The following is a 114,153-nucleotide window of genomic DNA, read 5'->3' as shown; positions in this document are numbered from 1 at the left end:
CGACGGTCCGGGGCCAGCTCAGGCGCTCGTCGGGGGCCACGAAACCGCCGGCCCGCACGTTCCGGCCGTCCCCGTGGAGAGTCCAGCCGATACCTCGTATGCTCATGGGTCTGCCTTCCGAAGGCGATCGCGGGGGTCCCGGGAAATCCTACCGGCAGCGCGCGGGCTTCGATGCTACGTTGCAGAGCAGCCAGAGAAAGGGCAGACGATGACATTCAGCATCACGGGACGGACCGTCCTGGTCACCGGCGCGGGCCGCGGCATGGGCAGGCTCTACGTGGAGCGCGCCGTCCAGGAGGGGGCCGCCGCCGTCGTCCTGTGGGACGTGGACGGGGACGCCCTGGAGGAGGTGGTCACCTCCCTGACCTCGACGGCGACCGCGCTCCACAGCTACGTGGTGGACGTCGCGTCCGTCGAGTCGATCCAGGCAGCGGCGCAGTCGGTCCTGAACGACGTCGGCGTGCCCGACATGCTCGTCAACAACGCGGGGATCGTCCGTGGCAAGTACTTCTGGGAGCACGATCACACCACCGACATCGACGCCACCCTGGACATCAATCTCGCGGGTCCCATGCACATCACGCGGGCCTTCCTCCCGGCCATGATCGAACGCGGCACCCCGGGCAGCATCCTCAACATCGCGTCGGCCTCGGGAACCCTGGCCGTCCCGCGGATGAGCGTGTACGCGGCCACCAAGTGGGCCATGATCGGATGGAGCGACTCGCTGCGCCTGGAGCTCCTCGAGGCCGGCCACCCCATCGCCGTCACCACCCTGATCCCCAGCTACATCAAGACCGGGATGTTCGAGGGCGCACGCGGCCCGCTCATGACGCCGCTGATGGAACCCGGGTACGTGGTGGACAAGGCCTGGCGCGGAGCCCTCGAGGGCAGGGCCCGCATACAGCTGCCCTGGACCGTCCAGCTCGCCGGCACCCTGCGCAATCTCCTGCCGCAGCCGGTGTGGGACGTCGTCGCAGGACGCGTCTTCCGGGTCTACAGCTCCATGGAGAAGTTCACCGGGCGCCCGGTGAGCACCAGCACCGACCAGAAGGCAGACCGATGAACGCCGCAACACTCCTCGCCGACCACCGCCGGTTCTTCGACACCGGCGCCACTCGTCCCGTCGAGTGGCGCCGGGGGCAGCTCGAGGCCTTCCTGCGCCTGCTCTCCGAACGGGAGGACGAGCTGACCGGCGCCCTCGAGGAGGATCTCGGCAAGAGCCGCACGGAGGGCTTCCTCTCCGAGGTGGCCGTGGTGCGGGCCGAACTGGACTTCGCCCTCAAGCACCTGGACGCCTGGATGGAACCCGAGAAGGTCTCCGTGCCGGGCGGGTTGCGCCCGGCCCGGGCCTGGACCCAGGCGAGGCCGCTCGGCGTCGTCCTGATCATCGGGCCCTGGAACTACCCCATGCAGCTGGTCCTGGCGCCGCTCGTCGGCGCCCTCGCCGCGGGCAACGCCGCGGTGATCAAGCCCAGCGAACTGGCTCCGGCCACGTCGGCGGCGCTCGCGCGCCTGGTACCGCTGTACCTGGACCGTTCGGCGGTGTCCGTCGTCGAGGGCGGGGTCGAGGTGAGCACCGACCTGCTGGCGCAGGCCTGGGACCACATCTTCTACACGGGGGGCGAGCGTGTGGGGAAGATCGTGATGAAGGCCGCGGCCGAGCACCTGACGCCCGTCACCCTCGAACTCGGCGGCAAGTCTCCCGCCGTCGTCCTGGACGGCGATCTGCGCACCATGGCCCGGCGCCTCGCGCACGGCAAGTTCATGAATGCCGCGCAGACCTGCGTGGCTCCCGACTACGTCCTGACGACGCCGGACCGGGCACCCGCGCTCGCCGAGGCGCTGGCCGAGGCGGTGCGGGAGTTCTACGGCAGCGATCCCCGGGAGTCGGGCGACTACGGGCGGATCATCACGGACGACCACTTCGACCGGCTCGTGAAGCTGCTGCCCGACGGCACGGTCGTCTCCGGCGGCAGGCACGAGCGCGCCGAGCGGTACCTCGAGCCGACCATCCTGCGCGAGGTGGACCCGGGGTCGGCGCTCATGCAGGAGGAGATCTTCGGGCCGCTCCTGCCCATCCTCGAGGTGGCGGATCTCGACGCGGCGATCGAGTTCATCGCCGCGCGCCCGCACCCTCTGGCGGCGTACTTGTTCAGTGACAGCGGGGAGCACCTGGACGAGTTCACGGAGCGGGTCCAGGCCGGCGGACTGGCCCACAACGTGAGCACCATCCAGCTTGCGGTCCCGGGACTGCCGTTCGGCGGCGTCGGCACGAGCGGGATGGGCAGCTACCACGGGCACGATTCGTTCCGGACATTCAGCCACCGGCAGTCCGTGTTCTCCAAGCCCACCCGGATGGATACGCTCCGCCTCGCGTACCCGCCCTTCGGTCCGATCAAGCGGAAGCTGCTGCGCAAGCTCCTCTGAGGATTGGGCAGGCTCGACGACGTTGCGCCTCAGCCGATGACGCCGTCCACCAGGGCCTTCGCCTCGGCCTGGACCTGGGCCAGGTGCTCCTCGCCCTTGAAGGACTCCGCGTAGATCTTGTAGACGTCCTCGGTGCCCGAGGGGCGCGCGGCGAACCAGGCGTTCTCCGTGGTGACCTTCAGCCCGCCCACGGGGGCGCCGTTGCCCGGTGCCTCCGTGAGGCGGGCCGTGATCTCCTCCCCGGCGAGCGTGGTGGCGGAGACGTCCGACGGCGAGAGCTTGCCGAGGGCAGCCTTCTGCTCACGCGTGGCGGCGGCGTCGATCCGCGCGTACACGGGCGCCCCGAACCGGTCGGTCAGACCGGCGTAGTGCTGCGACGGCGTCCTGCCCGTCACGGCCGTGATCTCCGACGCCAGCAGGGCCAGGAGGATGCCGTCCTTGTCCGTGGACCAGGCCGTCCCGTCGAGCCGCAGGAACGAGGCACCGGCGGACTCCTCGCCACCGAAGGCGAGCTCGCCTCTGAGCAGACCGGGGACGAACCACTTGAAGCCCACGGGGACCTCCTGCAGCACGCGGCCGAGATCGGCGGCGACGCGGTCGATGATCGACGACGACACGAGGGTCTTGCCGATCACCGCGTCCTGCCGCCAGTCGGGGCGGTTCGCGTAGAGATACTGGATGGCGACGGCCAGATAGTGGTTAGGGTTCATCAGGCCGGCGTCGGGGGTGACGATCCCGTGGCGGTCGGCGTCGGCGTCGTTGCCCGTGGAGATGTCGAACCGGTCCGCCTGCCCGATCAGGGACGCCATGGCGTAGGGCGACGAGCAGTCCATGCGGATCTTCTCGTCCCAGTCCAGGGTCATGAAGGCCCACTGCGGGTCCACCGTGGGATTGACCACCGTGAGATCGAGATCGTGGCGCTCGCCGATGGCCCCCCAGTAGTCCACGGAGGCGCCGCCCATGGGGTCGGCTCCGATGCGGACGCCCGCGGAGCGGATCGCGTCGAGATTCAGCACGGAGGGGAGATCCTCGACGTAGTGCTGCAGGAAGTCGTAGCTGCCGATCCCCTCTGCCGTGCGTGCCTGCGCCAGCGGCATGCGCTTCACCTCGCGCAGCCCGCCCTGCAGCAGCGTGTTGGCACGGTTCGCGATCCACGTGGTGGCGTCGGAGTCGGCCGGCCCGCCGTGCGGGGGGTTGTACTTGAAACCGCCGTCACCGGGCGGATTGTGCGAGGGAGTGATGACGATGCCGTCGGACTGATCCGTGCGCGTCGCGTTGTAGCCGAGGATGGCGTGGCTGACCGCGGGGGTGGGGGTGTAGGCGCCCCGCGCGTCGATCAGTACCGTGACCCCGTGGGCTGCGAGGACCTCGAGCGCCGTGTTCTGCGCCGGTTCGGACAGGGCGTGCGTGTCCTTGCCCATGAAGAGCGGCCCGGTGATGCCCTGGCCCGTTCGGTACTCCACGATCGCCTGCGTGATCGCCAGGATGTGCCCTTCGTTGAAGGAGGACTTCAGCGACGACCCGCGGTGACCGGAGGTCCCGAACGCCACGCGCTGGGCGGGGTCCGTCAGGTCGGGTTCGACGTCGAAGTACGCGTCGAGCAAGCTGGTGATGTCGACGAGATCGCTGGGAAGGGCTACGGTGCCCGCTCGGTTGGCCATCGCCCCAGCATGTCAAAGAACAGGCCCGATTACACCCGTTGCCCGGCTGCGTCTTCCCCCGAGCGCCTCGACCGGTCCGGCTTGCCGGGGCAGTGATCGTCAGTAAGCTGAGAATCAGCCCCCGACCAGGGAGCGGACGCTGCACGGAAGGCACCGAGATGAGCGAGAACCAGAGCGAGACCCCCGACAACGATCCCGGCGAGCAGGGCGCGGAGCAGGCCGGCGCGCCCGACGAGCAGACCGAGGGAGGCTACGGCGGACCGGACCCCGAGGAAGAGGTGGCTCCCGGCTTCGAGGCGGACAACGAGGGCTCCGGAGCCTGATCCACCGTTCCACTGTTCGGCCGCCGGGCAGGTGATCCCCGCCGCAGTACCCGCCGCGCCGGGGCCGGGGAGGGGGAGCCGTCCCCCACCCCGGCCCCGGCGTCTCCCGGCAGGAGCGCTGCCGGTCGGATCGCCCCGCCTAGACCGCGATCTCGCGCTTGAGGATCTTGCCCGTGGGTCCCTTGGGCAGGGCGTCGACGATCACGACGCGGCGCGGGTACTTGTAGGCGGCCACCCGATCCTTGGCGAACGCGACGATCTCGTTCGAGAGGGCCTCGGCCGCGGCGTCGTCGGCGGGGGCATGCTCGGCCTTGAGGCCGATGACAGCCACGATCTCCTCGCCGTGCAGCTCGTCCGGCACACCGATGACGGCGGCCTCGGCCACGGCTTGGTGCTCGTAGAGCACTTCCTCCACCTCCCGCGGGTAGACGTTGTACCCGCCGCGGAGGATCACTTCCTTCTTGCGGTCGACGATGAAGATCAGGCCGTCCTCGTCGAAGCGGGCCAGATCGCCCGTGCGGAACCAGCCGTCGGGGATCGCGGTCCTCGTGGCCTCCTCGTTCTCCCAGTAGCCCTTCATCACGCAGTGGCCGCGCACGGAGAGCTCGCCGACGTCGCCCTGGGGTACGTCGTTGCCCTCGCCGTCGAGCATGCGGACCTCGACACCCTCCACGGGGGTGCCGATCGAGCCGGGCTTGCGCAGCTCCCCCACGCGGTTGAAGCTCACGATCGGGGAGGTCTCGGACAGGCCGTAGCCCTCGAGCAGATCGGCCTTGAACACCCGCTCGAACTCGTGCAGTACCTCCACCGGCAGCGCGGAACCGCCCGAGACGGCCACCCGGACGGAGGAGAGATCGGTGGAGGAGACGCTGGGGGTGCGCAGCATCGCCACGTACATGGTGGGCACGCCCTCGAAGATGGTCACCCGATCCCGCGCGATGATCTCCAGCGCCTTGGCCGGCTCGAACCGCGGCAGGAGGGTCACGGTGGCGCCGGTGAGGACGGAGGCGTTGAGGGCGCACGTCTGACCGAAGATGTGGAAGAACGGCAGGCCCCCGAAGAGCACCTCCCCTTCCTTGATCCCCATCAGGTCACGGGAGATCTCGGCGTTGCGCGAGAGATTGGTGTGGGAGAGGGTGGCGCCCTTCGGTCGACCGGTGGTCCCGGAGGTGAACAGGACCACGGCGGTGTCGTCGCCGTCGAGGTCGACGACCTCCGGTGTCGGCTCGGCCGCCGAGACGCGCTGCATGAAGGCTCCGCTGTCCACGGTCACCACGTCCACCCCGGCGTCGGTCTCCTCCGCGGAGACCTCGGCGCCGGCGGTCGCCTCGGCGCTGACGCCCTCCCAGGCGAAGACGAGCTTCGCGCCCGAGTTGCTCAGGTGGTAGGCCACCTCGCGGCCCTTCAGCAGGGGATTCAGCGGCACGACCACGGCCCCGGTGCGCAGCACGCCGTAGTAGACGAAGGCCATCTGCGGGATGTTCGGCATCATCAGCGCCACGCGATCGCCCCGCTGGATGCCGAACTGGCCGAGGATCGTCGCGACTTTCTGGCTGAGCTGCTCCAGCGCGCCGAAGGTGACCTCGACGTCGTCGAGCTTGATGGCCACGGCGGAGGGGCTCCTCGTCGCGGTGGACACCAGGTTGTTGGCGAGGTTCGTCACTCGATCTCCTTCGATCATGCGTAGCGCGGCAGCGGCCGGTCACGATGTTACCGGTGGGTAGAAGTCTGGGTGATCGTGGGCGGTCACGCAACAGGGCGCACTGGCCTGCCCGGCTCAGTGGATGGGGAGCCGGTGCGGCCGTTACCTCGGTGGAGGGGGAGTCGGGGCGCAGGGCGTCGGTCCGGTCTCGGTGGGCGGCACGACGGCGGTGCCGTGTCGGAGGGCGGGGACGTCGCCCCTGTATGTGTGCGGCGGCGCAGTGTCGGCGCAATGTCGGTGCAATGTCGGTACTGATCCGGGGTCTTCGAGGCCGTTCGAGGCGTGTCGCGCCCGAACACGCCGTCCGAGGGCCTGTTTCAGCCGCGAAGTCCCCGGACCCGAACGCCTGGGACAGCAAAGACCCCGGACTCGGACGCCCGGGACAGCGGAAACCCGCAAGGCTCGGTTCAAGCCGGCCCGCCCGGTCCGATCGAGGCAAATCAGCGGACGCCGCTCATCGCCCTGCGGATCACGGGTGCGCTCGCGAGGAGGGCCCCTCCGAGCACGATGGCGGTGATCCCGCTGAACGCGAAGTAGGGGACCTCCGTCTCCGCCGAGTAGGAGCCGGCCAGCAGACCGGAGACGGTGGTGCCGAGCGAGATGGAGAGGAAGAACAGCGCCAGCATCTGGGTGCGGAACGCCTCGGGTGCCAGCTTGGTGGTGACGGACAGGCCGATCGGGGAGATGAAGAGCTCGGCCCACGTGAACAGCAGCAGGATGGCGGCGAGGGCTATCAGCGGTGTGCTGTTCGGCCCGCCCCCCGCGAACGGGATGAAGGCGAGGAACGCCAGGCCCATGACCATCAGGCCCAGGGAGAACTTCACCGGCGACGACGGCTGGCGCTCGCCCAGGCGCGTCCACACGCCTGCGAAGACCCCGGCGAAGACGATGATGAAGATGGGGTTGATGGACTGCACCATGCCGGGGGGCATCTCCCAGCCGAGGATGGTCCGGTCGAGGCGGCTCTCCGAGTACAGCGCCACCACGGTGAACTGCTGCTGGAACAGCGACCAGAATGCGGCGCTGGCCAGGAAGAGCGGCATGAAGGAGTACACCCGGCGTCGTTCCTCGGCGCTGACCTTGCGGCTCGAGAGGATCACCGCGAAGTAGGCGATCGTCGCCGCGATCGCCGTGTACGCCATGATCTCGGCGAGATTGCCGGCGTTCAGGAGCCCGGTGGACAGGACCACGCCCAGGAGCACGAGGACCCCGACGGCGATGCCGATCCACCGGGCGTAGGCCGCGCGGGGCAGGGGATCCTCCACCTCGTGCGCGGCGGCCGGCAGTTTCCGTCGGGCCAGGGAGTACTGGATGAGCCCGGCGGCCATGCCGACCGCGGCGAGCCCGAACCCCACGTGGAAACCGAAGTTGTCCCACGCCAGATTGGTCAGGAGCGGTCCCACCAGGGCGCCGATGTTGATGCCCATGTAGAAGATGGAGAAGCCCGCGTCGCGGCGGGTGTCGCCGGGCGCGTAGAGCGTGCCCACGAGGGACGACGCGTTGGCCTTCAGCCCGCCCGAACCCACGCCGACGAGGACGAGGCCGACCGACAGGCCCACCACCCCGGGCAGCAGGGCGAGCGCGATGTGGCCGCACATGATGATGATCGCCGAGAAGAAGAGCACCCGCTCGGATCCCAGGATGCGGTCCGCCACCCAGGCGCCGAGGATGGTGGACAGGTAGACCCCGCCGCCGTAGGCCCCGACCAGACCGGCGGCGGTGCCCTCGCCGAAGCCGAGCCCGCCCTCGGCGAGAGAGTAGGTCATGTAGTACAGCAGCAGGGCCTGCATGCCGTAGAAGGAGAAGCGCTCCCAGAGTTCCACGCTGAACAGGTTCGCCAGCATCCGCGGATGGCCGAAGAAGGTCTTGCCGTCGGGAGCGGTGGTCCGCTGGGAGGTGCTCACCCGTTCCATGGTGCCGCCCGTCATCGGGTGAAGCAAGCGTGCCGGCTACCCGCGTACCGCCTCGAGCTGGGCGGTCACGGCGAGCAGCTCCGCCTCCTCGCCCGGGCGGCCGATGAGCTGCACGCTCATCGAGAGGCCGTCGGGGAGGGTCACGGCGGGTACCGTGACAGCGGGGAGCCCGCAGACGTTGACCATCGAGGTGTACGGCGAGTACTGGCACTGGCGCACGTAGTCCGTGTCGCCGTCGGCGTCCGTGTACCAGCCGACGGGGCGCGGCGTCATGGCGAGCGCGGGAGTCAGGATCATGTCGTACGCCGAGTACTGGCGGATGGTCTCGTGCTCGAAGGCGCGCAGGACGTCGATCGCTCCGGCCAGCTCGGCCGCGCTCCGGCCGAGGGCCCGACGGCGGAGGACCCGCGTGAGGTCCGTCAGGCGGTGCTCCCGGTCGGAGGGGATCGGCAGGTTGGCCAGCCCCGCCGTCCAGACGAGCTGGAACGCCTCGTGGTAGCGGGGGTCGTAGCTCAGATCGGTGTCGACGACGTCGTGGCCTGCGTTCTGCAGCAGCTGGATCCCGGAGCGCAGGGCGTCGACCGCGGCGCTGTCCAGGTCGATGTCCATCGCCGCGGAGAACGGGGACGCGGTGCTGACGCCGATCCGGAAGCGTCCCTCGGCGCGCAGGGCGGCATCGGTGAAGGAGCCCGGATGGCGCGAGGCCGCGCTCGTGGGCCGGTAGTTCGGCTCACGCACCAGGGCGTCGAGGAGCAGGCCCGCGTCCACGGCGGAGTGGGCAAGGGGCCCGGCGACCACGAACTGCCCCAGATCGGCCTGTCCCGACCCCGACGGCACGCGGCCGCGATTCGGTTTGAGCCCCACCAGTCCGGTCGCCGCGGCGGGGATGCGGATGGACCCGCCGCCGTCGGTCCCGGGTGCGAACGGGAGCATCCCGGCGGCCACGGCGGCGGCGCTGCCTCCCGAGGAGCCGCCGGGGCTCCGGCGCCGGTCCAGCGGGTTGCGGGCCGGCGGCGCCAGGTGGTTCTCGCTGTAGGAGCTCAGCCCGAACTCGGGGACCTGCGTCTTGCCGAGGCTGATGGCTCCCGCGCGGCGCAGCACAGCGGCGAGCGGGGCGTCCTTCGGCGCGATGGTCGGATCGAGCGCCGCGGTCCCGAGGGTGGTCCGCACGCCGGCGACGTCGGTGAGATCCTTGTGCGCCAGGGGCATGCCGTGCAGCGGACCGAGCCCCACACCCGACGCGCGCAGCCGATCCGCGTGGTCGGCCGCGCGCAGGGCGTCGTCGTGCGTGACGGTGACGAACGAGCCCAGCGCCGGGTTCAGCGCGTCGATCCGGCGCAGGAAGTGCTCCGTCACCTCGCGGGCGCTGAGCGCCCCGCGGGCCAGGGCGTCCTGGAGGGACAGTGCGGAGAGTTCGTGCGGATCGCTCATGGGGCTCCAGTGGGAGGCGGGCAGTCACGGGACCCGCCGTGCCACGGGCCCTGCGGGAGACAAGGACCACTATAGGAGCCTGCGGGTACGGGAGGCTCCGGGCGCGTCGGGGCACCACGGCGCGTCTGGCGGTGCCCCGGCGGACCGTGAAAAGGTGGGTCCATGAGTGAACTCCAGAATGTACCGGTGACCGCCGTTCCGAAGGATGCCCGCATCCTCGACGTCCGCGAGGACTACGAGTGGGAGGCCGGGCACATCGACGGCGCCCTCCACATCCCGCTGGACGAGCTGCCCACGCGGGTGGACGAGCTGGACCCGGACGAGGACCTCCACGTGATCTGCCGTTCGGGCGGGCGCTCGCAGCGCGCCGCGGAATGGCTCGACGGCAACGGTTACACGGCCATCAATGTCACGGGCGGCATGGGTGCGTGGCTCGAGGAGGGCAAGCCCATGGTGTCCGAGGGGGACAGCGAGCCGACCGTCCTGTGACGGGTAGCACCTCCTACGCCTACCTGGGCCCCGAGGGCACCTTCACCGAGGCGGCCCTGCTCCAGGTGCCGGGGGCCGAGGGCGCGCGCCGCGTCTCGGCGTCGACCGTGGGTGCCGCGCTCGACGCCGTCCGGTCCGGAGCCGTCGATGCCGCCATGGTGCCCATCGAGAACTCGGTGGAGGGCGGCGTGAGCGCCACCCTCGACGCCATCGCCGTCGGTGATCCGCTGCGGATCGTCCGCGAGGAACTCGTTCCCATCACCTTCGTCCTCGTGGCCCGGGCGGGGACCGCCCTGGCGGATGTCCGCCGCATCGCGACGCACGGCCATGCCTGGGCGCAGTGCCGGGCCTGGGCCGACGAGCACGTACGCGACGCGGAATACATCCCGTCGACGTCGACCGCCGCCGCGGCCCAGGGCCTCGCCGACGGGGAGGACTCCTTCGACGCCGCCATCTGCTCGCCGCTGCTGGCCGACCGGCTGGGTCTGACCGTCCTGGCGGAGGACATCGGGGACGTCTCCGACGCCGTCACCCGCTTCGTCCTCGTGGGCGGACCGGATGCCCTGACGCCGCGCACGGGTGCCGACAAGACCACCGTCGTGATCCCCCTGCCGGTGGACCACCCGGGTGCCCTCATGCAGATCCTCGATCAGTTCGCGGCCCGCGGGGTGAATCTCAGCCGGATCGAATCCCGGCCCACCGGGCAGTTCCTGGGCGACTACTTCTTCAGCGTGGACGCCGACGGCCACATCGAGGACGCACGGGTGGCCGATGCCCTCAAGGGGCTGCACCGCATCAGTCCGGGCCTGCGCTTCCTCGGGTCCTACGCCCGCGCGGACCGTCGCCCCTCCCCGATCGGGCGCCACACCTCCGACGCCGCGTTCGATGCCGCCGGAGCCTGGCTCGGCGGGATCCTCCGGGGTGCCGGAACCGGCCGGTCGGAGGGCGCGCAGGCGCAGTAGGCTTACAGTCCCCACCCCGACCCGGAAGGCCGGTTCCCCGATGGCTCGATTGCGCCGGAGCAACACGCGTAGGCCCGGGATCACCCGACGCCGCCACGGCAAGGGCTTCAGCTATCGCGCTCCGGACGGAAGTCTCCTCCAGGACAAGGAGGAGATCGCGCGCATCAAGGAGCTGGTGATCCCTCCGGCGTGGCAGGAGGTCTGGATCGCCCCCTACCCGAACGGGCACGTCCAGGCGATCGGCAAGGACGAGGCGGGCCGGCGGCAGTACCTGTACCACCCGTCGTGGCGGGAGCAGAAGGACCGCGAGAAGTTCGACCGCGCCCTCGATTTCGGGGCCAAACTGACCAGCGCCCGCCGCGTCATCACGCAGCATCTGCGCAGCGACGGCGTGGGCCGGGAGCGGGCCTTCGCCGCGGCCCTGAGGATCGTCGACTCCGGTGCCCTGAGGATCGGTTCGGCGCAGTACGCGGAGGCCAACGGCTCCTTCGGGGTGACCACACTGCTCGTGGAGCACTGCACCGTCGAGGCGGACGTGGTCTCCTTCGACTTCCCGGGCAAGAGCGGCCAGCACTGGGACACGCGCCTGGAGGACGAGGATCTCGCGACGGCGCTGCGCCCCATGCTCGAGCGCGAGGGCGCCGACACCGTGCTCGCCTGGCAGTCGGAGGACGGGTCCTGGCACCACGTGGACGGCTCACAGCTCAACGAGTTCCTGCGCCAGGTCACGGGCGGACCGTTCACGGCGAAGGACTTCCGGACCTGGCAGGCCACGGTCGTCGCCGCCATGGCCCTGGCCAAGGAGGATCTCAAGGCCACCAGCCGCACCGCGCGCCAGAAGGCCGTGACCGGCACCATGCGGGCCGTCGCCGATCATCTCGGGAACACGCCCACCGTGGCCCGGAGCTCCTATGTGGACCCGCGCCTCGTGGACCGGTTCATGAGCGGGGAGGTCATCCCGATCGGCACGTACTCGGCGTCGGAGAAGGCGGTGCAGGAACTGCTGCGCGACTGACCGGTGGTCCGGTGCCCGCCTTTGTCGCCGCCCCGATCGTCAGTACGCTTGGCATGGGCGCTCACGCAGCGCATCCTCCGATGAAAGGCAGCATGATGACCGAGAACAGCCACGACGGACACATCGTGAACCCCGACGCGGGCCGCGCCTCGACGTCGGACCCCAACCGGCCCGGCGACGCCGGCGACCAGGGCAACGACCTGCGCTTCGCGGAGGAGCAGCAGCTCATCAGCGAGCAGGCCGACCCGGTCGACGACGAGGGCGACTACACCAGCGCCGAACCCCAGGGTCACTCCGGCGGGTACACCTCCGCCCAGGATCCCGCCGAGGAGGGCGAGTACACCGACAAGGACGCGCCGCTCGTCGACGAGCCCGAGGGCCAGGGCGAGTACACGGACAGCGACCGCTAGGACCGCAGCAGTCCCCGCCGGTCCTGCCGCGACACGCGTCGCGCCTGCACGGCGGTGGATCCCGATGGTCCGGGCGCCGGCGGCGGCACCCGGACCATCAGTGCGTCCGGGTCCACCCGGGCCGTCAGGGAGGTGGCGGGCCCGGACGGATCGCCGTCGAGCTGGGTGGCGATCGGCTCCGCCGACCACACCGTGATCTCCCGCACGCGGTAGTAGCTGATCACGGGGATGCCGCCGCGGTGCCGCAGGAGGATCTTCGCGGCCATCCAGGTCCAGCCGAGCAGGCTCCGGGGGCTGAGGACCACCACGTCCAGGTAACCGTCGTCGATCACGGCGTCGGGCACGAAGTCCACGCCCGCCGGGAGCTTGCCGCAGTTGGCCACGAGCAGGCTCCGCACCTTGCGGGTCTGCGGGGGCCGGCCGTCGAGGCTGATCGAGATACGCCGCCGGCGGCCCGGCAGGTGCCGCACACCGGCCTCGCTGTAGGCGAGCCACCCGAACTTCTCCTTGAGGTCCTGCTTCGCATCGGTGACCACGCTCGCATCGAAACCCGCCCCGCCCATGACGAGGAACAGGTGCTCGGAGCTGGACTGCATGCGGTCGTTGCGGATCGTGATCAGACCGAGGTCGATGCGCCGTTCGTAGCCGTGGAGGGCCAGCTCCAGACACCCGGCGATGTCGTTGTACGGCAGTCCGAGATTCCGCACCAGCAGATTGCCCGTACCCAGGGGCAGGAGACCGAGCGCGGCCGGGCTGTGCGCCAGGGCCCGGGCCACGGCCCGCACCGTTCCGTCGCCGCCCGCCGCGAGGACGACGTCGGCTCCCGCGGCCAGGGCCTGCTCGGCCTGGCCGGTGCCGGGATCCCCGATCGTGGTCTCGAGGATCAGCGGGGGCTCCCAGCCCGCCGCGGCGCAGGCGTCCGTCACGAGCCGGCGTGTGGTCTCGGCGTGCAGCTTGGACGGATTGACGATCAGGGCCACGCGGGTGGGGCCCGCCGGGACGGGCATCGGCCGGTTCACGGACGCCGTGGCTGCGCGCGTCTGCCGGAGGCGCCGCACGGACCAGTACGACCGGAGGGATGCTGCGGCCGCGGAGGCGGCGGCCGTTCCGGCAAGCAGTTTACGGCCCATGGTCCTCCACCCTAGCGGCAGTACCGCCCGGGCCGCCGGTCCCGGGGCGTTCGGTAGGCTTGACGATGTGATCGACGTCAACGACCTTCGCCAGCATCCCGAGCAGTACCGAGCCTCGCAGCGCGCCCGCCGGGCGGACGAGTCGATCGTCGACGCCGTGCTGGCCGCGGACACCCGCCGCCGCGAGGCCGTGACGTCCTCCGAGAACCTCCGGGCCGAGCAGAACGCCTTCGGCAAGCGCGTGGCCCGGGCGTCCGGCGAGGAGAAGCAGGCCCTCCTCGCCGAGGTCAGGGACCTGGCCGCCGCCGTGAAGACGGCGGCCGCGGACGCCGAGGAGGCCTCGGCGGAGCAGGACGCCCTGCTGCGTGCGCTGCCGAACCTGATCCAGGACGGCGCCCCCGAGGGGCTGGAGAAGGACTTCGTGGTGGTGAAGACCGTCGGTACCCCGCGTGATTTCGCCGCCGAGGGGTTCGAGCCGCGCGATCACCTGGAGCTCGGCGAGCTCATCGGTGCCATCGACATGGAACGCGGGGCGAAGGTCTCCGGCTCGCGCTTCTACTTCCTGAAGGGTGTGGGCGCGCGGCTCGAGCTGGCCCTGCTCCGCATGGCGCTCGACCAGGCGATCGAGGCCGGCTTCACGCCGATGATCCCCCCCACGCTCGTGCGCCCCGAGATCATGCAGGGCACCGGTTTCGACGTGGCGCACGACGCCGAGATCTACCGTCTCGCCGAGGACGACCTGTATCTCGTGGGAACCTCGGAGGTGGCGCTGGCCGGGTACCACTCCGACGAGATCATCGATCTCACCGCGGGCCCCGTCCGGTACGCGGGCTGGTCCTCCTGCTATCGCCGGGAGGCCGGATCCCACGGCAAGGACACCCGCGGGATCATCCGGGTGCACCAGTTCAACAAGGTGGAGATGTTCACCTACACCACGGTGGAGGACGCTGCGGCGGAGCACGAGCGCATGCTCGCCTGGGAGGAGGAGATGCTCGCCAAGGTGGAGCTCCCCTACCGCGTGATCGACACGGCCGCCGGCGACCTCGGGATGTCCGCGGCCCGGAAGTTCGACTGCGAGGCGTGGGTCCCCACCCAGGGCGACTACCGCGAGCTCACGTCCACCTCGAACTGCACCACGTTCCAGGCCCGGCGCCTGAACATCCGGGAACGCCAGGACGGCGAGGGCAGGAAGGGCAAGCGGGCCGTGGCCACGCTCAACGGGACGCTCGCGACGACGCGCTGGATCGTGGCGATACTGGAGCACCACCAGAACCCCGACGGCTCGATCACGGTGCCCGCCGCACTGCGCCCGTACCTGAACGGACTGGAAATCCTCCCGGTCCTCTGAGCCGCCCGCCCCGGGCGTCGGTGGTGTCTGGTTCACTGGAGTATGACCACTTTGACCAGTGCTGGCAACGACGACCAGCGGGAGACCACCCGTAGGCACCTCGTCGCCCTGGATGTCGACGGCACGCTCGTGGACCACGCCGGATCGATGACGGACGAGGTGCGCGCCGCGGCCCGCGCCGTCGTCGAGGCGGGGCACGACGTCATCATCGCCACCGGACGCTCCCTCGGAGCCACCCTCCCGGTGATCCGCCTGCTCGGCATCACACGGGGATTCGCCGTGTGCTCCAACGGCGGCGTCACGCTGCGGCTCGACGCCGGACTCCCCGGCGGGTTCGAGGTCCTCGAGCGCATCACCTTCGACCCGAAGCCCGCGCTGACGGCCCTGCGCGAGAGGCTGCCCACCGCCAAGTACGCCCTCGAGGACGACCGCGGCAGATTCCTCGCCACCGAGAGTTTCCAGGACGACAGCTTCGGCGCGGAGACCCGGAGCGTCGGCTTCGACGAGATGATCACGAGCCGGGCAGTGCGCGTGGTGGTCTTCAGCACCGATTCCTCGGCCGAGGACTTCGGTGACGCCGTCGCCTCGATCGGGCTGCACGGCGTCACCTACTCCGTGGGCTGGACGGCGTGGCTGGACATCGCGGCCTCCGGTGTCACGAAGGCCAGTGCCCTCGAGGTGCTCCGCCAGCGCCTCGGCACGCACCCCGACAACACCGTCGCCGTGGGCGACGGGCGCAACGACGTCGAGATGCTCCAGTGGGCGGGCCGCGGTGTCGCCATGGGCCAGGCCCCCGAGGAGGTGCGCGCGATCGCGTCCGAGGTGACCGGCACCGTGTACGACGACGGCGCCGCCAAGGTGCTGCGCTCCCTGGTCTGATGGTCGTCGCGGCATACGATCCGGAGCGGACTGCAGAGCACACTCCGGCACCGGTGACTGCGCCGGTCCCTGCACCGGTCCCTGTGACCGGGGCGCCCGGGCCGAGGCGCGTCGTCGTCGCCCCCGACAAGTTCAGGGGATCGCTGTCCGCGCCCGAGGTGGCCCATCACCTGGCGAACGGACTGCGGAGGCGGATCCCGGACCTCGACGTGGTCGAGGTCCCGGTGGCCGACGGCGGCGAGGGCACCCTGGAGGCGGCGTTCGCCGCCGGATACGAGCAGCACCGGTTCGAGGTCCCCGGGCCGACGGGGGATCCGGTGCGGGCGGCGCTCGGGATCCGGGGGACGCGGGCCGTCGTCGAACTGGCCGCCGCTTCCGGCCTCGCCCTCCTCCCCGGTGGCACGCCCCGCCCGCTCGATGCGACCAGCGAGGGCACCGGAGCGCTGATCCGCCACGCGCTCGACGCCGGGTGCACGCGGATCGTGCTGGGCGTCGGTGGCAGCGCCTGCACGGACGGCGGTGCGGGGCTGCTGCGGGGACTGGGGGCCCGCCTGCTCGACGCCGACGGCGGGGAGCTCGCCCCGGGAGGAGCAGCCCTGCGCGCTCTGACCCGGATCGACCTGACCGGCCTCGACGCCCGGCTGGGCACCGCGACGGTCGTCCTCGCCAGCGACGTGGACAACGCGCTCCTCGGCCTGGGCGGAGCCGCGGCGGTCTTCGGGCCGCAGAAGGGCGCGACGCCGGAGGACGTCCTGGCCCTGGACGCGGGCCTCACGCAGTTCGTCGCCGTCCTCGGGGCCGCGCTCGGGCCGCGTGCAGCCGACCTCTCCCGCGCCCCGGGCGCCGGTGCCGCCGGGGGGACCGGGTACGCGGCGCTGGCGGTGCTCGGCGCCGTCCGCCGCCCCGGGGTGGACGTGGTCCTGGAGTTCGTCGGTCTCGCAGGCAGGCTCGACGGCGCCGAGCTCGTCATCACGGGTGAGGGGAGCCTCGACGCGCAGAGCCTGTCCGGCAAGACGCCCGTCGGCGTGGCCCGGCTCGCCGCCGCCCACGGCTGCCCCGTCGTGGCGGTGTGCGGCAGGAACGAGCTCACGCCCGCCGAGCAGCGCGGGGCCGGGTTCTCCCGCGTGCTCGCCCTCACGGAGCTCGAACCCGATCTGCGGCGGTGCATGACCGACGCCGCCGTTCTGCTGGAGGAGGCCGGGGAGCTGTTCCTGTAGGCGCGTCGCCGAACAATTTCGTTCGTCAAGCTCGTAGTCGGTGCCGGCCTCGTGTCGCTCTTACGGAATCCTTGTCTCGACCTAGGATCGAGGCATGCCACTCAATAGGGTCGAGATCGACGGGGTACCCGTTTTCTGGGTCGAGGGTCCCCCTCCCCTGAGTGCCGAACTCGTATTTCGTGTTGGAGTTCGAGACGAGTCCCTAATGACCTCGGGCATCACCCATCTCGCCGAACATGTCGTGATGAGCGGTGTACCGTCACCCCGGCACGATCACAATGCGACGGTTGAGCTGAGTTTCATGTCGTTCGAAGCCACCGGCCGCCCCGAGCAGGTGGTCGCGTTCCTCAACGACGTCTGTGCACACATTTGCGTTCCCGATTTCGGCTCCTTGGAAGTCGAGAGAAAGGTTCTAGCTGCGGAAGCCTCATCTGTTGTAGGACCAGCAGTTGCAGAGCACCTCCTACGCAGGTACGGCCTCTCCTCGTTAGGGCTTGCAGGGGTCGATCAGCCGGCACTCACCAGCATCAGTCAGGACGCCGTTGAAGAAGTCATCAGGAACTTTCTCACGAGTGGTAATGCGGCGCTGGCGTTGACGGGCCCTCCTCCTCCGGGCCTGTCCCTCGTTCTTCCTCCCGGTGAAGCCCGGCACCCTTCTGTTGCCGTTCCGACCAGAGGCCTTCCGATGCCGCTCTGGTTCGAGCTGGGCGGGCCTCCCCTCGCGTTGTCGTTCGAGTACGAGTCCGGGTCGGAATCGGCGAGAACGAGCGCCTCCGCGATGGCGCAGATCGTCTGTCAGCGAGCCCTGGCTGATCTGAGGAAGCAGCGTGGGTTGATCTACGACATCGAGTTCGACCTTTTCGAGGGTGGCGGACATCAGAGCATCGTGTGCTTCACCGCCGATCCACGGAGGGAGAATGCCGACCTGGTGTGCAGCGAGCTTCGGCAGATACTGCAAGAGCTGGCGTCGAATGGGCCTGACGAGTTGGAGTTGCAGCAGCTGACGGACGACATCGCAGGCTTCGTAGCGGATCCTCGCTCAGCAGTTGTCGCCGCCACGGATGCCGCCCGACGTCACCTGGTGGGGGAGCAGATCATCAGTCCGGAACAGATGGTCACCGAGACCGCGGCAGTGACGTCGCAGACGGTGAAGGATGTGCTGTCCCTTCGATTCGACCCTCAGCTCGTAGGTATGCCCGAGGGAACAGGTACGTCGGATCCCACCCTGAACAGTTTCGGCACCGGCGCCCACGAACCGGTATCCGGACGTGCCTTCAAGCGCAGCCTCCGTGGGTCCTTCCAAGGAGTCCCGTCGAAGGCTCGCCTCGTGATCGGCGATGATGGCGTAAGCCTGGTGGACCGTGTGGTGACCACGATCCGGTGGGAAGACGTTCGCGGACTCGAATACACGTCCTACGGAATCGCACTTCACGGGGTCGATGCCGCGTCTGTGGAACTTCAACGATCCTGGTTCGCAAAGGGGCATGAGGCGTTTGCCCTCATCGAAAGCCGCGTCGATCCTTCCCTCACCTATCGGGCGAATGTCGGCTGACCGGGCGCTGCCTCACCCCGATAGGTGAATCCGTCGGAGGGCCTGAGCGAGCAAGGCCCTTCTTCACGGTGTAGTGGAACGATGAGATAGACGTTCTCGTTGGGTTGACGGCTATGTCGTATTTCACCGTCTGCTCAGGAACCCCGTCCCCTGCCACCGCCCGTTCTCCTCAGTGCAGCTGGCGGCCGACCTGCCGGCGTAGATGTCATCGCCGCTTCATCTCTTTATGATCCGGCTACCCCAGGCACGTACTCTTCCCAGGGCGGTACCGTCCGAGCACCAGATACCCGAAAGGCGCCATGACAGTCGAGCTCGACTCCATCAAAGCGGAAGTCCTCCGCCGGAACCCCGGTGAGGCAGAATTCCACCAGGCCGTCGACGAGGTCTTCGCGTCGCTCGGCCCCGTCCTGAAGAAGCACGCGAAGTTCGAGGCCGCGGCGGTCCTGGAGCGGCTCTGCGAGCCGGAGCGGCAGATCATCTTCCGCGTGCCGTGGGTGGACGACTCCGGACAGGTGCGCATCAACAGGGGCTTCCGCGTCGAGTTCAACTCCGCGCTCGGCCCCTTCAAGGGCGGCCTGCGGTTCCACCCGTCCGTCAACCTGGGGATCGTCAAGTTCCTCGGCTTCGAGCAGATCTTCAAGAATGCGCTGACCGGCATGCCGATCGGTGGCGGCAAGGGCGGCTCGGACTTCGATCCCCGCGGGCGCAGCGAGGGCGAGGTGATGCGCTTCTGCCAGTCCTTCATGACGGAGCTGTACCGGCACCTGGGCGAGTACACGGACGTCCCGGCCGGTGACATGGGCGTCGGCACGCGCGAGATCGGCTATCTCTTCGGCCAGTACAAGCGCATCACCAACCGGTACGAGTCCGGCGTCCTCACCGGCAAGGGGATGGGCTGGGGAGGCTCCCTGGTCCGCCCCGAGGCCACCGGCTTCGGCACCGTCCTCTTCGCGAACGAGATGCTCGCCACGCGGAACCAGAGCCTCGACGGGCAGCGCGTCCTGGTCTCGGGCTCCGGCAACGTGGCCATGTACGCGATCGAGAAGGCACAGGCACTCGGTGCCACGGTGCTCACCTGCTCGGACTCGTCCGGCTACGTGGTGGACGAGCGCGGGATCGACGTCGAGCTGCTGAAGCAGATCAAGGAGACCGAGCGCGGCAGGGTCAGCGAGTACGCCGAGCGGAGCGGCGCCGTCTTCGTGGACAGCGGCTCCGTCTGGGACGTGCCCGCCACGGTGGCGCTGCCGTGCGCCACGCAGAACGAACTGGACGAAGCGGCGGCCAAGCGGCTGGTCGAGTCCGGGGTGGTGGCCGTCGCCGAGGGCGCCAACATGCCCACGACGCGCGCCGCGGTGTCCCTCTTCCACGAGGCGGGGATCCTCTTCGGCCCGGGCAAGGCGGCCAACGCGGGGGGCGTGGCCACCTCCGCGCTGGAGATGCAGCAGAACGCCAGCCGCGACGCGTGGACCTTCGACCACACGGAGAGGCGCCTCGAGGAGATCATGGTGGGCATCCACGAGCGCTGTGCGGCGACGGCCGACGAGTACGGGGCACCGGGGAACTACGTGACCGGCGCGAACATCGCCGGCTTCCTGAAGGTGGCCGACGCCATGCTCGCACTGGGCGTCATCTAGGCGTCGTCCGGCCGTCGTCCGGCCGTCGTCCGGCCGTCGTCCGGCGGTCCTGGAGGCGCGGACCCGCACGGGTCGCGCCACCACCGCCGTCCGCCGGAGCGCTGCCGGGGCGCTGCCGGGCCCCGTGTGGTTCTCAGGGGACCGGGTCCGCGAGCGCGGCCGGCTTGTGGGCGAGGTCCAGCAGGCGGGCCGCGGCCGGGCGCGTGGCCCACTCCTCCGTCCAGTGGGAGCGGACGACGGCGCGGCTCACGGCCTGGGCGGTGACGCCGAGTTCCTCGGCCACGTACTTCTGCTGGCCCCGGGCCCCCGGGGTCAGCAGATCCAGGACGGCCCACTCCGCGTCCGTGCGGGTGTGGACGATCCGCCCGAGGAGGCGCAGCACGGCCTCGGCCTCCGCCGCGATCTCCGCGTCGGGGCCCTCGACGGCGAGCGGGATCCGCTCCCCGGTCCTCCGCGCGCGGTCCACGGCCCTCCGGGCGAGGACCAGACCGTACCCCTGTGCGTGCACGATCCGCTCGGGTACCGGCGGGGTGAGCCCCCCGACGCCGATCCCCACGTACCACCGGCGGGACCGCAGGGCCCGCAGCGCCGCGTCCACCGCCGTCGTCGCGGTGTCCACCACCCCCTGCACCTCGTCACCGACGGACCGCTGGAAAGGGACCAGCGTGGGGAGGTACCGCAGGGTCCCCAGGAGCTCGTCGACGAGATCTCCCACCTCGCGGGAGTCGCGCTGGTTGATGGTCAGGACGAAGTGCATGGCCTCAGGACGTCCGGGTGCAGGAGCGGCCCGCTCTCCGGGTCAGCGGCCCTCGGGGGAGTCGGTGGCGTTCTCCGCCTCGACGTCGATGTCGCGGCCCTGCGGCTGGTCCTCCGCGCTGCCTTCCCCGAGCGCCCGGAAGCGCTCGAGCGAGGCCTCGACCTCCGCCTCGGCCTCCGCGCGGCCGGCCCAGTCGGCGGCCTCCACCCACTTGCCGGGCTCGAGGTCCTTGTACCGCTCGAAGAAGTGCTTGATCTCGTCGAGCAGGAAGACGGGGACGTCGGAGAGCTCCTGGATGTGCTCGAACCGGGGATCGACCGGCACGCAGAGGATCTTCGCGTCCCCGCCGCCGTCGTCGGTCATGTTGAAGACACCGACGGGCCGGGACTCCACGAGGACCCCCGGGATCAGGTCGAAGTCCTGCAGCATCACGAGCGCGTCCAGCGGATCGCCGTCCTCCCCGAGCGTGTTCTCGAAGTAGCCGTAGTGCGTGGGGTACTGCATGGAGGTGAACAGGACACGGTCGAGGCGCAGTCGGTGTGTCTCGTGGTCGATCTCGTACTTCACGCGCGAACCCTTGGGGATCTCGATGGTGACGTCGAGCTTCATGGCAACTCCTGGGAATGGGTCGGTGCTGGGCCGCGGCCGCGCCCTGCCGGTCTACTGTTTACTCGTCGGTTCCCAACATATCGGTCGCCCGCCCCTACCAGGGCATCCGACCGTCGAGCCGGCCCTGATCGACCCTGCGACGTGGAAGGACACGATGACGCGCCTGCTCCGCCTGCTGACGGGTCTCCTGGCGGTCCTGGTGCTGGTGGTGGGAGTCCGGGTGACCCTCGAGCCGACGTCGCGCGGGCCGGTGGCACCGTCCGCCGTGACTCCGACGCAGCAGCTCCTGCCGTCCGCGGTCCCGCCGCCGGAGGTCCTGGCGCCGCTGTCCCCGTCAGCCCCCGCTCCCGACCCGGCGGTGCTCGGCCCCCGGCTCGACGCCGCCCTCCGGTTCCAGGGCCCGGGGACGTTCGCGGGGACCGTGGTCGATGCGAGCGACGGCACCGTGCTCTTCTCCCGGGACGCAGCCCGCCTGCAGGCGCCCGCCTCGAACATCAAACTGTTCACGGCCGTCGCGGCCATGACCTACGCCGAGCCCGGGGAGCGCCTCACGACGTCGGTCCTCGCCTCCACCGACCGGCCCGGTGCGCTCTACCTGCACGGTGGCGGCGACGTCCTCCTCGGTGCCGGGCCCTCCGATCCCGACGCGGTGGTGGGGCAGGCCGGGCTGGGCACCCTCGCGGCCGGGACGGCGGAGGCCCTCGACCCCGGGGCCGGGCCCTACACGGTGTATCTCGACGACAGCCTGTTCACCGGCCCCGCGCTGAACCCCACCTGGGCCCGGGGAGACATCGACGCGGGGCAGATCGCGCCGGTGCATGCCCTCGCCGTCAACTCCGCCTGGCCGGGGGAGGGGCGGACCAGCGGACCGCGCTCGCAGGACGCGGCCCTCGACGCGGCCCGCACGTTCGCCGCCGCACTCTCCGCAGCGGCGGCCGAGCGCGGCGTCACCGTCGGCCCAGGCGTGGAACGGGCGAGTGCGCCCGGTGGCGCCCGGGTCGTCGCCGCGGTGGAGTCGGCACCCCTGGAGGACCAGGTGCGGCGCATGCTGGAGGTCTCCGACAACTACCTGGCCGAGGCCCTGGCGCGCGGCGCCGCGCTGAGGAGCGGCAGGCCGGCGTCGTCCGACGGCGCCACCCGGACCCTCGCCGCCGCCGCCGAGCGCCTCGGTGTACCCGGCGAGGGACTGGTCCTCGGGGACGCGGCGGGACTGTCGGTCCGCAACGCCGTCTCCCCCGTCCAGCTGGCCGTCCTGCTCCGCGCCACGACCACCTCGGGCGTCCCGGGTCTCGTGGCGGTGGCCCGCTCGCTGCCCGTCGCAGGGGCCACGGGGACCCTGTCGGGGCGGTTCGAGGACGGCGGATCAGCCGCGGGTGCCGGAGTGGTGCGGGCCAAGACCGGCACGCTCAACGCCGTCACGGCGCTCTCGGGGCACGTGGTGACGGTGGACGGCCGGCTGCTCGTGTTCTCCTTCCTCGCGACGGGGCTCGACGGCAACACGGCCCGGGCGCGGGCCGCCGCGGACGGCGCCGCGGCCACCCTGGCCTCGTGCGGCTGCCGGTGACCGTCCCCGCCGGCCGGAGGCTGCCGATGGATCCGGCGTGTCCGCGGGATGTGATCGAATAGGCGCATGTCCCGGAACGAGTCAGCGCCACCCCGCCCGCAGCTGGTCAACTGGGAGATCGCTGCCTCCACGGCGGCGTCCCTGACACCGGCCGGACCGACCATGAAGCCGGCCGAGATAGCGCGCGCCGTGGAGAACATCCGCCGCCTGGCCGACGACTCCGTGGCCCACGTCCACGCCATCTCGCGGCTCGACGCCGCGCGGGACCTCCGTGACTCCGAGCTCCTGGTGATCGACCGCGCCTCGTGGTCCAGGGCCAACGCCCAGAGCTTCCGGACGCTCCTCGAGCCCGCCCTGGACCAGCTCGCGGCCGCGCGGCCCGAGGTGATGCGCTCGGCGTCGCTGGCCCTGGGCGGGACCCTCACCGGCGTGCAGCTCGGCACCATCCTCGCCTTCCTCTCCAGCAAGGTGCTGGGACAGTACGACCCGTTCGTCCCCTCCCGGCACGGACAGGGCGGCAGGCTCATGCTCGTCGCCCCCAACATGATCGCCGTGGAGCGCGAACTGAACGTGGACCCCTCCGACTTCCGGCTCTGGGTGTGCCTCCACGAACAGACCCACCGCGTGCAGTTCGCCGCCGCGCCCTGGCTGCGGGACCACATGACCAGCCACATCGGCGAGCTGACCTCCGGTCTGATGGACAAGGCCGACTCCCTGTCCGAGCGCCTCGGAGCAGCGGTCAGGAATCTCGCATCGACGGCGCCGCGCTCCCCGGACGCAGCGGTGGAGACCCGGGAGCAGCCCCGTGACGGCGGCGTGCTGTCGATGCTCCAGGGCCCCGAGGACAAGGCCCGGCTCTCCCACCTGACCGCCGTCATGAGCCTGCTCGAGGGTCACGCGAACGTGGTGATGGACGGCGTGGACGGGAGCATCGTCCCCTCCGTCAAGACCATCCGCCGGCGGTTCAACGCCCGCGGCACCTCCCGCGGGCCCCTCGAGAAGCTCATCCGGCAGCTCATGGGCCTGGACGCCAAGATGCGCCAGTACAGCGACGGCTCGAAGTTCGTCCGCCGTGTGGTGGGCCAGACCGGCATGGACGGCTTCAACGCGGTCTGGGAATCGGCCGCACACCTGCCCACCGAGCAGGAGATCCACGCACCCGACGAGTGGATCGACAGGATGAGCCTGCGCCGCCATGGCTAGACGCCCCCGGCTGCTGCCCGCGGTGGGCACCGCGCGCAATCTGCTCGGTGCGAGCCTCGAGGGGATCCTCGCGGAGCCGGGCGCGGACGATCCCGCAGGGTTGCCGCTCGTCCTCGTGGCCTGCAGCGGCGGAACCGATTCGCTGGCTCTCGCGGCGGTCGCCGCTCACCTTGTCCACACCGGCCGCGCCCGGGTCGGGGCCGTCGTCGTCGACCACGGGCTGCAGCCCGACAGCCACGCGATCGCCGACCGTGCCGCCGGCGCGGCGCGGGGCCTGGGCCTCGTTCCCGTCCACGTGCACCGCGTCGCGGTCCACAGCGAGGGCATGGGGCCGGAGGCCGCCGCCCGCAGCGCGCGGTACGCGGCGCTCGACGACGCCGCGGCCACGCTGGGGGCCTCTGCGGTCCTGCTCGGCCACACGCTCGACGACCAGGCGGAGCAGGTGCTGCTGGGCCTGGCCAGGGGCTCGGGCACGCGGTCCCTCGCCGGCATGCCGGCTCGCCGCGGTCCCTACCTCCGCCCCTTCCTCGAGCTGCGCCGCGCGGACACCGAGGCCATCTGCGGCTTCTACGGCCTCGAGCCATGGCACGACCCGACCAATCTCGATCCGGCGTTCGCCCGGTCACGGGTCCGCGCCGAGGTGCTGCCGTTCCTCGAGGACCGGCTCGGCCCGGGCATCGCGCAGGCGCTGGCACGTTCGGCGCGGATCCTCGGACAGGACGCCGATCACCTCTCCGATCTCAGCCGGCGGGCGTACTCGGGGATGCGGACGGAGGGCGACGACGGCGAGGTGCTGCTCCCGGAGGAGGATCTGCGCGCCCTCCCGGCGGCACTGCGGCAGCGGGTGCTGGCCCTGGCTGCCCTCGAGCTCGGCGCCTTCCAGCCGAGCGCCGAACGGCTCCGCGCGGCGGAGTCGCTGCTGGAGCGCAAGGGGTCCGCCGGGCCCGTGCAGCTCGGGGGCGGGGTGAGCGTCCACCGCCAGGTCCGGGGGCGCTCGGTTCTCCGGGGGGAACCAAGCTATGGCAATCTTGTCCTTGGCAGCAACGGTGCCGGCGTGAAGAAGTCGCGCCGTCCAACCCAGGAGTAATCGGTGGATTCCAACGACGTCCGGTCAGATCTCAAGCACGTCCTCTACACCAGGGAAGAGATCCAGCAGCGGATCACCGAACTCGCGGCGCAGATCGACGCCGACTACCAGGGCCGGGACATCCTCCTGGTGGGTGTGCTCAAGGGCGCGGTGATGGTCATGGCCGATCTGGCCCGCGCACTGCACTCCCACGTCACCATGGACTGGATGGCGGTCTCGTCCTACGGATCCGGGACGCAGTCCTCCGGCGTCGTCAGGATCCTCAAGGACCTGGAGACGGACCTCATGGGCAAGCACGTCCTGATCGCCGAGGACATCATCGACTCCGGGCTCACGCTCTCCTGGCTGAAGGCCAATCTGCTCTCGCGCGGACCGGCCTCGGTGGAGATCTGCACCCTGCTGCGCAAGCCCGACGCCGCGAAGGTGGAGATCGACGTCAAGTACGTCGGGTACGAGATCCCCAGTGAGTTCGTGGTGGGCTACGGCCTCGATTTCGCCGAGAAGTACCGCAATCTCGACTTCATCGGCACGCTGGCCCCGCACATCTACGAGTAGGCCCCCGCCGCCCGTCGGCAGTACGCCCAGAGGGAACTATTGGCGCCGGTCATGCGTGGTGCAGCACGGACGGTGTATATCTTGGGAAGCCTGCCGGGCGGCTCCGGCAGCGCGCCCGCACATTTTTACTTGCACCAGCAGGAGGGACAGGGCTTGCTGCCCTGAGACGAATGAAATTCAAGAACATCTTCAAGGGGCCGATCTTCTGGATCGTCCTCGCGGTCGTGGCTCTGCTGCTGGTCCTGCCGACACTCTTCGGATCGGGTAGCTCCCGCGTGGACACGAACGTGGGGCTCCGACTCCTCGAGGACGGCCAAGTGGCGCAGGCCAAGATCTACGACGGCGAGCAGCGCGTGGACCTGACCCTGCGCGAGGACTACGAGGACATGGGCAAGAGCGTCCAGTTCTTCTACAGCACCGCCCGCGCCGAGAGCGTCGTCGACGCCATCAACACCTCGGGCGCGGACGGCTTCACCGACCAGCCCGCGGAGAGCAACTGGTTCCTGAGCCTGGCCGGCCTGATCTTCCCCATCCTGATCCTCGGTGTCATCTTCTGGTTCCTGCTCAGCCGCATGCAGGGCGGCGGCTCGAAGGTCATGCAGTTCGGCAAGTCGAAGGCGAAGCTGATCTCCAAGGACATGCCGCAGGTGACCTTCAGCGACGTCGCCGGATCGGACGAGGCGGTCGAGGAACTCCTCGAGATCAAGGACTTCCTCCAGGAGCCCGCCAAGTTCCAGGCCCTCGGCGCCAAGATCCCCAAGGGCGTGCTCCTGTACGGCCCGCCCGGCACGGGCAAGACGCTCCTCGCCCGTGCGGTGGCCGGCGAGGCCGGAGTGCCCTTCTACTCCATCTCCGGCTCCGACTTCGTGGAGATGTTCGTCGGCGTGGGCGCCTCCCGCGTCAGGGATCTCTTCGAGCAGGCCAAGAACAACTCACCGGCCATCATCTTCGTGGACGAGATCGACGCCGTCGGACGCCACCGCGGCGCGGGGGTGGGCGGCGGCAACGACGAGCGCGAGCAGACGCTGAACCAGCTCCTGGTGGAGATGGACGGCTTCGACGCCACCACCAACGTGATCCTCATCGCGGCGACCAACCGCCCCGACGTGCTGGACCCCGCGCTGCTGCGGCCCGGCCGGTTCGACCGCCAGATCGGCGTCGAGGCCCCCGACATGAAGGGCCGCGCCCAGATCCTCTCGGTGCACGCCAAGGGCAAGCCGATGGCGGCCGGGGTGGACCTGAAGGCCGTGGCCAAGAAGACGCCGGGCTTCACCGGAGCCGATCTCGCCAATGTCCTCAACGAGGCCGCCCTGCTCACGGCGCGCTCCAACGCGCAGCTGGTCGACGACCGCGCCCTCGACGAGGCGATCGACCGCGTGATCGCCGGGCCGCAGAAGCGCTCCCGCGTGATGAAGGAACTCGAGCGCAAGATCACCGCCTACCACGAGGGCGGTCACGCCCTGGTGGCGGCGGCGCTGCGCAACACGGACCCGGTGACCAAGGTGACCATCCTGCCGCGCGGTCGCGCCCTCGGGTACACCATGGTCATGCCCAGCGACGACAAGTACTCCGTGAGCCGGAACGAACTGCTCGACCAGCTCGCCTACGCCATGGGCGGGCGCGTGGCGGAGGAGATCGTGTTCCACGACCCCTCGACGGGAGCCTCGAACGACATCGAGAAGGCCACGGGCACCGCGCGCAAGATGGTCACGCAGTACGGCATGAGCGAGCGCATCGGCGCGGTGAAGCTGGGGCAGGGGGCGGGCGAGCCCTTCCTCGGCCGCGACATGGGCAGCGACCGCGACTACTCCGACCAGATAGCCCTCGTGGTCGACGAGGAGGTGCGCCGCCTGATCGACAACGCGCACGACGAGGCGTACCAGATCCTCACGGAGAACCGCGACGTCCTGGACCGCCTCGCCCTCGAGCTGCTGGAGCGCGAGACCCTCAACCAGGCCGAGATCGCCGAGGTCTTCTCGGACGTGCGCAAGCGGAGCCTGCGCGAGGTGTGGCTGTCCAAGGGAACGCGCCCCGTCCACTCCCTCCCGCCGGTCACCTCCCGCAAGGAGCGGGCCGAGGCGCTCGAGAGCGGTCAGCCCGCACCGGGTACAGTGGCGCCACAGGACCAGCTCGCCGCCGCCAACATCCCCGGCGACTTCGACGTGCACGACTCGGACCTGCCGTCGACCGGATCGGACAACAGCGCCGAGCGCCCGGACGGCTAGCGATCGACCCCAGGGTGGGTGCCCGGCAGCGGTCCACGAAGGAAGGACACCCATGACAGCGTTCGACGACGACATGATGGATGCGCAGTTGCAGGCCGTCGCCCAGCCCGTGGACCAGGAGCGTATCCGCCGGGCGGTGAGGGAGATCCTCGTGGCCATCGGGGAGGACCCCGACCGGGACGGGCTGCTCGAGACCCCTGCCCGCGTGGCGAAGGCCTACGCCGAGATCTTCGCCGGGCTCCACCAGGACGCCGGCGACATCCTGGCGACCTCGTTCGACCTGGACCACCAGGAGCTCGTCCTGGTCAAGGACATCCCGTTCTACTCGACCTGCGAGCACCACCTCGTGCCCTTCCACGGCACGGCCCACCTCGGCTACATCCCGTCGGAGGAGGGCCGTGTCACGGGGCTGAGCAAGCTCGCGCGGCTCGTCGAGGTGTTCGCCCGGCGCCCGCAGGTCCAGGAACGGCTCACCACGCAGATCGTCGATGCGATGATGGAACACCTCACGCCCAAGGGAGCGATCGTCGTCGTGGAGTGCGAACACCTGTGCATGTCCATGCGCGGCGTCCGCAAGCCCGGCGCGAAGACCGTCACCTCCGCCGTCCGGGGCCAGATCCGCGACACGGCGACCCGCGCCGAGGCGATGAGCCTCATCCTCGGAAGATAGGACACCTGAGCACATGGATTCTCTCGCCGCAGCACCCGGCACCGGGCCGGCGACCTCGCCGCTGCCGGTCATCCGGGCCGTCCGCGCCGCCAGGACGGTCGCCGACCTGCCCACGGACCGCGCCCTGGTCCTCGGGATCCTCAACGTCACGCCGGACTCCTTCAGCGACGGCGGCAGCTACGCCACCACCGACGACGCCGTCGCCCACGGTCTGCGCCTGTTCTACGGTGGGGCCGACATCATCGACGTCGGCGGCGAGTCGACCCGCCCCCAGGCCCGCGAGGTACCGGTCGAGGAGGAGCTGGCGCGCGTGCTGCCCGTGGTCCGTGCCCTCGCGAAGGCCGGCGCGCTGGTCAGCATCGACACCCGGCACGCGGAGACGGCACGGCAGGCCCTCGACGCCGGCGCCGGGATCGTCAACGACGTCTCCGGCACGGAGTACGACCCGGACATGCCGGCCCTCGTGGCCGAGCGCGGGGTGCCGTACGTCCTGACGCACCGCAGGGGTACTGCAGCGACCATGGACGGCCTGGCCGAGTACGGGGACGTGGTGGCGGAGGTCGCCGCGGAGCTCACCGGATTGCGCGACCGCTTCGTCGCGGCCGGCGTCGACCCCGACCGGATCATCCTGGATCCGGGGATCGGCTTCGCCAAGACCGACGAGCACAACTGGGCCATCCTCAGGAATCTCGACGTCTTCCTGGGTCTGGGGCACCGCCTCCTCGTCGGCGCCTCCCGCAAACGCTTCCTCGGCACCCTCCTGACGAGCGCCGGGAAGACGGCGGCCCCGGCGGAGCGCGACCACGCCTCCCTGGCCGTCGCGACCCTCGCCGCAAGCGCCGGGGCATGGGGTGTGCGGGTGCACGACCCCGCCGCCACACTCGACGCCGTGAAGGTCGCGGCCGCCGTGGGCCCCCGGTGAGCGGCCGGGCCGTCACCGGTACGCCCGGCTCGCCGTCGGGCCGGCTCGACTCGGTGACCCTGCGGGGCATCACGGCCACGGGTCATCACGGCGTGTTCGACCACGAGCGCCGCGACGGCCAGCCGTTCGTGGTCGACCTCGTGCTCCACCTCGACCTGCAGCCCGCCGGCACCGGCGACGACCTCGCCCGGACCGCCCACTACGGCGAGGTGGCCGACCACGTCCACGCCATCATCGGCGGGGAGCCCTTCGAGCTGATCGAGGCCCTCGCGGAGACCATCGCCGCCGCCGTCCTCGGCACCTACCCCGTCGCCGCCGTCGACGTCACCGTGCACAAGCCCCAGGCGCCCATCACGGTGCCGTTCGACGACGTGGCCGTGACCCTGCGCAGGAGCCGGGCATGAGCGGGACCGTACGCTCCGTCCTGGCCCTCGGCAGCAATCTCGGGGCCAGCAGGGACACCCTGGTCGGCGCCGTCGCGGACCTCGCGGACCACGACGACGTGCGCCTCCACGCGCTCTCGCCCGTCGTGCGGACCCGGTCGGTGGGCGGACCCGAGCAGCCCGACTACCTGAACATGGTGCTCGAGGTGGAGACCTCCCTCGCCCCGCTCGAGCTGCTGGCGCACTGCCAGGGCGTCGAGGAGAAGTACCAGCGCACGCGGTCCGTCCGCTGGGGGCCGCGGACCCTCGACGTCGACATCATCACCTACGGGTCCCTGACCTCGGACGACCCGACGCTCACGCTTCCCCACCCGCGGGCCGCCTCCCGGGCCTTCGTCCTGCAGCCCTGGGCGTGGATGGACCCCGCTGCACGCCTCGACGGGCGCCTGGTCGGCGAGCTCGCCGCCGAGGCCCCCGATCTCCCGGGCCTCGCGCCCTTCGAGGAGGACTAGGACGCGGTGAGTCCCCTTCGCTTCCGCTGGCTGGCCCTCGTGGGCCTGGTGTCCGGGCTGCTGGGCTGGCTGGCCAACTGGCTGACCACCCGCAACGGCTACGGCACGCCCACCCTGCCCCTGACCTCCCTCGTCACCACCGCCGTGATCATCGGCATCACCCTGGTGTTCGGCCGCCGCGTGCTGCGGTGGACGAACGGCCGCCGGGACCGCCCGCTCGATCCGATCCTGGCCACGCGCACGCTCGTCCTGGCGCAGGCCTGCGCGTATGCCGGGGCGGTGAGTCTGGGCTGGCACGCGGGCATCTTCGTGGACCAGGTGGCCCTCCTGGCCGTGCGCTCCGGCACGGCGCCGCTCTGGGGCTCGGTTGCGCTGATGGTGGGCGGCATGGTCATGATTGTGGTGGGACTGGTCGTCGAGAACTTCTGCAGGCTCCCGCCCGACGACGACGCCACAGGAACCCCGGAGCGTGAGGAGGGGGAGTATGCGTAGCGAACCGATCGACCCCTCCGGGCTCGAGTGGTCCAGGGTGTCCCCCAGATACCTGCGGGTCAGGATCCTCGGCTGGCTGCTGGGATCGCTCGTCTGGCTGGTCATCGCGAGCGTCCCCCTGGTCCTGCGCCTGACCGGCGTCTGGGACTCCTTCCCGCCCGGGTGGGTCGTCTGGGCGCTGCCCGCCCTCGTCCTCGTGGGCGCCGTCTGGCGGGGACTGCTGCTCCCGCGCCAGGTCGCGGCGATCGGCTACGCCGAGCGCGACGACGATCTCCTGGTCCGCCAGGGCGTCTTCTTCCAGCGCACCATGGTGGTGCCGTACGGCCGCATGCAGTACGTGGACATCGCCGTCGGGCCCCTCCAGCGGGCCTTCGGGATCTGCACGCTCAAGCTGCACACCGCGTCCCCGGCCACGAACGCCCTGATCCCGGGCCTCCCCACCGAGGAGGGCACGAGGCTGCGTGAGCAGCTGTCGGCGCGGGGAGAATCCCGGCTGGCCGGGCTGTGACGACAGCCCCAGGGACCGGCGGCGAGCATCCGGGCGTCGCGCCGCACGCAGCGGTCGGGGAGAAGGACGCGGACGCCGGCGTCCCCTGGCAGCGCGTGCACTTCATCTCGCCGCTCGTGCGCGGGTGGATCGCCCTCGTGGCCATCCTCTACTTCGTCGGCCGCGACTGGTTCGAGGGTCTCTTCGACGCCGGGTCGGGGGCGCGCGGGCCGCTGCCCGAGGGCGTCGGGCTCCTGCTCGCCGGCGGCGTGCTCCTCGGCGTCGTCCTGCTCATCGCCGCGGGCTTCTTCGTCGCCTGGTACTTCACCCGCTACCAGGTCACCGCCGAGCACGTACGGGTGCACTCCGGTGTCATCTTCCGCCAGCAGCGGCAGGCGAGGCTCGACAGGGTCCAGGCCATCGACATCGTCCAGCCGCTCCTGGCCCGGATCTTCGGGCTCGCGGAGCTGAAGTTCGAGGTGGCGGACGCCGGGGAGTCGGCAGTACGGCTCGCGTTCCTCAAGCTCGACGACGCCAGGAGGCTGCGCGCCACCATCCTGGCCAGGGCGGCGGGCGTGGAGACCGACCCGGAGCACCCGGAGGACATCGTCGAGGCACCCGAGCGCGAGGTCGTGGCACTCAGTCCCGGCCGCGTCATCGGGGCGGCCGTCCTCTCCGGCGCCACGGTGGTGCTCCTCGTGGCCGCGGTCGCCGTGTTCGTGCTCGGCGTCGTCCTGGGGACCGCGATCGTGGCCACGTCCTTCATCCCCATCCTCATCGGGGTGGGCGGCGCCTACTGGTCGGCCCTGGGCACGGGCTACAACTTCCGCGCCGCGACCTCGCCGGACGGCATCAGGATGCGCTACGGCCTGCTCGACACGCGCGCGCAGACCGTACCGCCTGGGCGGGTGCAGGCGCTGTCGATCGTGCAGTCGCCGCTGTGGCGGCTCAAGGGCTGGTACCGCGTGAGCGTCAATGTGGCCGGCTACGGTGCTGCGGCGTCGGGAGAGGACCAGGCCCGAGCCACGCTGCTGCCCGTCGGCACGCGCGAGGAGGTGCTGCAGATCCTCGCCCTGGTGCTGCCCGATCCCGGGACGGAGCGCCCGGTCGAGCTGTTCTCCGCCGGGATGACGGGCCGGGACGACGGCGAGGGTTTCGTCACCACTCCGCGCAGGGCACGCTGGCTGGCACCCCTGGCCTGGCGGCGCAACGGCTTCGCGGTGACCTCCACGGCCCTCCTGATGCGCTCCGGGGTGCTGTGGCGCCAGCTCGTCGTCGTGCCGCACGAGCGCACCCAGTCCCTGTCGATCGAGCAGGGGCCGCTGGACCGGCGCTTCCGGGTCTCCACCCTGCAGTTCCAGACCACACCGGGGCCGGTCAGCCCACGGGTGCACCAGACGGACTCCGACGTCGCCTGGGACCTGTTCCACGGCCAGGCGGCCCGCGCCGCGGAGGCACGACGCCGCGGCGCACCCGAGCAGTGGATGAAACCGATCCTCGTGCGGGAGCCGGCAGCGCCCGGAACTGCTCCGGTGCCGGCCGGACCCACGGACGTCACCCCGACCACGGACGTCACCCCGACCACGGACGCCCTGCCGACCAGGGACGTCACCCCGACCACGGACGTCACCCCGACCACGGGTGAGCAGCCGGTGCCGCCGGGTACGCGCGAGGTCATGCCCGAGGTGCCGAGCTACGTCCCCGCCCCGCCCGCCGGAGGACCCGCCGATGACCCCCGGTGACGCGTCCCGGCGTCCCGGGCGGCTCGGCGTGGGCGTCATCGGGGCGGGCAGGGTCGGCGCTGTCCTGGGGGCCGCCCTCAGGGCCGCGGGCCATGCCGTCATCGGTGTCTCCGCCGTCTCCGCGGCGAGTCTCGAGCGCGCCGAGAACCTCCTGCCCGGGGTACCGGTGCTCGAGCCCCCGGAGATCATCGAACGCGCCGAACTGGTGCTCCTGGCCGTCCCCGACGACGCCCTGCCAGGACTGGTGGAGGGGCTGGCGCGGCTGGGATCCTGGCAGGCGGGGCAGCTCGTGGTGCACACCTCCGGGCGCTACGGCATCGGGGTGCTCGGCCCGGCCCGTGCCGCCGGCGCCATCCCGCTGGCCATCCACCCCGTGATGACCTTCACCGGGATGAGCCTGGATCTCGGTCGTCTCCCCGACAGCATGTTCGGCGTCACCGCGCCGTCGGCCGTGCTGCCGATCGCCCAGGCGCTGGTGGTCGAGATGGGGGCCGAGCCGGTGGTGATCGAGGAGGGGTCCAGGCCGCTGTACCACGCGGCCCTGGCCCACGCCTCCAACCACCTCGTCACCATCGCGGCCCAGTCCGCGCAACTGCTCGCCGATCTCGGCGTCGAGCATCCGGACCGCATGCTGGGGCCGCTCATGAAGGCCTCCCTCGAGAACGCGCTCGCCTCGGGCGAGGGCGCCCTGACCGGTCCGGTGGCGCGGGGCGACGCCGGTACGGTCGTGGCCCACCGTGAGGCCCTCGGCGGGCACGACGCCCCCGATACGCGGCAGGCGTACCTCGGCATGGCGCGGGCCACCGCCGAACGGGCCCTCGGGCGCGGTGTCCTCTCCCCGGCGCAGGGCGAGGCCATCCTGGCGGCACTCGCCGACCCACCCGGTACCGGCGGGCCCGGACAGGCCACGGACACGCGTCCCGGACCGCCGTCCTGAGCCCCCAGCTCCCCACCGTTCCTGCGGCCGCGCCACCGGGGCGTCGTCCGTGCCCGTCGAATGCTCCGAAGGACCCTCCCGTGACCGAGACCGGCACCACCCAGTCCACCCCGCTCCTCGCCTCCACCGCCGGCGAGCTCCGCGAGGCCACCTCCGCCCTCCTGGAGGACGTGGGAGGGCGGGGCAGGAGGGCCTCCCTCGGCCTGGTCCCCACGATGGGCGGCCTGCACGCCGGCCACGCGGCCCTGGCCGACACGGCCCGCCGGGCCGACGACGTCGTGGTCGCCTCGATCTTCGTGAACCCGCTGCAGTTCGGCGACCGCGCGGACCTGGAGCGCTACCCCCGCACGCTCGACGCCGATCTGCGCCTGCTCGGGGAGAGCGGGGTGGACGTGGTCTTCGCCCCGGCCCTGGAGGAGATGTATCCCGGAGGTGAACCCCTGGTCCGCGTGAATGCCGGGGCGATGGGGGAGGTGCTCGAGGGGGCTGCCCGGCCGGGCCATTTCGACGGCATGCTCACCGTGGTGGCCAAGCTCCTCAATCTCGCGCGGCCCGCCACCGCGGACTACCGGGCCTACTTCGGGCAGAAGGACGCCCAGCAGCTGGCCCTGATCCGGCGCATGGTGCTCGACCTGAACATCCCCGCGGACATCGAGGGTGTCCCGATCGTGCGTGACACCGATGGCCTGGCCCTGTCCAGCCGCAACCGGTTCCTCTCCGCGGCCGACCGCACGGCCGCCCTCGTGCTGCCCCGGGTGCTGCACGAGCTGCGCGAGCGGAGCCTGGACGGGCTCCCGCTAGACCTCGCGGCCGGGCGGAGCCGCATCGACGCCGTGGACGGCGTGGAGCTGGACTACCTCGACGTCGTCGATCCGCTCTCCTTCGACGCCGTCGGGCACGGAGCCGGTGGCACCGCGCCGGCGCTCGCCGTCGTCGCGGCACGGGTGGGCGCGGTCCGGCTCATCGACAACATCGCGCTGTCCGGACCGGCATGACGACCCCGCACGGGGCGGCGGGCCCGGACGGGGTCGTAAACTTGTCTTCCGTGACCAGTGACGAGACCCTGCCCGTGGACGACCTCAACGAACAGATGCGCTTCCGGCGGCAGAAGCGCGAGGCCCTGCTCCACTCCGGGACGGAGCCCTACCCGGTGAAGCCGGCCCGGACGCACTCCCTCGCCGAGGTGCGCGAGCAGTTCGCCCCCCTGGAGCCGGGGGAATCGAGCGGGCAGCAGGCGGCCGTCGTCGGGCGGGTGGTCTTCATCCGCAATTCGGGCAAGCTGTGTTTCGCGACGCTCCAGGAGGGGGACGGCACGAGGCTGCAGGTGATGCTCAGCCTCGCCGAGGTGGGCGGCGACAGCCTCGCGGACTGGAAGTCCCTCGTCGATCTCGGGGACCACGTCTCGGTCCACGGCGAGGTGATCAGCTCCCGGCGAGGCGAGCTCTCCGTCATGGCCCACACCTGGGCCATGGCGTCGAAGGCCCTGCGCCCCCTGCCCACCCTCCACGCCGGCGTCAACGAGGAGACCCGCGTGCGCCAGCGCTACGTGGACCTCATGGTGCGCGAGGAGGCCCGGCAGATGGTGCGCACGCGTGCGGCGATCACGCGGACACTGCGCGAGACGCTCCACCGGCGCGACTACATCGAGGTGGAGACCCCGGTGCTCCAGCTCGTCCACGGCGGCGCGACCGCCCGGCCCTTCGAGACGCACCTCAATGCGTTCGACCAGAAGATGACACTGCGCATCGCCCTCGAGCTGTACCTCAAACGCGCGGTCGTGGGCGGGGTGGACCGCGTCTACGAGATCGGCCGGATCTTCCGCAACGAGGGTGTCGATTCCACGCACAGCCCGGAGTTCACCATGCTCGAGAGCTACGAGGCGTACGCGGACCAGTTCGTCATGGCGGAGCGGATGCAGGAGATGATCCTCGCGTGCGCCGACATGCTGGGCTCGCGCACCCTCGAGACCGCGCAGGGCACCATCGAGCTCGACGGCGAGTGGGCCTGGCTCGGCGTCTACCCCGGCCTCTCGGCGGTGGTGGACCACCGGGTCACCCCGGAGACGGGTGCGGCGGAGCTGCGCCCGATCGCCGAACGCCACGGTGTCGCGCTCGACCCGTCCTGGGACGCCGAGAAGATCGTGCTCGAACTGTTCTCGGAGCTCGTCGAGCCCACCCTCATCCAGCCCACCTTCGTGTACGACTACCCGCCGTCGGCGCAGCCGCTCGCCCGGCCGCACCGAGACGACCCGCGGCTCATCGAGGCCTGGGACCTCGTCATCGGGGGTATGGAGCGCGGTACGGCGTTCTCCGAACTCATCGACCCCGTGATCCAGCGGGAGCGGCTCACACTGCAGTCCCGCCGGTCCGCGGCGGGCGACGACGAGGCAATGCAACTCGACGAGGATTTCCTCCGCGCGCTCGAATACGGTGCACCCCCCATGGGCGGAATCGGCCTCGGGATAGACCGCCTGGTGATGCTTTTCACGGACGTCGGAATTCGGGAATCGATTCTCTTCCCCATTCTCCGGCCGGAGACGGGTCAGTAGACGTGGAATATCTCGCCGTCCTCCTCCCGTCGCTCGTCCTGGGCGTGATCTTCTACTTCGTCATCAAGGCGATCTTCAATGTGGATCGTTCCGAACGGGAGGCCATGGCGCAGGCCGAGAGGCTGCAGGACGAACAGGACGCCCGGGACCGTGCTGCAGGACGGGACAATAACGATGACGAAATTTACCCGCATTAGAATGCCCGTCTTTGACCTGGATGAATAAGTACTTCATACTCTTTTACGGGGGTACTGTTATTCGGGAATCAATAGGAGAGCACAATGGCGCAGAAGACGAAGATCATTCTCATCGATGACCTCGACCAGGGGGATGCCGACGAAACCGTGCGGTTCGGTCTCGACGGCGTGCAGTACGAGATAGATCTCTCGGAGAAGCATGCCTCCGAACTGAGGAATGCACTCTCGGATTACGTCGGCGCCGCCCGTCGCAGCAGCCAGGGCAAGCAGCAGCGGTCCGGCACGTCCTCCCCCTCGCGCAACCAGGAAGCGGCGCAGATCCGGGAATGGGCCAAGGACAACGGCTACACCGTCTCCTCCCGCGGCCGCGTCAACAGCGAGATCGTCGAGGCGTACCGCGCGGCGCAGCGCTGACACCCGGCGCCGGGGCCTCGGAGGCTCCGGCGTTTTCTCGCCTGTGGCGAACACGTCCCCACAGCGCACTCCGTGCCCGTAGCATCGAATTACACGTTAGCTAGGAGTGTGTCTGATGTTCGAAAGATTTACGGATCGTGCCCGTCGAGTTGTTGTGCTGGCCCAGGAAGAGGCCCGCATGCTCAACCACAATTACATCGGCACCGAGCACATTCTGCTTGGCCTGATCCACGAGGGTGAGGGCGTTGCCGCCAAGGCGCTGGAGTCACTGAGCATCTCGCTGGGTGCCGTCAGGGAACAGGTCCAGGAGATCATCGGGCAGGGCCAGCAGGCCCCCTCCGGTCACATCCCCTTCACCCCCCGGGCCAAGAAGGTACTGGAACTGTCCCTGCGGGAGGCCCTCCAGCTCGGCCACAACTACATCGGTACCGAGCACATCCTGCTCGGGCTCATCCGCGAGGGTGAGGGTGTCGCCGCACAGGTCCTGGTGAAGCTCGGAGCCGACCTGAACCGCGTCCGCCAGCAGGTCATCCAGCTCCTGTCGGGCTACCAGGGCAAGGAGCCGGCAGCAGCCGGCGGCCCGGCGCAGGAGGGTACTCCCGCTGGATCCGTGGTCCTGGACCAGTTCGGCCGGAACCTCACGCAGGCTGCACGCGAGTCCAAGCTCGACCCGGTGATCGGGCGCGAGCAGGAGATGGAACGCGTCATGCAGGTCCTCTCGCGCCGCACCAAGAACAACCCCGTCCTCATCGGTGAGCCGGGCGTCGGCAAGACCGCCGTCGTCGAGGGCCTCGCCCAGGCGATCATCCGCGGCGACGTCCCGGAGACCATCAAGGACAAGCAGCTCTACACGCTGGACCTCGGTTCCCTCGTGGCGGGCTCGCGCTACCGCGGAGACTTCGAGGAGCGCCTGAAGAAGGTGCTCAAGGAGATCCGCACCCGCGGCGACATCATCCTGTTCATCGACGAGATCCACACCCTCGTGGGAGCCGGAGCGGCCGAGGGCGCCATCGACGCCGCATCGATCCTCAAGCCCATGCTGGCCCGTGGTGAGCTCCAGACGATCGGCGCCACCACGCTCGACGAGTACCGCAAGCACATCGAGAAGGACGCAGCACTCGAGCGCCGGTTCCAGCCGATCCAGGTGGCCGAGCCGTCCGTGGCCCACGCCGTCGAGATCCTCAAGGGCCTGCGCGACCGCTACGAGGCCCACCACCGCGTGTCCATCACGGACGGTGCGCTGAGCAGTGCCGCGACGCTGGCCGAGCGCTACATCTCGGACCGGTTCCTCCCGGACAAGGCGATCGACCTGATCGACGAGGCCGGAGCACGCCTGCGCATCCGCCGCATGACGGCACCGCCGGAGCTCAAGGAGATGGACGAGCGCATCGCCGAGGTGCGGCGCGAGAAGGAGTCGGCCATCGACTCCCAGGACTTCGAGGGTGCCGCCTCGCTGCGCGACAAGGAGCAGAAGCTCCACGACGAGCGCAGCGACAAGGAGCGCCGCTGGAAGTCCGGTGGACTCGACGACATCGCCGAGGTGGACGAGGAGCTCATCGCCGAGGTGCTGGCCAACTCGACCGGCATCCCCGTGTTCAAGCTGACCGAGGCCGAGTCCTCGCGACTGCTCAACATGGAAGCCGAGCTCCACAAGCGCGTGGTGGGCCAGAACGAGGCCATCAAGTCGATCTCGCAGGCCATCCGGCGCACGCGGGCCGGCCTGAAGGATCCCAAGCGTCCGGGCGGCTCGTTCATCTTCGCCGGCCCCACCGGCGTGGGCAAGACCGAGCTCGCCAAGGCCCTCGCGGAGTTCCTGTTCGGGGACGAGGACGCGCTGATCACCCTCGACATGTCCGAGTACTCCGAGAAGCACACCGTCTCGCGGCTCTTCGGTGCCCCTCCGGGCTACGTCGGTTACGAGGAGGGCGGCCAGCTGACCGAGAAGGTCCGCCGCAAGCCGTTCTCGGTGGTCCTGTTCGACGAGGTGGAGAAGGCCCACTCGGACCTGTTCAACTCGCTCCTGCAGATCCTGGAGGACGGTCGCCTGACCGACAGCCAGGGGCGCATGGTGGACTTCAAGAACACCGTGATCATCATGACCACGAACCTCGGCACGCGGGACATCTCGAAGGGTGTCATGACGGGCTTCCAGTCCGGCACCGACACCACCACGAGCTACAACCGGATGAAGGCCAAGGTCCAGGAGGAGCTGAAGCAGCACTTCCGCCCCGAGTTCCTGAACCGGGTGGACGACACCGTGGTGTTCCCGCAGCTCACGCAGGACGAGATCATCGAGATCGTGGACCTGTTCCTCGAGCGGCTCGGCAAGCGCATGGGCGACCAGGGCATGACCATGGAGCTCACGCCGGCCGCGAAGGTGCTGCTGGCCACGCGGGGCTACGATCCGGCGATGGGTGCGCGGCCGCTGCGCCGCACCATCCAGCGCGAGATCGAGGACCAGCTCTCGGAGAAGATCCTCTTCGGGGAGATCACCTCGGGCGAGCGCATCCACATCGACGTCGAGGGCGAGGGTGTGGACGCGAAGTTCACCTTCGTCGGCGTCGGGGCGCCGAAGGAGATCGAGGACGCCCCTGCTGCGCTGGAGGCAACGGTCCCCGAGTAGGACCATCCCCTGCGCACCACGGAACCCGCCCTGGCCACCAGGGCGGGTTCCGTCGTCTGTGGGGGAGGGGAGTGCGGCCGATGGATCGGTGCCCGCGGCAACCGGATTCCTCCCAAAGTGAACTCCTGTGATCCCGCCCATATCCGGTGGTAGAGATGATCCATGAGCACCCCCTTCTCGAACCTCGACGACGCCGTCGCCCTGCCGCGCCTGAGCGGACTCGCCCTCGACCGGCAGGGCACGCGCCTCGTGACGACCGTGGCCACCCTCGACCAGAAGAAGACCGCGTACCAGAGCGCACTGTGGGAGATCGACCCGGAGGGCAAGCAGCCCGCACGGCGGCTCACGCGCAGCGCGGCCGGCGAGTCGGGCGCGGCGTTCCTCCCCGGCGGAGATCTCCTGTTCACCTCCGCCCGGCCCGACCCCGACGACGCCGACGCCGAGAAGCGGCCGGCACTCTGGCGCCTCCCCGCCGCGGGCGGCGAGGCCTCGCTGTTCCTGACCCGCGAGGGCGGGGTCTCCGGTGTCGCCACGGCGGACGACGCCGAGATAGCCGTCGTGACCGGGAGCGTGCTCTCCGGGGCCACGACCGAGCAGGACGACGCCGAGCGCCGCACGGCACGCAAGGACGGCGGGGTCGCGGCCATCCTCCACAGCGGCTACCCCGTACGGTACTGGGATGCCGATCTCGGCCCCGAGGAACCCCGGTACTTCGCCGTCCAGGGCGGCCGGGGCGGGGACGATGCACTCGAGGACCTCGTCCCCTCCGTCCGGGACGGGCTCCGGAACGCCCACCCGGTCCTCACACCGGACGGCTCCGCACTCTTCACCTCCCTCACGCTCCCGGAGGAGCGCGGTTCCCGGCGCACCGTCATGGCGCGGGTCGAGCTGGCCACCGGCGCGCTGGACGTGCTGCTCGACGACCGCGGCCACGACTACTCTCCCGGGCCTGTGAGCCCGGACGGCCGGTACCTGGTGGTGGTGCGGGAACGGCGGACCACGGCCGAGCTCGCACCCCGCAGCAGCCTGCTGCTGCTGCCCCTCGACGGCGGCGAGCCGGTCCCGCTGGCGGCCGACTGGGACCGCTGGCCCGAACCCCAGGCATGGCTGCCGGACGGCTCGGCCCTCGTGGTCACGGCCGACGACGACGGCTCCGCACCGGTGTTCCTGATCGGCACCGCCACGGGTTCGGTGCGCCGGGTCACGCAGGACGCCGCGGCCTACTCCGACGTCCGGTTGGCCCCGGACGGCCTCACGATCTACGCGCTGCGCAGTTCCTATCTCTTCCCGCCCGAGGTGGTCCGCGTCGATGTCGCCTCCGGCGCCACCGAACGCCTCCGCAACCCCGCGGAGCGCCCCGAGCTCCCCGGCACGCTCGAGCGGATGGAGTCGAGCGGGGAGGACGGTCAGCGGGTGGCGTCCTGGCTGGTGCTGCCGGACGGCGCCTCCGCGGAATCGCCGGCACCGGCCCTGCTGTGGGTCCACGGCGGTCCGATCGGCTCATGGAACGCCTGGAGCTGGCGCTGGTGCCCCTGGATCATGGCGGCCCGGGGCTACGCCGTGCTGCTGCCCGACCCGGCCCTGTCCACGGGGTACGGCCAGCACATGGTGGATCGGGGCTGGGGCCAGTGGGGCAGGGCGCCGTACACCGATCTCATGAGGGCGACAGACGACCTCGTGGCGCGCGCGGACATCGACGCCACGCGCGTCGCGGCGCTCGGAGGGAGCTTCGGCGGTTACATGGCCAACTGGATCGCCGGCCACACCGACAGATTCGCCGCGATCGTCACCCACGCGAGCCTGTGGGCCCTCGACCAGTTCGGCCCGACGACCGATGCGGCCTACTACTGGAAACGCGAGATGACCCCCGAGGCGATGCTGGAGAACTCCCCGCACACGCACGTGGGAGAGATCAGCACCCCGATGCTGGTCATCCACGGCGACAAGGACTACAGGGTGCCGATCGGCGAGGGACTGCGCCTGTGGTACGAACTGCTCTCCGCCTCGCAGCTCCCCGCGGACGACGACGGCGTCACGCCGCATCGCTTCCTGTACTTCCCCGACGAGAACCACTGGATCCTCAAACCCCAGCACGCGAGGATCTGGTAATCGGTCATCGAGGCCTTCCTCGCCACGCACCTCCTCGGGGAGGAGCGTGAGCTGCCGCCGGAGCTCGGCCTGTAGTGCTCCGGGGACGGGGATGATTTGTAGAGTGGTCCGATGAGCCCGCCCTTCACCATCCGCACCGCGCGTACCGCGGACGTCCCCGCGATCAGGTCGATCATCGCCCCGCTCGCGCAGGAGCGCATCCTGATCGCCAAGGAGACGGTGGCCTACTACGAGGCGCTGCCCGAGTTCCGGATCGCCGAGAGTCCGGACGGCGTGATGCTCGGCTGCGGGGCGCTGCACATCATGTGGGAGGATCTGGCCGAGGTGCGCACCCTGGCGACGGCCTCGGACGCGCGCGGGCTGGGCGTGGGGCACGCGCTGGTGGAGGAGCTCCTGGCCGGGGCCCGCGACTTCGGGGTCAGCCGCGTGTTCTGCCTGACGTTCGAGGTGGACTTCTTCCGCCGCCACGGGTTCGCGGTCATGGAGGACCAGTCCGTGGTCGACCCGGAGATCTACTCCGAGCTGCTGCGCTCCCACGACGAAGGGGTGGCGGAGTTCCTGGATCTCGCGCGGGTCAAACCGAACACGCTCGGCAACACCAGGATGATCCGCCGGCTGTGACCGCACCGTCCCCGGGAGGCTGGCGCTCCGTCCGGACCCGGGGATAAGGTCGGACCACTGAGCATCTCCCGCGGGAGTGCCGGCGCGCACCGGATCCGGTGGGTGTACACCGAACCGAAGGAGGTCCGCATCATGGGACTGGGAGACAAGATCGGGAACAAGGGCGAGGACCTGGCCGGCAAGGCGAAGGAAGGCTTCGGCAAGGCGACCGGGAACGAGAGCATGGAGGCCGAGGGCCACAAGGACCAGGCGAGCTCCAGCGTCAAGGATGCCGGCGAGAACGTGAAGGACGCGTTCAAGCAGGGCGACTGACCCGGATCGGGCCGCCCCTTCCAGGGCAGCCCGGCAGGACCGGAGGGAGGGTTCCCGTCGCGGGGGCCCTCCCTCCGGCGTCCCCGGTCCGGGTACCCCGGACAGCCCCGGCTCGGACCCTAGGCCCGGACGGCGGGGGCCGGTAACGTGGCCAGTGGCCCGTACGGTCCACGGGGGCGGGCCGCGAGGTCTCTGTCCGTCCGCAGCAAGGAGCAGCCGCCATGAAGAAGCTCATCAACGATCCCCGAGCAGTGGTCGACGAGTCGGTCGAAGGATTCGGGGTCGCGCACGCGGATCTCGTGACCGTCCACGCAGATCCGCTCTTCGTCGTCCGCCGGGACGCGCCCGTGCAGGGCAAGGTGGGCCTGGTCTCCGGAGGCGGCAGCGGGCACGAACCGCTGCACGCCGGGTACGTGGGGCGCGGCATGCTCGATGCCGCCGTCCCCGGTCCGGTCTTCACCTCGCCCACCCCCGACGCGATCATCCCGGCCACCACGGCCGTGGACGGCGGGGCGGGCGTGCTGCACATCGTCAAGAACTACACCGGGGACGTCCTGAACTTCGAGACCGCGGCCGAGATGGCGGAGGCCGACGGCGTGCGCGTGCGCTCGGTGCTCGTGAACGACGACGTCGCCGTCGAGGACTCGCTGTACACCGCGGGGCGCCGCGGCGTCGGGGGCACCGTCCTGGTGGAGCGCATCGCCGGCGCGGCCGCCGAGCGGGGCGACGACCTGGACGGCGTCGCCGCCGTGGCGCAGCGCGTGGTCGACGGCGTCCGGTCGATGGGCGTGGCCCTGGCCGCCTGCACCGTCCCGCACGCGGGAGTTCCCAGCTTCGAGCTCGCGGACGACGAGATCGAGATCGGCATCGGCATCCACGGGGAACCCGGCCGGCACCGCATCGCCATGGAGGACGCGGACAGCATCACGCAGCGCCTCCTCGACCCCATCACGGCCGATCTGCAGCTGACCTCCGGGGACCGCACCATCGTGATGGTCAACGGGATGGGAGGTACCCCGGCGAGCGAGCTGTACATCGTGTTCCGCAGGGTGGCGCAGCTGCTCGAGGGCCTCGGCGTCACCATCGAGCGCTCACTCGTGGGCAACTACATCACGGCCCTCGAGATGCAGGGCGCGTCCGTGACCGTGCTGCGTGCGGACGACGAGATGCTCGAGCTGTGGGACAGCCCCGTGCACACCGCGGCCCTCCGCTGGGGGGTGTGACGTGGCCGGCACGCTCGACACCGCCTGGGCCCTGCGCTGGATGCGGGAGACGGCCCGCGTGATCGCCGTCGAGCGCGCAGCACTCATCGACCTGGACCGCGCCATCGGCGACGCCGACCACGGCGAGAACCTGGATCGCGGCTTCACGGCGGTGCTCGGCAAGCTCGACGCGGCGGACGCACCCGCCACGCCGGCCACGGTCCTGAAACTGGTCGCCATGACCCTGATGTCCACCGTGGGCGGTGCGGCCGGGCCCCTCTACGGAACCGCCTTCCTGCGCGCCGCGACCTCCCTCGGGGATGCGGGGGAGATCGACGCGGCACAGGTGGCGACCATGATCGCCGCCGCCCGGGACGGGATCGTGGCACGGGGCAAGGCCGAACCGGGCGACAAGACCATGGTGGACGCGTGGACCCCGGCCGCCGACGCCGCCACGACCGCGGCCCGGGAGGGATCCGCCGCCGCCGCGGTGCTGGCAGCGGCGGCGGACGCAGCCCGGTCGGGAGCGGAGGCCACCGAGCCGCTGCTCGCCCGCAAGGGCAGGGCAAGTTACCTGGGGGAGCGCAGCATCGGGCACCGGGACCCCGGTGCGGTCTCGAGCGCCCTGATCCTGCAGGCCGCGGCCGACGCCGCAGGAGACGGCACCCCATGACCGTGGGCCTCGTGATCGTCTCGCACAGCGAGAAGATCGCCGTCGGCGTGGTCGACCTGGCGGCCCAGATGGCGCCCGACGTGGTGATCGTCGCGGCAGGCGGGACGGACGACGGCGACGGCGCCCGGATCGGGACGAGCTTCGAGCGGGTCCAGGCCGGGATCGAGCAGGCCATGGGCGACGACGGCGTCGTGGTCCTGACCGATCTCGGTTCCGCCGTCATGACCGCCGAGAGCGTGCTCGAGTTCCTCGAGCCCGAGGTCCGCGCCGCGGTGCGCCTCGCCGAGGCGGCCGTGGTGGAGGGGGCCGTCGCCGCTGCCGTCCAGGCCCAGGGTGGGGCCCCGCTGGAGGAGGTCCTCCGTGCGGCGGAGAGCGCCGTGGTGTCCCTCCGGCCCGAGGAGCTCCAGCCGTTCGTCAGCGGAGCGGCCACGGGCCGCGGGGAGGACGGCACGTCCGGCGGGCCCGCCCCGGACGGACCGCAGGTCAGCGGCTCGTTCACGCTCCCGAACAGGATGGGCCTCCACGCCCGTCCGGCCGCCGTGCTCGCCGCCGCCCTGCTGGAACTCGACGCGGAGGTGACGCTCAACGGCGTGGACGCCACCTCGGTGATGATGCTCATGAGTCTCGGCCTCGGCCAGGGGGAGACGGCGAGGGTCGAGGCGAGCGGCCCGGATGCGCAGCGTGCCCTCGATCTCGTCCGGGAGTCCGTCGAATCGGGGTTCGGCGAGCCGACCTGAGCGCCCGTCCTGAGCCCGTCTTGAGCCCGCCCTGAGCCGCTCCCGACAGCCGCCCTCCTCCGGGTCAGGACGGCAGGTGGATGCTCCCGTCGGTCTCCTCGGCCAGGCCGTCGGCCAGCAGTCCGGCGAGGGCCCGCTCGAGCTGCTCACCGGGCGCCTGCAGCCCGTGCAGCGCGCCGAGCGCGCCGTGCAGCTGACCGGATGCAGCGGACGTGACGCCCGCCGGATATCCCGGCACGAGATCCACCGGGCCCCGGAGCAGCAGGGCCCTCGGGAGGGGATCCTCGGTGGCACGCAGGACGGCCACCATCGCCCCGCGCACCTGCCGGTCCGTGCCGGCCCACGCCTGTCCCTTCGGCACGTGGTCCGGGGCGGGGCGGCCCGCGGCGACCCAGGCGCAGGCGTCCCGGACCGGACAGCTCCCACAGGCGGGTACGCGGGCCGTGCAGATCACCGCCCCGAGCTCCATGACGGCGGCGTTCCACCGCACCGAGAGTGCGTCGTCCTCGGGCAGCAGCTCCTCGGCCCGCCTCATCTCCGCCGCAGTGAGTGCTGGGGCGGGCAGGGCGGTGCCCGCGAACAGGCGTGCGTGCACCCGCCTGATATTGGTGTCCACCACCGTCTCGCGCCGGCCGTGGGCGAAGGCCGCGACGGCGGCGGCCGTGTAGGCGCCGACGCCGGGCAGGGCCAGGAGCTCCTCGCGGGTCGACGGGACCACGCCACCGTGCTGCAGCACGATGGTGCTCGCCGCGGCGTGCAGGCGCAGCGCCCGGCGCGGATAGCCGAGCCGGCCCCAGTGGCGCACGGCGGCGCCCGCGGGCTCCGCCGCGAGCTCACCCGGCGTGGGCCAGCGCTCCAGCCACTCGTTCCAGACCGGCAGGACGCGCACCACGGGGGTCTGCTGCAGCATCACCTCGCTGACCAGGATGCCCCACGCCGAGCACGCGGGATCCCGCCAGGGCAGCTCGCGGGCCGCCTCCGAGAACCACGCCGTCACGCGACGGTGCAGCAGCGTGGGAGGGGCGGGGCGGCCGGACAGCGGCGCCCGACTCCGGGCACCGGAGGCGGTGGTCATCGGTACTCCTGGGTCACGGGGCGCACCGCTACATGAAGCGGTCGAGCAGGCTCGTCTCGGCGATCCTCGACAGGCCCTCGCGGACGGTCCTCGCACGCTGCTCGCCGATGCCGTCCACCGCCATGAGGTCCTCGATGTTCGCCGCCATGAGATTCTGCAGTCCGTCCAGGCGGTCCACGAGGCGATTGGCGATGGCCGGGGGTACCGCCTTGATGCCCGAGAGCAGCCGATAGCCCTTCGGCTGGACCGGGGTGTCCAGCGAATCGCCGGAGGAGGTGAACCCGAGCACGCCGGCGATGGTCCCGAGATCGATCAGTTCGGTGGAGCTGAGGCCCTGCAGGGTGCTCACGCGGTCCTCGAGCGAGGCGGTACTGGAGCCGACCTCCAGGTAGTCGCGCAGCACCATCTCGCTGCCCGGGCCCAGCCCGGTGGTCAGCTCCTCCACCTGGAGCGACAGCAGGCGGCCGTCCACGCCGAGCTCCAGCACGTACTGGGAGATCTCCTCCGAGATCCGGCGCACCATCTCCTGGCGCTGCAGTGTGGCGGCCACGTCGCGCACCGTGACCATCGCCTCGATCTCGAGGGCGGAGAGCGAATTGGTCACCTGGTCCAGGCGCGCCCGGTACCGCTCCAGCGTGGCCAGGGCCTGGTTGGCGCGGGCGAGGACGGGCTCGGAGCCCTCCAGGACGAAGCGGATCCCGGCGATGTAGAGGGCGATGATCTGCATGGACTGGCTCACGCTGATCACGGGCAGGCCGGTCTGCTTCGCCACGCGCTCCGCCGTCCGGTGCCGTGTCCCGGACTCCTGCGTCTCGATGGTGTGGTCGGGGACGAGCTGCACCCCGGCACGGAGGATCCGGCTCGCGTCGCGGTCGCACACGATCGCGCCGTCCATCTTCGCCAGCTCCCGCAGGCGCGTGGGCGAGAAGTCGATGCCGATGTCGAATCCGCCCGAGGAGATGGAGTCCACGGTCCTGTCGAATCCGAGCACGATCAGCGCTCCGGTCCGTCCCCGCAGGATTCGCTCAAGACCGTCGCGCAACTGGGTTCCGGGGGCTACTCTGGCGAGGGTGGCCTTCAGCGCGTCCTCAGGACTGCGGACCATGGGCACTTCCTTTCGCCTCCGCGCGGTGGAGAGCCCGGCGCGGTCGGGCAGGCGCCGGGACGGTCCGGCGGTCGATGGCTGAGGGGTGTGGTGCAGCCGACATCAATACTACTGGCGCCGTCGCGCCCACCGGCGCGGACGCCCGTCGCCGGCCCCGCTGTTCCAGGGGGTGCCCCGGCAGATCCTCGGGCCGCACCCTAGAACAGCAGGGCCAGCGCCTCGGCGAGGGTGGACACCTCCCGCACCGAGAAACCGGCGGGAACGGGACCCGTGCCCCCGGGCGAGGCGGGGACGATCGCGTGCGTGAAGCCGAGCCGTTCCGCCTCGAGGATCCGCCGGTTGATGCCGGGGACCGGCCGCACCTCCCCGGCCAGTCCCACCTCGCCGAACGCGATGAGCCGGGCCGGGAGCGGGTGATCGGTCTTGGCGGAGGCGATGGCCAGGGCGACGGCCAGATCCGTGGCCGGTTCCGTCAGCCTGACCCCGCCCACCGTGGCCACGTAGCTGTCGTCCTTGTGGAGGGAGACCGAGGCCCGGCTCTGCAGCACTGCCAGCAGCATGGCCACACGGGAACTGTCCAGCCCGCTCGTGGCCCTGCGGGGCTGCGAGGTGGAGGACTCGGCGAGCAGTGCCTGGACCTCCGCGAGCAGCGGGCGCCGGCCCTCCAGCGTCACGGTGATGCAGGTGCCCGAGACCGGGTCCTTGGTCCGCGAGACGAACAGTCCGCTCGGATCGGCGAGCCCCTCGATCCCGCCGTCCGTCAGGTCGAAACAGCCCACCTCGTCCGTGGGACCGTAGCGGTTCTTCACCGCGCGCAGCAGCCGCAGGCGCGAGTGCCGTTCGCCCTCGAACTGGCAGACGACGTCGACCAGGTGCTCCAGGAGCCTCGGTCCGGCGATCGACCCGTCCTTCGTGACGTGCCCCACGAGCAGCGTGGTCATGCCGCGGGCCTTCGCCGCCCCGATGAGCGAGGCGGCGACCTCGCGGACCTGCGTGACACCGCCGGCACTGCCGTCCACGGCGGCGCTGCTCAGCGTCTGGACGGAGTCGACGATCAGCAGGGCGGGGTCGATCTTCTCGACCTGGCCGAGGGCCTGGCCCAGGTCCGTCTCCGCGCTGAGGTACAGGGAGTCGGCGACGGCGTCGATCCTGTCCGCCCGGAGTCTCACCTGGGCTGCCGACTCCTCGCCCGTGACGTAGAGGACGTCGTTGCCCAGCCGTGCCACGCGCGCGGCCACGTCGAGCAGGAGGGTGGACTTCCCCACGCCGGGCTCCCCCGCGAGGAGGATCACGGCCCCCGGCACGAGCCCTCCGCCGAGGACGCGGTCGAGCTCGTCGATCCTCGTCGGCTGGAACCCGGACAGGGTGGCATCGACGTCGGCGATCCGCCGTGCGGGAGTGGTGACCGCCGTGGCCGCCGTGGTGCGGGCCGCCACCTGGCCGGTCTCCTCGACGGTTCCCCAGGCCTGGCACTCGCCGCAGCGGCCCACCCACTTCGCCGTGGTCCAGCCGCACTCGGCGCAGCGGTAGTTCGGGGCGTTGCTGCGGCCCGCACGGGCAGCGGGGGAGGTCTTGGTGGCCATGGCCTCAGGCTACCGGCGGCCACGGACAGGACGGGCTCAGAGGCGCGGCAGGTAGCCTGCGGCGTCCTCGTGGGAGAGGCCCGTGGCCTCGAGCAGGTCCACCACGAGGGGGCGCAGGAGCAGCACGAGGCCCTCGCCCTCGAGGTGCTTGATGTGCAGCGGCCCGGGATGGAGCTGGATCGCGACGTCGGCGAGTTCCATGCGTGCCTGGCGGAGATTGAGGCCGCGCTCGGTCGAGTCCTGACCGGACAGGGCGCGGCTGAGGACGTCGACGCCGTCGGCGGCGTCGACCAGCGCCTGACTGAGGGCCACGACCGCCTCGTCGGACATGGCGGCGTGATTGATCACCGAGGTCAGCCGCCGGGAGAACACGCGGCTGTTCCGGATGGCGAGGTCGATGAAGCCGACGGACCTCCTGAGGGAGCCGAGTTCGTCGCGGTGCCTGCGGTAGGCGGGGGAGATCCGCGCCACCTCCTCGGCCGAGCGCATGCTGGTGGTCAGGGTGTCGAGCCGGGACTGGGAGGCGCGCGCCCTCACGAGGGCGTGCCAGGCGCGGGTGGAGTCGCTGTTGCGCAGGGCCGCGGCGCTCTCCCGGAGTACGTCCGAGAGCTCACCCAGGAGATCGCGGACGTCGGTCTTGGGTTCGCGGCGGGGGTCGCGGGGCAGCAGCACGGTGATCAGGAGGGCGAAGAGGCCCCCCACGATCGCGTCGAGGCTGCGGGTGAACGGACCGCCGTCGGGGGCGGGGAGCAGCACCACGAGCAGGGACTGCAGGCCCAGCTGCGTGGTGAAGATGGTGCCGCTGTCCAGGAAGCGTGCCAGGAGGATGGATACGAACAGGACGAGGGCCGCCTGCCAGAGGCCGGTGCCGAAGAACGTGAGGAGGACATCGCCCACCGCGATGCCGAGCGTGCACCCCAGGGCCACCTCCAGGACGCGGCGCAGCCGTGGATCGCGGGAGAAGCCGAGGGCGATCATGGACGAGGTCGCCGCGAAGAGCGGCCCCTCGTGGCCCAGGACCTCCTCGGCGAAGGCGTAGGCCCCCACCGCGCAGACGGTCATCTGGAGTGCGGTGACCACCGATCCGGAGCTGCGCCTCAGGCCGATGCGCGAGCGCCTGCGCAGGAAGGCGAGCGTCGCTGATACTCCCTGGCGTGCCGGCATGGCCCCAGTCTATGAGGTGGGGTCCCGGGCCCCTCCCGGTCTAGAGGAAGGGGCGCCCGGGCCCGGCCGGCGATGTTCACCTCCCGTTAAGGTCCGATGATCAGTCCCGTCATCTGCTGCGCCTAGCGTCGAACCCGTACCTCCGTCCTCCGCGTTCCCACCGGTGCCGCGCGTGCCCGGTGACCATCTCCCTGGAAGGGGCAGTATCCCGTGAAGGTTTCTCGTAGCGGCCGCACCGTGGCCGTCATCTCCCTCGCCGCGCTGGCGCTGACCGCATGCGGTTCCGACGACGTCACCGGAGGGGCGCCGGCCGATGCAGCCTCCGGGTCCTCCACGCTCAGCGGGACGCTGACCGGCGCCGGGTCCTCGGCCCAGAACGCGGCCATGACCGCATGGCAGTCCGGGTTCGCCGCATCGAGCGGCGCCGGCGTCCAGTACTCGCCCGACGGCTCGGGGGCCGGCCGCGACGCGTTCCTGGCAGAGGGCGTGCAGTTCGCGGGATCGGACGCAGCCCTCGACGACGAGGAGTACGCCGCCTCGAAGGAGGTCTGCGGTCCCGACGGCGCCATCGACATCCCGGTCTACGTCTCGCCGATCGCGATCGCCTTCAATCTCCCCGGCATCGACACCCTGCAACTGGACGCCGCGACCATCGCCTCCGTCTTCCGCGGCGAGGTGGAGAGCTGGGACGACGAGGCGATCGCCGCGCAGAACGAGGGCGTGGAACTCCCCGCGACGCCCGTCACCGTGGTGCACCGCGCGGACGACTCCGGGACCACCGAGAACTTCACCGACTATTTGGCGGCCGCCGCACCGGAGGTCTGGACCGACGAGGCCGACGGCGCCTGGCCCGAGGCCCTCGTCGCCGAGAACGCCCAGGGCACCAACGGCGTCGTCTCGACGACCACCGGGACCGACGGCGCCATCACCTACGCGGATGCCTCCGCCGTCGGCGATCTCGGCCGGGTCAGCGTGCTGGTCGGCGAGGAGTACGTGCCCCTCGGTGCCGACGCCGCCGGCCGCGCGGTCGAGGCGGCGACGCGGGTCGCGGGCCGGTCCGACGTCGACATGTCCCTCGAGCTCGAGCGGGACACCACCGCGTCCGGTGCCTACCCCGTGGTCCTCGTCTCCTACCACGTGGTCTGCAGCAGCTACGCGGACCAGCAGACCGTGGACCTCGTCAGGGCCTTCGAGACCTATGTGGTCAGCGCGGAGGGGCAGGACGCCGCCGCGGCCTCCGCGGGCAGCGCACCGCTCCCGGAGGACATCCGGGCAGACGCCATGACGGCGATCGGATCGATCACCGTGGGTTCGTCGTAGACGCCGTCACCGGCCCGGCGGCCACCGGGAAGGACCACCGGCGGTTCCGGGCCGTGCAGGAGAATCCCGTACCGTGACATCTGTCCGGGGCGCGCAGCGCCCGACCTCCGACCCGAAGGGCACCCCCGTGGCGACCACCACCCTGACCAGACGCGATGCGGCAGGCAAGTCCGGAGACCGGGTCTTCTCCGGAGCCGCGCTGGGAGCGGGCATCCTGATCCTCGTGGTCCTGTTCGGCGTGGCGGTCTTCCTGATCATCCAGGCCCTGCCGGTCCTGGGCGCGGATCCGGCGGACATCACCGGCGGTGAGGGGTTCGGGGCCTACATCTTCCCGATCGTCGTCGGCACCGTCATCGCCGCAGCCATCGCGCTCCTGCTCGCCACCCCGCTGGGCATCGGTGTGGCCCTGTTCATCTCCCACTACGCCCCCCGGCGCCTGGCCATGACCTTCGGCTACCTGGTGGACCTGCTGGCCGCCATCCCGTCGGTGGTCTACGGCGCATGGGGCTATGCGGTCCTGGCGCCGCGACTGGCCGTCGTGTACGGGTGGCTGGCCGAGAACCTCGGCTGGATCCCCCTCTTCGCCGGACCGGCGAGCCAGACGGGCAAGACCATCCTCACCGCGGGGATCGTCCTCGCCGTCATGGTGCTGCCGATCATCACCTCCCTGAGTCGGGAGATCTTCCTGCAGACCCCCACACTGCACGAGGAAGCTGCCCTCGCCATGGGCGCCACCCGGCTGGAGATGATCCGGATGGCGGTGCTCCCCTTCGCGCGGGCAGGCATCGTCAGTGCGGCGATGCTCGGACTCGGCAGGGCCCTGGGCGAGACCATGGCGGTGGCCCTGGTGCTCTCCGGCGGCGCCCTCACGGCGAGCCTGATCCAGTCCGGAAACCAGACGATCGCCGCGGAGATCGCCCTGAACTTCCCCGAGGCGTACGGACTGCGCCTGAGCGAACTCATCGCGGCGGGCCTGGTGCTCTTCGTCATCACGCTGGCCGTGAACATCATCGCGCGCTGGATCATCAGCCGCCACAGGGAATTCTCGGGAGCGAACTGACATGAGCAGTGCACTGCTGAAGACACGGCGCTCGCAGCTGACCAAGGGCAGACTGCCCGGCTACGCCATCTGGGTGGTCCTCGGCACCGCCGTGGTGCTCGCCGCCGCCGTCTCGGCCCTCATCGGTTTCGACGTGCTCGTGTGGGCCCTCATCGCAGCCGTCTTCTTCGTCGCCGGCGCCACACTGGTCACCGCAGCCGCCGAGGGCCGGCGGAAGGCCGCCGACTCGCTCATGACGTACCTGGTGTACGGCGCCTTCGTGATCGCGCTGCTCCCGCTCCTCTCCGTCATCTGGACGGTCCTGGAGCGGGGCCTGCCGGGACTGTCCTACGACTTCTTCTTCACCTCGATGAACGGGGTGACCGGTGCCACGGACAACGCGTCCGCCGAGAACGGGACGCCGGTCCTGGGCGGCGCGTACCACGCGATCGTCGGCACCCTGCAGATCACCCTGTGGGCCACGCTCGTCTCCGTGCCGATCGGCCTGCTGGCCGCCGTGTACCTGGTGGAGTACGGCAGGGGCGGGGCACTCGACCGCGCCATCACCTTCTTCGTGGACGTCATGACGGGGATCCCGTCGATCGTGGCCGGCCTCTTCGCGGCCGCGCTGTTCGCGCTCCTGTTCGGGCCCGGCACCCGGACGGGATTCGTCGCGTCCGTCGCCCTGTCCGTGCTCATGATCCCCGTGGTGGTCCGTTCCACCGAGGAGATGCTCAAGATCGTCCCGAACGAACTCCGCGAGGCCTCCTACGCGCTCGGTGTGAGGAAGTGGCGCACCATCGTGAAGGTGGTGGTGCCGACGGCGATCTCCGGCATCGCCTCGGGCGTCACCCTGGCGATCGCGCGGGTGGTCGGGGAGACCGCCCCCATTCTCGTCACCGCCGGCTTCGCGAGCTCGATCAACCTGAATGTGTTCGGGGGATGGATGAGCACGCTCCCGACGTTCATCTACTACCAGATCCTCACCCCGACCTCCCCGACCAACATCGATGCGAGTACGCAGCGCGCCTGGGCGGCGGCGCTGATCCTGATCATCATGGTCATGCTGCTCAATGTCGTGGCACGCCTGGTGGCGAGGATCTTCGCCCCCCGGACCAGCCGCTGACCCGCCCCACCTCTTTCCCGAGCTGACAAGGAAGCAATGTCAAAGCGAATCGACGTCAAGGACCTCAACGTCTACTACAGCAAGTTCCTCGCCGTGGAGGACGTCAACATCTCCATCGAGGCCCGCTCGGTGACGGCGTTCATCGGCCCCTCGGGCTGCGGCAAGTCCACCTTCCTGCGCACGCTGAACCGGATGCACGAGGTCATCCCCGGCGCGCACGTCGAGGGTGAGGTGCTGCTGGACGGCGACGACCTCTACGATCCCGCCGTCGACCCCGTGACCGTCCGCGGGCAGGTCGGCATGGTCTTCCAGCGCCCCAACCCGTTCCCCACCATGTCCATCCGGGACAACGTCCTCGCCGGGGTGAAGCTCAACAACAAGCGGATCAGCAGGTCCGACGCCGACGCCCTCGTGGAGAAGTCCCTGCGCGGCGCGAATCTGTGGAACGAGGTCAAGGACCGGCTGGGGCGCCCGGGCTCGGGGCTGTCGGGCGGTCAGCAGCAGCGCCTGTGCATCGCGCGGGCCATTGCGGTGTCACCCCAGGTCATCCTCATGGACGAGCCGTGCTCGGCCCTGGACCCCATCTCCACGCTCGCCATCGAGGATCTCATCAACGAGCTCAAGGCGGACTACACGGTGGTGATCGTGACCCACAACATGCAGCAGGCAGCGCGCGTGTCGGACAAGACGGCGTTCTTCAACATCGCCGGAACCGGCAAGCCCGGGAAGCTGATCGAGTACGCGGACACCACCACCATCTTCAACAAGCCGCTCCAGAAGTCGACGGAGGACTACGTCTCGGGCCGCTTCGGCTAGGACGGGAGCAGGGGGCTCAGGGCGAGGAAGAGGACGGCGCCCAGCAGCGCGGTCGCGGGGACCGTCCCGAGCCAGACCAGCAGGACTCGGACCACGCGGGGGCGGCGGACGGAGGCGAACGGCTGGTTGGCGCCGGCCCCGACGATTGCCGAGGCCATCATCTGCGTACCGGACAGGGGCAGGTGCAGGACGATCCCGCTCACCAGGAGCATCGCCGAGCCCACGCCCTGCGCGGTGGAGCCCCGCATGGGATCGATGTGCACCAGGCGATGCCCGAGGGTGTGGGTGATCCGCCAGCCCCCGAGAAGGGAGCCGGCGGCGAGCAGGAGGGCGGCGAGCACCTGGATCCACATCGGGACGCCCGCCCCGTCGGCGGAGCCCGTCGCGATGAGCGCCAGGAGGATCACCGCCGTGGTCCGTTGGCCGTCCTGCAGACCCTGGCCGAGCGCGAACACCCCGGTCAGGACGGCCTGCGCCATCCGGTTGCCCCGGTTGACCCGTGCGGGGGAGCCGTGGCGCAGCAGCCACGTGGCCGGGAACACCGCGGCGTAGGCCAGCAGGTAGGCGACGACCGGGGCCAGCAGGAGCGGCAGGACGAGCCTCAGGAGGAATCCTTCCGGAGCGCCCTCCATCACCGGGCCACTCGTGAGGTGGGAGGCGAGGCCCGCGCCGACGATCCCACCGAGCAGGGCATGCGTGGACGACGACGGCGTGCCCCGGTACCACGTGAGGACGCTCCAGCCGGACGCGGCGATCAGGGCGGTCAGCAGGATCGCCAGACCCGTGCTGCCCGGCGGCAGACCGCGGGCCGCGCCGATGAAGAAGAGGGCCAGAGAGGTGCCCAGCAGGGCGCCCAGGAGGCCGAACAGAGCTGCGAGCAGGACGGCGACGGTCGGCGCCAGCGCCCGCGTGCGGACGGCTGCCGCCACGGAGTTGGAGACGTCGTGGAAGCCGTTCAGGAAGGCGGAACCGCCTGCGGCGACGATCACCGCGCCGAGGAGGAGGGGCTCCACCTACGATTCCTTGACGAGGATGCTGCCCACCTGGGTCGCGACCCGGCGGATGTCCCGAGTGACGTCGACCAGCTGGTCGGCCACATCCCGGTGTCGGAGGTAGACGAGGGGTTTGTGGTCGTGGAGCAGCTCCGCGCACCAGCTGCGGTGCGTGCGTTCGGCCCGCTTGGCCAGGCGGAGGATCTCGATCCAGTACTCCTCGAGGTCCTCCATGGAGTTCAGCTGCTGCATGGCCACCATCGTCAGTTCCGCCTGCCGGTTGATGACCTCGAGCTGGTCGGTGGCGCGCTGGCTCAGTGTGCTCAGCCGGTACAGGGCGATGAGCTCGCCGGCGCCGTCGAGCTTCTCGATCGCCTCGTTCAGCAGCCGCGAGAGGGAGTAGACGTCCTCGCGCGGCAGCGAGTTGATGAACGAGGTGCGCATGGAGGTCAGGAGCGCGAAGTGGAGATCCGTCGAGGCGGACTCGTGCTCGTGGAGTTCCTCGGAGAGGCGGTCGTACTCCTCGGTGGTGGCGCCGAGGAGAGCGGACATGGTCCCCACGCCGAGCACCAGCTGCCGGGCCATGCGCGAGAGCAGTTCGGGTCCGGCGTTCTCCTGGGGGAAGAGGCGTAGTCTCACGGAGTCTTCCTCGAGGGTGCGGACGCGCCGATGTCCATCACACCGGGATGCGGAGGGCATAATAGTGGCGCCGAACCGGGAGCGCCTCTCGGCGGAAGGCCGCTCGAAGCGGCTGGGTGTTGAAGCCCGGGGGTTCCACGGCTCGACGCCGCGTTAAGTCTTGCCGTCCCCGCCACAACTGTCAACCGCCGAAGCTCGCCGGCACCGGGAGCGCGCCGCTACCTCCCGTACGGAGTGCCGTCCGGGGGCGCCCGTTCTCGTGATCAGGCGGCTGTCACCACCACGGGGATCGACGACCAGCCCCGCAGGGCGGTGTGCAGGAACTGTTCCGGGGGTGAGGTGAGTTCGACCGATCTCACCCGGCGCGCGAACTCGGTGAGGAGCACGTCCATCTCCAGGCGGGAGAGCGGCTGGCCGACGCACTGATGGATGCCCATCCCGAACGCCAGATGCCCTCCGGCTTGACGGCCGATGTCGTACCGGTCGGCATCCGGGCCCCAGCGCTCGCGGTCGCGATTCGCCGAACCGACGAACACCGCCACCTTCGTCCCGGCGGGCAGTTCGACTCCGCCGAGGACGGTGTCCGTCGAGGTCGTGCGGTAGAACGACTGGAAGGGCGATTCGAAGCGGAATGCCTCGTCGACGGCGAACTTGACCAGTTTCTGGTTCTCGTGGACCTTCGCGTACTCGCCGGGGTTGCCGACGAGCGACATGAGGGTCGCTCCCAGGGAGAAGATGGTGGTGTCCAGTCCGGCGGAGAGCATCGCGCGGACGAGGAGGGCCGCCTGATCGGTGCTGATCTCTCCACGATCGGCGTGCTCCCAGATCTGCGCGCCGAGTGAACCAGGGGAAAGATTCTCCCGGGCCGTGTTCGCCATGGCCCAGTCGTTCTTCCCGGCACCGGCGTCGAAGTGCTGACGAGCGAGTTCGGTATCGGGGCCGAACGTCGAGAAGTTCGCTGCTCCGAGCGCAGGCAGGTTCTCCGCACGGCCCTCCCGGGGGATGCCCACGGCGTCGCCGAAGACGCGCAGCGGGAATACCTCCGCCATGTCCTTGACCAGGTCGAAGGAGCGCCGTTCCAGCAGCTCGTCGACCAGCTCGGTGGCGTACTCCTCGAATGCGGGACGCAGTGAGCGGACTCCGCGAGGGGAGATGACGCCGGCCAGTGACCGGCGCATCTCGGTGTGGATGGGCGGGTCCGACTCCATGATCCCCTGCGCTCGCCAGCTGGGCTCGTAGTGCAGGTTCTTCGGACCCGCTCCGGCTCCGGAGATGAAGGTGTCGTGGTCCTCGAGGATCGACCTGCATTCCTCGAACCGGGTCGCGGCGTGCAGGGAGTGCTCCTTCATCAGGACCACGGGCCCTGCCTGGCGCATCTGCTCGAACAACGGGTACGGGTCCGCGAGGTGCCCGGGGGCGTACGGGTCCTCGGTGATCACTGGGATGGGGGCGGTGCTCATGCGTTCCTGCTTCCCGTCTGACGAAGGATGGAGCGGACTTCAACCTAGCGATCCACAGGATTTCTGGACAATGTGGTTCTCATCCTGCGGGAACCGAAATTGTCATCCCTGCCCGCGGGGTGGACGATCGACGGGAAGCCGCTCATGTGCGGCGCGTCACACTGCCGGGAGAGGAGTGCCCATGTCGTCGTCCTTCGAGCGGGGGCTGGCAATCCTGGCTGAGGTGCTCGCCGACGGCGAGACGACTGTCGAGACGGTTGCCCGCGACCTCCGCATCCCCGTCAGCTCCGCCTACCGGTACTTCAGGGTCCTGCGGGACCAGGGCTTCGTGACGGAGGACGAGGGCCTGTACCGCGTGGGACGAAGGGTCCTCGATGTCGCGGGTCGGCCGGCAGCCCAGTCCGTCCTGGTCGACATGGGAAACGCGGTCCTGCGGTCGATCGTCGACCAGGTGGGTGAGACCGCCGTGATGATCGTCCGGGTCGGCGACCAGGGCATGTGCCTGCTTCGCGAGGAGACGCGCAAGTCGCTGAAGTACACGTTCGCCGTCAACGAGTTGCTTCCGCTGTATGCGGGGGCCGGTCAGCGCATGGTGCTCTCATGGGCGCCGCCGGAGGTGGTCCACCAGGTTCTCGACGGACCCATGACCCGCTTCACCGAGAAGACCCTCACCCGGGAGCAGCTGCTGGCCAGTATTCCGATGGTGCGTGCCTCGGGTGTGGTCGTGTCCCGGGGCGAGTTGGACGAGGGATCGGTCTCGATCGCCGTTCCCGTCATGCACCGCGGTGAACTCGCGTGTTCGCTCAACGTGGCCGGCCCCGAGGCCCGCTGCGGCTCCAAACCGTGGGTAGCGTCCACGCTGACAGTCATGCGCGAGGCAGCGGAAACTCTTTCAGGGGCGCTGAACAGTGGCCCACCACCGAAATCCACCAGGGAGACCCTTGATGACTGCAGTACTGCCTGAGACGACACCCGTGACGATCGGCGTCCATCGCGCCACGCTCGAGGACATGGTCGAGGTGGCCCGCAACCGACGCCGCGTGGTGATCGACGAGGCCGTCTTCGAGTCGATGCGTCCGTCGCAGGAATGGCTCCAGGGAATCGTGGATTCCATGGGCGGGGACACGAAGACACCACCGATCTACTCCGTGAACACAGGATTCGGTTCACTCGCCGGCCGTCGGGCGTTCTCCGAACCGGCGGACGCCGCGGAACTCTCCCGCCGCCTGGTGCTGTCCAACGCCTCCGGGGTGGGACGCTTCGTGGACGAGGAAGTGGTTCGCGCGACCATGTTCATCCGGATCGTCTCCCTGGCGCAGGGGTATTCGGGTATTCGCCCGGAGATCATCAGCACGCTCGCGGACATGCTCAATGCCGGAGTGTGCCCCGCCATCCCGGAGTACGGATCACTCGGCGCCTCCGGTGACCTGATTCCGTTGGCACACGTTGCGATCGTCATGTCCCGCTCGCACGCCGGTGAGGACATCAACCTCGACTCCGGGGAGGCCATGCTCGCGGGCACGATCGTCTCGGGAATGACGGCCATGGAGGCGGCCGGCATCGAGCGGCTGCCCCTGGGTGCGAAGGACGGACTGGCCCTGCTCAACGGCACCTCGTTCTCGGCCGCCCAGGCCGCGCTGGCCCTCGTCGACGCACAGAATCTGCTCGAGACGGCGCAGATCACCGCGGCGATGACGCTCGAGGCCGTGATGGGTTTCGGGGATGCGTTCATCGACGAGTTGCACCGGGCGCGGGGACAGCGCGGCCAGATCGAGGTCGCCGCCCGCATGCGTGAACTCCTCGCCGATTCGACCCTGATCGACGGCAACGCGTCCACCGATCCCAAGCGCCAACCGCCGCAGGACGCCTACTCCCTCCGGTGTGTCCCACAGGTCTTCGGCCCCATCAAGGACACCCTTGCCTTCGCCGCGGGGATCCTGGAGAACGAGATCAACGCGGCGACGGACAACCCGCTGATCCTGCCCGCGCTGCCCGACACGCGGTCGCTGAAAGCGGTCTCGGGCGGGAACTTCCATGCCGAGTACGTCGCCTTCGCAGCCGATTTCATCTCCATCGTGGTCACCGAGATCGGCTCGATCACGGAACGCCGCCTCTTCCGCCTGGACGACGGCACGCTGAACCGCGGGCTCCCGGACATGCTCATCGATTCGGAGCAGACCGGCCTGGACTGCGGCTACATGCTGCCGCAGTATCTGGCCGCTGCCCTGGTCTCGGACTGCAAGACCCTGGCCCACCCGGACTCCGTGGACTCGATCCCCACGTGCGCCAATCAGGAGGACCACGTGTCCATGGCCAACAACGCCGGGCGGCATGCACGCCAGATCGTGGAGAACATCGAGACCGTGGTCGGCGTCGAACTGCTCATGGCGGCCCAGGCCCTGGAACTTCGTGCCGGTCTGGAGTCGACGGGGGAGGCGCGGATGGGCAGGGCGTCGGCGTCGGCGCTGGCCCTGCTTCGCAGCAGCACGTCGCAGGACGGTCGCCCGGTCGACCACATCACGTCCGACGTCGTGCTGTATCCCCGGGTCCGGAGGGCACGTGACCTCGTCCATGCCGGATCAGTGGTGGAAGAAGTGAACCGGGTGCTCGTCGACTGATCGGCGACCGCCAGGCATTCGTCCCGGTCCTCCGTCAGGACAGGCACGATCTTCGCCCTCACAGGGGCTCCCATACCGGGATGATCCCGGTCTCCCGGATACATCGCATTGGAGGTACGTCATGGGCACCGTCCCTACTGCCGGACTGCACCTGGGCCCACCGGGTGCAGGAGGCGCCGACGACGGGTACACGGAGGTGGTCATCGACGAGATCCGCCCGGAATCCGACCGGGTGGTCTCCGTCCATCTCCGCCCCCGCACCGAGGGCGGACTCCCTTCGTGGACTCCGGGATCACATGTCGACGTGCTGCTACCGAATGGTCTTCTCCGCCAGTACTCGCTGTGTTCCGAACCGGGAGCAGGGACGTGGCGGTTGGGAGTCCTCCGTGAGGCATCGGGCCGCGGCGGCTCGGCGTACATCCACGAGGGACTCCGCCCCGGGGACAGCGTCAGGGTCCGCTCACCCAGGAACAACTTCGAGCTCCTGCCCGCTCCCGAGTACCTCTTCGTCGCCGGCGGTATCGGCATCACTCCGCTCCTCCCCATGATCGCGCGCGCCGAGGAAGAGGGCATCCCCTGGCGCCTGGTCTACCTGGGGCGGTCCCTGGCATCGATGGCGTTCAGGAGTGAACTGGAGCGCTATGGCGACAAGGTGCAGCTCCATGCGAACGATACGTCCGGCCGCTATCCGCTGCCGGAGCTGTTCGGCACCGGTGTCGGCGGGTTCCACGCCTACGTCTGCGGGCCGGCGACCCTGCTCGACCAGATCGCGTCACTCGCGGGGACGTGGGACGACCGGACGCGCTTCCACTTCGAACGGTTCGTTGCCGCGCAGGACCCCGTCGCGGTGGAGGACGAGCACGAATTCACCGTGGAGACCACCGGAGGTGTGGAAGTGCAGGTTCCGGTGGGGATCAGCATCCTCGATGCCCTGGCGGAGGCCGGCGTCCCTGCACTGAACTCGTGCAGGGGAGGGATTTGCGGAACGTGTGAGACCGCCGTGGTATCCGGGGAGATCGACCATCGGGACTCCCTTCTCACTCCGGAGGAACAGGATGCGGGCGACACGATGATGATCTGCGTCTCGCGGTGCAGGGGATCGCGTCTGGTGCTCGACGTGTAGGGTCCCGGCGCACCAGCATCCGAGTGGGTCAGTCGAGCTCCCCGCGCCGCCAGGCCGCCGCCGCGTGCTCGAGGTCCTCGGCGGTCCTCACCAGCTGACTGGAGCTCCGCGTCAGTTTCGAGGCGTGCGAGCCGTTGGCGGAGTCGGCGCCGTCGGCGTGGTTCGCCTGGCCGAGGGCCACCACCCGGCAGAAGGCGGCGAAGCGTTCCAGCGCCACGTCGAACTCGCCGTCGAACGCGCCCGAGAGGATGGTGTCGGCCATGGAGGACATCTCCACCGCACCGGGCGGCTCGGCCGCACCGGCGACGACATTGGAGACCTGGGCGATCTCCTTGCCGGAGGCGAAGAACGCCGCGATGCGCTCCGGGTTCTGCTGCGTGGCCGCACGCAGGGCGTAGAGGCGCCACAGTGCACCGGGGAGGGAGCGGGCCGGGCTCTCGGCCCACATCTCCGCGATGGCCTCGAGGCCCTGCCGGTCGGCGAGCTCCACCAGACGGCGCGTGATCTCCGGGTCGTCGGCGTCGCGGCCGTGGTGCACCAGGGCGTGCGCTGCCATGTGCGCTGCCTCGGAGACACGTGACGGATCGACTCCCCCCGCGAAGACCTCGAAGTCCGCGGGAGCGAATGGCTTCGGTTTGTGGGGCCGTGGGCTCTTGCTCGTGTAGTCGCCGTCCATGGGATGAACGATACTCCTGGCCTTTCCGGGGCCGATAGGCGGGCCGGTCGATGGGGAGCCGGCGCTGGCCCGGGTGGGAGGGTGATTGCGCTAAAGTGATGGGGTTGTCGCCGCGGAGCCGCCCCCGGCGGGTGCTTCCCGGGACGGCAGCTGCAGGGGCCCTTAGCTCAGTTGGTTAGAGCAACGGACTTTTAATCCGTGGGTCGTGGGTTCGATCCCCACAGGGCCCACCGGGACAGCGGGAGGACCCCGGCGGATGCAGGGGTCCTCTTTCCGTCCGACGTCCCGTTCTCCTCGGGAGGGCTCGCCGGTTCTCCTTCGGCGCTCCCTCTCCGGATCTCCGCCCGATGACGGAGCCCCACCCGGTGACGGAGCCCCACCCGGTGACGGAGCCCCGCCCGCTGACGGAGCGGACGGGCGCCCGCCACAGGTACACCCGCGCCGGACCGGTGAATTCATCACCGGATCGGGGATTGACTCGCCGCCCCCGCTCGTTTGCACTGGTAGGAGAGCCCAGGCCGTGCCGGCCGGGCGAGGAGGAAATCATGGACGTCGTCGCCCTGCTCGGGATCGTCTCCGCCTGCCTGGTCGTCGCGGCAGGCACCGCGATCACCGCATGGCGTGTCGATGTGCTCGCACGAAGCGGCGGCGGCACCGACGACTTCTTCTGGGTCGCCTTCGGCGGGGTCGTGGTCGTCGCCGGGGCCGGCGTCGTGGCAGCGGCGCTCGGCGGCCTCTGGGCGGCAGCGGCCACCGCAGCCGTGGCGGTCACCGTGGCTGCCGGATGGGTCTGGCGCCGGGAGCGGGCGCGGCGCCAGGAGGCCGTCGTCGCTGCCCGGACCATCGCATGGTCCGGGTTGCTCGGCCGCCACGACACCGTGGCCCGGCACTGGGCCGACTACGACCTCGATCCGGCGAAGGCGATCGACCACCCCGAGATGCACGACCCCTCCCATCCGGCAGCGCGGCGCGTGGTCCACGCCCTGCGGGACGCGGAGACGGAACGCGACGCCGGGTCCGGGTCACCGACGGGGCAGCCGGGCGAGCTGGCCGCATACACCGAGGCCGTGCTCCGCGCGGAACACGTCTTCGCGGAGGCGGAACGGGAGGTCGGTGTCCTTCGGACGACCCGCGTGGCCCGGCACAGGGACGGTCCGGGTCGAGCCTGAATCGTTACCGGCCGATCTCTTCGGAAGGCGCCGCCCCGCCGGTAGGATTTAAGTTTCACAAGCGAACCATCAGCGGCCTCCGACCCGGGGTCGCGGAGCGCACATCGAGGCAGGGAAGGATCCGATGCGAGTCCTCACCCGATGCACGGCTGCCCTGCTGGCGGCCCTGCTCCTCCTCGGCGTCGCACCGGCTGCCATGGCGGACCACGGGGACGAAAAACGTGCACTGATCGCCTCCAGGGCTCAGGCGAGTGGCCAGAACGCCAGGTTCGCGACGTTCACCACCGGTCTGACCCGCCCCGGCGCAGGTGAACTGGTGCAGGAGCTCAGCGGCTCCGACAGTGCGCAGGCGAGGGCGACCGCGGAGATCCTGCAGACCGCCAGACCGGATGTGGTGCTGCTCGGCGGCTTCGACAACGAGCCCGGCTCGGCCGCGGTGGAACTGTTCTACCGGAACTACCTGCGCGTGGGTCAGAACGGCAAGGATCCACTCGACTATCCCTACGTCTATGCGCCCTCCTCCAATGCGGGAGTGCCGAGCGGGTTCGATCTGGACAACGACGGCAGCATCGACGGACCCGGTGACGCGCTCGGGCCCGGCGCGTTCCGGGGGCAGGACAGCATGGTCCTGTTCTCGAGGTATCCCATCCAGGCGGACGGCGTCCGGACCTTCCGCAACTTCCTGTGGAAGGACATGCCCGGGGCGCTTCTCGACTCGGCCACGACGCAGGACGGCGCCTGGTACTCGGCCGACGAACTGGCAGTGCTGCCCCTGTCGAGCACCTCCCACTGGGACGTCCCGGTCGTCGTGGCGGGCCGGACCGTTCACGTGCTCGCGAGCCATCCGGGCGGTCCGGTCACCGAAGGCTCGGATGGCGCGGGCGCGCGCACGGGCGACGAGGTCCGCTTCTGGTCCGACTACGTCCGCGGCGCCTCCTACGGTTACGACGACGACGGCACACGGGGCGGGCTGAGGCAGGGTGAACGCTTCGTGGTCATGGGGGACCAGAACATCGACCCGTTCGACGGCGGCGCGGCGTCGACGTCCATCGACCGGCTCCTGGACAGCAGTCTGGTGCAGGATCCCCTGCCGTCCTCGGAGGGTGCGGTCGAGGCAGCGGCACTGCAGGGCGGGGCGAATGCGACCCACCGGGGGGACCCCAGGTTCGACACCGTGGACCTCGAGGACCAGGGAGCGGGCAATCTGCGCGCCGACTACGTGCTGCCGTCGAGGACGCTCCGCATCTCCTCCTCCGGCGTCCTCTGGCCCAGGGCCGGCCTCCCGGGCTCCGAGCTGACGGGTATCGCTCCCTTCCCCGCGAGTGGGCACCGCCTCGTCTACGCGGATGTGGTGCCGCGGGACACCCGGTCGCGCTGACCACGGTGCCGCAAGGAGGCAGCCAGTCCCTTGTCGCCCTCGACACGTGGGTGTAGCGTCATCCGGCATGAGGACACTTCTGTTCCAGTAATCGCGGCCCCCGCCACGATTTCAGCGCCACTTGTCGATGACACCCCTCCAAGCGCGCCACAGAAGTCCTCCGACCATCCTCACAGAAGACTTTCCGTCCTGTGTCGGTCGCGGGCCGTTCCGTGGGGCACCCGAAAGGAACACCATGACCAGCAACGATGACCGATCCGCAGCGAACGGCGGAACCGACGAAGCCACACCGAGTGCGGGGGAAGCTCCAGCGAGGAGTGTGCAGGACGACCCGCGGGCCCGGCTCGCGCTCGCCAGGAAGAATCATGCGGCCAGTCCCACCGCAGCCACCGGGGCCGGACACGTGAAAGCGGCCCACCAGAGCGGCAAGCAGGGGAAGCAGGAGAGGAAGGTGCGGTGGTAGCGGCGAGGTGACTCGTCCTTGGGAGAAGCCCAGAACCGCCTGAAATGGAGCTGGCTCCGCGTTCTGCGTATGGGGGAATCGCAGAAATCGGAGCCAGCGATCCCAGTATACTTCTACAGGAGACCGAAAAGTCCAATCGAAAGGTGCTGATGGCCGTCACAGCCAGGGCATTCCAGCTGTGGCGTACCCGGATCGCTCCACACGACAGTGTGTCCGACCTCTGCAGGATCGCCGACGTCAAGCGGTCCACCCTCGCCCAGCAGCTCGTCCGCGGCAAGGTCTCCGTCCCCACCGTCGTCTCCATCGCCCGCGGGTACGGGGTACCGGTCGTGGACGCGCTGTCGGAGTTCAACGGCTTCGAGGACCTCCCGGACGGGCTCGCGGAGCCGACCGACGCCGAGCTGCTGAGCCAGATCTCACACATCGACATCCTGCGCCTTCTCGTGGCCAGGAGCGAGGCGAAGGAGAGCGGGAGCGACATGCCGCCGGATCTCGCTCCCTTCCCGCACAGGGCGTCGGTGCGGGCCTGGATCGAGGCCATCGACCCTGGGGATCTCCGTCAGCAGCTGGCGGTCAGTACCGGTGTGGCGCGGCAGAATCTCTCGGCGCAGCTGACGGCCGGGCGACTCGCCCCCTGGATCGCCGTCCAGGCCGGTCGGATCGCCGGCGTCTCACTGGCCAGTGGTCTGGTGGTCACGGGGCTCATCACCCCTGAGGAGGGCGGGTGGCCCGAGGACGGCCGCGACCGGGCGCTGCGCGCCGTTCCCGATCTCGACCTCGTGCTCCTCGCCCGCGACCGGCTCGACGTCCTGGGTCGGCAGATGAGGCGGACAGAGCTCGACGACGGCAGGGACCGGGCGATCTGGGAGAACCTCGCATGACGGGCATGACGATCCAGTGGGCGGCACTGGTCCTCTGCGCCATCGCCGCCGCCGTGCGCATCCCGGGTGCACTGCGGGGGCGCGGGCGAACCATGTGCGCGGCTCTGCTGCTCCTGACCCTTGCCGTCGGACTGTCCATCGCGCCGGTCTACAACCCCGTGGACGCCGTCCTGGGCGGGGTCAACGGGGCCAACCTGTTGCTGCGCATGACGCTGTACGCAGTCTTCGTCCTGCTCGGGGTCAGGGTCGCGGCCGCTTTCGCGTCGCCCCTGGCGCACCGCCTGGTGGTCGGGCCCTTCGGCCTGGCCGTCCTCGGTCTGACCGTCGCCGCGACCCTGTACTTCTTCGGGGCGAGCGAGCTGCCCTTCAGCTCCGTGGGCCTGGGCGCCTTCGACGACCAGGCCACCGTCCAGGAGTACGCCGCCGTCGGACGGCTCTACCCGGGGTACGTGGCCGCGTGCCTGGTGCTGCCGACGGCCCTGTCCATGCTCGACCGGCGGTCGAGGCCCAGCCACCGGGTGGCGGGCGCCCTGCTCTCCAGCAGCTTCCTGCTCGTGGTGGTGTTCGTGGTGCTGCGCCTCACCAGCCTCGAGCTCCTCGACTGGAATGTCATCCTGCCGTTCTCGGCGATCGTGCTCCTGGTGCTGGGTCTGGGTCTCATCTGGCTGAGCCACATGCTCGCGCGGCGGCGTTCGGCGCGGGACACCGGGCTCTCCTGACCGGCGCCCCCTGACCGGTACCGGTTCCTCGAGTACCGCGATGGGCGGCGATCATCCTGGGATCTGCTGGTCCGAGCGCGCCGATGGAGACCGAATCGTGTCCTGGTTCTGTTCACGTTTTCATGATGGTGTGCAAAAATTATGATTATGTAACTGCCGCGGACCGTGGGGGGTCAGCGGATCGTTGCGACCGCATGCGAGGTGTGTCCATTAGAACGGGTGGACCCACCGACCTGTGCTTCAGTGCTGAAGACACTGAGAAGGGCACCAGCCGAGGCGAATCGGATGGTGCCCTTCGTGGTTTCCGGTGCTATTCGGCGTCGTGGTCCGTCTCGATGATGCGGGCCAGGCTCTCGAGCGCATCCACGGCGCCGTCACCCTCGGCCCGCAGCACCACGACGTCCCCGTGGGAGGCGCCGAGGCTCATCAGCGACAGGATGCTCGAGGCGTCCATGGCCTCGTCGGCAGGCTCGCCCTCCATGGCGATGGTGACCTCGAGGGGGATCTCCCCCGCGGCCTCGGCGAAGATGGAGGCCGGCCGGGCATGGAGCCCCACGCGGCTGGCTACGGTTGCTTTGCGTTCTGCCATGGGAGTTCCTTTTCGTCGGGGATTCTTCAGTACAGCCAAGCCGAACGGAGGTCAGGCCGCAACCGGTTCTGCGACGGCGGTGGTCTTCCTGCTCGTGGCGAAGCGCTTGAGCGCGATGACCGCGAGGGCGGAGACCACCGTGCCGACGAGGATCGCGACGACGAACATCGCGATGTTGCCGATCGCGAAGAAGACGAAGATCCCGCCGTGGGGTGCCTGCGAGGTGACGCCGGTCCCCATCACGATCGCCCCGGTCACCGCGGACCCGAGGAGGGAGGCGGGGATGACGCGCAGGGGATCGGCCGCGGCGAACGGGATGGCGCCCTCGGAGATGAAGGCAGCTCCCAGGAGCCAGGCGGCCTTGCCGTTCTCCCGCTCGGCGAGGCTGAACCGCCGCCGGTCGAGCAGCGTGGCCAGGGCCATGGCCAGCGGCGGGACCATGCCCGCAGCCATGACGGCGGCCATGATCTGCCACGGGGCTTGGTTGTCGATGGACCCGGCACCGAGCCCGGCCACGGCGAAGGAGTAGGCCACCTTGTTCACGGGCCCGCCGAGATCGAGCGCCATCATGAGCCCGAGGATGATGCCCAGGCCCACGGCGGCCGTGCCGGTCAGGCCGGAGAGCCAGTCGTTCAGACCCGCGGTGAGCGCGGCGATCGGGCCGCCGAGCAGCAGGAACATGAGCCCCGAGGCCACGACGGAGGCCAGGAGCGGGATGATGACGACCGGCATCAGGCTGCGCAGCCAGCGGGGGACGGCGAGCCGCCCGATCAGCATCGCGATGTAGCCGGCCAGCAGGCCGCCCACGATGCCACCGAGGAAGCCTGCACCCATGAAGCCCGCCACCGAACCGGCCACGAAGCCGGGGGCGATGCCGGGCCGATCGGCGAGGGCGTAGGCGATGTACCCGGCGAGGGCCGGGACGAGGAACCCGAGCGAGAGCTGCCCGATCTTGAACGCGACCGCTCCCAGGTAGGTGCCCAGGCCGCCGTCGGGCAGATTGCCCAGGCTGTTCTCGAGCACGATCGTGTCCGCGGTCTCGGTGATGAGATACCCGCCGAGCAGGAACCCGATGGCGATGAGGAGTCCGCCTCCTGCAACGAACGGGATCATGTAGCTCACGCCGGTGAGCAGGGCACGCTTGAGCGTGCTGCCGATGCCGTCCCTCCCGCCGTCGCCGTCCGGCTGCTCGGTGGCCGCGGTCCCGGAGACCGTGCGGGCACGGGGATCCTGCGCGGCGGCGAGCGCTTCGTCGACCATCTCGCCCGGCTCGTCGATGCCGCGCTTGACCGGCGCGGAGACGACCGGGAGTCCGGCGAACCGCTGCTTGTCACGGACATCGACGTCGACGGCGAAGATCACGGCGTCGGCGGCCGCGATCACCGAGGGATCCAGCGGGGTCGCCCCGGAGGACCCCTGCGTCTCCACCTGCAGGTCGACCCCGCGCTCCTTCGCGGCCGCGACGAGGGAGTCGGCGGCCATGTAGGTGTGGGCGATGCCGGTGGGACACGCGGTCACGGCGACCAGGCGCCTGGTGCCGGTCTGCGTTCCGTGAGCCCCGTCGAGTGCGGGGCCGGTGGCATCGACGCCGGAGCGCGAGGTGCCGAGCGTGGCAGCAGCCTCGCTCGCATCGGCGCCGGCGCGGCTCGTCGCCCCGGCCGATCCTGCAGCGTGCGCTCCGGTGCCGTCCGCCGTCGTACTCCCGAGGCCGAGGGCACCATCGACGAGCGCGACGACGTCGGCGGGTGTCCGGGCGGCGCGCAGGGCCGCCGTGAAGTCCTTCCTGATCAGCGACCGGGCCAGCGTGGACAGCAGTTTCAGGTGTTCCTGGTCGGCTCCGTCCGGCGCGGCGATGAAGAACACGAGATCGGCCGGTCCGTCCTTGGCCCCGAAGTCGACCGGTGGGGCCAGGCGGGCCATGGCCAGGGTCGGCGTCGAGACGGCCTTCGAGCGGCAGTGCGGAATGGCGATCCCACCGGGAACGCCCGTGGCGGTCTTCTCCTCCCGGGCGAGGGCGTCGGCGTACAGGCCCTCCACCTCCGTGGAGCGGCCCTGGGCGGCCACCTGTTCGGCCAGGTGGCGGATCACCGAGGACCGTTCCGCCCCCAGATCCTGGTCCAGAACCACGAGCTCTGCCGTGATGAGATCGGACATCAGAGTTCCTCCTGTGCTGTGGGTCCCGAGCCGGGACCTGCGTGGGTTCCGATCACGGGGAGGGTGATCGTGTGGGCGGTGATGGAGACCTCCGCCGGTGACGTCTGTTCGAGCGAGGGCACCGTGGACCCGGGCAGGGCCGCTGCCGCCGATCCGTGGGCGACCGCCTGGCGCAGGCAGTTCTCCGGGAGTTCGCCCGCGCTGTGCGCCAGCAGGTATCCTGCCAGGGCGGAGTCTCCCGCGCCGACCGTTGAGCGGGCCGTGACGGGCGAGTGTATCCCGTGCCAGGCCCCCGCACTCGTGACGAGCAGGGCGCCCCGGGAGCCGAGGGTGGCCAGGACCGCTCCGACACCCGAGGAGACGAGCACCGCGCAGGCGCTCGCGGCCAGCTCGTGGTCCTCCTCGAGATCGTGTGCGGTGCCGATGCCCGTCAGCTCCGCGAGTTCCTCGGCGTTGGGCTTGAGCAGATCCGGAGCGGGGAATCCCGTGGCGCCCTCGCTGAGGGGTTCGCCCGAGGAATCGATGGCGACGAGCGGAGCCGATGGCCCGTGGGCCTCCCGGACAGCGGCGATCACGCGGGTGTAGAAGGTCGGCGGGACGCCGGGGGGCAGGGAACCTGCCAGTACCAGCCAGTGTGCCCCGCCGCTCTCGGCGACGACGACGGCGAGGAGCTCGTCGAGCTGTGCGCCCGTGAGCACGGGGCCGGGCTCGTTGATCTTCGTGGTCGTGCCGTCCGCCTCCGTGATGGCCGTGTTGGTCCGCAGGTCCGCGCCGATGGGCAGGTTCCTGAAGGGCACCGCCACCGTACGCAGACCGGCGAGGACGGGGTCGTCGTCGTCGCCCGGCAGGACCGCCAGCGTGCGGACGCCGGACATCGCCAGCGCCCGACTGACGTTGACGCCCTTCCCGCCCGCTTCCCGGCTCACGCGGACGGCGCGCTGGACGGCGCCGCGCTCCAGCGGTGCGTCGAGTTCGACCGTCCGGTCGACGCTCGGATTGGTCGTGAGGGTGAGGATCACGCGACGATCACCTCCACATCGGCGTCGGCGAGTGCGGCCGAGAGGGATTCCCGGGGTGCGCGGTCGGTGATGAGTGCATCGATGTCCTCCAGCTGGGCGAAGCCGACGAGGGTCTCCTCGTCGAACTTGGACGAATCGGTCAGCAGCACCACGCGGCGCGCCGAGCGGATGATGGCCGTCTTGACGGCTGCCTCGTCCCCGTCGGGGGTGCTGAGCCCGAAGCCGGCAGCCAGCCCGTTGGCCCCGATGAAGGCGATGTCCGCCCGCAGCCTGTCCAGGTGCGCGAGGGTTACGCTTCCGACCGCAGCGCTGGTCAGGGCCCGCACGCGGCCGCCGAGGAGTTCCACTCCGAGGCCGGCCGCCGACAGGACGGCGGCGATCGGGAGACAGTGGGTGACCACGGCCAGCTCGGGGCGGGGTTCCTCCGCGAGCATCGCGGCGAGTGCGCCGGTGGTGGTCCCGGCGTCGAGCAGCACGGCGCCCCGCTCCGGTACCAGGGCGAGCGCGGCCAGGGCGATGCGCTGCTTCTCGGCCTCGTGCCGGGAGGACCGGCTGATGAGGCTCGGCTCGTTGGTCGTGGGACCGCCACCGGCGATCGCTCCCCCGTGGACCCGGCGGAGGACACCGTCGTTCTCGAGCAGCGCCAGGTCCCTGCGCACCGTCTCCTTCGTGATGCCGAAGTGCGTGGACAGCCCGGCCACAGTGACCCGGCCGTCGGCGGAGACGAGATCGCTGATCTGGCGGTAGCGCTCCTCGGCGAACATGGGACTCCGTTGCGATCGGGCTGCGGAGCATGCCGCAGGATGTTGCTTCATCTTTGTTTGGGTGACTTTATCTTTGCTTTTGCGCAGGGGTCAAGTGGTTTCGGTCACAAGAATCCGGCGTGGTTCGACGCCACCGTTCGACAGCGGGGTGGCCGGGAGGGGCACGCGGGGATCATGGGCGCCGGGGGCCGGACGGCCGGGCGCGGTGCTAGAATTGCACCCTAAGCATGCTGATGAAGTAGAGTCGTACCAAGTTGCAGATGGTTTGCATCACCCTATTGGACGGCGGCAGGACCAGCGGGTCCTTCGTCACTATCACTCAAGGAGCATCTTATGGGAATCTTCGGCTGGCTCATCCTGGGCCTCATCGCCGGCGCTATCGCCAAGCTCATCCTCCCCGGCAAGCAGGCCGGCGGCTGGATCATCACGCTGATCCTCGGCGTCGTCGGCGCCCTGCTCGGCGGCTTCATCGGCAGCGCAATCTTCGGGGTCGGTATCGACGAGTTCTTCAAACTCTCGACCTGGCTCCTGGCCATCGGCGGCTCGCTGATCGTCCTCGTCATCTACGGTGCGGTCACCGGACGCAAGGGCTCGCGCGTCTGATTCACGCAGCAGTCGGCTGAACTGCGGGGATCAGCTGCCGGAGGGACGTCACCAGGATCTGGTGGCGTCCCTTCATCGTTCCGCACCCGCCCCGATGACCACAGCACCAGTCAGGTGCGGAAGGACCACGATGTTCGGCAGGAACAAGGAGAACCCGGCGGTCAAGGCCGCCAACGGTGCGCTGTTCGACAAGGACGGCCACCCCAAGCCCGCCATCCTCCGCGGCATCGAGCGTGCCCTGAACGTGCAGCGACCCCTGATCATCTCCAATCTGGCCCGCCTCCGCCGTCGGCATCCGGATGCCTCGCCGGCGGACCTCGCCAGACGGCTCGAACGCGACTACCTGCGCGCGACGACGGCCGCCGGAGCCGCCGTCGGCGCCACGGCCGCCGTACCCGCCGTCGGGACGGTCGCCTCGCTGGGACTCTCGGCCGCGGCGACCGTCGGTTTCCTCGAGGCCACCGCGCTGTACGCGGAATCGATCGCCGAACTGCACGGCATCCACACCGACGACCCCGAGCGCTCCCGCGCCATGGTCATGGCCATCCTCATGGGGGAGGAGGGCACCGCGCTGATCCGCTCCATCCTCGGGGCCTCGGCCGGTCAGGGCGCTCCCCAGTACTGGGGGCAGATGGTGAACAAGGCTGCACCGGCCTCGCTCGTGAAGACGCTGACGGGAACCATCCAGCGTCGCTTCCTGAAGAAGTTCCTCGCCCGGCAGGGCGGGTTCATGCTGGGCCGGGCGCTGCCGTTCGGGGCAGGGGCCGTGATCGGGGGTGCGGGCAACCACCTCATGGGCAAGGCGGTCATCAGTACCACGCGCGAGGCCTTCGGTCCCCTGCCCCGGACCGTTCCCGGCGAACTGGCCGAAGCCCTGGAACTGACGCAGCAGGACGGTAGCCGGACGAGCTCCTAGCCGAAGACGGCGTGGGCGATGCTGAAGATCAGCAGCCCGGCCAGGGAGCCGACCACCGTCCCGTTGATCCGGATGAACTGCAGATCCTTCCCGACCTGCAGTTCGATCTTGCGGGAGGTCTCCTCGGCGTCCCAGCGGCCCACGGTCTCCGAGATGACCCCTGCGATCTCGCTGCGATAGGTCCGCACGAAATACGAGGCACCGTCGGCGATCCAGCGGTTCATCCTGTCCGCGAGGGCGGTGTCGCTGGTCAACCGCGAACCGAAGTCGCGGACCAGCGCCTTGAAGTTGGTGGTCAGTTCGCTCGCGGGATCGTTGACGGCCTCGAGCAGCGCGGTCTTGATGGTGGCCCAGGTACGCGCCGTGAGGTCCAGGACGCGCGGATCGTCCAGGAGCTGCGCCTTGATCTCCTCGGCCCGGGCGATGGTCTCCGGGCGGTGCTGCAGATCCTGCGCGAGATCGCGCAGGTACTTGTCGATGGCCAGGCGCACGTCGTGCCGGGGGTCGTCCTGGACGGCACGGATGAACTTCGACAGCTCGGCGTGCACGCGATCTCCGACCACGCCGTCCACGAGGCGTGGCACCCAGGTGGGGGAGCGCTGCGCCACGACCCTCGTCACCACGGCGTAGTTCCCGTCCACCCAGTCGGCGGCGCGGTCCACCAGCAGGTCGACGAGCGCGTGGTGATGACCTTCGGCGAAGATCCGCTCGGCGATGCTGCCGATGGGAGGCCCCCAGGGCGGCTCGAGGACGTGCTTGCGGACCAACCCTTCGATGACACCCTGGACGACGTCGTCGTCGAGCACGGTGAACAGGCCGCGGATGAGCGCCGCCCCCTCCACCGCGATGCGGTCCGCGCTCTCGGGCCGCTCCAGCCAGGCGCCGGCCTTCTGCGCGATGCGGGCGGACTCGAGCTTGGCCACCACCACGTCCTCGGACAGGAAGTTCTCCTCGACGAACTGGCCGAGCGACTCGCCGATCTGGTCCTTCTTGCGCGGGATGATCGCGGTGTGCGGGATCTTCAGGCCCATCGGGTGCTTGAACAGCGCGGTGACCGCGAACCAGTCCGCGAGGGCTCCGACCATGCCTCCCTCGGCCGCGGCCCGGACGTACTGGAGCCACGGGTAGGAGTCCTGCAGGGCGAAGGCCACCACGAAGACGAGTGCCAGCGCACCGAGGAGCCCCGTGGCCAGGGTCTTCATACGGCGGAGGGCGACCGCCCGCTCCACGTCGGTCCCGGTCATCTGAGCATCCACCCTCCCGAGTGTATCGACGCGCCGCCGACGCCGTCCCCGCCGCAGGGCGATGGCGCGTGGCCGACGGCGTCCCGTACGGTGGACCGACGCCGTCGACCACGCGAAGGACCGTGCCCCGTGCCCCCTGTCATCCTCGCCCACCGCGGCAGCAGCGGCTCCTTCGCCGAACACACCCGGGCGGCCTATCTGCAGGCGCTGGCCGACGGCGCCGACGGCGTGGAGTGCGATGTGCACCTGACCCGCGACGGCCACCTCGTCTGCATCCACGACACCACGCTGGATCGCACCACGGACGGTACCGGGGACGTGGCGGACCACACGCTGGCCGAACTGCGCGAGCTCGACGTCTCCTCCTGGAAGGGCGTGGACATCCCTCCGGCGTACGGCGGTCCGGGAGAGCAGCTCCTCACCCTGGGGGACCTGCTGCTCCTGCTGCGCCGTGCCGGCCGCCCCGTCGGGCTGGCCGTCGAGCTGAAGCACCCGAGTCCGTTCGGCCTCCGGCTCGAGGAGGCGCTGATCGCGTTCCTGATGGACGAGGGCTGGGATCCGGAGTCGTCCATGGTCGGCGGGGTGGAGGTGAGCTTCATGAGCTTCAACCCGGACTCGGTGCGTCAGCTGCTCGAGTCCGCGCCGCACCATCAGGTGTGCCAGCTGGTGGCGGACATCGACCCCGGCGAGGTCAGGGAGGCCCTGCGTCTCGGGTCCGTGGCGGAGGGCGCCCTGATCGACGTGCTGGAGGGGGCCCAGCGGGACAGCGAGGAGCTGATCGACCAGCAGGTGGTGGGGCTGGCCGGACCCGGCGTCCAGTACGTGCGCGACCACCCCGACCGGGTGCGGCGGTGGATCGCGGACGGCACCCGGGTGCGGGTCTGGACCGTCAACACGGTGGAGGACGCGCACTTCCTCGCCGGTCTCGGTGTCCAGGAGCTCACCTCGGACGTACCCGCGCTCATCCTGCAGGCCATGGCCGAGCCGGGCGGATGATGCGGGCGTCCGACCGGTGTGCTGTGGTTGAGTAGGACGATGCGAACACCCATCGAGGATTATGCGCTCCTGTCCGATCTCCACACGGGTGCACTGATCTCCCGGACCGGGAGCCTCGACTGGTTGTGCTTCCCCCGCTTCGACTCGGATTCCGTGTTCGCCGCCCTCCTCGGCACCCCGGAGCACGGCCGCTGGCTCGTCACGCCGGATTCATCGCGGGCGGAGGTGGTGAGCAGGAGCTACATCGATTCCACCTTCGTGCTCCAGACCCACTGGCGCACCCCCGAGGGCGAGGCCCTCGTCACGGACTTCATGCCCGTCGCCGACCGGCGGGCCAACGTGATCCGGCGCGTCCAGGGCCTGAGGGGAAGGGTGACGTTCCGGCAGGAGCTGCAGATCCGCTTCGGCTACGGCGAGATCGTCCCGTGGGTGACGCAGCATTCCGGCGACGACGGCCCGGCACTGCTGGCGATCGCCGGGCCGGACGCACTCCTGCTCCGCGGGCCGCGGCTGCACGCTGAGGACAACACGCACCGGGGCACCTTCGAGGTGTCGGGGGGCGACGTCGTGGACCTCGAGATGATCTGGTACCCCTCGCACCGCGAGACCCCCGGCGGACTCGACGTCGAGGAGGCCCTGGACGCCACGATCAGCTACTGGCGGGCCTGGGAGGCGAGCTCGGAGGGCGACGGCCACTATTCCGCCGCCGTCCGGCGCTCACTACTCGTCCTGCGCGCCCTCACGCACGAGGACACCGGCGGGATCGTCGCAGCGCCCACGACGTCGCTGCCCGAGCAGTTCGGCGGGGCCCGCAACTGGGACTACCGCTTCTGCTGGCTCCGCGACGCGGCCCTGACCCTCGAGGCCATGATGACGCACGGCTTCGCCGGGGAGGCCCTGGGCTGGCGCAACTGGCTGCTGCGCGCCGTCGCCGGTGATCCCGAGGATCTCCAGATCATGTACGGGGTGGCGGGGGAGCGCAGGCTGCCCGAGCGCGAACTCGACCACCTGCCGGGCTACGCCGACTCCGTGCCGGTCCGGGTGGGCAACGGAGCCGTGGACCAGTACCAGGCCGACGTGGTCGGCGAGGTGCTGGTGGCGCTGGAGAAGCTGCGCTGCCACGGGGTGAGGGAGGACGACTTCTCCTGGCCGCTGCAGCGGGCCCTCATCAAGTTCGCGAGGAATCACCTGGACGATCCGGATCACGGGATCTGGGAGATGCGGGGGAAGAAGCAGTTCTTCACGCACTCACGCGTCATGGTGTGGGCCACCTTCGACTGCGCCGTGCGCGCCGTCCGCGACCACGGGCTGGATGGGCCGGTCGAGGAGTGGGCGGACATCCGTGACCGGATGCACGCGGAGATCATGGAGCGCGGGTTCGATCGCGAGCTGAACTCCTTCACCCAGGTGTACGGCGGGACGGAGGTGGACGCCTCCCTGCTCCAGCTCCCCCAGGTCGGGTTCCTCGACTACGACGACCCTCGGATGCTCGGCACGGTGGAACGGATCGAGGCGGATCTGCTCGACAGCGAGGGACTGCTGCTGCGCTACCGCACGCACGGCGCCGACGACGGCCTGGACCCCGGTGAGCACCCGTTCCTGGCATGCTCCTTCTGGCTCGTGGAGCAGTACGCGATGAGTGGCCGCGGTGAGGAGGCCGGGCGGCTCATGGAGCAGCTGGTGGGCTATTCGAACGAACTCGGGCTGCTGTCCGAGGAGTACGACGCCGTCAACCACCGTATGGTCGGCAACTTCCCGCAGGCCTTCTCGCACCTGGGCCTGGTGCGGGCGGCCGACGCCCTCCAGATCGCCCGCGGCGAGGCCGGCGTCCACGAGGTCATGGCACGGGAGTAGGCAGGGAAGTGGGCAGGGGAGGGCGGTTCCTGCAGGGACCGCTCTCCCCTGCAGCCTGCTAGGCGGAGACGCCCTGCGGCTTGAGGATCACCTTGATGGCGCCGTCGGTCTTCTTCTGGAAGTTCTCGTACGCGGCAGGTGCCTCGTCGATCGGGACCTCATGCGTCATGAGGTCGGTGACGCCCAGGGGATCGGAGGCCTCCTCGACGATCGGCAGGAGCTCGTCCGTCCAGCGGCGCACGTTGCACTGACCCATGCGGAACTGGATCTGCTTGTCGAACATGGTCAGCAGGGGCATGGGGCTCGCTGCTCCTCCGTAGACGCCGCTGAGGGAGAGCGTGCCGCCGCGGCGTACGGCGTCGATGGCCGAGTGGAGGACCGTCATGCGGTCGCTGCCACCGGTCTCCATCACCTTCTGTGCCAATGTGTCCGGCAGGATCCCGACGGCGTGCTGGGCGAAGGCGCCCACGGGGGAGCCGTGCGCCTCCATCCCGACGGCATCCACGATGGCGTCCGGTCCGCGGCCACCGGTCATGCTGCGCAGTTCCTCCGCGGTTCCGTCCGAGAAGTCGATCGTCTCGATCCCGTGGCGCGCCGCCATCTCACGACGCTCCGGGACGGGTTCGACGCCGATCACGCGATGCCCGAGATACTTGCCGATCCGAGCCGCGAACTGTCCCACGGGACCCAGGCCGTAGACCGTGAGCACACCGTCCTTCGGCACGTCCGCGTACTGGACGCCCTGCCAGGCGGTGGGCAGGATGTCGGACAGGTAGAGGTAGCGCTCGTCCGGCAGGTCCGAGCCGACCTTGACCGGTCCGTAGTCGGCGAAGGGCACCCGCAGGTACTCGGCCTGGCCACCGGGCACCGAACCGTAGAGGGACGAGAAGCCGAGGAGCGCGGCACCCGAGCCCTGCTCGTGCACCTGCGTGGTCTCGCACTGGGACTGGAGTCCCCGCGTGCACATGTAGCAGTGGCCGCAGGAGATGTTGAAGGGGATCACCACGCGGTCTCCCGCCTTCAGCTTCGTGACCGCCGAACCGACCTCCTCGACGATCCCCATGGGCTCGTGTCCGAGGATGTCGCCCTTCGCCATGTAGGGGCCGAGGACCTCGTACAGGTGGAGATCGGACCCGCAGATGGCGGTGGAGGTGATACGGACGATGGCGTCCGTGGGCTCCTGGATGACGGGGTCCGGGACGTTCTCCACGCTGACGTTGCGCTTGCCCTGCCAGGTCACTGCCTTCATGTGTGTTCCTCCGGATACTGAGTAGGCCTTCCTTCCCCCACTATTCACCCATCACCCACGAATGGGAAGCCGGACCGCGCGTCACCTAGCCTTGGGAGGTGCTGCTCCTGAAATCCCCCGCCGTCCGGGTGGGCCTCTCCGTCGCTGTCGCCACCGGGCTGTATGGACTGTCCTTCGGGGCGCTGTCGGTGGCCGCCGGCCTGGACGTCCTCCAGACCATGGCGCTGAGCCTGCTGCTGTTCAGCGGCGGCTCCCAGTTCGCGTTCATCGGCGTCGTCGCCGGAGGGGGCAGCGGCATCTCGGCGATGTCCGCGGCAGCCCTGCTGGGGATCCGCAACGGCGTCTACGGCATGCAGCTCAATGTCCTGCTGCGCCCCCCACGGTGGCGGAAGCTGGTCATGGCACATCTGACCATCGACGAATCGGCGGCGACCGCCTCGGGCCAGCGGGATCCGGACGAGCAGCGCCGGGGATTCTGGGCCGCCGGTATCGGCGTCTTCGCCCTTTGGAACCTGTTCACCCTTCTGGGCGCGGTGGTGGGCAACGCGATGGGCGATCCTGCCCGCTGGGGGCTCGACGGCGCCGCCGTCGCCGCCTTCCTCGGCCTGCTCTGGCCACGGATCCGGGCCCGGGAACCGGCGGCGATCGCCGTCGTCTGCGCGGTGATCACCCTGGTCGCCGTGCCGTTCGTCCCCTCGGGTGTGCCCATCCTGATCGCGGCCGTGGTGGCCGCGGTGCTCGGGCTGTCGGGCTTCGTGCCGCCGAGCGAGGGCCTGGAGCCCGACGTCGAGCCCTATGCCCCGGGCGCCCCGAGAGGTGGGGCATGAGTCTGTGGGGATGGATCCTGGTCGCGTGTGCGGTGTCGATCGCCACGAAGTTCCTCGGCTTCCTGGTTCCCGCGAGGCTCCTCGACAATCCGAGGATGCTGCGCGTCGCCGGGTCCCTGACGATCGGGCTACTGGCGGCGCTGACCGCGACCAACACCGTCGCGTCGGGTCAGTCGCTCGTCGTGGACGCCCGGGTCGCTGCGCTCGTCGCGGCCGCCGTCGCCCTGTGGCTGCGGGCGCCGTTCCTCGTGGTGGTGCTGGTGGGAGCGCTCGCGGCCGGGCTGGCACGGCTGCTCGGGGCCGCGTAGGGCCCTCCGGTCCTGGGTCCCACTCCGCCGCAGCCTCCCCTCCCACTGTTCGCGGTCGTGCGGTGGGACCGCGCGCTCCGTGGTGCGCTCGTCCCACTGTTCGCGGTCGTCCGGTGGGAATGAGCGCTCCGTGGTGCGCCCCTCCCACTGTTCGCGGTGGTTCCTTGGGACCGAGCGCTCGTTCCCGGTGTCCGACCCGGTTCAGTGGGACAGGACGCCGCCGCGGCGGTGCAGCTCACGCCTGGGGTGCCGTGCTAGGCGGCGGAGCGTGGGGCTGCCATGATGACGGCGACCCCGACGAGGCAGACCGCCGAACCGATGAGATCCCAGCGATCCGGTCGGAAGCCGTCCACGAGCACGCCCCAGGCCAGCGAACCCGCTACGAAGATCCCGCCGTACGCAGCGAGGATCCGTCCGAAGTGCGGGTCGGGTTGCAGGGTCGCGACGAAGCCGTAGGCCCCGAGCAGCATGATGCCGAGACCGGCCCACCACCACGGTCTACCCTCCCTGACGGCCTGCCAGATCAGCCACGCCCCACCGATCTCGGCGCCCGCGGCCAGGACGAACAGGACGGTGATACGCAGCATCGTCATGATCCTCCCGCGCCCGGTGAAGTCCGAGCGGGTGCCCGTCGGGCGGCAGGACGGGATCGCGCGGTCACGGGCCGTTCACGACGGCGGCCGTCGCCTCCGCGATCGCGGCCTCCTCGTCGGTCGGCACCACCAAGACGGGGAAGGCCGAGGCCGCGGAGCTGATCACCCTGGCCTCCCGGGAGCGCTCACCGTTGCGCCCGGCGTCGAGCTCGAGGCCGAGCGCGCCGAGCCTGGCGACGACGGCGGCGCGGAAGGCTCCGGCGTTCTCCCCGATACCGGCGGTGAAGACCAGCGCCTGAGCTCCCCCCACGGCCACGTGGTACCCGCCGACGTACTTCGCGAGCCGGTAGGAGGCGACGTCGATCGCCGTCCTCGCCGCGGCGTCCCCGGACTCCGCGGCCTTGGTGACGGAGCGCATGTCGTTGGTACCCGTGAGGCCCTTGAGCCCGCTGTCGCGGTTGAGCAGCTCGTTCAGCTCCTCCTCGGAGTACCCCTCACGGAGCAGGAACAGCAGGATGGACGGATCCACGTCCCCGGAGCGGGAGCCCATCACGAGGCCCTCGAGGGGGGTGAAGCCCATGGACGTGTCGATGCTCTCCCCGTCGCGCACCGCTGTCACCGAGGCCCCGTTGCCGAGGTGGGCGATGACGCCGGTGAATGTTTCGACGCCCAGCAGTCCGGCCGCACCCCGGGCCACATGGGCATGGGACGTCCCGTGGAAGCCGTAGCGCCGGATGCCGTGCCGTCGGTACAGCTCGTCGGGCAGCGCGTACCGCCAGGCGTACTCGGGCAGGGTCCGGTGGAACGCGGTGTCGAAGACGGCCACCTGAGGCAGGTCGGGCCATTTCCTCGTGATCGCCCGGATGCCGGTGACGGCCGCGGGATTGTGCAGGGGCGCCAGCGGATTGAGCCGCTCGATGGCGCGGGTGATCTCGTTGTCGATCAGCACCGGTTCGCTGAACCGCTCACCCCCGTGCACCACGCGGTGGCCCACCGCGTCGATCCCACGATCCCCGAGCGCCTCGGCCAGGTCGCGGTCCACGCGGTCGAGGGCGGCCGCATGATCGGGCACCTCGGCCTCGCCGATGCGCTCTACCAGGCCCTCGGCGAGGATGTCCTCGCCGTCCCGCACCTGGTACTTGAGCGAGGACGAGCCGGAGTTGATGACGAGGATGATCATGGGGTCCTGTCCTGGAGGGCGGTGTCGGCTAGGAAGTGGCGGACTGCTGGGCCTGCACGGCGGTGATGGCCACCGTGTTGACGATGTCCTCGACCGTACAGCCGCGCGAGAGGTCGTTGACCGGTTTGCGGAGGCCCTGCAGGACGGGCCCGACGGCCACGGCGCCGGCCGACTGCTGCACGGCCTTGTAGGTGTTGTTGCCGGTGTTCAGATCCGGGAAGATGAACACCGTCGCCTGCCCGGCCACCGCGGACCCGGGCAGCTTCGAGGCCGCCACCGAGGCGTCGACGGCGGCGTCGTACTGGATGGGCCCCTCGACGGCGAGATCGGGTCGCAGCTGCCGCACGAGCTCGGTGGCCCGCCGCACCTCGTCGACCGCCCCACCAGCACCGGAGGCGCCCGTGGAGTAGGAGAGCATGGCCACGCGGGGCTCGACGCCGAACTGCTGCGCCGTCTCGGCCGAGGCCACGGCGATGTCCGCCAGCTGTTCGTCGTCGGGGTCGGGGTTCACGGCGCAGTCGCCGTAGACGAGCACGCGGTCCTGCAGCAGCATGAGGAACACCGAGGAGACGATCTTCACGCCCTCCTTGGTCTTCACGAACTCGAGGGCAGGGCGGATGGTGTTCGCCGTCGTATGGGCAGCACCGGACACCATGCCGTCCACTCTGCCGAGCTGCACCATCATGGTGCCGAAGTATGCCCCCTCGAGCATGCGTTCCCTCGCCTGCTCGAACGAGACGTTCTTGTGGGCCCGGAGGCGCGCGTACTCCTCGGCGAACTCGTCGCGGAGCTCCGAGGTCGCGGGGTCCACGAGGGTGATGCCGGTGAGATCGATGCCCTGGGTCGCCGCCAGCTCGCGCACGCGCGCCTCGGGACCGAGGACGGTCAGGTCGCAGACGTCACGGCGGTGCAGGATCTCCGCGGCCTTGAGGATCCTGATGTCCTCCCCCTCGGGGAGCACGATCCTGCGGCGCTCGGCCCGGGCGCGCTGGATCAGTTCGTGCAGGAACCGCAGCGGCGTCATGGTGGCCGGTCGCGGCAGCTCGAGACGCTCGAGCAACTCGTTCTCGTCGACGTGGCGGGACCAGGCACCGAGCGCGGCCGCAGCCTTGCGGCGCAGGCCGCTCGCGATCTCACTGCGCACCTCGCTCACCTGGCGCGCCACGGTGTACGTGTCGTCGTCGAGCGTGAAGACCGGGAAGGGCGCCTGCGCCAGGAGGGCGAGGATGTTCGGATCAGGCGCGAGGCCCCCGGTCAGGACCAGTGCCGAGGGCACGGGGAACTCCGGCGAGAACGACGATGCGAGGGTGGCCACGAGGACGTCCGCGCGGTCACCGGGCACGATCACGAGGGCGCCGTCCGTGAGCAGGTGCAGGAAATTGCCCACGTTCATCGCCGCGACCCGGACGCCGGCGACGTCGCGCTCGAGATTCGGGTCACCGGCGATCTGCCGTGCCCCGAGTTCGGCGGCGACCTCCGAGACCGTGGGCTGGGAGATCTCCGTCAGTTCCGGGATCACGTAGACGGGCCGGCCCGAGCGCCCGGGGCGGATCTGCTCGCTGATGGAGGCGACCGCGTCGTCGGCCGCCCGGTTGACCATCATGGCGAGGAGGGAGACCTTCGCGGCGTCGAGTTCGCGGCGGGCCACGTCCACGGTATCCGCGGCCTCACCGACACCCATGGCCTTGGCACTGACGACCGCCAGCACCATGGCTCCCAGATTGTTGGCCAGGCGCGCGTTGAGGTCGAACTCGACGGCGGAGTCGTTGCCGGAGAGATCCGTGCCCTCGACGATCACGACGTCGCACTCCGCCGCGATCTCGCCGTAGATCGCGACGCAGCGTGCGTCGATCTCGGCCCGGTCCCCCCTCACGAGCAGGGCACGGGCCTCCGCGCGCGTCAGACCGCCCCGGGCCCGGCTCGCGGGTAGGTCGAACGAGCGCTGCATGAGGCGCACCATCGGGTCCGCGGCCGGATCATCGCCCTCGACGATGGGCCGGAAGAAGCCCACGCGGTCCGCATGCCGGTGCAGCATGTCGGCCAGACCGAGCGAGATCAGGGACTTGCCGGAGCCGCTCGTCATGGCGCTCACATAGATTCCGCGGGTCATGAGCCCAGTCTCGCAGGCTCGTCCGACACCTGGTATCTCGAGTCCGTCGTGCACGGTCTTCCCGGTCGTGCACGGTCTTCCCGTGTGCCGAGACGGCAGGAACGACCGCCGATCCCTCCAGGACCGGCACCGTCTGCGATCTCGGCGCGAGCGTGAGCGGGAAACCGGGAGGGAGTGTACGCAGAAGCGCCGCCGCCGCAGGAGAACCCCGGACGACGGCGCCTCCCGGGACGCTCTAGGCGTCGGCGGCCTTCGGCGTGCGATTGGGCAGGGCCAGCTTGAAGATCTTCGCCCAGGTGGACCCGACCTGCTTGGGCAGGGGGCCGGTGGTGTACGGCAGGCGGTAGCGCGAGCAGATCTCGCGGACCTTCACCGCTACCTCGGCGTACCGGTTGGACGGCAGGTCCGGGAAGCAGTGGTGCTCGATCTGGTGCGAGAGATTACCCGTCATGAGGTGCATGAACTTCGAGCCGGAGATGTTCGCCGAGCCGATCATCTGGCGGACGTACCAGTCGCCGCGGGTCTCGCCGTCCACCTCCTCCTCCGTGAAGGTGTCCGTCCCGTCGGGGAAGTGGCCGCAGAAGATGACGGCGTGGGCCCAGAAGTTGCGGATGGCGTTGGCGGCGAGCGTGCCGTAGAGGGCCTGCCTGCCGGAGCCGGTGAGCATGGCGACGGCGGGTGTGGCCGCGTAGTCCTTGGAGAACTGCTTGACGACCTTGACCCCCACGGCCTTGAGGTCGCGGTTCATGGCCTCCTTGGACTTCAGGCCCTCCTTGTACTCCGGCAGCTCGAGGTCGTACAGGGCGATGCCCCACTCGAAGACCGGGGCCAGGATCGCGTTGTACAGCGGGTTGCCGAGGTTGAAAGGCCGCCAGGGCTGATCGGCGTCCATGCGGAGCAGGTTGTACCCGATGTCCTTGTCCTTGCCGATGACGTTGGTCCACCGGTGATGCAGGTCGTTGTGCGTGTGCTGCCAGGACCGCGCGGGCGTCACGAAGTCCCACTCCCAGGTGGTGGAGTGGATGTCCGGGTCGCGCATCCAGTCCCACTGCCCGTGGAGGACGTTGTGGCCGATCTCCATGTTCTCGAGGATCTTGGCGAAACTCAGCATGGCCGTGCCGGCGAACCAGGCAGGCCGGTACTTGCCGAACAGCAGGGTGCCGCGGCCGGCGAACTCCAGCGACCGCTGGATCCTGATGATCCGACGGATGTAGGCGGCGTCGGAGGCCCCCCGCTTGGCGAGGATCTCGTCGCGCACGGCGTCGAGCTCGCGGCCCAGTTCGGCGATCTGCTCGTCGGAGAGGTGCTTCGCGGCGTCGGGGCGGACCAGGGGACGACCGGAGGTCGCGAGGGCGCCCGGGCGGGTCAGGGTAGTGGTCAAGGGGTTTCCTCCGTGGGGTTACAGGTCGAGGTTCACGGGCCCGGCGGCTGCCGAGACGCAGGTCTGGATGAGATGGCCGGGGGCGTTGTGCAGTTCCCCGGTGCGGAGATCGCGCACCTGCCCGGCGCGCAGCGGGATCAGGCAGCTGTGGCAGATGCCCATGCGGCACCCGCTGGGCATCAGGACCCCTGCGTCCTCGCCGATGTCGAGCAGGGGGGTGTCTCCGTCGGCCTGGATCTCGCGGTCCGACTGCTCGAACGTGACCAGGCCGCCGTCGTGCCCGGCGCCCATGGTGAGATCGGTGCTGAAGCGCTCGATCGTGAGCGTGCCCACCCCGGCCGGCTCCTGCCCCGCACCCTCGCCGACCCGGGGGGCGGCGCGGGCTGCGTCGAGCGCGGCCTCGCGCTGCCACAGCTCCTCGGCGTCGTTCAGGAAGCCCTCGGGACCACATGCGTACGCCGAGCGGGAGCGCCAGTCCGGGCAGAGCTCGGCGATGGTCCTGGTGGTGAACTCAAGCCTGCCCCGGATGCTCGAGAACCAGTGCCGCACCGTCAGGTTGGGGAACTGGTCGGCGAGTTCGTCGAGCTCCTCGCGGAACAGGCTCCTCTCGGGCGTGCTGTTGGATGTGATGAGCACGACGTCGGCGTCAGGCCTGCGCGGGATCAGCGTGCGGATCATCGACATGACCGGCGTGATGCCGCTGCCCGCGGTGAGCATCAGCAGGGGACGCGGGTGCTCGGGGAGGACGAAGTCGCCCTGCGGCGGGGCGAGGAAGAGGACGTCACCGGGCCTGGTGTCCCGGACGAGCACGTGCGACACCGACCCGGCGTCCGTCACGGTGATCGCGGGATCCTGCCCGGCCGCATTGCTGAGGGAGTAGGAACGCCACTGGCGCACCCCGTCCAGCTCGACGCCGATGCGCGCCCACTGGCCCGCCTGGTGGGCGTGCCAGCCGCGGCCCGGGCGGAAGTAGATGGTGGCCGACTGCTCGGTCTCGTGCTCCACGCGGGTCACGACGCCGCGGAGCTGACGGGCCGAGTACACGGGGTTGAAGAGGGAGAGGAAGTCCTCCGGCGCAAGCGGGGTGGTGAGCGCGGAGGCGGCCCGCGCCAATGCCTTGAACCGGATCATTTCATCAACGATATAGTCTCTCCCGCTAAGAATCTCCTCTCCCGGCATACAGTTGAGGGTGCAGAATCATCGCGTTGCAATAGATCAGGAGTGACCAGATGTCCAGGAGTGAGCTGCCACCCACGCCTCCGGAGCCTCCGTGGCTCGCCCTGCCGCCCGATGTCGGCGACCGCCTGCGATCCCTGACCCCGGCGCTGGTGGAGGCGATCATCGAGGCCGTGCCCCAGCTGGTGCCGGCCTATGCCCGCCCGATGGAGGGCAGTTTCGGTCACGTGCTGCGCAAGGGGGTCACGGCTGCGCTGGAGCGGTTCCTCGACCTGCCGGGAACCAAGCTGCCCGCGCTGTCCGAGGAGAGCCGTCAGCTGGTGGCGGGACTGGGACGCGGGGAGTTCCGGCAGGGTCGCAGCATGGATTCGCTGCTCGGCGCCTACCGGATGGGCGCCCGCGTCACCTTCCGGGAGATGTCGCGGCGCTCCATGGAGCAGGGCCTCGGCTCGTCCGTGGTCGTGGATCTCGGCGAATCCATCATGGCGTACATCGACGAGCTCTCCGCCGTGAGTGCCGAGGCCTACGCCTTCGAGCAGTCGGAGCGGGCGGGCGCCGTCGACCGTCGGCGCGCGGAACTCCTCGAGCTCCTCCTGCTGGGCCAGGCCGACGGGACGGCGCTGCGGCAGGCGGCGTCGCTCGCGGACTGGACGGTGCCCGCCGAGGTGGTCGTGGTGACTCTCCCGCTGGAACGCGCGGGCGGACTCCGCCAGCGGCTGGGACAGGGTGCCATCGTGATCGAGCGGGAGACCGACGCCGTCGCGCTCGTGCCGGAGCGCGGCCCGGCCTCCCGCGCAGAGCTGGAGCGCGTGCTCGCCGGGCGGAGGGCCGCGATCGGGCCCGCCGGCGGACTGGGTCAGGTGGCTCAGTCGCTGCGCCTGGCGGTCCTCGCCGCCTCCATGCTGCCCCCTCGTGAGGGCGACGACGAACTCCCCGTCTGGGCGGGCGAGCACCTGATCGAGGTGGTCCTGGCAGCCGAGCCGTCGGCCGTGGGAGAGCTGGCACGACGGCGGCTCGCGCCCCTCGCGGCCCTGCCGGACAACCAGCGCATGCGGCTCGAGGAGACCCTCCTCACCTGGCTGCGGCACTGGGGGCAGCGGGCACCGATCGCGGAGGAACTCGGTATCCACGCGCAGACCGTCGGCTACCGCGTACTGCAGCTGCGCGAGCTGTTCGGGGACGAGCTGAAGGACCCGAAGGCACGCTTCGAACTGGAGATCGCGCTGCGCAGCCGGCTGACGGTGCCGGCCCGCTCGGCGTAGCCGTGCTCAGTCCCCGATGTACGTGGCCGAGGTCCACAGGTGGAACAGGGCGTACGCACGGTACGGCCGCCAGGCCTCGGCGATCGTCCCCGCGTCCCGGATGCTCGGATTGCCCATGGCGCGCCGCGCCACGAGGTCGCCGGGGGTGAAGGCATCGGCGTCCCGGAGCACGCGGACCGCCAGGTAGTCCGCGGACCACGGGCCGATCCCCGGGAGGGCGAGCAGCTGCCTCCGCAGGGCCGCATGATCGGCGGCGGGATGGAGCTGCAGGCCGTCGACGAAGGCGCGGGCCACGTGCTGCACGGTGGCCGCGCGCGTGCGGGTCACACCGATGGCCGACCGCAGTTCCTCGTGCGGTGCGTCGGCGATGACCTGCGGCGTGGGGAAGACCGTGAGACCCGACGGCGACGGCGTGCCGTACGCTGCTGCGAGCCTGCCGCCGAAGGTGCCCCCGGCCGCGACGGAGACCTGCTGCCCGAGGACCGTCATGACGGCGGCTTCGAACGGTTCCGGATAACCGACGGCGCGCAGGCCCGGACGCCGCCGGACCAGCGGCCCGAGGAGCGGATCGTCCTCGAAGGCGCGGGCCACCGCGTCGACCTCCGTGTCGAGGTCGAGCCATGATCGGGTGATGCGGACGAGCCCCTCGAATTCGGCGTCGTCCTCGGTGTCGGCGGTGAGCTCGACGTCGTCGGCCCGGATGCTCACGGTGACCCGCCGTGGTCCACGAGGGCCCGGCAGCAGGCGAGTGTGCGTGCGGCCGGGCCGGTCGGTGAGCTCGCAGCCCGGGATGGCGTGGTTCGCGAGGATCGCGGCCATGGGGCCGGCGTCGAGCGCCCCGTTCGGTGCGAGGGTCGCGCTGCGGCCCACCGAGGACGACGCGGACGACGTGGCCGTGCCGGACGGCGGTGCCTGGACCATGGGAACCTCCTGGAACCTCCTGGGGCATTCCGGTGCGGGATCCGGTACGGGATCCGGTGCAACACTACGGTGCCGCATTACGGTGCCGCCCAGGGGCACGGAGTACCATCCGCAGCATGACAGAGCAGCAGTCGTTCGACATCTGGGCCGACCGAGAAGAAAATACTGCTCCGTAGCATGTATATTGCTCCCGTTATGTGGAATACTTCCACCCCTGCCGAAGTTGGAAATGGCATCTGGGCATCTTTCCCGCCCACAGAAGGAGATCTACCGCAATGGCAACCGACTACGACGAACCGCGCGTTCGCCCGGAGGATCAGCCGGCCAACGAGTCGCTCGAGGCAATCCAGGCACAGCGCAGCGCCACCACGCAGACCGCGCTGATCGATGTCGAGGACGGCGAGACCGCCGAAGGCATCGATCTGCCCGGCGCCGATCTTTCGCACGAGGAACTCCTGATCCAGGTCATCCCGGAGCAGGAGGACGAGTTCACCTGCATGTCCTGCTTCCTGGTGCACCACCGCAGCCAGCTCGCCCGTGAGAAGAACGGCGACAAGTTCTGCACCGAGTGCGAGGGCTGAGCGCCCCTCCTGACATCCAGGAGCCCCCGGTCCACGGACCGGGGGCTCCTGTCGTGAAGTGGCGGCTGCCGACCAGTACGGTAAGCGCATGACGCCTTCCCACGTGATCGTCCTGCCCGGCGGCGGGTACTCCGAGCTGTCCGACAACGAGGGGGAGATCGTGGCCGCACGGCTGCGCACCCTCGGTCTCTCGGCCGGGGTGTTCAGGTACCCCGTCCTGACGCGGCACCCGGGACCGCTCGACGCCGTCCGCGCCGAGATCCGCAGGGTCAGGGCCGGCGGCGCCGGCCGCGTGGCGCTGCTCGGGTTCTCCGCGGGCGGTCATCTCGCAGGACATGCAGCACTCGCATCCTCCGTCGCGGACGAGGAGCGCGTCGACGCGGCCGTGCTCTGCTACCCCGTCGTGTCGATGCAGCTGGCCACGCACCGCGGATCCCAGGACCAGCTGATCGGCCCCGAGGCCGACGGCCGCAGCCGCGCGGCGACCTCGCTCGACCGGCTGGTCACGCCGGACGCTCCACCGTTCTTCATCTGGCACACCGCCGCCGACGCCTCCGTCCCGGTGGAGCACGCCTATCTGCTCGGCCAGGCGCTCGCAGCACACGCCGTTCCGCACGCGCTCCACGTCTTCGCCGACGGGGAGCACGGGCTCGGTCTCGCGGAGGGCAGCGGAGCCGCCGAGCAGTGGAGCTCCCTGGCGGCCCGCTGGCTGCAGGCCCAGGGCTGGTGACCCGCCCCACGGTGTCGGTCCCCGCCATGCCATCGGGGCTGTTCGCCCACGTAGGGCCCGACGTCGAGCGGTGATCGCCCAGACACTGGTGGCACTCGGGCCCGTGATCGGTCTGCTCGGCCTCGGGTACGTCCTGCGGGTGCGCAGCTTCGTCTCGCCGGCGTTCTGGCCCCCGGCGGAGCGGCTCTGCTACGTCGTCCTGCTGCCGGCACTGTTCATCCACGGTCTGGCGACGGCCGACCTGGCGGGACTGCCCATCTCCCTCATGGCGCCGGTCCTCGCCGCTCCGGTGGTGCTCACCGCGCTCGGGCTCGTGGCGGCCCAGCGGTGGATGCAGTTCGACGGACCGGCCTTCACCTCCGTGCTGCAGGGCAGTATCCGCTTCAACAACTACCTCGGACTCTCGATCGCGCTGGCCCTCTTCGGGCCCGACGGCGTGGCGCTCGCGGCGATCGCCAACGCCATCCTGGTGCCTCTGGTGAATGTGGTCTGCACGCTCGCGTTCGCCCGGTACGGGGCGGAGACGCTCACCGCCGGTGGCACCGTCCGCAGTATCGCCACCAATCCGCTGATCCTGGGCTGCGTCATCGGGATCTCACTCAATCTGACGGGCCTCGGCCTGCCGCCCGGCGTCGCGGAGTTCGTGCGGACGCTCGGAAGTGCGTCGCTGCCGCTGGGCCTCCTGTGCGTGGGAGCTGCCCTGGAGCTGCGCAGCATGGTCCGCAACCCCTGGGCCGTCGGTCTTGCCGGCACCCTGAAGTTCGGTGTCATGCCGGGCCTGGGGCTTGCCGGCTGCCTGCTGCTTGGCCTCACGGGAGAACCGGCGGCCACCGTGGTCCTGTTCCTGGCGCTGCCCACGGCATCGTCGGCCTTCGTGATGGCCCGCGCCCTCGGCGGGGACGCGCGGCTCATGGCCTCCACCATCACGCTGCAGACCGTGGCCGGCGTGCTCTATCTGCCGGTGGTGTTCCTCGTGATCGCCCGGTTCACCGGGTGAGCCGGGCGGGGCGCGGTACTAAGCATGCTTGCTATGGCTCCGGCCAGAACCTACGGTGAGGAGAACACCTCTTCGAAAGGGCCGTCATGATCACGCTTGACCAGATGAAGGATTCCATGAACGCCGGCGCCACCGTGCTGAGCGAGGACGGAGCCGCCCTCGGGCCCATGGGTCAGCTCTACGTGGACGACGCCACCGGCGAGCCGAGCTGGGTCACGGTGGTCACCCACGCCATGGGCAACCCGGAGTCCTTCGCCCCGCTGCAGGGCGCGGAGCTCGACGGACGCAACGTGCGCCTCCCGTTCAGCCACTCCATGGTGTACGAGTCGCCGAAGATGTCGCAGGACGGCCATCTGAGCCCCGAGGAGGAGCAGCAGCTGCTCCGCTACTACGGACTCATGGCCGCGGAGGACGACGGCGCCGCACCCGATCAGGTCAGCGGGACCGGTGAGGAGCGGGCGCAGTCCTCCCGGCCCGAGGGCGAGTACTCCATGACGCGCTCCGAGGAGCAGCTCCGCGTGGGTACCGAGCTGCGCGAGACCGAGCGCGTGCGCCTGGTCAAGCGCGTGGTCACCGAGGACGTGACCATGACCGTCCAGATCCGGCGCGAGGAGCTCGTGGTGGAGCGCGAGCCCATCGCGAACGGCGCGGCGTACTACGACGACGGCGAGACGCCCTACACGAACGCCGAGCGGGAGCAGCTGTACTCCGCCGTCGAGTCCGCGTTCGACGGCGATGTGGTCGAGGTGGTCCTGTACGAGGAGAAGCCCCGCGTCGAGATGGAGGTGGTCCCGATCGAGCGCGTACGGATCAGCCGAGAGGCCCGGACCCGCGACGAGGTGGTCAGCGCCCAGGTGCGCAAGGAAGTCATCGAGACGGAGACGGTGGAGCCGTAGCACCGGTGCCCTGAGGGTCAGGGCCGAAAGGCCCTGACCCGGCCGTCGGTGGTCTGCGAGGCTGGAGGGTGGCGATCCGCCGCGATCCCGCAGCGAAGTGCCAGCGCTTCCCGGAAGGAACCACAGTGTCCATGACACCTCTCACCCGACCGAGTCCTACGCACACCGCATCCGCGGAGCCCATGCTCGTCGCGGTGCGCGATCCCGCGAGCGACCGCGCCGTCGTCGAGTGGGCAGCGGCACGGGCCGCGTCGCTCGCCGCACCCCTCACGCTCCTTCATGCCGTTGCGGACCCTGCCCTGCTGCCGCCGGGGAGCTCCTTCGGCGACGAGGTCAAGCGTGGCAGGGAGCTGATCGTCAGGGAGGCGTCCCGTGTGGGGGAGGCCCACCCGGGCCTCCGCGTCAGCACCTACCTGCACTGCGGCGGGATCGTCGAGGCGCTCCTCGGGCTCGCCGCCACCGCTCCCATGCTCGTGGTCGGCGCGGACCGTCAGGATCCGGCCAGCGGCGAGTTCAAGGGCTCCGTCGCACTCCGGGTGGCGCTCAACTCCAGCGCGCCCGTCGTCGTCGTACCTCCTGCACCATCCGCAGCATCGGCAGCCTCGGGCGGGGGTGTGGTAGTGGGCGTGGACGGGTCGGAGATGTCGAGGACCGCCCTGCTCAGGGCTGCCGAGGAGGCGGATGCGACGGCGGGTCAGCTGACCGTGGTCACCACCCCCGACGCCGCTGCCGGGCCGAGGGCGCTCGAGGGGCCGGAACTGGTGCGCGAGCTGCAGGCACGCTTCCCGGCGTTGACGGTCCGGTGGGTCGTGGACGACGTCCATGGACCGGTGCAGGCGCTGTCCTCACGGGCCGCAGGGGCCGACCTTCTGGTGATCGGCCGGCACGGGAGCGGGGCGCGGTCGGGCATGTCGCTCGGCTCCGTGACCCACCGGCTCCTGCTCGAGCCGCCCTGCCCCACCCTCGTCGTGACCCGGGCACCGGCGTCCGGCGCATGATCTGCCGGGGACGGGAGCCGTGAAGACGAAAGATTGGAATGCAATTCGGTCACGATGGCAGCTCGTGGTCGACCCCGGGTGCGCGGGGCGTTACATTCAGGCAAAGGGCATCGCCCCGTTCCGGTCTCAGCCAGGAAGTCCCGCCATCACCTCCTCCACGCCTGTGCACGTCCTCGACGACGTCGCACGCTCGATTCCCGCCCCCATGAACGACGAATCCTCCGCACCTCCGGATCTCACGGCACTCCTCGTGGCGACGGGCCTGAAGGATGCCCAGGCGTTCCGGGCCCTCTACTCGGCGTGCTCGCGGCGCGTGTTCGGCCTGGCCCGGAGGATCCTCGGTGATCCGGAGGTCAGCGCCGAGGTGACACAGGAGGTCTTCCTCCTCCTCTGGGAGCAGGGCGACCGCTACAAGCCCGGGCTGGGGCACCCGATCTCCTGGATCATGACGCTCACCCACCGGCGAGCCGTCGATCGCCTCCGCTCGGAAGTCGCCCGTGCCGGGCGTGACGAGGCGTGGGGGAGGCGGCACTGGTCCACGGGTTTCGACGAGGTGGCGGAGCAGGTCACCGGACGGGACGAGGCCGAGCGCGTGCATGCCAGTCTGGCCGCCCTGTCGCTGGTGCAGCGCGAGGCGATCTCCCTGGCCTACTTCTCGCACCTGACCTACGCCGAGGTGGCCGAGCGGCTCGGCGTACCCGTGCCGACCGCGAAGACCCGCATCCGGGACGGACTGAAGAAGCTGCGGGTGGCGCTGGAGCCGGACATGGCGCTGACCTGACTCCGGGGGTGGTCAGCGATAGGTGCGGGCGAAGAACCGGAAGCGGTCACCGCGGAACACCGATCGCGTCCACTCGACCGGGGAGCCCGATTCGTCGAGCCCGAGCCGGTGGATGAGGAGCAGGGGAGAGCCGGTCTCGATCGCGAGGAGCCCAGCATCGGCAGGACCCGCGATGGCCGTCTCCACGGTGTCCTCGACCTCGGCGACCCGCCTGCCGTAGTGGGAGGCGAGCGCAGCGTAGAGCGAGCCGTCCTGCTCCAGGATCCGGCCCAGATCCGTCAGCGTCCCCGGGAGGTGCGCCACCTCGTGGGCCAGCGGCTCCTCGTCGATCAGGCGCACCCGTTCCACGCGGGTCAGGCCGGTGCCGGGGACCACGCGCAGCTGCCCGGCGAGATGCTCGTCGGCCTCCGGATGGTCGATCCCGAGGATGATCGACGAGATGCCGAGGCCCTGTGCCCTCGCGTCGTCGGTGAAGGACGTCCGCTGGCGGACGTAGGCCCGGTGCTCCCGGGCCACGAAGGTCCCCTTGCCCTGGGTCCGGTGCAGGACGCCCTCGGCCACGAGTTCGGCGATGGCCTGCCGGATCGTGGTCCGCGAGGTCCCGTAGCGCACCGCCAACGCTCGCTCCGTGGGGAGGGACGCCTCCGGGCCGGCCTCGAGGGCCAGGCGGCGGAGATCCTCCTTCACCCCGTAGTACTTCGGTGCCGCGAACCCCCGGTCGGTCATCCGTCGATAGTACCGCCGTCTTCCCCAGATTGGTCTAAGCCAATCTATTGACTTCAGAATTGGTCTAGGCCAAGCTGATCGAACTGACCGGCCCGCGGTATTCACGACGAAAGGAACGATGGCGATGCTCTCACCCAGGAGGTCCCGGCGCACTGCAGCTACCGTCGGCGCCGCTCTCTCGGTCGCCCTGATGCTGTCCGCCTGCTCGGGAGATTCTGGGGATGGATCCTCCGACGGCACGATCGACGTCTGGGCCCACACCGGTCAGGCGGCGGAGACCGAAGCGCTCCAGATGCTCGTGGAGAAGTTCAACTCCTCCCAGGAGGACGTCACCGCGAACCTCACGCTCATTCCGGAAGCCGACTACACCAGCACCATCCAGGCGACGTCGGCCGAGGAGCTGCCCGACGTCATGGAGATGGACGCCCCCACCATGGCGGCGTTCGCCTACGACCGCAAGCTCATCCCGCTCGACGACGTCGTCTCCTCCGAGACGCTCGACAACCGGATCAGCGGCGTCACGGAGAGCGGCACGTACAACGACGCCACCTATGCAGTGGGCATGTTCGACGTCGGCCTGGGCCTGTGGGGCAACAGGGCGCTGCTCGCCGAAGCCGGGATCGAGGCCCCCGCCACCGCCGAGGAAGCCTGGACCACCGAGGAGTTCACGGCCAACCTCGAGAAGCTTGCCGAGGTCTCACCCTCCGGCAAGGCGATCGACCTCGGAGAAGCCAACGGTTTCGCGGGCGAGTGGGGAACGTTCACCACCACGCCCGATCTCTGGTCGGCCGGCGGCACGCTCATGAAGGACGGCAAGGCCGACGGCGTCCTCAACAGCGACGACAACGTGGAAGCACTCGAGGAGTGGGCGTCCTGGCGCGAGTTCGCCGATCCCAATACCAGTGGCAGTGCCTTCCAGGACGGGCAGACCGCGCTGACCTGGACCGGCAACTGGATGTACCCCACCTTCAGCGAGGCGCTGGGTGAGGATCTCGCACTCATGCCACTGCCCGACTTCGGCAACGGCACCAAGGCCGGTCACGGGTCCTGGCAGTGGGGCGTCACGCCCGTTGCGGAGGACGACCCCGAGGCCGCGGGAGCTTTCCTGGACTTCCTCCTCACGGATGAGAGCATCAGCGCGATGGTGGAGGCCAACGCGGCCGTGCCGGGGAGCACCTCGGCACTCGAACAGAGCGAGCTGTACGGAGCGGACAAGCCGCTGGAACTCTTCGCCACGAATCTCGAGTCCGCGTGCGGCTCCGACAGCGTCACCGAGGAGTGCATCGCCGTCGCACGCCCCGTGACACCCGGCTACCCGACGGTGACGAGCTCGTTCGGCAGCGCCCTGCTGGCAATCTGGGGAGGTGCCGAGGTGAAGGACGAACTGGACTCCGCGGCGCGCGCGATCGACTCCGACTTCTCGGACAACAACGGCTACCAGGACGATTAGAAGCTCGGAAGGCGGGGCCCACGGGCCTCCGCCGCCCGGTCGGAGGAGTTCGCCATCGCTACCACCACAGGCCTCACGCCCGCCCGGGCCCCCGCCGCGGTTCCCCGGTCCAGCAGGACCAGGCGGTCCAGGACCGGGGGACTGGCGGGTCCGCTCATGGCCTCACCGGCGCTGCTGCTCCTGCTGCTCTTCGTTGCCGTACCCTTCCTCGCCGCGATCGGGTTCTCGCTCTACAACGTCCGGCTGGGAGATCCGCGGGCCCCGACCTTCATGGGGTTCACGCAGTACGCGCGGATCCTCACGGATCCCGACATCTCCCGTCAGTTCCTCCAGGCGCTGCTGCACAACCTGATCTTCGCGGCGGTCGTGGTGCCGGTGCAGACGGCTCTCGCGCTCTCCCTGGCACTCCTGGTCAAGAAGACCATCCCCGGGGTGGGGATCTTCCGGTCCCTGTTCTTCCTCCCCGTCGTCTTCCCGATCGCGCTGGTGGCGATCATCTGGCGCCTGATCCTGGCCCGGGGCGACGACGGCCTGCTCAACTCCGCGCTCGGGTTCTTCTCGGGCGGGGCCTTCGGCTCGCAGGACTGGCTGGGATCCGGCCTCACCGCCCTGGCCTCCGTGATCGTCCTGTCCATCTGGCAGGGTTGCGGCTTCCAGATGGTGATCCTGCTCGCGGCACTGCAGCAGGTGCCGGCGGAACTCTACGAGGCGGCGGAGCTCGACCGCGCCAGTGCCTGGCAGCGCTTCATCCACGTGACCGTCCCGGGCATCAAGACCACCCTGGTCTTCGTGGCGCTGTACACGATGATTCTCTCCCTGCGGGTCTTCGACCAGATCTACGTGCTCGCCAAATCGGGCGGTGGCCTGAACGAGGGGGCCACGCGCACCGTCATGTACGAGGCGGTGACCGCGGCCTTCGACGAGAACAACATCGGACGGGCCAGTGCCATCTCCGTGGTCTTCTTCGTCATCGTCGTCATCCTGTCCGTCATCCAGCGCCGTGCCACCCGAGAGAAGGAGGGCTGAGATGGCTCAGACCAGCGCACCGTCGCAGAGGATCAGCCGGCGGGAGATGGCCTCGCGGGTGCCGCACTACGCGACGCTCCTGATCACCGGACTGCTGTTCCTCGCGCCGGTGGCCTACATGGTCGCGGCGTCCCTCGCCCCGGCCAGCGACACCCTTGCCGGATTCGCCGTGTTCGATGTGACGCAGTGGGGCCTGCACAACTACTCGGGCGTGGCGGCCAGTCTCTCCTCGGACAGCACCGGTCACCTGTGGCGCTTCTTCGCGGTTTCCTTCACGGTGACGATCGCCGTCGTCGGGCTGGGGCTGGTGGTGAACTCCATGGCCGCCTACGCTCTCTCCCGGCTGGCGTGGCGCGGGCGTGGGCTGGCGCTCTTCGCCATCCTGCTGCTCCTGATCGTGCCCTTCGAGGCCGTCGCCGTCCCCATGTTCTACCTCTACAACGACGCGCGGAACACCCTCTGGATCCAGATCGTGCCCTTCATCGGCAACGCGCTGTCCATTTTCCTCTTCTACTCCTTCTTCTCCGGTATCCCGCACAGCATCGACGAAGCGGCCCGAATGGACGGTGCGGGCCCGTGGCGCATCTTCTGGCGAATCATCGCTCCCATGAGCAAGCCGGCTTACGCCTCGGTGGCCATCCTCACCTTCCTCACTCAGTGGGGTTCCTTCCTGTGGCCCGTGCTGATGATCTCCGATCCCAACCTCAGGCCGCTGCCTCTGCAGATCAGCGTCTTCGCCGGGCAGCTGCCGCCGGCCTGGGGCCAGGTCATGGCCTTCGGCGTTCTACTCGTCCTGCCGGTGATCATCGTCTTCCTGATCTTCCAGCGCTGGTTCATCGAAGGCGTGGCGAGTTCTGCCGTCAAGGGCTGACATCGTCATGTCCTGCCCGCCCCTCATGAGAAAGGACAGATCGTGGAGGTCGTCATCCTGCCCGACCCCGCCACCGTCGGCGCCCACGCCGCGGCACTCATCGCCGCGCGCGCCGAGCTGATCCCTGATCTGGTCCTCGGAGTCGCCACCGGTTCCTCACCGCGGGAGACCTACCGTGAGCTCGCCAGGCTGCGCGGGGAGTCGCCGACCAGATTCGACCACGTACGTTGCTTCGCGCTCGACGAGTACGTCGGCCTGCCACCGGGACACCCGGCGAGCTACGCCGTCGTCGTCGCCGAGGAGGTGACCGGACCCCTGGGTCTCGATCCCGCCCGCGTGCACACCCCGGACGGGGACGCCGCGCACATCCGCGAGGCCGGCCCGGCCTACGAGGAGGCGCTGGCCCGCGCGGGCGGGGTGGATCTCCAGCTCCTCGGCATCGGCTCGAACGGGCACATCGGCTTCAACGAGCCGACGTCGTCCCTCGCCTCCCGCACCCGCATCAAGGCCCTGTCGGAGCGGACCCGACAGGACAACGCCAGATTCTTCGACGACGGCGTCGGTGTGCCCACGCACTGCATCACGCAGGGGCTCGGCACCATCATGGAGGCGCGCGAGATCGTCCTCGTGGCCCAGGGCGAGGCGAAGGCCGAGGCCGTCGCGGCGGCGATCGAGGGTCCCGTCGCGAGCATGTGCCCGGCCTCGATACTGCAGTTCCACCAGCGCGCCACCTTCGTGCTGGACGAAGCCGCTGCCTCGCGGCTGACCCTGACCGACTACTACCGGTCCGTCGCCGCCGCGATCCCCCTGCTCGGCCTGGACGGGTCATGACCCTCCGCCTCCCCGACCACTGGGTATGGGACAGCTGGCTGGTCGACGACGACGAGCAGTACCACCTGTTCTTCCTGCGCGCGAGCAGGGCGCTGATCGATCCGGACCGACGTCACTTCCGCGCGTCGATCGGCCACGCGGTGTCCGGGGACCTGGAGGAGTGGACCCTCCTCCCGGATGCACTCGTCGCCGCCGCTGAACCGGCGTGGGACGATCTTGCCACCTGGACCGGATGCACCGTCCGTGGCCCCGACGGCACCTGGCACCTGTTCTACACGGGCGTCAGCCGTGCCGAGAACGGATTGCAGCAGCGCATCGGCTCCGCCGTCTCGAAGGACCTCATCACCTGGACACGGTCCGAGATGCCCGTCCTCGAGGCCGACCCTCGCTGGTACGAGAAGCTGGGCGAGGGTACCTGGGCGGACGAGGCATGGCGGGACCCCTTCGTGTTCTTCGACGAGGACTCGCGACTCTGGCAGATGGTGATCTCCGCACGGGGTCGCGAGGGCGATCCCGATCAGCGCGCCGTCGTCGGACACGCCGTCAGCGCAGACCTCACGCACTGGTCCGTCCGACCACCGTTGTCCGAGCCGGCCGGCTTCGGCGAGATGGAAGTGATCCAGTCGCGCGAGGTGGACGACGAGGCGGTGCTCCTGTTCTCCTGCCTTCCCGACCGAGCGCCGGGTATCGACTTCCACACCTCGAGCACCGGCACCTGGATAGCCAGCGGCCGGAGCCTGTTGGGGCCCTGGGACCTGACCGGCAGCACCAGCTTCTTCGTCCCAGGTATCTACTCCGCACAGCTGTTCCGCAAGCGCGACGGCGAATGGGTGGTCTTCGGCTTCCAGAACAGCGTGGACGGCAGATTCGTGGGCGAGATCGCGAGCCCGGTCCCGCTCACGGAGCTGCTCGCCGGCCGGACGCTCCTCCCCGCCATCACCTCCAGCCACTGACCGCAGGTATCACCCCGACGAAGGAGAAACAGCAATGTTCAGAAGATTCATCGCCTCAGGATCCGTAGCCGCACTCATCGCCGCGAGCGCCGTCGTCGGAGCAGGACCCGCACTCGCAGGTAATGACAAGGGCAAGGACAAGACCACAGAGGTGACCGTGATGTCCTTCAACATCCATTACGGAGCCGACGACGACAATGTCTTCGATCTCGAGCGCACCGCATCGGTCATCGAGGACTCGGGAGCCGAGATCATCGGGCTGCAGGAGGTGGACAACCACTGGGGTGCCCGTAGCGACTTCCTCGACGAGGCGGCAGTGCTCGCGGACCGGCTGGACATGCATGTGGTGTACGGCGCCAATCTGGACGAGCCGCCCCTGCCCGGTGACACGGACAATCGCCAGTACGGCACAGCGATCCTCAGCGAGTACCCGATCCTCTCCTCGGAGAACCACCTCCTGGAGAACATCGAGTACGCCGAACGACCTACCGAGCAGCGCGGCCTGCTCGAGGCGGTGGTGAATGTACGCGGCAATCACATTGCGTTCTACAGCACACACCTCGACTTCCAGCGGGAGGAGCAGCGCGCCTCGCAGGTCCAGGAGATCCTCGAGATCACCGGGACCAGCAAGCGGCCCGCAGTGATCGTCGGAGACCTCAACGCTGCGCCTGACGCTCCGGAGTTGCAGCCCCTCTTCTCGGTGTTCACCGACACCTTCGCGGCTCTGGGCCAGAACGAGGACTACACCTTCGGGGCCGATCTCGAAGGACTGCCCGGAAGCGGATCGGTGGAGAACCCCAATCTCCGCATCGATTACATCCTGACCGCGCGGGGAGCACGGGCGACGTCGGCCAAGGTCGTGCAGACGACGGCATCCGACCACCTTCCCATCATCGCCGAGCTGTCCATCACCAAGACGCCCAACGGCAAGGTCAAGTAGCCCGACACCGAGGTGCAGGACGGGTTGAGCGCTGCCGGCCAGGTGTGTCGGCAGCGCCCAGCCCGTCCGAGGCGCCACCGCCGTTCCCTTACGATCTGCCGTTCTCGACCGACAGCATACGGTGGGGCCGCGGATCGCACGGGCCCGTTCCCTTCGGCAGGAAACGGATGTACCAGTGGACAGTGCGCGAGCCCCCGGAAGGCACGACGTCGGAGCCCGCCGTCCTGCCGATGAAGCCGCGCCGCGTCCCTCCGTATCGACCCCGTCGGGATCGTCATGACGCCGACCGCCGACTACGAACAGCTGTTCCACCGGGCGCCGTGCAGCTATCTCGTCACGGATGAGAGCTGGACCATCACTGCCGCCAACGGCACCTTCCTCGACTGGACGGGGTACACGCGCGACGACGTGGTCGGGGTGGCGCTTCCCCGCCTGATGTCCGCGGACGACCGGCTCGCGCACGCATCGCGCGAGGTGCCGCGGATGCAGCTCACGGGGGCCGTGTCCGAGGTGTCGATCGAGATCGTCGACGTGCTCGGTCGGCACCGGGCCGCACTGCTCACGGCGGTCCGCTCGGTCCACGAGGACGGTACCGCGGAGTTCCGCGTCATCATCTTCAGTGCACACGAACGCCACCAGTACGAGCTGGAACTCGTCGCGGCCCGCAGGAGCGCCGAGGAGTCCGAGGAACGCAGCATCCGCGCAGAAGCCGGACTCCAGTACCTCGCCCTGCACGACTCGCTCACGAGCCTGCCGAACAGGCCGGGACTCGCGGCGATCCTCGAGAAGGAACTCGCGGACCGGCAGCCCGACGTCTCGATCGCCCTCCTCTTCGTGGACCTCGACCATTTCAAGTCCGTCAACGACAGCCTCGGCCACAACGCCGGGGACGAGCTCCTCACCATCGTGGCGCAGCGCCTCTCCTCGAGCGTCCGCGGGACCGGCACCGTGGCGCGGCTGGCAGGCGACGAGTTCGTCGTCGTCGAGCACGTGGGGTCGGCGACCGACGCGACGGTGCTGGCGGAGCGGCTGCTCGATACCATCAACCGGTCCATGGTCATCGAGGGCCTGGAGGTGGTCTGCTCCGCCAGCATCGGCATCGCGCTCGCCGACGAGACCGCCGACCCGGAGCGCCTGCTGCGCTGGGCCGACATCGCCATGTACCGGGCGAAGGCCCGTGGGCGCAACACCTGGGAGGTCCACGACCCCTCCGAGGCGGATCCGGCGGTGAACCGCATGCGCCTGCTCGGGGAACTCCGGCACGGCATCGAGGACGGACAGCTGCGCGTCCACTACCAGCCGCGGATGAACATCGCGACGAACAGCGCCATCGGCGTGGAGGCCCTGGTGCGCTGGGAGCACCCCACCCGCGGCCTCCTGCAGCCCGGAGACTTCATCGACCTGGCGGAGGAGTCCGGCCTGATCCGCGGGCTCGGCGCCTGGGTGCTGGACGAGGCCGTGCAGCAGGGTGCGCAGTGGAACCGTGCGGGCTCGGGGGAGGCGCCCGTGGGCATGGCCGTCAATCTCTCTCCCCGGCAGCTCGTGGACCCGCAGCTCACCGGTATCGTCGAGGCGGTCCTCGCCCGGCACGACTTCGATCCCGGGCTGCTGATCCTGGAGATCACCGAGACGGCGCTCATGGAGAACCCCGAGATGGCGCTGAAGGTGCTCACGGCGCTCAAGGCCCTCGGTGTGGGCCTGGCCATCGACGACTTCGGTACGGGCTACGCCAGCCTCACCTATCTCAAGCACTTCCCCATCGACGAGCTCAAGATCGACCGGTCGTTCGTCAGCGGGCTCGGCGCCGGCAACGGTGACGCCGCGATCGTCTCGAGCTGCATCCAGCTGGCCCATGCCGTGGGTATCAGGGCCGTGGCCGAGGGGGTCGAGACGGACTACCAGCGCTCCGCGCTGCTCACCATGGGCTGCGACCTGGCGCAGGGCTTCCACTACAGCCGGCCGCTGGCCCCCGATCTCCTGGCGGACTGGATCACGGCCCGGCCCCCGGTGGCTCCGCAGATCGCGGTGGACCTGACGGACCCGGAGCCCGACGACGACGTCGAGGCGCTCGCGGTCGTCTGACCCGCCGTCGTCCGATGCCGCGACGTCGGGCGACCTGCTATCGGATACCAAGCACGCTGATGATGCGCGTAGGGTGACAGCACGACGTCGGGCCATGACCGGCAGGTCTCTGCAGGAGCGGCAGGGCGTCGGACCCACCACGCAGGACCCAGCGGAAGGACGCCCCATGAGTACCCACAGCGAGCAGCCCCAGCACGACGAATCGGCCGACGAGGAACTGTCCGAGTCCCTCGAGGGCCACGAAGCCCTGTCCGAGGACGGCGACGCGCCCTCACCCCTCGAGGAGGACGGCAACAGCCCGGTCCGGACCGAGAACAGCTGACCGATCGCGTTCCACGAAGGGGCGTCCGCCGGTGCGGGCGCCCCTTCTGCGTGCTCGCGCCGCCAGCACCTGCCGAGATGGCGGAAATCACCATCGGCGCCGCCGATCGGCGGTCATTCCTGCCATCTCGGCAAGGCCGGGGACGACGACGGCGGGACGACGCTCAGCGCGCGAAAATGTCGTCGAGTGTGACGGTGATGAGACCTCGGTCCTCAATGAGCTGGCGGAGTCGAGGGAACACCCGCGTCACGGCAGGGAAGTTCAGGTGACCGATGACGATGTGGGCGGGCAGGAACCACTCCGTGGCGAGGTCGATGATCTGCTGTTCGGTACGGGGGCCGGAATCTGCCAGGGAGCCGTACCACATGACCGGTGAGGTGTAGCCGAGCGAGGCGGCGGCGGCGTCGGTCCGCCCGTCGCGGTACCCGAACGGGGGCCGATAGTAGGGCCGGGGATCCACGCCGAAGGTGTCGACGATGAAGTCGTGGTTCCGCTGCAGCTCGGAGGCGATACCCGCGTCGCTGAGGCTGGTGAGGCTCGCGTGGGACCAGGTGTGGTTGCCGAGCTGGATCTGGCCCGACGTCACAAGGGGTTGCAGGAGTGCGGCGTGCTCCGACCAGGCGGGGTAGGAGCCGTTCAGGAAGAAGGTCAGACGTGTGCCGCTCGTCCGGGCGAACTCGATGTAGCGGCGCACCACCTCACTGTCGGAGCCGTCGTCGACCGTCCACGCCAGCACCGGTTCGGGTGACGGGAGCCCGGTGATCGCGCCTGGAGGCAGTGGCACCCGCGTCACCGGCGGAGGAGTGCTCAGGACGGTCGCGGGCTCGGTCGGCGACGCTGCGGCGTGCCTTGAAGGGTCGAGTGCCTCAGAACAGTGGCCAGGGTACCGCCGACATGCGTCCCCCTGGAGCGGGGAATCGCCCCGCCGACCGCAGCCGGGCACAGCGTGCGTCGAGCGCCGTGATCTCTCCGGGGGTGAGGAGATTCGTCAGGTGTCGACCCAGCTCACCCTGCAGCCCGTCCCGGACACGGTCGATGCCCTCGAGTTCCTCGGCCGTCAGGGCGTCCCCCAGCCAGCCCCAGAGGACGGTGCGCAACTTGTGGTCGCTGTGGAAGGTGAGACCGTGGTCCACGCCGTACCGGTGTCCGTCACTCATGGCCAGGACGTGGTCGCCCTTCCGGTCGGCGTTGTTGACGACGGCGTCGAACACCGCCATGCGTCGGAGCGCGGGTGAGTCCTCGTGCACGAGGGCGACCACCCGGCCGCTCTCGTCCTGTCCCTCGAGCACCTGTTTCCAGCCAGCCTCCGGCACTTCGTCGGCGGGGAGCAGGTCCACGGCGCTTCGGTCGGGATCCTGCTCCTGCCACAGCTGCACCATCCCTTCGCCGAGCGGACCGTCACGCAGCCAGGTCCGCGGCACGATGTTCCAGCCCAGCACCTCCGAGACCAGATAAGCCGCCACCTCGCGGTGGGCCAGCGCCCCGTCGGGGAAGTCCCATAGCGGGTGCTCGCCCGCCATCGGCTTGTAGACCACCGCGGCGTCCCCGATACTGCCCAGGAAGGTGGCGTTCGACGCCGTCGTGATGCGGCCGGTGAGGGTGAGATCGGCGGTCACGAGGTCCGGAGCCGGCATCAGTCCTCGGGAGGGGTGCAGCTGTGCCCGTCGGCGTCGATGGGACGCCCGCAGTCGGAGCAGGTGGGACGCCCGGCCCCGACCACCTCGCGCGTGCGCATGGCGAACGCGCGGGCGGTACCCACCGGCATACGGACACGGAGCATCTCCGGTACGTCGACGTCGTCCTCACTGAGCAGGGCATCGATGACCTCGGCGTCGTCGTCCGTGTCCACCTCGATGAGCGGGTACGCCTCGATGACCACCTGCAGCGTGGCCGGATCCCACCCCAGGCTCATGGCGCCGGTGCGGAACTGCTCCTCGACGGACTCGAGCTGGTCGTTGTCGACGAGCTCCGTGGGCGTGCCCACGGGAACGCTGAAGGGATTGCCGTCCAGATTGATCAGCTGGTCGAGGATCTCGTCGATCTTCTCGGCGAGGAGGGCCGACTGCTGTTTCTCCAGGGCGATACTGACGATCTGGGTTCCTGCGCGGACCTGCAGGTAGAAGGTGCGCTCCCCAGGGACGCCTATGGTGCCGACGACGACCCGATCAGGCCAGGCGAACTCGTGAACTTGTGTAGGCATGTCTCCATTTTAGGCGCTTCAGGGCGGTGGCGCTTGCTGACCTGCACCGCCACCGACCGGCGCATCACCGGAGTGCGCGCTCGTGGCGAGCCAGGCCAGGTCGCCCGCGTCGGTGTTGGTCGCGTGGACGGTGGGCCGGCCTGTGCCGTAGTGGACGATCGAGACCGAGGCAGGGCCCACACTGATGCGCTGGAACAGGTCGAGGTGCATGCCGAAGGCATCCGCGAGGACCGACTTGATGATGTCCCCGTGGCTCACCGCCACCCACACGGCTCCCGGCCCGTGCTCGCCCTGGAAGGCTGCATCGCGGCGCCGGATCGCCGCCACGGCGCGCGTCTGCATCCCCGCCATGGATTCGCCGCCGGGGAAAGTGACGGCGGAGGGCTGGGACTGCACCATCGGCCACAACTCCTCGGCCGCGAGCTCCGTGAGCGTACGCCCCTGCCATCGGCCGTAGTCGCACTCGGTGAGATCGACGTCGACCGGCGCGTGCGGGGCCCCCTGCTGGCGGTCGAGGATGAACCGGGCCGTCTGCCGGCACCGCTCGAGCGGGCTCGACACCACCCCGACGAGGGGCACGGCGGCGAGCCGGTCCCCGGTCACGACCGCCTGGTGACGCCCGACGTCGTCCAGGTCGACGCCGGGGGTCCGTCCGGCCAGCAGTCCGGAGGCGTTCGCTGTGGTGCGGCCGTGCCGCACGAGAATCACTGTGGCCATCCACCCAGCGTAGCCATGTGCCCGACGGCAGCACGCACCGGCCGTGGGCGCCGCCCGCATGAGGATAATCTTGCACGGCCAGCAATTGCGGTCTGACGCTCATGAAGCGAAATCCTTTGAGCAGCTACCAGTCAGACTTCCTGATCGCGGCAAGTGATCTCCTCGGATAGCAAATCGCCGGTTAGCGAGTGCACGAGGTCTGTTCCTCATCTGCCATCATTAGCTCATGACTTCAGAGATCCCTGGGGAGGACTCGAACCGTTTCCCGCCCCAGCAGCCGCAGCAACCTTCTCCCAATGCCTCCGCACACGGGGCATCAACGCAAACACCGTCACCTCGACAGACCAAGCAGAAAAACGTTGTGGGTCTCATCGCACTGATAGCGGCGATTCTGGGCTTCATCTTCGCCTGCATTCCGGGCGCACTCATCGTTGGATGGATTCTTCTCCCAATAGCCTTCATCCTCGGGCTTGTTTCTCTCTTTCTCCGGGACAAGTCCAAGTGGATGGGGATCACGGCGATCATTCTGTCGATCGTGGGGACGATCGTGGGAGTTCTGGTATTCCTCACGGTCGTCACGACTTCCATTGATGAGGCGTTCGAAAGTGGCGATACGACAGTCGTCGAACCGTCCGCTGATGCTGTTGCCGAGAACGCTGGACCCAGCGACGATGCCGCAGAAGAGGATGACGCGGAAGGGGAGGCCGGGACTCGAATGAATCCATACCCGGTCGGATCGGTCATCGAATCCGACGACTGGCGCCTTATCGTTGACTCCGTCACTCTAGCTGCCACGGACGTAGTCCTTAACGCCAATGAGTTCAATGAGCCGCCAGCTGACGGGTCGGAATACATTCTCGTGAATTACTCGGCCACCTATCTAGGTGATGATCCTGACGGCCAGTTGCCCGCATTCGTGACACTGGAATACGTAACGGCCGAGGGAACCACGGTCAACAGCTTCGACAATTTGGTCGTTGCGCCCGAGCCGATTGATATGTCAGGCACCCTTTACACGGGTGGCACGGCCACAGGTAATGTCGCGTTCGAGGTGCCATCGGCGTCTGCTGGCGAAGGAGTTCTTGCTGTCAGCCCCGGTATGCTAGCCGATAAGGTGTTCGTCGCAGTCCAGTAGTACCTTCAAGTCGACCAGGAAGCCTTCGGCGATATGCCGGGGGCTTCCTCGATGTCGGCGGTGTTCACTCATCTCCCGGAGTTGAATATCTGCTTAGTTCAGCGGTAGGTGCCGAATTTCCTCGAGTGCAGTGATTCTGAGGACCAGCAGAACGGCTGTCAGAAGAGCCAGTGTCGAATCGATGCCCTCTCCCAAGAAGACCGTCCGACGGGCAGGCGGACTCAAGTACCAGCGGCGGCCGGCAAGAAGCAGCGCGGTTATTTTGTCAGGCCAGGGCCAGGACTTCGGGGCGCTGCAACTCGACAGCTGGTCGGTTCAGCGATGCTCTCCGGAGTCATCTGAGTGCTACGAGTAGGTTGCACGGCCACCCAGCGGAGCCATGTGCCCGACGGCGGCACGCACCGGCCGTGGGCGCCGCCCGCGACCGGCCGTCACTCCACCGCTAGGACTTGTCCTTCTTCTTCTCCTCGATCGCCTTCACCAGTGCGGCGTCGTCGAGCTTCTGCCAGGGCGAGGCGTCGGAGCCCTGGACGGCCGCCTCGGGGCTGTCGCTCTGGCTCCACCACTTCGCCTCGTACACCCGGCCGTCCACGAGGATGCGGTCCCCCCGCTCGTACACCGCCTTCGGTTCCCACTCCGGGTACAGTCCGGCCGGAGCCGTGGCGACGGGCACGGGGCGCTCGTCCGGCAGCACCGGTCCCAGCAGCGTCCACGGGGTCTCCTCCGCCTGCAGCACCGGATTGTCCGGCACGTCGCCCTGTGTCCAGTACTTCGCGGTGTACACGTAGCCGTGCCACACCACGCGGTCGTCCTCCCGGTACGTGCCCACGTCGGACCAGATGGGGTAGGGGCTGGTCTCCGGATCGTCCTCGACCAGGGCCTCGGGCGATTCCTCGGCGACGGGTTCCTCAGCGAGCGTCGCGGCGCGGCCCTCGAAATCGGCGCCGAGCACGGGGGCGAAGGTAAACCCCTTCTGGTCGATACCGCTGCAGGAGTCGGACACCAGGGTGGTGTCGCCGTAGTTCTCGCTGCACGTGGCGTCGCGATTGAGCGACCACATGGACATGCGTCCCGCGCCACGCTCGGTGGCGAAGGCATTGAAGGCCTCCGCGTCCTCGAGCGTGAACACCTCACCCACGACGTCGTTCTGCCCGATCATGGGCGTCAGCCCGATCTTCCGCCACGCAGCCTGCGGCCCGAGCGGCATGCCTGCCCGCTCGTACAGCACCTGCACCTGGCGGTGCGTGGCGTCCGCGGCGTTCTTCGACGCCGTCAGCATGTCGGTCCCCTCCGGCCGGCTGCCACCGTAGTCCATGGTCATGACGTTCACGCCGGCGAGATCCACGCCCGCCTCGAGGAACTGCGCGACGGCGGCCGTACCCTCGGCTGTCAGTCCCGTGGGGGCCACGGGCAGGGTCAGCCACACGTTGAGCGGCCGCGCCGTGCCGGCGCGTTCCTTCTGCAGCGTCGCCATGGCCTCCGCCCGCCGCTCCCCGGCAGCGGTGTCCGACAGGTTCTCACCCTCGATGTCGAGGTCGACGGTCGAGAGCTCGTACCGGTCGATCACCTGCGCGTACGCGTCCACGAGGTCGTCGGGGTCGGTGCAGGCCGTGGCCAGCTCGTCGTTCAGCAGCCCGCCGAAGGACACGATCACCTCCCCGTTGTCCTGCGTCATGCGTGCCACGCGGCGGTCCAGGTCGAGGCCGGTCTCGGCGTCGTCGAGCGAGTAGTAGGTGCCCCACGACGGCGCGCACGGTTCGGTCTTCGAGGCCACGATGAAGGACAGCACCGCACCCCCACCGATGTCCTTCGCCGGGTCCTCGAAGGCGTAGGAGGGGGTGGCCGTGACGTCGACGTAACCGGCGAAGAACGAGCCGGCGCTCTCGGCGGTGCGGGCGTCCTCCCAGCGGTTGAAGCCGGTGAGGCCGCCCACGGTGACGGCCGCGACGGCGCCGGTGAGCAGGCAGAGGCGGGCCAGGGAGAGTTTCCGGCCCGGGAAACGTGCAGACACGATGAACCCCAGATCATGACGGCAGCAGGAGGAGGAAGGACGAGCGTGAGACCGCGAATGCTGCGTGAAAGGCTTATGGTACCGACCAGGATCATCCGCGCAACCCGCTAACGGTCACCCGCGAGATGCCGAGAGTACGGCACGGAACCGGGCCTCTGGGGAACACCGCCCGGCCAGGAATCGTCCCTCGACTGCCGGGTAGCCATGTCAGAACACGTCACCACCACCGAGCGCACCTCCACGTCGGTCCGCCGTCGCCAGTGGGGCGCCGAGCGACGTTCGGAGCCCCTGTCGATCGTGCATCCGACACCGTCCGCCCGGAAGCTCGCCCTGGGACGCCTGGCCATCGTCACCACGGTCCTGGCGTGGATGACGTACATCGTCACCACGATCCTGCGCCAGTTCGCGAACAACCCGAATGCGGGCTTCCGGTTCCAGCTGGAGGCGGTGTCCTACCTGGTCGTCGTCACGTTCCTGACCTTCTCGGCACTCATGTACCTGGTGGCACGCCAGGGGGCCATGTACAGGTTCAAGGACCACCGGCGGGTGCCACGCGGCGAGCTGGACCGCCACTTCGCCGATCACCGCGAGGGCATCACCGTGCTGGTGCCCTCCTACGCCGAGGAACCCGCCGTCGTGCGCGCCACCCTGTGGTCCGCCGCGCTGCAGGAATTCCCCAACATCCGGGTGGTCCTCCTGCTCGACGACCCGCCGCACCCGAAGGACCCGGTGACGCGCGAGCGGCTGGAGGCCACGCGGGCACTGACCTTCGAGATCGAGTCCGGTCTGCTGGAGCCCTCCACCCGCGCCGCGGCGGCCCTCGCCGCCTTCGAGGCGGACGTGGCCGCCCGCGGCGCCGACGCCCCGCCGTCGTGCCTCGACCTGCCACCGCTCATCGCCGCGTACGAGGCCGCCGCCGTCTGGCTCGAGGACATGGCCGACGCCGAGACGGTCGAGGACCACGTGGACGAGTTCTTCGTGGATCTCGTGGTCATGGGTCTGGCGCGCGAGCTGCGCCTGACCATGTACGCCCTCGACGCCGCGCTGGTGCAGGAGCAGTGCCCCGAACCGGAGCGCGTCCGGGAGCTGTACGTCCGGCTGGTGCGGATCTTCTCGACGAGGCTCGAGACCTTCGAGCGGAAGGCCTACGCGTCGCTCTCGCACGAGGCCAACAAGGCCATGAACCTGAACGCCTACATCTCGCTCATGGGCCGGCGCTGGCGGAAGGAGCACGTGGCCACCGGGACGGTGCTGCGACCCCTGGCCGACGGGGAGGACGCGGACGCCCCCGAGATCCTGGACGTCCAGGACTCCACCTACCTGCTCACGCTCGACGCCGACTCCCTCCTCCTGCGCGACTACTGCGTGCGCCTGGTGTACCTGCTCGAATCACCCGGGAACGAGCGGATCGCCGTCACGCAGACACCGTACTCCTCGTTCCGCGGCGCGCCGACGCGCATCGAGCGGGTGGCGGGCGCGACCACGGACATCCAGCACATCCTGCACCAGGGCATGTCCTACTACGGCGCCACGTTCTGGGTGGGCGCGAACGCCGTGATCCGCAAGCGGGCCGTGGAGGACATCGTCGAGGTCGAGAACGTGGGCGGGTTCGAGATCAAGACCTACATCCAGGACCGCACGGTCATCGAGGACACCGAATCGAGCGTGGACCTCGGCACCCACGGCTGGACCCTCATGAACTACCCCGAGCGCCTGAGCTACAGTGCCACGCCGCCCGACTTCGGCTCCCTCGTGGTGCAGCGCCGGCGCTGGGCCAACGGCGGGCTGCTGATCCTGCCGAAGCTGTGGAACCAGGTACGCCACCGCCGCCACCTGCGAGAGCAGATCCTGGCCCGGGAGCTCCTGCTGCGGGTCAACTACATGGCGTCGATCGCCTGGGCGAGCTTCGGGCTGCTCTTCCTGCTCGCCTACCCCTACGACAGCAGGCTACTGAGCCCGGTGGTGTTCCTCGCCGCCGCACCGTACTTCCTCGCGATGGGCAGTGACCTGCGGGACTGCGGGCACCGGTTCTCCGACATCTTCCGGATCTACGGGTTCAACCTCGTCCTGCTGCCGGTGAACCTGGCCGGTGTGCTGAAGTCCATCCAGCAGGCGTTTACGGGGGAGAAGATCCCGTTCGTGCGCACCCCGAAGGTGAAGGACCGCACGGCCGCGCCTGGCTTCTACGTGGTGATCCCCTACGCCATCGTGGCCTTCTCGCTGCTCACCCTGGTGCGGGACGCCCTGGAGCAGAACTGGGGCAACGCGGTCTTCGCCGGCCTGAACGCCATGCTCGCGGCCGGCGCCATCCGCGCCTACATCGGGATCAACAACTCCGTGGTGGACATGTGGCTCGGCGTCCTGAACTGGCTGTACGTGTCGCCGCGCGTCCGGAAGGTCGAGGAGTCGAAGGTGGTGCCGAAGACGGCGGCCGAGGCGGACTGGGAGTCCATCCTCTACCACGGGGACCGCCGCCTGAACCGTGACCTCCGCTCGGGCAACGACCGCCGCCGGCGGGCCGGGGTGCGCTGAGCGAGGCCCGTGCCGGGTATATTCATCAGGTTCCTCACCTCGCTCGGGAACCGTTTCCGTGGTGTCCGACTGGTAGAAGGTGTTCACGTGACCCGTATCGAGTATCCGGACCTGACGGGCGCCGTTGTGGAGGGTGCGACTCCTCCGGACGTGCAGGACCCCGGGCAGCGTGAGCTGTTCGAGTCGGTGGTGGTGAACGTCAACGACGTGGTGCTGGTGACCGAGGCCGAACCGCTGGACCTGTCCTCCGGAGGCCCCCGCGTCCTGTACGTCAATCCGGCGTTCACCCGGATGACCGGCTACACGCCGGAGGAGATCGTGGGCCGCACGCCGCGGATCCTGCAGTCGCCCAGGACCGACCGGGCGGAACTCGACAGGCTGCGCGCCGCCCTGCAGGCGTGGGAGCCGGTCGAGGTGGAGCTCCTGAACGTCCGCAAGGACGGCGTGGAGTTCTGGGTGCAGATCAACATCACGCCGGTAGCAAATGCCCGCGGCTGGTACACGCACTGGGTGGCCGTCCAGCGTGAGATCACCGAACGGAAGAATCGCGAGCTCGCCCTGCACAGCATGCTCGAGAGCACCTCGGACCTGATGGTCCTCGTGGACGGGCACGGCGAGCTCCTGACGGTCAGCCCGACGGCGATGCGCCTGCTCGGCGTCCCCGCCGCAGGGCTCGCAGGACGCGACGTCCGCGAGCTGGTGCACCCGGACGATCTCCCGGCCCTCCACACCCTGCTGGAGCCCTCCACCCTGCCGCGCTTCGGCCGCGACGCCACCGCGGAAGTGCGGTTCAGGCACGACGACGGGCGCTGGCTCTGGTTCGAGGCGGCCATCGCGGAGCTCGGCGGGCAGCCGGACACCGCCGGGCAGCCCCGTGTGCTGGCGTGCGCCGAGATCACGGACCTGAAACAGGCGCAGGGCGCCCTGGAGGAACTCAACAGCCGCTTCCGCAGCGCCTTCGACGACGCGCCGATCGGGATGGCGATCACGGGTCTGACGGGCCGCTTCCTGCAGGTGAACCGCGCCTTCGCGGACCTGCTCGGCTACCCGGAGGAGGCGCTCCTGCGGATGGCGGTCCAGGACGTCACCCATCCGGAGGACGCCGCCCACAGCGTGCGGCAGCGCCAGTCGCTGCTCAGGGGCACCCGCGCGCGGCACCAGCACGAGACGCGGTTCCTGCACGCTGACGGGTCCGTGGTGGGCGTCCTGCACTCCTCCTCGGCCGTCGCGAACGGGGACGGCCGGCCGGTGCTGGTGATCGACCACGTGGAGGACATCACCGACCGGCGGATCTTCGAGGCACGACTGCGCCACCAGGCGCTCCACGACCCCCTGACCTCGCTACCGAATCGCGCGCTGTTCCTGGACCGCCTCCACCAGGCGCTCAATCCCGACGAGCGTGGAACCGCGACCCGGTCCGGGGTCGCCGTGCTCTTCTGCGACCTGGACCGGTTCAAGGCCATCAACGACACCTACGGCCATCTCGTCGGGGACCTGGTCCTCACCGCCACGGCCCGACGGTTCCAGGACGCGGTCGGCGGCGCCGGTACCGTGGCCCGGCTCGGCGGGGACGAGCTCGTGGTGCTGTGCCCCGACGTGACGGCGGAGGAGGCTGCGGCGGTCGCCGACCGGATCATGGCGGGCGCGCGCGAACCGGTCGTGGTCAACGGGCACTCCGTACTGGTCACGGTGTCGGTGGGCATCGCCCTCTCGGACGGCGGACGGACCACCGCCGAACAGCTCCTGCGCGACAGTGACGACGCGATGTACCAGGCGAAGGACGCCGGGCGGGACCGGGCGACGGCGCACGACGCCGTCCACGGCGGCCAGGTACGCAGGCGCCTGCAGCTGGAGAGCGAACTGCAGGCGGCCATCCGCGAGGACCGGCTGCGCCTGCACTACCAGCCCCAGGTGGACCTCACCGGGGACGCCGTGGTGGGGGTGGAGGCCCTCGTGCGGTGGGAGCACCCCCAGCACGGGCTCCTGATGCCCGGTGATTTCATCGACATCGCGGAGGGGGCCGGTCTCATGGGAGAGCTCGGCCGCTGGGTCCTGCGGACTGCCGTCGCCCGGGCCGGGACGGAACTCAGGCGCCTGCAGACGGACGCTGCGGGACCGACGGGCGACACGGCGGTCCTTCCCGCCCAGGCCGCGCCGATCATGTGGGTCAACGTGTCGGCCTCCGAGCTCGACGACCCCGACTTCGCCGCCTCCGTCGAGGACGCCCTGCGGGAGTACGACCTCCCGGGGCGCGCCCTGGGCCTGGAGATCACCGAGAGCGTCCTCATGAATGACCCCAACCGGGTGAGGCTGACCCTTGCCCGCCTGCGCTCGCTCGACGTCCACCTGGCGATCGACGATTTCGGGACGGGCTACTCCTCCCTGTCCTACATCGCCCAGTTCCCCGTCACCACGCTGAAGATCGACGGGAGCTTCGTGGCGGGCCTCGACGACCCCGACCGGCGCCGGGAGTCCTTCGCCGTGGTCACCGCCGTGATCGGACTGGCCCACGCGCTGCGCCTGACGGTCATCGCCGAGGGTATCGAGACCGCGACCCAGGCGCTGATCCTGCACGGGCTCGGCTGCGACCAGGGCCAGGGGTACCTGTACGGGAGGCCGGCCGAGGCCCGGGCCGCCGAGGAGCCCACCTGACGGAGGCTGGTCGCCTCAGGTCCCGCAGTACGTCGTGTAGGCGCCGAAGTCCTCCGGCGGCCCGGAGGCGTAGCGCTCCAGCCCGGGGCGTTCCTCGAAGGGCCGGGTGACGGCGTCGACCAGCCTGTCCAGGGGCCCCAGGTCTCCGAGGGTCGCCGATTCGAGCGCTTCCTCGACCAGATGGTTGCGCGGGATGTAGAGCGGATTGACCCGGTCCATCGCGTCCGCATCGGGGCCCAGGGCCAGCCAGCGGGCGGCCCAGGCGTCGAAGGCGGCGACGTCGAGCACCCTGTCGCGTGCCGGGCGCGCATCGCCGCGGGCGGCCGAGGCGAGACCGCGGAAGAACGCGGTGTAGTCCACGTGGTTGTCCTGCAGCAGCGAGAGCACGTCCCGGGCCAGCGACGCCGCGACGGCCCCGTCGACGTCGTCGGGCAGTCCCAGCTTGGCGCTCATGCCGGCCAGCCACACCGCGGTGTACTGCGGACGGAAGGCCTCGAGCGCCGCGACCGCGAGCCGGACGGCCTCCTCCTGGTCCTCGGCGATGAGCGGGAGCAGG

General features: G+C 70.0%; 106 protein-coding genes, 1 tRNA gene and 1 pseudogene (2 of these 108 only partly in view). 73 read left to right on the top strand and 35 right to left on the bottom strand.

All coding sequences use genetic code 11. The features are described 5' to 3' along the window. Positions 1–106: the start of a uracil-xanthine permease family protein gene (locus Q0747_RS03990; protein WP_298251966.1), read on the bottom strand. Its footprint begins 1,223 nt before the window's first position; only the first 106 of its 1,329 coding nucleotides appear in the window; the start codon lies at positions 104–106; the stop codon falls past the left edge of the window. A 102-nt stretch (positions 107–208) separates the two neighbouring features. Between Q0747_RS03990 and Q0747_RS03985 the strand changes: the two genes are divergently transcribed. Both Q0747_RS03985 and Q0747_RS03980 read left to right on the top strand, forming a co-directional pair. Beyond that, the gene (locus Q0747_RS03985) at positions 209–1,063 is read left to right on the top strand and encodes an SDR family oxidoreductase (RefSeq protein WP_298251965.1); all 855 of its coding nucleotides are present in this window, start codon (positions 209–211) and stop codon (positions 1,061–1,063) included. After that, on the top strand, positions 1,060–2,427 hold the full coding sequence (locus tag Q0747_RS03980; protein ID WP_298251964.1) for an aldehyde dehydrogenase family protein: 1,368 nt from the start codon (positions 1,060–1,062) through the stop codon (positions 2,425–2,427). Before Q0747_RS03985 ends, Q0747_RS03980 begins: the two co-directional genes overlap by 4 nt. A 29-nt stretch (positions 2,428–2,456) precedes the next feature. Here the strand turns inward: Q0747_RS03980 and pgm are convergent, their stop codons facing one another. After that, entirely contained in the window at positions 2,457–4,088 is a 1,632-nt protein-coding gene (gene pgm / locus Q0747_RS03975) for a phosphoglucomutase (alpha-D-glucose-1,6-bisphosphate-dependent) (protein ID WP_298251963.1), read from the bottom strand. Between the two features lie 158 nt (positions 4,089–4,246). On the opposite strand from pgm, the gene Q0747_RS03970 reads away from it, so the two are divergent. Continuing rightward, a complete protein-coding gene (locus tag Q0747_RS03970; protein ID WP_298251962.1) occupies positions 4,247–4,411 on the top strand; it encodes a hypothetical protein in 165 nt (54 codons plus the stop codon). Between the two features lie 139 nt (positions 4,412–4,550). On the opposite strand, the gene Q0747_RS03965 is transcribed toward Q0747_RS03970, so the two are convergent. The 3 genes from Q0747_RS03965 to Q0747_RS03955 all read right to left on the bottom strand — a co-directional run bounded on the left by Q0747_RS03965 (position 4,551) and on the right by Q0747_RS03955 (position 9,457). Further along, positions 4,551–6,074, bottom strand: coding sequence for a long-chain fatty acid--CoA ligase (locus Q0747_RS03965; RefSeq protein ID WP_298251961.1), 1,524 nt, complete (start codon positions 6,072–6,074; stop codon positions 4,551–4,553). Between the two features lie 479 nt (positions 6,075–6,553). Further along, on the bottom strand, positions 6,554–8,026 hold the full coding sequence (locus Q0747_RS03960) for a peptide MFS transporter (protein WP_298251960.1): 1,473 nt from the start codon (positions 8,024–8,026) through the stop codon (positions 6,554–6,556). A 36-nt stretch (positions 8,027–8,062) separates the two neighbouring features. Continuing rightward, positions 8,063–9,457 (bottom strand): amidase, encoded by a 1,395-nt coding sequence (locus tag Q0747_RS03955; RefSeq protein ID WP_298251959.1) that lies wholly within the window; start codon positions 9,455–9,457, stop codon positions 8,063–8,065. Between the two features lie 162 nt (positions 9,458–9,619). Here Q0747_RS03955 and Q0747_RS03950 point away from each other — a divergent pair, with 162 nt between their 5' ends. The 4 genes from Q0747_RS03950 (at position 9,620) to Q0747_RS03935 (ending at position 12,333) form a co-directional block, all read left to right on the top strand. After that, complete coding sequence (locus Q0747_RS03950) at positions 9,620–9,946, top strand: rhodanese-like domain-containing protein (RefSeq protein WP_298251958.1); 327 nt, start codon at positions 9,620–9,622, stop codon at positions 9,944–9,946. Then, positions 9,943–10,908, top strand: a complete 966-nt coding sequence (gene pheA, locus Q0747_RS03945) for a prephenate dehydratase (protein ID WP_298251957.1) — start codon at positions 9,943–9,945, stop codon at positions 10,906–10,908. Before Q0747_RS03950 ends, pheA begins: the two co-directional genes overlap by 4 nt. A 40-nt stretch (positions 10,909–10,948) precedes the next feature. After that, positions 10,949–11,923 carry a DNA topoisomerase IB gene (locus tag Q0747_RS03940; protein ID WP_298251956.1) on the top strand — a complete coding sequence of 325 codons (975 nt, stop codon included), beginning with the start codon at positions 10,949–10,951 and terminating at the stop codon, positions 11,921–11,923. A gap of 92 nt (positions 11,924–12,015) precedes the next feature. Further along, a complete protein-coding gene (locus Q0747_RS03935; RefSeq protein ID WP_298251955.1) occupies positions 12,016–12,333 on the top strand; it encodes a hypothetical protein in 318 nt (105 codons plus the stop codon). Here Q0747_RS03935 and Q0747_RS03930 read toward each other — a convergent pair. Continuing rightward, positions 12,330–13,463, bottom strand: a complete 1,134-nt coding sequence (locus Q0747_RS03930) for a diacylglycerol kinase family protein (protein ID WP_298251954.1) — start codon at positions 13,461–13,463, stop codon at positions 12,330–12,332. The genes Q0747_RS03935 and Q0747_RS03930 overlap by 4 nt on opposite strands. 67 nt (positions 13,464–13,530) lie before the next feature. Here Q0747_RS03930 and serS point away from each other — a divergent pair, with 67 nt between their 5' ends. From serS to gdhA, 5 genes are all read left to right on the top strand, one after another. Further along, positions 13,531–14,811: a serine--tRNA ligase gene (serS, locus tag Q0747_RS03925; RefSeq protein WP_298251953.1), complete on the top strand. Its 1,281-nt coding sequence runs from the start codon at positions 13,531–13,533 to the stop codon at positions 14,809–14,811. A gap of 42 nt (positions 14,812–14,853) precedes the next feature. Further along, entirely contained in the window at positions 14,854–15,690 is an 837-nt protein-coding gene (locus tag Q0747_RS03920; protein WP_298251952.1) for an HAD family hydrolase, read from the top strand. Positions 15,691–15,773: 83 nt separating this feature from the next. Then, positions 15,774–16,907, top strand: a complete 1,134-nt coding sequence (locus tag Q0747_RS03915; protein ID WP_298251951.1) for a glycerate kinase — start codon at positions 15,774–15,776, stop codon at positions 16,905–16,907. A 205-nt stretch (positions 16,908–17,112) separates the two neighbouring features. Next, a complete protein-coding gene (locus tag Q0747_RS03910; protein ID WP_298251950.1) occupies positions 17,113–18,459 on the top strand; it encodes an insulinase family protein in 1,347 nt (448 codons plus the stop codon). A 299-nt stretch (positions 18,460–18,758) separates the two neighbouring features. Continuing rightward, positions 18,759–20,093 carry an NADP-specific glutamate dehydrogenase gene (gdhA, locus tag Q0747_RS03905; protein WP_298251949.1) on the top strand — a complete coding sequence of 445 codons (1,335 nt, stop codon included), beginning with the start codon at positions 18,759–18,761 and terminating at the stop codon, positions 20,091–20,093. A gap of 133 nt (positions 20,094–20,226) precedes the next feature. Here gdhA and Q0747_RS03900 read toward each other — a convergent pair whose 3' ends face one another. Continuing rightward, a complete protein-coding gene (locus Q0747_RS03900) occupies positions 20,227–20,850 on the bottom strand; it encodes a hypothetical protein (protein ID WP_298251948.1) in 624 nt (207 codons plus the stop codon). 42 nt (positions 20,851–20,892) lie between these two features. Continuing rightward, entirely contained in the window at positions 20,893–21,459 is a 567-nt protein-coding gene (locus Q0747_RS03895) for an inorganic diphosphatase (RefSeq protein ID WP_298251947.1), read from the bottom strand. Between the two features lie 154 nt (positions 21,460–21,613). On the opposite strand from Q0747_RS03895, the gene dacB reads away from it, so the two are divergent. From dacB to dhaM, 24 genes and pseudogenes are all read left to right on the top strand, one after another. Then, positions 21,614–23,023: a D-alanyl-D-alanine carboxypeptidase/D-alanyl-D-alanine-endopeptidase gene (dacB, locus tag Q0747_RS03890; RefSeq protein ID WP_298251946.1), complete on the top strand. Its 1,410-nt coding sequence runs from the start codon at positions 21,614–21,616 to the stop codon at positions 23,021–23,023. Between the two features lie 66 nt (positions 23,024–23,089). Beyond that, positions 23,090–24,226 carry a zinc-dependent metalloprotease gene (locus Q0747_RS03885; protein WP_298251945.1) on the top strand — a complete coding sequence of 379 codons (1,137 nt, stop codon included), beginning with the start codon at positions 23,090–23,092 and terminating at the stop codon, positions 24,224–24,226. Then, positions 24,219–25,313, top strand: coding sequence for a tRNA lysidine(34) synthetase TilS (tilS, locus tag Q0747_RS03880; RefSeq protein ID WP_298251944.1), 1,095 nt, complete (start codon positions 24,219–24,221; stop codon positions 25,311–25,313). Before Q0747_RS03885 ends, tilS begins: the two co-directional genes overlap by 8 nt. Before the next feature lie 3 nt (positions 25,314–25,316). Further along, a complete protein-coding gene (hpt, locus tag Q0747_RS03875; protein ID WP_148599932.1) occupies positions 25,317–25,868 on the top strand; it encodes a hypoxanthine phosphoribosyltransferase in 552 nt (183 codons plus the stop codon). Positions 25,869–26,038: 170 nt separating this feature from the next. Further along, positions 26,039–28,093 carry an ATP-dependent zinc metalloprotease FtsH gene (gene ftsH, locus Q0747_RS03870; protein WP_298251943.1) on the top strand — a complete coding sequence of 685 codons (2,055 nt, stop codon included), beginning with the start codon at positions 26,039–26,041 and terminating at the stop codon, positions 28,091–28,093. 52 nt (positions 28,094–28,145) lie between these two features. Then, positions 28,146–28,763, top strand: a complete 618-nt coding sequence (gene folE, locus Q0747_RS03865; protein ID WP_298251942.1) for a GTP cyclohydrolase I FolE — start codon at positions 28,146–28,148, stop codon at positions 28,761–28,763. Between the two features lie 13 nt (positions 28,764–28,776). Beyond that, the gene (gene folP / locus Q0747_RS03860; protein ID WP_298251941.1) at positions 28,777–29,685 is read left to right on the top strand and encodes a dihydropteroate synthase; all 909 of its coding nucleotides are present in this window, start codon (positions 28,777–28,779) and stop codon (positions 29,683–29,685) included. Beyond that, a complete protein-coding gene (folB, locus tag Q0747_RS03855; protein WP_298251940.1) occupies positions 29,682–30,089 on the top strand; it encodes a dihydroneopterin aldolase in 408 nt (135 codons plus the stop codon). The genes folP and folB overlap by 4 nt, the downstream gene beginning before the upstream one ends. Continuing rightward, positions 30,086–30,580: a 2-amino-4-hydroxy-6-hydroxymethyldihydropteridine diphosphokinase gene (folK, locus tag Q0747_RS03850; protein ID WP_298251939.1), complete on the top strand. Its 495-nt coding sequence runs from the start codon at positions 30,086–30,088 to the stop codon at positions 30,578–30,580. The genes folB and folK overlap by 4 nt, the downstream gene beginning before the upstream one ends. 6 nt (positions 30,581–30,586) lie before the next feature. After that, positions 30,587–31,072 (top strand): DUF3180 domain-containing protein, encoded by a 486-nt coding sequence (locus Q0747_RS03845; protein WP_298251938.1) that lies wholly within the window; start codon positions 30,587–30,589, stop codon positions 31,070–31,072. Next, positions 31,065–31,580: a PH domain-containing protein gene (locus Q0747_RS03840; RefSeq protein ID WP_298251937.1), complete on the top strand. Its 516-nt coding sequence runs from the start codon at positions 31,065–31,067 to the stop codon at positions 31,578–31,580. The genes Q0747_RS03845 and Q0747_RS03840 overlap by 8 nt, the downstream gene beginning before the upstream one ends. Beyond that, a complete protein-coding gene (locus Q0747_RS03835) occupies positions 31,577–33,301 on the top strand; it encodes a PH domain-containing protein (protein WP_298251936.1) in 1,725 nt (574 codons plus the stop codon). Before Q0747_RS03840 ends, Q0747_RS03835 begins: the two co-directional genes overlap by 4 nt. Continuing rightward, entirely contained in the window at positions 33,288–34,238 is a 951-nt protein-coding gene (locus Q0747_RS03830; RefSeq protein WP_298251935.1) for a Rossmann-like and DUF2520 domain-containing protein, read from the top strand. Before Q0747_RS03835 ends, Q0747_RS03830 begins: the two co-directional genes overlap by 14 nt. Positions 34,239–34,318: 80 nt before the next feature. Next, positions 34,319–35,233 (top strand): pantoate--beta-alanine ligase, encoded by a 915-nt coding sequence (gene panC, locus Q0747_RS03825; protein ID WP_298251934.1) that lies wholly within the window; start codon positions 34,319–34,321, stop codon positions 35,231–35,233. A gap of 50 nt (positions 35,234–35,283) precedes the next feature. Further along, the gene (gene lysS, locus Q0747_RS03820) at positions 35,284–36,786 is read left to right on the top strand and encodes a lysine--tRNA ligase (protein WP_298251933.1); all 1,503 of its coding nucleotides are present in this window, start codon (positions 35,284–35,286) and stop codon (positions 36,784–36,786) included. 2 nt (positions 36,787–36,788) lie between these two features. Further along, positions 36,789–36,983: a hypothetical protein gene (locus Q0747_RS03815; protein WP_298251932.1), complete on the top strand. Its 195-nt coding sequence runs from the start codon at positions 36,789–36,791 to the stop codon at positions 36,981–36,983. Positions 36,984–37,067: 84 nt separating this feature from the next. Continuing rightward, positions 37,068–37,397 (top strand): Lsr2 family protein, encoded by a 330-nt coding sequence (locus Q0747_RS03810; protein WP_298251931.1) that lies wholly within the window; start codon positions 37,068–37,070, stop codon positions 37,395–37,397. Between the two features lie 115 nt (positions 37,398–37,512). Next, the gene (locus Q0747_RS03805; protein ID WP_298251930.1) at positions 37,513–40,020 is read left to right on the top strand and encodes an ATP-dependent Clp protease ATP-binding subunit; all 2,508 of its coding nucleotides are present in this window, start codon (positions 37,513–37,515) and stop codon (positions 40,018–40,020) included. A gap of 162 nt (positions 40,021–40,182) precedes the next feature. Further along, positions 40,183–42,204 (top strand): annotated as a pseudogene (locus tag Q0747_RS03800) (prolyl oligopeptidase family serine peptidase). A gap of 36 nt (positions 42,205–42,240) precedes the next feature. Continuing rightward, positions 42,241–42,750 (top strand): amino-acid N-acetyltransferase, encoded by a 510-nt coding sequence (locus tag Q0747_RS03795; RefSeq protein ID WP_298251929.1) that lies wholly within the window; start codon positions 42,241–42,243, stop codon positions 42,748–42,750. A gap of 132 nt (positions 42,751–42,882) precedes the next feature. Further along, positions 42,883–43,062 (top strand): CsbD family protein, encoded by a 180-nt coding sequence (locus Q0747_RS03790; protein ID WP_148599946.1) that lies wholly within the window; start codon positions 42,883–42,885, stop codon positions 43,060–43,062. 221 nt (positions 43,063–43,283) lie between these two features. After that, positions 43,284–44,285 carry a dihydroxyacetone kinase subunit DhaK gene (gene dhaK / locus Q0747_RS03785; protein ID WP_298251928.1) on the top strand — a complete coding sequence of 334 codons (1,002 nt, stop codon included), beginning with the start codon at positions 43,284–43,286 and terminating at the stop codon, positions 44,283–44,285. A 40-nt stretch (positions 44,286–44,325) separates the two neighbouring features. Then, a complete protein-coding gene (gene dhaL / locus Q0747_RS03780) occupies positions 44,326–44,937 on the top strand; it encodes a dihydroxyacetone kinase subunit DhaL (RefSeq protein WP_298252271.1) in 612 nt (203 codons plus the stop codon). Next, positions 44,934–45,674, top strand: coding sequence for a dihydroxyacetone kinase phosphoryl donor subunit DhaM (gene dhaM, locus Q0747_RS03775; protein ID WP_298251927.1), 741 nt, complete (start codon positions 44,934–44,936; stop codon positions 45,672–45,674). Before dhaL ends, dhaM begins: the two co-directional genes overlap by 4 nt. Before the next feature lie 64 nt (positions 45,675–45,738). Here dhaM and Q0747_RS03770 read toward each other — a convergent pair whose 3' ends face one another. The 4 genes from Q0747_RS03770 to Q0747_RS03755 form a co-directional block, all read right to left on the bottom strand. Continuing rightward, positions 45,739–46,749: an A/G-specific adenine glycosylase gene (locus Q0747_RS03770; RefSeq protein WP_298251926.1), complete on the bottom strand. Its 1,011-nt coding sequence runs from the start codon at positions 46,747–46,749 to the stop codon at positions 45,739–45,741. 28 nt (positions 46,750–46,777) lie between these two features. Next, the gene (gene disA, locus Q0747_RS03765; RefSeq protein ID WP_298251925.1) at positions 46,778–47,854 is read right to left on the bottom strand and encodes a DNA integrity scanning diadenylate cyclase DisA; all 1,077 of its coding nucleotides are present in this window, start codon (positions 47,852–47,854) and stop codon (positions 46,778–46,780) included. 197 nt (positions 47,855–48,051) lie between these two features. Continuing rightward, complete coding sequence (gene radA / locus Q0747_RS03760; protein ID WP_298251924.1) at positions 48,052–49,437, bottom strand: DNA repair protein RadA; 1,386 nt, start codon at positions 49,435–49,437, stop codon at positions 48,052–48,054. A 36-nt stretch (positions 49,438–49,473) separates the two neighbouring features. Further along, complete coding sequence (locus Q0747_RS03755) at positions 49,474–50,601, bottom strand: aromatic acid exporter family protein (protein WP_298251923.1); 1,128 nt, start codon at positions 50,599–50,601, stop codon at positions 49,474–49,476. Between the two features lie 210 nt (positions 50,602–50,811). Between Q0747_RS03755 and pstS the strand changes: the two genes are divergently transcribed. The 4 genes from pstS to pstB all read left to right on the top strand — a co-directional run bounded on the left by pstS (position 50,812) and on the right by pstB (position 54,902). Beyond that, the gene (pstS, locus tag Q0747_RS03750) at positions 50,812–51,921 is read left to right on the top strand and encodes a phosphate ABC transporter substrate-binding protein PstS (protein WP_298251922.1); all 1,110 of its coding nucleotides are present in this window, start codon (positions 50,812–50,814) and stop codon (positions 51,919–51,921) included. Positions 51,922–52,048: 127 nt separating this feature from the next. Continuing rightward, a complete protein-coding gene (pstC, locus tag Q0747_RS03745) occupies positions 52,049–52,981 on the top strand; it encodes a phosphate ABC transporter permease subunit PstC (protein ID WP_298252270.1) in 933 nt (310 codons plus the stop codon). Position 52,982: 1 nt separating this feature from the next. Next, positions 52,983–54,086: a phosphate ABC transporter permease PstA gene (gene pstA, locus Q0747_RS03740; RefSeq protein WP_298251921.1), complete on the top strand. Its 1,104-nt coding sequence runs from the start codon at positions 52,983–52,985 to the stop codon at positions 54,084–54,086. A gap of 36 nt (positions 54,087–54,122) precedes the next feature. Next, positions 54,123–54,902: a phosphate ABC transporter ATP-binding protein PstB gene (pstB, locus tag Q0747_RS03735; RefSeq protein ID WP_298251920.1), complete on the top strand. Its 780-nt coding sequence runs from the start codon at positions 54,123–54,125 to the stop codon at positions 54,900–54,902. Here the strand turns inward: pstB and Q0747_RS03730 are convergent. From Q0747_RS03730 to Q0747_RS03720, 3 genes are all read right to left on the bottom strand, one after another. Then, entirely contained in the window at positions 54,899–55,915 is a 1,017-nt protein-coding gene (locus tag Q0747_RS03730) for an inorganic phosphate transporter (RefSeq protein WP_298251919.1), read from the bottom strand. The two genes, pstB and Q0747_RS03730, sit on opposite strands and share 4 nt — an antisense overlap. Next, a complete protein-coding gene (locus tag Q0747_RS03725; RefSeq protein ID WP_298251918.1) occupies positions 55,916–56,533 on the bottom strand; it encodes a DUF47 domain-containing protein in 618 nt (205 codons plus the stop codon). Positions 56,534–56,796: 263 nt separating this feature from the next. Then, positions 56,797–57,993: a cytochrome P450 gene (locus Q0747_RS03720; RefSeq protein WP_298251917.1), complete on the bottom strand. Its 1,197-nt coding sequence runs from the start codon at positions 57,991–57,993 to the stop codon at positions 56,797–56,799. Positions 57,994–58,174: 181 nt separating this feature from the next. On the opposite strand from Q0747_RS03720, the gene Q0747_RS03715 reads away from it, so the two are divergent. The 3 genes from Q0747_RS03715 (at position 58,175) to Q0747_RS03705 (ending at position 61,734) form a co-directional block, all read left to right on the top strand. Further along, positions 58,175–58,957: an IclR family transcriptional regulator gene (locus tag Q0747_RS03715; RefSeq protein ID WP_298251916.1), complete on the top strand. Its 783-nt coding sequence runs from the start codon at positions 58,175–58,177 to the stop codon at positions 58,955–58,957. After that, positions 58,938–60,611 carry a histidine ammonia-lyase gene (gene hutH, locus Q0747_RS03710; RefSeq protein ID WP_298251915.1) on the top strand — a complete coding sequence of 558 codons (1,674 nt, stop codon included), beginning with the start codon at positions 58,938–58,940 and terminating at the stop codon, positions 60,609–60,611. The genes Q0747_RS03715 and hutH overlap by 20 nt, the downstream gene beginning before the upstream one ends. Positions 60,612–60,732: 121 nt before the next feature. Then, the gene (locus tag Q0747_RS03705) at positions 60,733–61,734 is read left to right on the top strand and encodes a PDR/VanB family oxidoreductase (protein ID WP_298251914.1); all 1,002 of its coding nucleotides are present in this window, start codon (positions 60,733–60,735) and stop codon (positions 61,732–61,734) included. A 28-nt stretch (positions 61,735–61,762) separates the two neighbouring features. Here Q0747_RS03705 and Q0747_RS03700 read toward each other — a convergent pair whose 3' ends face one another. Then, a complete protein-coding gene (locus tag Q0747_RS03700) occupies positions 61,763–62,410 on the bottom strand; it encodes a hypothetical protein (protein ID WP_298251913.1) in 648 nt (215 codons plus the stop codon). Positions 62,411–62,566: 156 nt separating this feature from the next. On the opposite strand from Q0747_RS03700, the gene Q0747_RS03695 reads away from it, so the two are divergent. From Q0747_RS03695 to Q0747_RS03670, 6 genes are all read left to right on the top strand, one after another. Further along, positions 62,567–62,640: transfer RNA gene (locus Q0747_RS03695), tRNA-Lys, on the top strand. Between the two features lie 315 nt (positions 62,641–62,955). Beyond that, complete coding sequence (locus Q0747_RS03690; RefSeq protein WP_298251912.1) at positions 62,956–63,579, top strand: hypothetical protein; 624 nt, start codon at positions 62,956–62,958, stop codon at positions 63,577–63,579. Positions 63,580–63,703: 124 nt separating this feature from the next. Then, positions 63,704–64,957: an endonuclease/exonuclease/phosphatase family protein gene (locus Q0747_RS03685; RefSeq protein WP_298251911.1), complete on the top strand. Its 1,254-nt coding sequence runs from the start codon at positions 63,704–63,706 to the stop codon at positions 64,955–64,957. Positions 64,958–65,192: 235 nt separating this feature from the next. Continuing rightward, a complete protein-coding gene (locus Q0747_RS03680) occupies positions 65,193–65,420 on the top strand; it encodes a hypothetical protein (RefSeq protein ID WP_298251910.1) in 228 nt (75 codons plus the stop codon). Positions 65,421–65,569: 149 nt separating this feature from the next. Then, positions 65,570–66,301: a hypothetical protein gene (locus Q0747_RS03675; RefSeq protein WP_298251909.1), complete on the top strand. Its 732-nt coding sequence runs from the start codon at positions 65,570–65,572 to the stop codon at positions 66,299–66,301. Further along, positions 66,298–67,020, top strand: coding sequence for a hypothetical protein (locus Q0747_RS03670; RefSeq protein WP_298251908.1), 723 nt, complete (start codon positions 66,298–66,300; stop codon positions 67,018–67,020). The genes Q0747_RS03675 and Q0747_RS03670 overlap by 4 nt, the downstream gene beginning before the upstream one ends. Positions 67,021–67,330: 310 nt before the next feature. On the opposite strand, the gene Q0747_RS03665 is transcribed toward Q0747_RS03670, so the two are convergent. From Q0747_RS03665 to Q0747_RS03650, 4 genes are read right to left on the bottom strand one after another with little or no spacing between them, the layout of a single operon-like run. Further along, positions 67,331–67,609: an HPr family phosphocarrier protein gene (locus Q0747_RS03665; RefSeq protein ID WP_298251907.1), complete on the bottom strand. Its 279-nt coding sequence runs from the start codon at positions 67,607–67,609 to the stop codon at positions 67,331–67,333. A gap of 51 nt (positions 67,610–67,660) precedes the next feature. After that, positions 67,661–69,763, bottom strand: a complete 2,103-nt coding sequence (locus Q0747_RS03660; protein WP_298251906.1) for a fructose-specific PTS transporter subunit EIIC — start codon at positions 69,761–69,763, stop codon at positions 67,661–67,663. Continuing rightward, the gene (locus tag Q0747_RS03655; RefSeq protein WP_298251905.1) at positions 69,763–70,782 is read right to left on the bottom strand and encodes a 1-phosphofructokinase family hexose kinase; all 1,020 of its coding nucleotides are present in this window, start codon (positions 70,780–70,782) and stop codon (positions 69,763–69,765) included. The genes Q0747_RS03660 and Q0747_RS03655 overlap by 1 nt, the downstream gene beginning before the upstream one ends. Further along, positions 70,779–71,546, bottom strand: coding sequence for a DeoR/GlpR family DNA-binding transcription regulator (locus Q0747_RS03650; RefSeq protein ID WP_298251904.1), 768 nt, complete (start codon positions 71,544–71,546; stop codon positions 70,779–70,781). The genes Q0747_RS03655 and Q0747_RS03650 overlap by 4 nt, the downstream gene beginning before the upstream one ends. Positions 71,547–71,879: 333 nt before the next feature. On the opposite strand from Q0747_RS03650, the gene Q0747_RS03645 reads away from it, so the two are divergent. Together Q0747_RS03645 and Q0747_RS03640 are read left to right on the top strand one after the other, a co-directional pair. Next, complete coding sequence (locus Q0747_RS03645; protein ID WP_298251903.1) at positions 71,880–72,149, top strand: GlsB/YeaQ/YmgE family stress response membrane protein; 270 nt, start codon at positions 71,880–71,882, stop codon at positions 72,147–72,149. 130 nt (positions 72,150–72,279) lie between these two features. After that, complete coding sequence (locus Q0747_RS03640; RefSeq protein WP_298251902.1) at positions 72,280–73,065, top strand: hypothetical protein; 786 nt, start codon at positions 72,280–72,282, stop codon at positions 73,063–73,065. Here Q0747_RS03640 and Q0747_RS03635 read toward each other — a convergent pair. Then, the gene (locus Q0747_RS03635) at positions 73,062–74,309 is read right to left on the bottom strand and encodes a DUF445 domain-containing protein (protein WP_298251901.1); all 1,248 of its coding nucleotides are present in this window, start codon (positions 74,307–74,309) and stop codon (positions 73,062–73,064) included. The two genes, Q0747_RS03640 and Q0747_RS03635, sit on opposite strands and share 4 nt — an antisense overlap. Before the next feature lie 129 nt (positions 74,310–74,438). On the opposite strand from Q0747_RS03635, the gene Q0747_RS03630 reads away from it, so the two are divergent. Next, on the top strand, positions 74,439–75,305 hold the full coding sequence (locus tag Q0747_RS03630; RefSeq protein WP_298251900.1) for a glycerophosphodiester phosphodiesterase family protein: 867 nt from the start codon (positions 74,439–74,441) through the stop codon (positions 75,303–75,305). Between the two features lie 21 nt (positions 75,306–75,326). Beyond that, positions 75,327–77,159 carry a glycoside hydrolase family 15 protein gene (locus tag Q0747_RS03625; protein ID WP_298252268.1) on the top strand — a complete coding sequence of 611 codons (1,833 nt, stop codon included), beginning with the start codon at positions 75,327–75,329 and terminating at the stop codon, positions 77,157–77,159. A gap of 58 nt (positions 77,160–77,217) precedes the next feature. Here the strand turns inward: Q0747_RS03625 and Q0747_RS03620 are convergent, their stop codons facing one another. After that, complete coding sequence (locus tag Q0747_RS03620; RefSeq protein WP_298251899.1) at positions 77,218–78,408, bottom strand: zinc-dependent alcohol dehydrogenase; 1,191 nt, start codon at positions 78,406–78,408, stop codon at positions 77,218–77,220. A gap of 98 nt (positions 78,409–78,506) precedes the next feature. On the opposite strand from Q0747_RS03620, the gene Q0747_RS03615 reads away from it, so the two are divergent. Next, positions 78,507–79,235, top strand: a complete 729-nt coding sequence (locus tag Q0747_RS03615; RefSeq protein WP_298251898.1) for an AzlC family ABC transporter permease — start codon at positions 78,507–78,509, stop codon at positions 79,233–79,235. Further along, positions 79,232–79,543 carry an AzlD domain-containing protein gene (locus tag Q0747_RS03610; RefSeq protein WP_298251897.1) on the top strand — a complete coding sequence of 104 codons (312 nt, stop codon included), beginning with the start codon at positions 79,232–79,234 and terminating at the stop codon, positions 79,541–79,543. Before Q0747_RS03615 ends, Q0747_RS03610 begins: the two co-directional genes overlap by 4 nt. A 254-nt stretch (positions 79,544–79,797) precedes the next feature. On the opposite strand, the gene Q0747_RS03605 is transcribed toward Q0747_RS03610, so the two are convergent. The 5 genes from Q0747_RS03605 to Q0747_RS03585 form a co-directional block, all read right to left on the bottom strand. After that, complete coding sequence (locus tag Q0747_RS03605; RefSeq protein WP_298251896.1) at positions 79,798–80,136, bottom strand: YnfA family protein; 339 nt, start codon at positions 80,134–80,136, stop codon at positions 79,798–79,800. 64 nt (positions 80,137–80,200) lie between these two features. After that, entirely contained in the window at positions 80,201–81,316 is a 1,116-nt protein-coding gene (locus Q0747_RS03600; RefSeq protein ID WP_298251895.1) for an acetate/propionate family kinase, read from the bottom strand. 28 nt (positions 81,317–81,344) lie between these two features. Continuing rightward, positions 81,345–83,426, bottom strand: a complete 2,082-nt coding sequence (gene pta / locus Q0747_RS03595) for a phosphate acetyltransferase (RefSeq protein ID WP_298251894.1) — start codon at positions 83,424–83,426, stop codon at positions 81,345–81,347. A gap of 235 nt (positions 83,427–83,661) precedes the next feature. Further along, positions 83,662–84,807: an acyl-CoA desaturase gene (locus Q0747_RS03590; RefSeq protein ID WP_298251893.1), complete on the bottom strand. Its 1,146-nt coding sequence runs from the start codon at positions 84,805–84,807 to the stop codon at positions 83,662–83,664. A gap of 18 nt (positions 84,808–84,825) precedes the next feature. After that, the gene (locus Q0747_RS03585; RefSeq protein WP_298251892.1) at positions 84,826–85,938 is read right to left on the bottom strand and encodes a ferredoxin reductase; all 1,113 of its coding nucleotides are present in this window, start codon (positions 85,936–85,938) and stop codon (positions 84,826–84,828) included. A gap of 98 nt (positions 85,939–86,036) precedes the next feature. Here Q0747_RS03585 and Q0747_RS03580 point away from each other — a divergent pair, with 98 nt between their 5' ends. Next, positions 86,037–87,245, top strand: coding sequence for a CdaR family transcriptional regulator (locus tag Q0747_RS03580; protein ID WP_298251891.1), 1,209 nt, complete (start codon positions 86,037–86,039; stop codon positions 87,243–87,245). Between the two features lie 6 nt (positions 87,246–87,251). On the opposite strand, the gene Q0747_RS03575 is transcribed toward Q0747_RS03580, so the two are convergent. Beyond that, positions 87,252–88,166, bottom strand: coding sequence for a DNA-3-methyladenine glycosylase (locus tag Q0747_RS03575; RefSeq protein WP_298251890.1), 915 nt, complete (start codon positions 88,164–88,166; stop codon positions 87,252–87,254). A 275-nt stretch (positions 88,167–88,441) separates the two neighbouring features. On the opposite strand from Q0747_RS03575, the gene Q0747_RS03570 reads away from it, so the two are divergent. The 6 genes from Q0747_RS03570 (at position 88,442) to Q0747_RS03545 (ending at position 93,149) form a co-directional block, all read left to right on the top strand. Then, positions 88,442–88,747: a DUF4193 domain-containing protein gene (locus Q0747_RS03570; RefSeq protein WP_136455768.1), complete on the top strand. Its 306-nt coding sequence runs from the start codon at positions 88,442–88,444 to the stop codon at positions 88,745–88,747. A gap of 88 nt (positions 88,748–88,835) precedes the next feature. Further along, positions 88,836–89,477, top strand: coding sequence for an alpha/beta hydrolase (locus tag Q0747_RS03565; protein WP_298251889.1), 642 nt, complete (start codon positions 88,836–88,838; stop codon positions 89,475–89,477). A 70-nt stretch (positions 89,478–89,547) separates the two neighbouring features. Beyond that, positions 89,548–90,474, top strand: coding sequence for an AEC family transporter (locus Q0747_RS03560; protein ID WP_298251888.1), 927 nt, complete (start codon positions 89,548–89,550; stop codon positions 90,472–90,474). An 86-nt stretch (positions 90,475–90,560) separates the two neighbouring features. Continuing rightward, complete coding sequence (locus Q0747_RS03555) at positions 90,561–91,370, top strand: YsnF/AvaK domain-containing protein (RefSeq protein ID WP_298251887.1); 810 nt, start codon at positions 90,561–90,563, stop codon at positions 91,368–91,370. A 131-nt stretch (positions 91,371–91,501) separates the two neighbouring features. Then, on the top strand, positions 91,502–92,368 hold the full coding sequence (locus tag Q0747_RS03550) for a universal stress protein (RefSeq protein WP_298251886.1): 867 nt from the start codon (positions 91,502–91,504) through the stop codon (positions 92,366–92,368). A gap of 205 nt (positions 92,369–92,573) precedes the next feature. Beyond that, a complete protein-coding gene (locus Q0747_RS03545) occupies positions 92,574–93,149 on the top strand; it encodes a sigma-70 family RNA polymerase sigma factor (protein WP_298251885.1) in 576 nt (191 codons plus the stop codon). A gap of 12 nt (positions 93,150–93,161) precedes the next feature. On the opposite strand, the gene Q0747_RS03540 is transcribed toward Q0747_RS03545, so the two are convergent. Then, on the bottom strand, positions 93,162–93,875 hold the full coding sequence (locus Q0747_RS03540) for a GntR family transcriptional regulator (protein ID WP_298251884.1): 714 nt from the start codon (positions 93,873–93,875) through the stop codon (positions 93,162–93,164). Positions 93,876–93,999: 124 nt separating this feature from the next. On the opposite strand from Q0747_RS03540, the gene Q0747_RS03535 reads away from it, so the two are divergent. The 8 genes from Q0747_RS03535 (at position 94,000) to Q0747_RS03500 (ending at position 102,350) form a co-directional block, all read left to right on the top strand. Beyond that, positions 94,000–95,325, top strand: coding sequence for an ABC transporter substrate-binding protein (locus Q0747_RS03535; RefSeq protein WP_298251883.1), 1,326 nt, complete (start codon positions 94,000–94,002; stop codon positions 95,323–95,325). Between the two features lie 156 nt (positions 95,326–95,481). Then, complete coding sequence (locus Q0747_RS03530) at positions 95,482–96,351, top strand: carbohydrate ABC transporter permease (RefSeq protein WP_298251882.1); 870 nt, start codon at positions 95,482–95,484, stop codon at positions 96,349–96,351. Position 96,352: 1 nt separating this feature from the next. Next, positions 96,353–97,222, top strand: coding sequence for a carbohydrate ABC transporter permease (locus Q0747_RS03525; RefSeq protein ID WP_298251881.1), 870 nt, complete (start codon positions 96,353–96,355; stop codon positions 97,220–97,222). Between the two features lie 39 nt (positions 97,223–97,261). Next, positions 97,262–98,053 carry a glucosamine-6-phosphate deaminase gene (locus Q0747_RS03520; RefSeq protein WP_298252266.1) on the top strand — a complete coding sequence of 264 codons (792 nt, stop codon included), beginning with the start codon at positions 97,262–97,264 and terminating at the stop codon, positions 98,051–98,053. Further along, positions 98,050–99,006: a glycoside hydrolase family 68 protein gene (locus Q0747_RS03515; protein ID WP_298251880.1), complete on the top strand. Its 957-nt coding sequence runs from the start codon at positions 98,050–98,052 to the stop codon at positions 99,004–99,006. Before Q0747_RS03520 ends, Q0747_RS03515 begins: the two co-directional genes overlap by 4 nt. A gap of 34 nt (positions 99,007–99,040) precedes the next feature. Continuing rightward, positions 99,041–99,946: an endonuclease/exonuclease/phosphatase family protein gene (locus tag Q0747_RS03510; RefSeq protein WP_298251879.1), complete on the top strand. Its 906-nt coding sequence runs from the start codon at positions 99,041–99,043 to the stop codon at positions 99,944–99,946. Between the two features lie 276 nt (positions 99,947–100,222). Further along, positions 100,223–102,028 carry a bifunctional diguanylate cyclase/phosphodiesterase gene (locus Q0747_RS03505; RefSeq protein WP_298251878.1) on the top strand — a complete coding sequence of 602 codons (1,806 nt, stop codon included), beginning with the start codon at positions 100,223–100,225 and terminating at the stop codon, positions 102,026–102,028. Positions 102,029–102,194: 166 nt separating this feature from the next. Further along, complete coding sequence (locus tag Q0747_RS03500; RefSeq protein WP_298251877.1) at positions 102,195–102,350, top strand: hypothetical protein; 156 nt, start codon at positions 102,195–102,197, stop codon at positions 102,348–102,350. A 163-nt stretch (positions 102,351–102,513) separates the two neighbouring features. On the opposite strand, the gene Q0747_RS03495 is transcribed toward Q0747_RS03500, so the two are convergent. The 4 genes from Q0747_RS03495 to Q0747_RS03480 all read right to left on the bottom strand — a co-directional run bounded on the left by Q0747_RS03495 (position 102,514) and on the right by Q0747_RS03480 (position 105,267). Continuing rightward, on the bottom strand, positions 102,514–103,134 hold the full coding sequence (locus Q0747_RS03495) for a polysaccharide deacetylase family protein (protein ID WP_298251876.1): 621 nt from the start codon (positions 103,132–103,134) through the stop codon (positions 102,514–102,516). An 82-nt stretch (positions 103,135–103,216) separates the two neighbouring features. Continuing rightward, entirely contained in the window at positions 103,217–103,984 is a 768-nt protein-coding gene (locus Q0747_RS03490) for an SCO1664 family protein (protein WP_298251875.1), read from the bottom strand. After that, positions 103,984–104,550, bottom strand: a complete 567-nt coding sequence (locus tag Q0747_RS03485) for a DUF3090 domain-containing protein (protein ID WP_298251874.1) — start codon at positions 104,548–104,550, stop codon at positions 103,984–103,986. The genes Q0747_RS03490 and Q0747_RS03485 overlap by 1 nt, the downstream gene beginning before the upstream one ends. A gap of 18 nt (positions 104,551–104,568) precedes the next feature. Then, the gene (locus tag Q0747_RS03480) at positions 104,569–105,267 is read right to left on the bottom strand and encodes a histidine phosphatase family protein (RefSeq protein WP_298251873.1); all 699 of its coding nucleotides are present in this window, start codon (positions 105,265–105,267) and stop codon (positions 104,569–104,571) included. A 361-nt stretch (positions 105,268–105,628) separates the two neighbouring features. Between Q0747_RS03480 and Q0747_RS03475 the strand changes: the two genes are divergently transcribed. Beyond that, the gene (locus Q0747_RS03475) at positions 105,629–106,402 is read left to right on the top strand and encodes a hypothetical protein (RefSeq protein ID WP_298251872.1); all 774 of its coding nucleotides are present in this window, start codon (positions 105,629–105,631) and stop codon (positions 106,400–106,402) included. 442 nt (positions 106,403–106,844) lie between these two features. Here the strand turns inward: Q0747_RS03475 and Q0747_RS03470 are convergent, their stop codons facing one another. Beyond that, positions 106,845–108,413 carry a chitinase gene (locus Q0747_RS03470; RefSeq protein ID WP_298251871.1) on the bottom strand — a complete coding sequence of 523 codons (1,569 nt, stop codon included), beginning with the start codon at positions 108,411–108,413 and terminating at the stop codon, positions 106,845–106,847. Positions 108,414–108,617: 204 nt separating this feature from the next. On the opposite strand from Q0747_RS03470, the gene Q0747_RS03465 reads away from it, so the two are divergent. Both Q0747_RS03465 and Q0747_RS03460 read left to right on the top strand, forming a co-directional pair. Further along, complete coding sequence (locus Q0747_RS03465) at positions 108,618–110,945, top strand: glycosyltransferase family 2 protein (RefSeq protein WP_298251870.1); 2,328 nt, start codon at positions 108,618–108,620, stop codon at positions 110,943–110,945. Between the two features lie 87 nt (positions 110,946–111,032). Continuing rightward, positions 111,033–113,597, top strand: a complete 2,565-nt coding sequence (locus Q0747_RS03460; protein WP_298251869.1) for a bifunctional diguanylate cyclase/phosphodiesterase — start codon at positions 111,033–111,035, stop codon at positions 113,595–113,597. A gap of 15 nt (positions 113,598–113,612) precedes the next feature. Here the strand turns inward: Q0747_RS03460 and Q0747_RS03455 are convergent, their stop codons facing one another. After that, on the bottom strand, positions 113,613–114,153 hold the 3' portion of the coding sequence (locus Q0747_RS03455; protein ID WP_298251868.1) for a YdiU family protein. The gene runs 923 nt beyond the window's last position; the window shows 541 of its 1,464 coding nt (coding positions 924–1,464); the start codon falls outside the window, past its right edge; it ends in the stop codon at positions 113,613–113,615.

This window comes from uncultured Arthrobacter sp. (assembly GCF_947493765.1).
Classification (GTDB): Bacteria; Actinomycetota; Actinomycetes; order Actinomycetales; family Micrococcaceae; genus Arthrobacter_D.
Note: the sequence above shows the minus strand (reverse complement) of the source record. Positions and strands in the feature narration are given on the sequence as shown.

Bases quoted from the DNA above. Each gene is read 5' to 3' on its own strand.
- Q0747_RS03600 (WP_298251895.1), bottom strand. From the start codon at position 81,316: ATGATCATCCTCGTCATCAACTCCGGCTCGTCCTCGCTCAAGTACCAG.
- Q0747_RS03810 (WP_298251931.1), top strand. From the start codon at position 37,068: ATGGCGCAGAAGACGAAGATCATTCTCATCGATGACCTCGACCAGGGG.
- Q0747_RS03505 (WP_298251878.1), top strand. From the start codon at position 100,223: ATGACGCCGACCGCCGACTACGAACAGCTGTTCCACCGGGCGCCGTGC.
- pstA (WP_298251921.1), top strand. From the start codon at position 52,983: ATGAGCAGTGCACTGCTGAAGACACGGCGCTCGCAGCTGACCAAGGGC.
- Q0747_RS03790 (WP_148599946.1), top strand. From the start codon at position 42,883: ATGGGACTGGGAGACAAGATCGGGAACAAGGGCGAGGACCTGGCCGGC.
- Q0747_RS03935 (WP_298251955.1), top strand. From the start codon at position 12,016: ATGATGACCGAGAACAGCCACGACGGACACATCGTGAACCCCGACGCG.
- Q0747_RS03900 (WP_298251948.1), bottom strand. From the start codon at position 20,850: ATGCACTTCGTCCTGACCATCAACCAGCGCGACTCCCGCGAGGTGGGA.
- Q0747_RS03985 (WP_298251965.1), top strand. From the start codon at position 209: ATGACATTCAGCATCACGGGACGGACCGTCCTGGTCACCGGCGCGGGC.
- radA (WP_298251924.1), bottom strand. From the start codon at position 49,437: ATGGCCACCAAGACCTCCCCCGCTGCCCGTGCGGGCCGCAGCAACGCC.
- gdhA (WP_298251949.1), top strand. From the start codon at position 18,759: ATGACAGTCGAGCTCGACTCCATCAAAGCGGAAGTCCTCCGCCGGAAC.
- Q0747_RS03545 (WP_298251885.1), top strand. From the start codon at position 92,574: ATGAACGACGAATCCTCCGCACCTCCGGATCTCACGGCACTCCTCGTG.
- folP (WP_298251941.1), top strand. From the start codon at position 28,777: ATGGATTCTCTCGCCGCAGCACCCGGCACCGGGCCGGCGACCTCGCCG.
- Q0747_RS03685 (WP_298251911.1), top strand. From the start codon at position 63,704: ATGCGAGTCCTCACCCGATGCACGGCTGCCCTGCTGGCGGCCCTGCTC.
- Q0747_RS03645 (WP_298251903.1), top strand. From the start codon at position 71,880: ATGGGAATCTTCGGCTGGCTCATCCTGGGCCTCATCGCCGGCGCTATC.
- Q0747_RS03680 (WP_298251910.1), top strand. From the start codon at position 65,193: ATGACCAGCAACGATGACCGATCCGCAGCGAACGGCGGAACCGACGAA.
- Q0747_RS03650 (WP_298251904.1), bottom strand. From the start codon at position 71,546: ATGTTCGCCGAGGAGCGCTACCGCCAGATCAGCGATCTCGTCTCCGCC.
- Q0747_RS03960 (WP_298251960.1), bottom strand. From the start codon at position 8,026: ATGGAACGGGTGAGCACCTCCCAGCGGACCACCGCTCCCGACGGCAAG.
- Q0747_RS03530 (WP_298251882.1), top strand. From the start codon at position 95,482: ATGGCCTCACCGGCGCTGCTGCTCCTGCTGCTCTTCGTTGCCGTACCC.
- Q0747_RS03485 (WP_298251874.1), bottom strand. From the start codon at position 104,550: ATGCCTACACAAGTTCACGAGTTCGCCTGGCCTGATCGGGTCGTCGTC.
- Q0747_RS03755 (WP_298251923.1), bottom strand. From the start codon at position 50,601: ATGCCGGCACGCCAGGGAGTATCAGCGACGCTCGCCTTCCTGCGCAGG.
- dacB (WP_298251946.1), top strand. From the start codon at position 21,614: ATGACGCGCCTGCTCCGCCTGCTGACGGGTCTCCTGGCGGTCCTGGTG.
- Q0747_RS03720 (WP_298251917.1), bottom strand. From the start codon at position 57,993: ATGAGCACCGCCCCCATCCCAGTGATCACCGAGGACCCGTACGCCCCC.
- Q0747_RS03715 (WP_298251916.1), top strand. From the start codon at position 58,175: ATGTCGTCGTCCTTCGAGCGGGGGCTGGCAATCCTGGCTGAGGTGCTC.
- dhaL (WP_298252271.1), top strand. From the start codon at position 44,326: ATGCGGGAGACGGCCCGCGTGATCGCCGTCGAGCGCGCAGCACTCATC.
- Q0747_RS03500 (WP_298251877.1), top strand. From the start codon at position 102,195: ATGAGTACCCACAGCGAGCAGCCCCAGCACGACGAATCGGCCGACGAG.
- Q0747_RS03930 (WP_298251954.1), bottom strand. From the start codon at position 13,463: ATGGGCCGTAAACTGCTTGCCGGAACGGCCGCCGCCTCCGCGGCCGCA.
- Q0747_RS03660 (WP_298251906.1), bottom strand. From the start codon at position 69,763: ATGTCCGATCTCATCACGGCAGAGCTCGTGGTTCTGGACCAGGATCTG.
- Q0747_RS03805 (WP_298251930.1), top strand. From the start codon at position 37,513: ATGTTCGAAAGATTTACGGATCGTGCCCGTCGAGTTGTTGTGCTGGCC.
- Q0747_RS03535 (WP_298251883.1), top strand. From the start codon at position 94,000: ATGCTCTCACCCAGGAGGTCCCGGCGCACTGCAGCTACCGTCGGCGCC.
- Q0747_RS03795 (WP_298251929.1), top strand. From the start codon at position 42,241: ATGAGCCCGCCCTTCACCATCCGCACCGCGCGTACCGCGGACGTCCCC.
- dhaM (WP_298251927.1), top strand. From the start codon at position 44,934: ATGACCGTGGGCCTCGTGATCGTCTCGCACAGCGAGAAGATCGCCGTC.
- Q0747_RS03640 (WP_298251902.1), top strand. From the start codon at position 72,280: ATGTTCGGCAGGAACAAGGAGAACCCGGCGGTCAAGGCCGCCAACGGT.
- ftsH (WP_298251943.1), top strand. From the start codon at position 26,039: ATGAAATTCAAGAACATCTTCAAGGGGCCGATCTTCTGGATCGTCCTC.
- Q0747_RS03575 (WP_298251890.1), bottom strand. From the start codon at position 88,166: ATGGTCCAGGCACCGCCGTCCGGCACGGCCACGTCGTCCGCGTCGTCC.
- Q0747_RS03490 (WP_298251875.1), bottom strand. From the start codon at position 103,984: ATGCCGGCTCCGGACCTCGTGACCGCCGATCTCACCCTCACCGGCCGC.
- Q0747_RS03585 (WP_298251892.1), bottom strand. From the start codon at position 85,938: ATGATCCGGTTCAAGGCATTGGCGCGGGCCGCCTCCGCGCTCACCACC.
- Q0747_RS03670 (WP_298251908.1), top strand. From the start codon at position 66,298: ATGACGGGCATGACGATCCAGTGGGCGGCACTGGTCCTCTGCGCCATC.
- Q0747_RS03515 (WP_298251880.1), top strand. From the start codon at position 98,050: ATGACCCTCCGCCTCCCCGACCACTGGGTATGGGACAGCTGGCTGGTC.
- pta (WP_298251894.1), bottom strand. From the start codon at position 83,426: ATGACCCGCGGAATCTATGTGAGCGCCATGACGAGCGGCTCCGGCAAG.
- hutH (WP_298251915.1), top strand. From the start codon at position 58,938: ATGACTGCAGTACTGCCTGAGACGACACCCGTGACGATCGGCGTCCAT.
- Q0747_RS03565 (WP_298251889.1), top strand. From the start codon at position 88,836: ATGACGCCTTCCCACGTGATCGTCCTGCCCGGCGGCGGGTACTCCGAG.
- dhaK (WP_298251928.1), top strand. From the start codon at position 43,284: ATGAAGAAGCTCATCAACGATCCCCGAGCAGTGGTCGACGAGTCGGTC.
- disA (WP_298251925.1), bottom strand. From the start codon at position 47,854: ATGGTCCGCAGTCCTGAGGACGCGCTGAAGGCCACCCTCGCCAGAGTA.
- Q0747_RS03910 (WP_298251950.1), top strand. From the start codon at position 17,113: ATGACCTCGGGCATCACCCATCTCGCCGAACATGTCGTGATGAGCGGT.
- Q0747_RS03610 (WP_298251897.1), top strand. From the start codon at position 79,232: ATGAGTCTGTGGGGATGGATCCTGGTCGCGTGTGCGGTGTCGATCGCC.
- Q0747_RS03980 (WP_298251964.1), top strand. From the start codon at position 1,060: ATGAACGCCGCAACACTCCTCGCCGACCACCGCCGGTTCTTCGACACC.
- folE (WP_298251942.1), top strand. From the start codon at position 28,146: ATGACAGCGTTCGACGACGACATGATGGATGCGCAGTTGCAGGCCGTC.
- Q0747_RS03675 (WP_298251909.1), top strand. From the start codon at position 65,570: ATGGCCGTCACAGCCAGGGCATTCCAGCTGTGGCGTACCCGGATCGCT.
- Q0747_RS03480 (WP_298251873.1), bottom strand. From the start codon at position 105,267: ATGGCCACAGTGATTCTCGTGCGGCACGGCCGCACCACAGCGAACGCC.
- Q0747_RS03705 (WP_298251914.1), top strand. From the start codon at position 60,733: ATGGGCACCGTCCCTACTGCCGGACTGCACCTGGGCCCACCGGGTGCA.
- Q0747_RS03570 (WP_136455768.1), top strand. From the start codon at position 88,442: ATGGCAACCGACTACGACGAACCGCGCGTTCGCCCGGAGGATCAGCCG.
- Q0747_RS03920 (WP_298251952.1), top strand. From the start codon at position 14,854: ATGACCACTTTGACCAGTGCTGGCAACGACGACCAGCGGGAGACCACC.
- Q0747_RS03830 (WP_298251935.1), top strand. From the start codon at position 33,288: ATGACCCCCGGTGACGCGTCCCGGCGTCCCGGGCGGCTCGGCGTGGGC.
- Q0747_RS03700 (WP_298251913.1), bottom strand. From the start codon at position 62,410: ATGGACGGCGACTACACGAGCAAGAGCCCACGGCCCCACAAACCGAAG.
- Q0747_RS03895 (WP_298251947.1), bottom strand. From the start codon at position 21,459: ATGAAGCTCGACGTCACCATCGAGATCCCCAAGGGTTCGCGCGTGAAG.
- tilS (WP_298251944.1), top strand. From the start codon at position 24,219: ATGGCTAGACGCCCCCGGCTGCTGCCCGCGGTGGGCACCGCGCGCAAT.
- Q0747_RS03840 (WP_298251937.1), top strand. From the start codon at position 31,065: ATGCGTAGCGAACCGATCGACCCCTCCGGGCTCGAGTGGTCCAGGGTG.
- Q0747_RS03635 (WP_298251901.1), bottom strand. From the start codon at position 74,309: ATGACCGGGACCGACGTGGAGCGGGCGGTCGCCCTCCGCCGTATGAAG.
- Q0747_RS03550 (WP_298251886.1), top strand. From the start codon at position 91,502: ATGACACCTCTCACCCGACCGAGTCCTACGCACACCGCATCCGCGGAG.
- Q0747_RS03885 (WP_298251945.1), top strand. From the start codon at position 23,090: ATGTCCCGGAACGAGTCAGCGCCACCCCGCCCGCAGCTGGTCAACTGG.
- Q0747_RS03940 (WP_298251956.1), top strand. From the start codon at position 10,949: ATGGCTCGATTGCGCCGGAGCAACACGCGTAGGCCCGGGATCACCCGA.
- Q0747_RS03970 (WP_298251962.1), top strand. From the start codon at position 4,247: ATGAGCGAGAACCAGAGCGAGACCCCCGACAACGATCCCGGCGAGCAG.
- Q0747_RS03465 (WP_298251870.1), top strand. From the start codon at position 108,618: ATGTCAGAACACGTCACCACCACCGAGCGCACCTCCACGTCGGTCCGC.
- Q0747_RS03955 (WP_298251959.1), bottom strand. From the start codon at position 9,457: ATGAGCGATCCGCACGAACTCTCCGCACTGTCCCTCCAGGACGCCCTG.
- Q0747_RS03950 (WP_298251958.1), top strand. From the start codon at position 9,620: ATGAGTGAACTCCAGAATGTACCGGTGACCGCCGTTCCGAAGGATGCC.
- Q0747_RS03525 (WP_298251881.1), top strand. From the start codon at position 96,353: ATGGCTCAGACCAGCGCACCGTCGCAGAGGATCAGCCGGCGGGAGATG.
- Q0747_RS03665 (WP_298251907.1), bottom strand. From the start codon at position 67,609: ATGGCAGAACGCAAAGCAACCGTAGCCAGCCGCGTGGGGCTCCATGCC.
- pstB (WP_298251920.1), top strand. From the start codon at position 54,123: ATGTCAAAGCGAATCGACGTCAAGGACCTCAACGTCTACTACAGCAAG.
- Q0747_RS03555 (WP_298251887.1), top strand. From the start codon at position 90,561: ATGATCACGCTTGACCAGATGAAGGATTCCATGAACGCCGGCGCCACC.
- Q0747_RS03690 (WP_298251912.1), top strand. From the start codon at position 62,956: ATGGACGTCGTCGCCCTGCTCGGGATCGTCTCCGCCTGCCTGGTCGTC.
- Q0747_RS03605 (WP_298251896.1), bottom strand. From the start codon at position 80,136: ATGACGATGCTGCGTATCACCGTCCTGTTCGTCCTGGCCGCGGGCGCC.
- Q0747_RS03540 (WP_298251884.1), bottom strand. From the start codon at position 93,875: ATGACCGACCGGGGGTTCGCGGCACCGAAGTACTACGGGGTGAAGGAG.
- folK (WP_298251939.1), top strand. From the start codon at position 30,086: ATGAGCGGGACCGTACGCTCCGTCCTGGCCCTCGGCAGCAATCTCGGG.
- pgm (WP_298251963.1), bottom strand. From the start codon at position 4,088: ATGGCCAACCGAGCGGGCACCGTAGCCCTTCCCAGCGATCTCGTCGAC.
- Q0747_RS03580 (WP_298251891.1), top strand. From the start codon at position 86,037: ATGTCCAGGAGTGAGCTGCCACCCACGCCTCCGGAGCCTCCGTGGCTC.
- Q0747_RS03620 (WP_298251899.1), bottom strand. From the start codon at position 78,408: ATGAAGGCAGTGACCTGGCAGGGCAAGCGCAACGTCAGCGTGGAGAAC.
- Q0747_RS03770 (WP_298251926.1), bottom strand. From the start codon at position 46,749: ATGACCACCGCCTCCGGTGCCCGGAGTCGGGCGCCGCTGTCCGGCCGC.
- Q0747_RS03510 (WP_298251879.1), top strand. From the start codon at position 99,041: ATGTTCAGAAGATTCATCGCCTCAGGATCCGTAGCCGCACTCATCGCC.